The following is an 82364-nucleotide window of genomic DNA, read 5'->3' as shown; positions in this document are numbered from 1 at the left end:
ATTTTCGTTTTCATGTGTTTCACTGTTTAATTATCAAGGTTCCTGTCATTTGACAGCTCCGATATTTTATCATATCGCTTTCAGCTTGTCAAGTACTTTTTTAAAAAGTTTTTTTGCTGCCTTTCGGCATCTCTGCTCTTTTGCGACAGCCATACTAGATTATCACATCTGCATCTTTCTGTCAAGAACTTTTTTAAACTTTTTCAATGTCGCTCACAGCAACTTTTGTATATTAACACATTCGCAACTGCTTGTCAACACTTTTTTGTAACTACTTGTTACAGCGGAGAAAGAGGGATTTGAACCCTCGCACGGCGTAAACCGTCTATACCCTTAGCAGGGGCACCTCTTCAGCCACTTGAGTATTTCTCCAACGCCTGAATAAATATTTTATTCAATTATCTGCTCTGTATGAGCAAAATTGATTATATCTTATTTTACTCACATTTGTCAATGACTTTTTTAAAATTTTATTTTTTTCTGTTTTTAGGGAAATACTGCACCAGATATTTTACCTGATGCAGTTTTCTTTTTCATTATATTCCTTTAAATCCAAATGTAAATTTCATTGGTTCTTCTGTATTTAGAAGATATTCTTTATGTGTCTTTGCTCCCCAACTGTCATCTCCGCCAACACCCATCTGCTGCTTTGAAACACGTACTACTGTATAGTGTATCTGAGGAAGTTCAAAATCATGTCTGGCATTTTCCATTTCGTGTGGTGTATAAGGAAGCGCAGAAAATTCCACTTTATCACCTGTGAACAACATGCCTCTTCCCTTACAATCTGTAACGGATGCCCAGCGTACACCTGTTTTATTTCCACATTCCTGTGGATTTAAATATTTTGCCATATTGTCTTTCACTTTATTTTTATAGATACCAAGTTTTGCGCCCTTACATCTGTCTGCATAGGTTTCTTCATACCCCATTCCATACCAGGAAACATTTTCATAATCTGCATCAAATTTAAAGATTACCCCAAACTCCGGCATATCTTTCAGCTCTTTTACAGGTTCATAATACAATTCTGTCTCAATATATCCATCAGCATATACTTTATAAGAAAGATTACAATATGCCTCCGGTGTAGTAGGTAAATAGTAAGTATATGTGATTTTTGCATATTCCTCTGTAATTTCAATTTCAGGGTTCATACTATCCGGATAATTTCCATTGGATGGTTTTTTATGGGAAAGATACATACTTGCAATCTTCCACTGTGCATAACGCATAGGCATCAAGTTTCCTTCATCATTATCTGTAGGCGTTCTCCAGAAATTAGGCTTCGGAATTGCTTTTATCATCTCTGCTCCGCCATAACGATAGGATACTAATCCACCATTTAAGTAAGAGAACATCACTTCAAAGTTTTCACCTTTTACTCCAAAATTATGGTCACTGTTAACAACCTCGAATTCACCCTTATGCTCTTCTCTTTCTTTTGCAACTTCATAAACGTACTGTCCAAAAGCTACTTCATGACCTCTCTTTGCCCATAAAGTATCTTCTTTTAACAAGAAGGATACTGTGATCGTATATTCTCCCTGCGATGTCTGAACAGGAATTGGAAGTTTATATTCTTCTTTTGAAAGAGGCTCTGTATTCGTTTCAAGAGCTGCCTGTTTTATCAGCTTTCCATCTTTTTGTAAAGCTACTACACAATCAAAGGTATTGGTATTCACAAAAAGATTTTTATTGATAACTGTCACCTTATCTTTTTCTACTGCTGCTGTTATATTTTGATAATTAAATTTTACCTCCTGCATTTTAGGAGAAGGATTTCTATCCTTTCCATAAACAATTCCATTTCCACTGAAATTATAATCGCAAGGATGATCTCCAAAATCACCGCCATAAGCCTGATAAACTTTTCCATAGCGGTCTTTTTTATCAATAGACTGATCAATATAATCCCAGATAAATCCGCCTTGATATAAAGGTTCTGTATCAGTCAAATCTGTATACTTGTGCATTGCACCACAGGAGTTTCCCATAGCATGTGTATATTCACAGCAGATAAATGGCTTGCTTCTGTCCTTTTCCAAAAACTTTTTAATATTTTCTACACTTGTATACATCTGACTTTCCATATCACTGGTGTCATTATATCGTCTGTCATGGAATACACCTTCATAATGCACTAATCTGGTAGGATCTTCATTTTTATAAAATCTGGACATTTCGTAAATATCTTTACCGCCATAAGACTCATTTCCGCAGGACCAGATTAAAATCGATGGATGATTTTTATCTCTCTGATACATAGAATTCACCCTATCCAGCATCATTGCCTGCCATTTCGGATTATCCATAGGCACAATTCCTGATTTATCACCTGCATATACAGCAGGAGCATCCCAGGAACCATGAGACTCCATATTATTTTCTGCAATCATATATAATCCAAATTCATCACAAAGCTCATAAATCATGGTTTCATCCGGATAATGACTGGTACGGATTGCATTAATATTATTCTGTTTCATGGTAATAATATCTTTTATTACATCTTCTTTTTTTACATAACGCCCTGTTGTAGAACAAAATTCATGACGATTAACACCCTTAAATACAATACGCTTTCCGTTTAATGTCATGATTTTATCTTTCATCTCAAATCTGCGAAATCCTACTTTTTGCGGGACTACTTCCACTACATCCCCATTTTCATTCCTTACTTCCAGTAGTAAATCATAGAGATTTGGCACTTCTGCACTCCAGAGTTCTGGATTTTCTACTTTTATTACAAAAGTACTGTCTTTTTCCAATGAATTTTCCTGCTGGCAAACAGTTTCTCCTTTATGTAATAAAGTAATACGGACATTTCCTTTTGCAGAAGCTTTTATTTTAATTTCCAAATCTGCCTTTGTAAAAGTATCGTCCAAAAGAGTTCTGACTCTTAAATCTGTTACATGGACCTCCGGAATTGTATACAGGTATACATCTCTATAAAGCCCTGAAAACCTGAAAAAGTCCTGATCCTCGCACCAGCTGCTGCTTGTCCATTTAAACACCTGCGCTGCCAGCTTGTTCTTTCCTTCTTTGATATAAGGAGTCAATTCAAATTCAGAAGGCGTAAAACTGTCTTCACTATATCCTACAAATTCCCCATTTAACCAAACTGCCAGTCCACTTTCTGCTCCATGAAAAGATATAAAAATTCTTTTTCCTTTCATGTTCTGTGGAACTTCAAAATATTTCACATAACTTGCCACCGGATTAAACTCCTCTGGAATTTCTCCCGGTACAATGTATTCTTTTCCTTCCCATGGATACTGCACATTGGCATACTGTGGCACATCATACCCTTCCATCTGAATATGAGCAGGAACACGAATATCGTCCCATGATTTACAACAATATTCTTCTTTTTCAAATCCCTGTATGCTGCTTCTGTAATTTTTCGCATAGTGGAATTTCCAAAGTCCATTTAAACTGTATTTAAAATCTTCCTCCTCAAGCTCCATAGCTTCCAAAGATGGATAATATTTATGACTGGAATGTGCTTCTAAACGATTATCTCTGAAATATTCAGGATTTTTAACCAGATTATAATCAAATGTTTTCATTCTGTTTCTCCCTTTCTTTTACTGATATGCATTTATTTTACCATTGATATTCCCCATATTGTATGATATGTTTAGCTAAATAATATAACATTTCGAAACAGGTGATAAAAATGCCCATTTACTTCAGAGACACTCCCGTAAACGAACCATTTACCTTTAATTCCATTGGAAACCATTGGACACAGGAAGCCACCATTCGCCCAAAGGGGTATCCTCTCTATCATTATTTGCAAACAGAAAAAGGATTGGGAAATATTTCCATTCAGGGAAAACATTATACCTTAAAAGAGGGAGAAGGATTTCTCATTGCTCCATATATTAACCATTCCTACTACGGAGAAACAGATGTATGGAATACCTGCTTTTTTACCTTTGCCGGAACGCTGGAAAGCAATATCGGAAAAATTCTTGGCGGCAGACCGGTTATTTTTACCTCGAAAGAACAAGGAGCACAAATCGCACAGATTATTAAAAACACCATAAAAAAATATGAGCATCCCCCTTTAGACGCAAAAGCATTATCAATTGACTGCTATCGTCTTCTTATGTTCTTTGCCAATGGTGTTTCCACAGAAAATTTTATCCACGAACCACTCTATCAAAGATATGTTGCTCCCGTTTTAAAAGAAATTGAAAACAATTACGGCGAAGAACTGAACATTCAGGAATTGAGCAACATGGTTTATATTACTCCCCAATATCTGACTCGCCTTTTCCATCGTTTTCTCGGATGTTCTGCATACGAATATCTTACAACCTGGAGAATGAATAAAGCAAAAGAATTTCTTCTGACCTTTCCTAACATGGAGGTGCAATCTATTGCACGAAAAAGTGGTTTCACGGACTCCAGCCACTTCATTGCCATGTTTAAAAAAACTACAGGAATGACTCCCCTAGAGTTTCGGAAATTAAATTAAAAGGAACTGTCGTATTTGACAGTTCCTTTTTATTCGTTTTCCTTTATGACTTTTTCAATACGTGATTTTACTTCTGCAGCAATCTCTACTGTTTTCATATCCTTATATTCTTCATAAAGCATAGGTTTTAAAATATGGACCTGAACAGTAACTCTCTTAATCGACTTTGTATCAAAAGATTTATAAGAGTCAATCAATGCCACAGGAACAATGGGACATTTTGCCTTTGTGGCGCTTTTAAAGCTTCCGCCTTTAAAATCATGTACGTTGTTCGGGTCTTTTGTCCTTGTCCCCTCTGGAAAAATCAAGTAATTTCTGCCATCCTTAACTTCTTTTGCCACCTGAAGAATAACCTGCATTGATTGCCTTACATCTTCTCTGTCAATGGCATATGCTTTCATACATGCAAATACCTGTTTCAAAAATGGTATATTCTGCACTTCCTTTTTCATGACCACAGAAAAAGGCCTTGGACATGCATGCATAATCGCAAGGACATCAAACAATCCCTGATGATTTGGAAAAAACATAAATCCGTCTTCATTTGGTATGTTTTCCTGTCCATGTACATCAATTGTAATACGTCCGCCCTTAATTGCTCTACTGTCAATAAAACGCAGCATTTTATAACGTTCTTCTTCTGTATATTTCTCTACATGCCGTGCATAATAGCATAACTTAAACCACATAAACGGCACTAAGAGAATATTATACGCCACCATCAAAATTATTCTTTTCACTGTTCTCTCCGTTATTTTGTTATTTCCTGAAATTTATTCTGCAGGCTGTTTTCATACTTAGGATTTTTTCTGATAAAGGTCTGATATGCCTTATCATATTCCTGATAAACATCCCCCTTCATAAATTCACTATATTTCTTTCTGGAGTTTTCACTCATTTTCTCATTTACATCTTTTGCAGGTACAGCATAGTACTTCTTATCTTTCTGTTTCACATAATAGAAAGACATAGCCGGTACTTCCAAAGTTTCTTTCTGCTTTTTCACTTTGTAATCGTACCACACATATACCAGTTCCTTTTTTTCAAATTTTCCTAAAGACTTTGCTTTTTTAAACTCTACCTTTTCAGCTTCATGTGCTTTAAAATAATTCATATTATAGTCGATTTCCTTCTTAATCTCCTTTGCACATTTCTTATCCGGATCAAGACCAAAACATTTCTTTACTGCTTTCTGATCCTGATTTTGATAAGCGCTGATTAATGACTTTACTACTGCTTCCGGGCTTTTGTAGCTTACTTTTGTGCCACATCCGCCCATTAACAGTATGAACATCATAACTATTCCAATTATAATCCCTTTTTTATTCTTCATACTCCCCATTCTCCTACTCGGTGAGATTTTCCTCTTTCTCTCTTACCTTTGCAATACTTGCAACTGTAATATCGTCCTTTAAGTCCATAAGTTTTACACCGGAAGTAATTCTTCCTAAAATAGAAATATCTTCACATTCCAGACGGATAATAATTCCCTCTGTTGTTATCATCATAATTTCATTTTCGCTGTTTACTGCTTTGACACCGATTACATTACCTGTTTTTTCTGTAATCTTATAACATTTTACACCTTTTCCACCCCTATTTTGACGTGTAAATTCGCTGATAGAAGTTCTCTTTCCAAGTCCCTTCTCTGATACAATCAACAGATAATCCCCCTGACAGGTAAGCTGCATACCGATAACTTCATCTTCTTCCAGAAGATTAATGCCTCTTACTCCCATAGAAACTCTACCGGTACTTCTTACGTCAGTTTCATTAAATCGAATACACTGCCCGAATTTTGTAACCAGGATAATATCCTTCTTATTATCTGTAAATTTAACTTCAATCAGCTCATCATCTTCCCTTAAAGCAATGGCTGCAAGACCTGTCTTTCTCACATTTTCATAGTCTTCAATCGGAGTTTTCTTGACTAAACCATTCTTGGTTGCCATAAACAGATAATTACCCTTCTTAAACTCATTGATTGGAATTACGGCTGTAATCTTTTCTTCCGGCTGAAGCTGAAGCAGATTGATAATCGCCGTTCCTCTTGCTGTACGGCTTGCCTCCGGAATTTCATAAGCCTTAATTCTGTATACACGCCCTGCACTGGTAAAGAACATAAGATAATGATGCGTAGTTGTCATTAAAAGCTCCTCAATATAGTCATCATCAATGGTTGACATGCCTTTAATACCTTTTCCTCCGCGGTTCTGACTGCGGAAATTGTCTACGGTCATCCTCTTTATGTAACCCAGTTTTGTCATGGCAATGACTGTATTTTCCTTTGGAATTAAATCCTCCATGGAAATATCAAATTCATCATATCCAATGGCTGTTCTTCTGTCATCTCCATATTTATCCGCAATAACCAGAATTTCCTGTCTGATAACACGAAGCAGCAGATTTCTATCTGCAAGAATTGCTTTTAATTCTCTGATTTTAGTTTCTAACTCCTGAAATTCCTTTTCCAGACGTTCTCTTTCCATACCGGTCAGCTGATACAAACGCATATTAACAATTTCCTGAGCCTGTACATCTGAAAATCCAAAATTTTCCATCAAAGTTTCTTTTGCTTCCTGCCTTGTTTTAGAACTTCTGATAATCTGAATAACCTGATCAATAACATCTAATGCTTTTAACAGACCTGACACAATATGAGCTCTGGCTTCTGCCTTATTTAAATCATACTGAGTTCTTCTTGTAACAACTTCTTCCTGATGTGCCAGATAATACTGAAGCATTTCAAGAAGGTTCATAACCTTTGGTGTATTACCTACTAATGCCAGCATAATCACACCAAAAGTATCCTGCATCTGTGTATGTTTGTACAGGCGGTTTAAAATAACATTTGCATTTGCATCACGTCTTAAAGTAATACAGATACGCATACCTTCCCTGTTGGAATGGTCACTGATGTCTGTAATTCCATCAATTTTCTTATCTCTTACTAATTCCGCAATCTTTTCAATCAGTCTGGCTTTATTTACCATATATGGCAGCTCTGTAACAATAATCTGACTCTTTCCGTTTGGAAGTGTTTCAATATCTGTCACCGCACGCACTCTGATTTTGCCACGTCCTGTACGATATGCTTCCTCAATTCCCCTTGTACCCAAAATCGTTGCCCCGGTTGGGAAATCCGGTCCTTTTACAATTGACAGCAATTCATCAATCGTAGTTTCTCTCTGCTCCTCAATCTGATTATCAATAATTTTAACAACTGCATTTATAATTTCTCTTAAATTGTGAGGAGGTATATTCGTTGCCATACCAACGGCAATACCGGAGGTTCCGTTTACCAGAAGGTTTGGATATCTGGACGGAAGAACCGTAGGTTCTTTTTCTGTTCCATCAAAGTTCGGTGCAAAATCAATGGTATTTTTATTGATATCTGCCAGCATTTCCATGGAAATTTTACTTAAACGCGCCTCTGTATAACGCATGGCAGCAGCGCCGTCTCCATCCACAGAACCGAAGTTTCCATGACCGTCTACCAAAGGATAACGTGTAGACCAGTCCTGTGCCATATTTACTAACGCACCATAAATAGAGCTGTCACCATGAGGATGATATTTACCCATGGTATCACCTACGATACGGGCACATTTTCTATGAGGCTTATCCGGCCCATTATTCAGCTCAATCATGGAGTAAAGAATTCTTCTTTGAACAGGTTTTAACCCGTCTCTTACATCAGGAAGGGCTCGTGAAGCAATTACGCTCATGGCATACTCAATATAAGACTCCTCCATCTTCTTCTGTAAGTCCACTTCCTGAATTTTATCAAATACATTTTCTTCCATTTAGCTTCTCCTTATCATGCAGGGTTATTAAATATCCAGATTTTTTGCATACTTGGCATTTTCTTCAATAAATTCCCTTCTTGGCTCTACCTTGTCACCCATAAGCGTAGTAAATGTCAAATCCAGCTCGGATGTAGAGTCTTCATCCATTACAACACGCATAAGAATACGGCTTTCCGGATCCATGGTTGTCTCCCAAAGCTGGTCCGCATCCATCTCTCCCAGACCTTTATAACGCTGAATGTTACAGCCATCCATGCCGATTTCGGCAAGAATATCCGCCTGTTCCTGTTCCGTATACGCATAATGAATTTTTTTGTTTTTCTCAATTTTAAATAACGGTGGTTTTGCCAGATACACATAGCCCTGCTTAATCAATTCCGGCATAAAACGATAGAGGAATGTCAACAGCAGTGTTGCAATGTGAGCGCCGTCTACATCGGCATCTGTCATAATAATAATTTTGTGATAACGGAGCTTTGAAATATCAAAATCTTCGTGAATGCCAGTTCCAAATGCAGTAATCATAGCTTTAATTTCTGCATTTGCATAAATCTTATCAAGACGTGCCTTTTCTACATTCAAAATTTTACCTCTCAGAGGCAAAATTGCCTGTGTTGCTCTGCTTCTGGCAGTCTTTGCAGAACCGCCCGCAGAGTCACCCTCTACGATATAAATTTCACATTTACTTGGATCTTTGTCCACGCAGTCTGCCAGTTTGCCCGGCAGAGCTGTTCCGTCTAAAGCGGATTTTCTTCTTGTAAGCTCTCTTGCCTTTCTGGCAGCATCTCTTGCTCTTTGAGAAAGCAAAGATTTCTCAATGATAATTTTCGCCACAGCAGGATTTTGCTCCAAATAAATCTCAAGCTGATTGCTTACAATACCGTCAACAGCTCCTCTGGCCTCACTGTTACCTAATTTCTGCTTTGTCTGTCCCTCAAACTGAGGATCCTCGATTTTAACACTGATAATGGCTGTCAGGCCTTCACGAATATCCTCTCCTGTAAGATTTTGTTCATTTTCTTTCAGAAGTTTATTCTTTCTGGCATACTCATTAAAGGTCTTTGTAAGAGCATTTCGAAATCCTACAATATGTGTTCCGCCTTCCGGTGTCGTAATATTATTAACAAAGCCATAAGTATTTTCTGTATAAGCATCATTATGCTGCATGGCAACTTCTACCATAACACCGTCTTTATTGCCTTCAAAGTAAAGAATATCCTCATAAAGCGCTGTATTACTCTTATTCAGGTACTGAACAAATTCTTTAATACCACCTTCATAGTGGAAAGTTACTTCTTTTTCCTTTTCTTCACGTTTATCTCTTGCAATAATTTTCAAACCTTTTGTCAAAAAGGCAATTTCTCTGAAACGATGTTTTAATATTCCAAAATCAAAAATTGTTTCTTCAAAAATTTCCGGATCCGGTAAAAAAGTAACCATAGTTCCTGTTTTCTCCGGTTCACATTCCCCTACCACCTTCAGGCTATAGACAGTTTTTCCTCTTTCATATCTCTGTCTGTAAATTTTTCCTTCGTTAAAAATTGTTACCTCAAGCCATGTGGAAAGTGCGTTTACTACAGATGCACCTACGCCATGAAGACCGCCGGATACCTTATATCCCCCACCGCCGAATTTACCGCCTGCATGGAGAATTGTAAATACAACTTCAACAGCCGGAATACCTGCCTTCTGGTTAATTCCAACAGGAATTCCACGTCCATTATCAATAACTGTAATTGAATTGTCTTCATTGATTGCTACATCAATAGTATCACAATAGCCTGCCAAAGCTTCATCTACTGCATTATCTACGATTTCATAAACCAGATGATGAAGACCTCTTGAAGAAGTGCTGCCGATATACATACCCGGTCTTTTTCTGACTGCTTCAAGTCCCTCCAAAATTTGAATCTGGTCTGCTCCGTACTCTGTTTTAATTTCTGTACTCATGCAATTCCTCCTGTTTTCCGGTAAATCCGGTAGTTGCTCAGTTTTCTTTGTTATATGTATTATGTAAACCTTTCATTCAGGAAGGACAAAATACATTTCCATCTATTACTTTAAAAATTTTGTTGATATGAAACCTTTTATCTATAAAATCATCTAAGCCTGTACAGGTAATCATAGTCTGCACATGACTGATGCTGTTTAAAAGATAATTCTGCCGGTTCGAGTCAAGCTCTGACAAAACATCATCCAAAAGCAGAACCGGCATATCTTTTATCACTTTTTTAACCATGTGAATTTCCGAAAGCTTTAAAGACAGTGCAGCAGTCCGCTGTTGTCCCTGAGAGCCATATCTGCGAATATCAATTCCATTGACCTTTACACAAAAATCATCTCTGTGAGGTCCTACGGAGGTCTGCTTAAAGCGGCAGTCTTTTTCTCTGTTTCTGGAAAGTTCATGATAAAATTCCTCACTGGTTACACTGGGTTCATAAACCAGCTCTATTTTTTCACGGTTTCCGGTGATACTGCTATGTATCTCCTCCATAATACCATTTATCTCATCAATAAACCTGCGGCGTGTTTCAATAATTTCTTTACCGTATTGTACAAACTGCTGATCCCAGACTTCTAAAGTGTCTTTCAGGGACTCCTGAAAGGCAATATCCTTTAAAAGCTTATTTCTCTGGTTCAGAATATGATTATAACTGGATAAACCGGATAAATAAAGTTTATCCAGCTGGCATAGTTCCAAATCCATAAAACGCCTTCTCTCCCCCGGACCATTTTTAATAATATTTAAGTCCTCAGGCGAGAAAAACACAATATTTAAAATACCAAACAATTCACTGGCTTTGCGGATAGGAATTCCATCTATGGCAATTCCTTTTGGCTTGCTCTTCTTTAAGTGCATGTCAATTTTACGAGATATACCGTCTTTATTTACAAACATACGGATATGCGCCTCATCCGCATCGAACTTTATCATCTCTCTGTCCTTACTCCCCCTGTGGGATTTTGTTGTACTGCATAAATATGCAGCTTCCAGTATATTTGTTTTTCCCTGGGCATTATCCCCATAAAAAATATTGGTTCCCTTATCAAATTCTAATGCCAATGCGTCATAATTTCTGTAATTTTTAAGTTCTATTGATTCGATATACATGTATACACCTATTTTACAATTTTAATTTCTTCTCCATGGAAAGAAATCACATCACCATCATATAATTTACGGCCTCGTCTGGTATCTGTTTCCCCATTCACCATAACTTCGCCATCCTGAATGACATACTTGGCTTCAACACCGTCTTCCACCAAATTTGCGGCTTTTAAAGCCTGGCCTAACTTTATAAATTCATCTCTAAGCTTAATTACTTCCATTTTTTCTCCTTTTATCTGCTGACAGCATTAAAGTTTACAGGCAAAATCAGATAAATATACTGCTGATTATCATCACGGATAAAACATGGAGCCTTAGCATTCATAAGATAAATGCTGACTTCTTCATCATCAATTACCTTAAGGGCATCAATTAAAAACTTCGGATTAAAACCGATCATAATATCTTTACCCTCTTTTTCAATATCAATATCTTCTTTCATGGAACCGATCTGTGAGTCAATGCGAAGCTCCATCTGTCCATTCTGAATATTGATAATAATTGGCTTTTTATCACCTTCTTTTACAAGAAGTGTGGCTCTGTCAATACAATCTAAAAATTCTTTTTTATTAATTTTTACTTTTGTTTCATAATCACTGGAAAGCATCTGGTCAATCTTAAAGTATTCTCCTTCAATTAAACGAGAAACAACTTTTGTATCATCAAATTCAAATAAAATATGATTTGCAGAAAGATAAATCTCAACCATATCTTCCAGTTCACCGGATAAAATTTTACTGATTTCATTTAATGTTTTTCCCGGAACAACTACTTTGCGGTCTTCACAGTTTTCTTTTAAAGCGATTTTTCTGATAGAAATACGATGTCCGTCAAGAGAAATAACTCTTAACATATTATTTTCTATCTGAAAAAGTTCACCTGTCATCAATTTATTGTTTTCATTAACAGCAATGGAAAAAATCGTCTGACGAATTATTTCTTTTAAAGTAAACTGTGAAACCCGTATACAATCATTTTTTTCTATTAAAGGTAAATAAGAAAAATCTTCACCTGATTTACCGGGAATATTAAATTTTGCTTTTTCACAGGTAATTGTTGCATTTAATTTTTCATCAGTTTCAATAGTAACATCATTGTCCGGAAGTTTACGAACAATTTCTGAAAAGATTTTTGCATCTAAAGCAATAATGCCTTTTTCTAAAACTAATCCCTGAACGCGGGTTTCGATGCCTAATTCCATATCATTCGATGTAAATTTAATATCATTTGTTGAAGCATCAATAAGAATACATTCTAAAATAGGCATAGTTGTTTTGCCGGGAACGGCTTTCATGACAATACTGACACTTTTTTGAAGTTCAGATTTCGGACAAACTAATTTCATAGTGTGAATAACTTCCTTTCTGTGTGAAGTGGTTAAATAAAAATATAAAAGAATAAAAAATTCGTAGTAACCGCCGTAGGGGCTGTGAATATGTGAATAACTTATGAAACCTTAGAAAATACGGGCTTTAAGCGTATGGATAACTTTGTGGGTTAAGGTTGAAATTCAGGTGTAGAACCTGTTGATAAAAATGTGGGTTAAAAACCGCAAAAATTTCAAAAAAGGTTTTCCACATATAATTCACATAATATACACCATCAGGTGTGGATAAAAATTACCCTATTTTGATGGATTGATTTTCTTTCTTAAAATATCAATAATTTCCTGTGTAGGAGCTGCATTTGGACCATTTAATTCTGCTTCAATCTTATCAATTCCGTTCATAATTGTAGTATGGTCTCTGCCACCAAGAACTTTTCCGATATTTTTTAAAGTTACTTCTGTCATATTGCGGCATAAATACATAACAATTTGTCGTGGAAATACAATTTTTGCATTTCGTTTATTGCCGGTAAGGTCGGAAGGCTGCAGATCAAAGTGTTCTGCAACAACTTCTATAATAAGTTCCGGTGTAATGATGCGCTTCTGATTAGGAGAAATAATATCTTTTAATACTTTTTCGGCTAAAGCAAGGTTAATTTCGCTTTTTTCAAGATTGGCGTAAGCCATAATTTTATTTAAGGAACCTTCTAATTCACGAATATTTGATTTTACATTTTTTGCAATATATTCAATAACTTCATCATCAATTTTGTAACCATCCAGTTCTTCTTTTTTTCGAAGAATTGCCATTCTGGTTTCATAATCAGGAGAAGAAATATCGACAATTAAGCCCCATTCAAAACGAGAACGAAGGCGGTCTTCCAGAATTTCCATATCTTTTGGCGGTTTATCAGATGAAATGACAATCTGTTTTTTAGCTCCGTGAAGAGCGTTAAAAGTATGGAAAAATTCTTCCTGAGTAGATTCTTTTCCTATAATAAACTGAATATCATCAATTAATAAAACATCAATATTTCTATATTTTTCACGGAACTTTGACATAGTGGTATTATTACCATTTCGAATAGAGTCAATCAGTTCGTTTGTAAAATACTCACTTGTTACATATAAAACTTTTGCACTTGGATTTTTCTGTAATACAAAATGTGCTATGGAATGCATTAAGTGAGTTTTACCAAGACCTACACCACCATAGATAAAAAGCGGGTTGTAGGCTTCCCCCGGAGATTCGGCAACTGCCAAAGATGCGGCATGTGCCATTTTGTTGTTATTTCCCACAACAAAAGTATCAAAAGTATAGCGGGGATTTAAGTTTGCTTTTTCAATATTTTCATTTAAGCTTGCAGGGGCTGCCGCCGGAGGTTCTTTAAATTCCTCTTTAATATCTTCAGGAAGGACAAGAGAAATTTCAAAATCCTGTCCAATAGTCTCTGCAATGGAGACTTTTAAAGGGAGAAGGTACTTTTTATTAATATAATCTAATGCCATGCTCCCGTTTGTAACAATAATTGTCACAACATTTCCTTCTACTTTATAAACCTCTAAAGGTTCAAGCCATGCGTTGAAGGAAACATCAGACACATCATGTTCGATTTTAATCATATTTAGAATATCTGACCACTTTTCCTGTATTATGTGCATCTTCATTTCTCCTAATAAGTATTATATGCCGGTTTTAAAACACAAAAATATATGATTGACTGATTACCTCATTCAATCATAGGCAAAAAAAAGTATTATTATCTATATAATATAATAAAAAAGGATTTTTATCAATGAAAAATTAAAAATCCGGCGTTTAAGGAAATGTTGGTATGTGGAAAACTTTGAGAACTACATTATATATAGAAAGAATATTTTAAAAAAGGTGAAAAAAACAGAGAAAAATGGAAATGTGTGCATGTGGATAGAGGAGTGTGGAAAATGAGGACAAGATTTATGGGAAAAGATGTGGAAAAATAGAAATGTGAAAAATGTGTATAACATAAAAAACACAATCCACATGTCGAAAAACCTTGAAAAATAAGGATTTTGAAAAATATATGGGGAAACAATGTGAATATCTGGTATGAGTTATCCACATGTTATCCACATTTTGTGGATAAACTTATGTGAACTGAAAAAATGTGAATAACTCTGTGTATAGAAAAATGGATAAATTTAGTTAAAGAGAAAATGTAAAATTTTGATGTGGATATATTGTGGAAGGTGTGTGGATAGCCAAAACCGTTGAAAAAACCGCAGAAAACGTAAATAAGTGCTTGACGAAATAAGGGTTTCTGAATATAATTGAAATGATGTTTTCTATCATGCATAACTAGAAGTGACATCTAAATTAAATTGTTATCGGAAAGATGTCCATTAATATAAGGGAGGTGCCTTGAATATGAAAATGACATTTCAGCCTAAAAAAAGACAGCGTTCCAAAGTTCATGGATTTAGAGCTAGAATGAGCAGTGCTGGCGGAAGAAAAGTTTTAGCTGCTAGAAGAGCAAAAGGAAGAAAAAAATTATCAGCTTAAGACCGCAGACATGTGGTCTTTTCTTCTCTTTGCGGTAAAGGATAGAGTATGAAGTATTCAGAATCATTAAAAAAGAACAACGATTTTCAACTGGTTTACAAATCGGGAACATCATATGCAAATCGTTATCTGGTTATGTATATTAAGGAAAACCAGTTGAATCGTAACAGAATTGGTATATCCGTAAGTAAAAAAGTCGGTAATAGTGTAGTAAGGCATCATTTGACACGTTTAATAAGAGAAAGCTACCGTTTAAACGAAGAAAAGTTTTGTTGTGGATATGATATTGTAGTAGTGGTAAGAGTGAATGGAAAAAATCAGAATTACCATTCTTTAGAAAGTGCCCTTTTACATTTGGGAAGGCTGCACAAGGTTGTGAGAAGTAAAGAGAATGAAAAAAATACTAATTATATTGATTAAAGGTTATCAGAAGTATTTATCTCCTTTGAAAAGGACATGTTGTCCATATATACCTACATGTTCTCAATACGGATTAGAAGCAATTGAAAAATATGGTGCGGTAAAAGGGAGCCTTTTGGCTGCCTGGCGTATATTAAGATGCAACCCTTTTTCTAAGGGGGGCTATGATCCTGTGCCATAATTTATCAGGAGATAAAAGTTAAGAAGGAGGATTATTGTTTTGGGTGTGTTACTAACGAAGAGTACCATGCCGATTGTTAACTGGGTGGCAGAAGTGCTTGGCTGGCTGATGAACGGCATTTACAGCATTGGAGTGCATAATTTAGGTTTATGTATTATCATCTTTACACTTGTTATTTATGCATTTATGACTCCATTGCAGATTAAACAGCAGAAATTTGCAAAAATGAATGCAGTTATGGCTCCTGAATTACAGAATATTCAGAAGAAATATAGAGGGAAAAAGGATCAGAATTCTCAGTTAAAAATGCAGGAAGAAACCATGGGTGTTTATGAAAAATACGGCGTTTCTCCTACAGGAAGCTGTTTACAGATGTTAATTCAGATGCCTATTTTCTTTGCATTATATCAGGTTATTATTAAAATTCCGGGATATATCGGAGGAATTAAAGATGTATTTGCATCTGCGGTTTCTCATATTACAGAGGTAAGTGGTTATTCCGATATTATTTTTAAATTTGTTCAGGATAATGCGATTAAAAACAGCTATATTCCAATGTCAGGAAAATTAAGCAGCGACCATGTAGTTGACTTTTTATACAGCCTTTCTCCTGCACAGTGGGATAAGCTGGCTGACGTTGATAAGTTCCAGGGATTTGCAGATGTTTTAAATCAGACTGCAGATCAGTTACATCCAATGCAGAACTTCCTGGGATTGAACATTGCAGATAACCCATGGGCGTTAATTCAGTCAGGCTGGTCTACACAGCATTATCTGTTGATTATTGCAGCAATTTTAATTCCTGTACTGGCATGGGGTACACAGGTGTTGAACATGAAGCTTGTTCAGACAGCGTCTAATACAAGCAACGGTACACCGTCTCAGATGGAAACAACTATGAAGACTATGAATACATTCATGCCGCTTATGACAGCTTTTATCTGTTTCACATTCCCGGTAGGTATTGGTATTTACTGGATTATTGGTGCGGTAATCAGAAGTGTTCAGCAGGTTATTATTAACAGACATCTGAATAATATGAACATGGAAGAATTTATTCAGAAGAATAAAGCAAAAATGGATAAGAAAAAGGCAAAATTAGGTGTTACTTCCCAGAATATCAGTCAGCAGGCCAAAATGAATGTGCGTAACATTGAAGAGCCAAAGAAAAAGACTATTGCGGAAAAGAGCAATTCTGTAAAGAATACAGCAGCATATACTGTGGAAGTTCCAAAAACAAAGCCGGGCAGTCTGGCGTCAAAGGCAAATATGGTAGCACAATTTGATGCAAATAACAAAGGAAAAAAGAAATAGAAGGTAAGGGGGAAAAAAGATGGAATTCAGAGAGTTTTCTGCTAAAACAGTAGATGAAGCCATTACAAAGGCAAGTCTTGAATTTGAAGTATCCAGTGAAAACCTTGAAATTCAGATTGTTTCTGAGGGAAAAGCAGGATTTTTAGGTTTCGGTGCAAAGCCGGCAATTATTAAAGCAGCAAAAAAAGAAGTTGAAAAATCCTTACCAAAGGAACAAAAGAAAAAAACAGTTGAAAAAGTTAAGGAAGAGGTAAAGCCGGTAAAAGAAGCTGAACCTGAAATTGTAAAAGAGATTGAAAAAGAAACAGAAAAGCCACATGAAGAGAAAAAAGTAGTTGTAAGAAGCGAAGAAGAAATTGAAAATATGAAGGCAGAAGCAGAAAAATTCTTAAGCGGAGTTTTCAAAGCCATGAATATGGAAGTGGAAATCAAGATGGAATATAAAGCTTCTGAGGGAAATCTTGATATTGAATTTATTGGCAGCGATATGGGTATTCTCATCGGTAAGAGAGGACAGACTTTGGACTCCTTACAGTATCTTACAAGTCTTGTAGTAAATAAGGGAACACAGGGTTATGTTCGTGTAAAACTTGATACAGAAGATTACCGTAACAGAAGAAAAGAAACGCTGGAAAATCTGGCAAGAAGTATTGCTTACAAAGTAAGAAAAACAAGAAAAACCGTTTCTCTTGAGCCAATGAACCCTTATGAAAGAAGAATTATTCATTCTGCATTACAGGGAAATCGCTATGTAGAAACCTACAGCGAAGGAAACGAACCATATCGTCATGTGGTAGTAAAACTGAAAAACAGATAGTAAACAGATTATTCTAGGTGAAAGCGTGAATAATAGGGGAAATCCCTGCGCTTTTTCCTAGAATTTCTTTTTATACAAAATAATTATTTATATTATGTATGCTTTTAATATAAGCTATAATATTCACAGCAAATGATAGAAGTATTTTGCAATTTTTTGAGCATCTTTAAGCGGCGCAGAAAAATAAAAAAGGCGACGTGTTTGTTGTGAATATTATAGCCATATTGAAAAAGCAAAAGAAGGGAGAAAATTATGGCAGATACCATTGCAGCTGTTGCGACGGCTATGACTGCATCGGGAATTGGAATTATTCGTATCAGTGGCCCCAAGAGCAGGGAAATTGCAGGTAAAATATATCGTTCTAAAGGCGGAAAAAAGCGAATTGAGAATGTTCCCTCACACACTATTCAGTATGGTTTTATCTGTGATGAGGATGAAGTAATAGATGAAGTTCTGGTAATGATTATGGATGCACCCAGAAGTTATACAGGAGAAAATACAGTAGAAATTGACTGTCATGGCGGTGTTCTTGCCATGAAAAGAGTGCTGGAAACAGTAATAAAATATGGAGCAAGACCGGCAGAACCGGGAGAGTTTACAAAGCGGGCATTTTTAAATGGAAGGATTGATTTGTCTCAGGCAGAGGCAGTTATTGATGTAATAAATGCAAAAAATGAGTATGCGTTAAAGAGTTCCATAAGTCAGTTGAGAGGAAATATACAAAGGGTAATTAAGGAAATAAGACAGGGAATTATTTATCAGATTGCCTATATTGAGTCAGCCCTAGATGACCCTGAACATATCAGCATTGATGGATATGGAGATACTTTAAAAGGAGAAATAGTCCTTTTAAAAGAAAAATTAAATGGACTTTTAGATACTGTCAGAGAAGGAAAACTCATGAAAGAAGGTATCAAAACAGTCATTGTAGGAAAGCCAAATGCAGGAAAATCTTCTCTTTTAAATTTACTGGTGGGAGAGGAAAGAGCCATTGTAACAGACATTGCCGGAACTACCAGAGATATACTGGAAGAAACCATTGTACTTCATGGAATTTCTCTTAGAATGATTGATACAGCAGGTATTCGTGATACAGATGATGTAGTAGAAAAAATCGGTGTGAAAAAGGCTGTAGAGAATGCAAAAGATGCAGATTTAATTCTCTATGTAGTAGACTCTTCTGTACCTTTAGATGAGAATGACAGAGAAATTATTGAGCTCTTAAAAGATAAAAAAGCGATTGTTATTTTGAATAAAATGGATTTAGAGCAGCAGGTTACAGAAAGTGAGTTAAAGGAAAAAACAAGTCATCCGGTAGTCGCTGTTTCTGCAAAAGAAGAAGAAGGAATTGAGCTTTTAGAAGCACAGATTAAAGAGATGTTTTTTGAAGGAAATCTCTCTTTTAATGATGAAATTTATATTACCAATATGCGTCATAAGGCAGCATTAGAGGATGCAAAAAGAAGTCTGGAGCTGGTAGAAAACAGTATTGAAATGCAGATGCCGGAGGATTTCTTCTCCATAGATTTAATGAATGCCTATGAGGCGCTGGGAAGTATTATTGGTGAGTCTGTGGGAGAGGATTTAGTAAATGAAATTTTCTCTAAGTTTTGCACCGGAAAATAGGAAAGTAAGAAAAAAATGTGGATAACTTCTTAAAAAAGAGAAGAAAATGTAGAAAGGAAAGCCAAAATGAGTGTACTAACAGAAAATTATGATGTGGCGATTGTAGGAGCAGGACATGCAGGCTGTGAAGCTGCTCTGGCCTGTGCCAGACTTGGTTTGGAAACAATTATGTTTACTGTCAGTGTAGACAGTATTGCACTGATGCCTTGTAATCCTAATATCGGAGGTAGTTCCAAAGGTCATCTGGTAAAAGAAATTGATGCATTGGGCGGAGAAATGGGAAAAAATATTGATAAGACGTTTATTCAATCTAAAATGCTCAATGTTTCAAAAGGACCGGCTGTGCATTCTCTGCGTGCGCAGGCAGATAAACAGGAATATACAAGAGAAATGCGAAAAACACTGGAAAATACAGAGCATCTTACCATTCGTCAGGCAGAAGTTACAGAAATTATGGCAGAAGATGGGGTAGTAAAAGGCGTAAAAACTTATTCTGGAGCAGAATATTGTACCAAAGCAGTTGTTTTGTGTACGGGAACGTATTTAAAAGCCAGATGTATTTATGGTGATATCAGCAATGCAACAGGACCAAATGGACTGCAGGCAGCCAATTACCTTACAAAATCTTTGCAAAATCTTGGGATTGAGATGTACCGGTTTAAAACAGGAACGCCGGCACGTATTGATAAGAGAAGTATTGATTTTTCAAAAATGGAAGAACAGTTTGGTGATGAAAGGGTTGTGCCATTTTCTTTCTCTACAAACCCAGAAGACGTACAGATTGAACAGATATCCTGCTGGTTGACTTATACAAATGAAAAGACACACGAGATTATCAGAAATAACTTAGACCGCTCTCCTTTATATTCAGGAATGATTGAGGGAACAGGTCCTCGCTACTGTCCTTCTATTGAAGATAAGGTAGTAAAATTTGCAGATAAAAATCGTCATCAGGTATTTATTGAACCGGAAGGATTGTCTACAAATGAGATGTATGTAGGGGGAATGTCAAGCTCTCTGCCGGAGGATGTACAGTATGAGATGTACCATTCTGTACCGGGGTTAGAGAATGCGAAAATCGTGAGAAATGCTTATGCAATTGAGTATGATTGTATTGATGCAAGACAGTTATATCCTACTTTAGAATTTAAAAATATTAAGGGATTATTCTCAGGCGGTCAGTTTAACGGAAGCTCAGGATATGAGGAAGCAGCAGCACAGGGACTGGTAGCCGGTATCAATGCAGCAATGGAAGTCTTAGGTCGTGAACAGCTGATTTTAGACCGTTCAGAGTCCTATATCGGTGTGTTAATTGATGATTTAGTTACAAAAGAAAATCGTGAACCATACCGCATGATGACAAGCCGTGCAGAGTACCGTCTGTTGTTAAGACAGGATAATGCAGACCTCAGACTGAGAGAAAAAGGCTATCACGTAGGGCTTGTAACTCAGGAGCAGTACGATTATATTCAGTGGAAAAAAGAGAAAATAGAAGAAGAAACACAGCGTATGGAACATGTTCATGTGGGGGCTGTAAAAGAGGTGCAGGAGCTTTTAGAACAGTATGGAAGCACCCCTTTGAAGAATGGAATTTCTCTTGGAGATTTAATCAGAAGACCGGAATTATCTTATGATATTGTAGCTCCTTTAGATAAAAAACGTCCTGAATTACCTTATGATGTAAGAGAACAAATAAACATTAACATTAAGTATGACGGGTATATCAGACGCCAGTTAAAGCAGGTAGAAGGCTTTAAAAAGCTGGAAAATAAAAAACTTCCAAAGGACATTGATTATGATGCAATCAGCGGACTTCGCATTGAAGCAAAACAAAAATTAAACGCATATCGTCCGATTTCCATAGGTCAGGCATCCAGAATTGCAGGAGTTTCTCCGGCTGATATTTCTGTTTTACTGGTCTATATGGAGTCTTACCGCAGAGGAAAATAGAGGAGAAAAAAGGCATGAATTACGATTTAACTATTCTGGAAGAAGGCTGTAAAGAATATGGAATACAGTTAAACGAAGAACAAAAAAAGCAGTTTGTGCAGTATTATGAGCTTTTAGTTGAGTGGAATAAGGTAATGAATTTGACCGGAATTACAGATTTTGAGGAAGTACTTTTAAAGCATTTTGTAGACAGTCTTTCCATTGTAAAAGGGCTGGATATGACTAAGATTTCTACGTGTATTGATGTGGGGACAGGGGCTGGATTTCCGGGAATTCCTCTTAAAATTGCATTTCCCCATCTTCAGATTACACTGCTTGACTCTTTAAATAAGCGGCTGAATTTTTTAAATGAAGTAATAGAAAAACTGGGACTTACCGGTATTCAAACAGTTCATGGAAGGGCAGAAGATGCAGCCAGAAAACCGGATCACAGAGAGCAATATGATTTAAGTGTATCAAGAGCGGTCTCTCGTCTGGCATCTTTAAGTGAGTATTGTATGCCTTATATAAAGGAAGGCGGATACTTTGTATCTTACAAGTCAGGAAAGGCTCCAGAAGAGGTTTTAGAGGCTAAGAAAGCCATTTCTGTTTTGGGAGGAAGGCTGGAAAAGGAAGTGGATTTTAAGCTGTACCAGACAGATATGGATAGAACGTTAGTGGTAATAAAAAAAGTAAAAGGGACACCGAAGAAATATCCGAGAAAAGCAGGAACTCCAACAAAAGAACCAATTTTATAGAAGAAAAACAGAGCTGTTACGCTTAAACATAAATATTTTTGAATAATGTTTAAGGTAACAGCTCTCTTTTTGTAATTATGCATGTATTTTCACAGAAAAAACACAGTCTTACCTAATTTTTATCACATTTTTTCCATAGAATGGAAAGGACGAAGTAGTTTTATAAGAAGAATGTGTTGTCAAAATAAAGGAGGGAACATTTTGATTGAAGTAAGAAATCTAGTAAAAAAGTATGGTGACCATATAGCAGTAGACCACTTAGATTTTACAGTAGAAAAAGGAAAAATTTACGGGTTTCTGGGGCCGAATGGGGCCGGAAAGTCTACGACAATGAATATGATTACCGGTTATATTGCTTCTACAGAGGGAGAAATTCTTATTGATGGTCATAATATTTTAGATGAACCGGAAGTGGCCAAGAAAAAAATTGGATATTTACCGGAGATACCACCTTTGTATCAGGATATGACCGTAATGGAATATTTAAAATTTGCTGCAGAATTAAAATCTATTCCAAAAGAGGAAAGAGAGAAGAATATCAAAGAAGTTATGTCAACTACTAAACTGGAAGATATGAAGAAGAGATTGATTAAAAATCTTTCAAAAGGATATAAACAGCGTGTTGGTCTGGCGCAGGCTCTTTTGGGATATCCGGAGGTCATTATTTTAGATGAACCTACAGTAGGATTGGATCCAAAGCAGATTATTGAAATTCGAGATTTAATAAAAAGCCTTGGTAAGAAGCATACGGTTATTTTAAGTTCCCATATACTTTCTGAGGTTAGTGCGGTCTGTGACCATGTACTGATTATTGACAGGGGAAAATTAGTCGCCAGTGATACACCGGAAAATCTGAGTAAAGTTATGACAGGGATGAACTCTTTGGAACTTACAGTAAAGGGAGAAGAAGCTGTTATCCGGGATGCCCTTGGTATGGTAGAAAATATTGAAGATATTGCATACCATAGTTCGATGACGGAAGGGGCATGTGACTTTACTATAAAGATTTCAGGGGATATGGATATGAGAGAAAATATCTTTTTTGCACTTTCAGAAGTGAAATGTCCAATTCTTAGAATGCAGCCTACAAATATGTCTTTGGAGGAAGTATTCTTAAAACTGACAAATGATGAGGGAAGATTAGAAGATAAGGAAATGGAAGGAGAAAAATAAACATGCTGGCAGTCTATAAGAAGGAATTGAGAAGTTATTTGACTTCAATGGTGGGATATGTATTTATTGCATTTATTTTACTGATACTGGGCATTTATTTTACTGCTTATAATCTGCAGTATGCAAGTCCTGATTTTGGAGTTACATTAAGCTCTGTAACATTTTTGTTTTTAATTATTACTCCCATATTAACCATGAGAATTTTGGCAGAAGAAAAGAAGAACCGCACAGACCAGCTCTTGTTAACGGCACCTGTTCCGGTGTGGAAGGTTGTTTTAGGTAAATATCTCAGTATGGTGACAATTTATGCCATACCTGTTGTTATAAGCGCTTTTTACCCACTGATTATGGGAAAATATGGTGTTATATCATACCCTATGGCTTATGTGGCTGTAATTGGATTTTTCTTTTTGGGATGTGCGCAGATTGCTGTGGGGTTGTTCCTTTCTTCTGTTACAGAAAGTCAGGTAATTGCAGCTGTATTGACTTTTGGAATTTTATTCTGCAGTTATATGATGGATGGAATTGAGAGCTTTTTTTCCGATACCGCAGTAAGTTCTATGGTAGCATTTTTGGTAATTGCAATAGTAATAGGAATTGTGGTTTACCAGCTCACAAAAAATATTATTTTTTCTTCTTGTGTAGGCGGTGTTTTGGTGATTGGCGTAGCAGCTGTATATTTTATAAAACCTACAATATTTACAGGACTTATTCAGAAGTTTTTAAATTTATTTGCAATTGCAAACCATTTTGATAATTTTGTAGGTGGAATTTTTGATGTGACAGGAATTGTTTATATGCTTTCTGTTGTTTGCATATTTGTATTTCTGACTGTTCAGTGCATACAAAAACGCCGTTGGAGCTAGGAGGATAACATGAAAAAATTAAAGAAGATGGTGAATATTCACAGAAATAAAGGAAATAAAAAAATGTTAAAACATGGCTCTTACAGCATTGCTATGACAGCTGTGGTAATTGCCATTGTTGTAATTTTAAATTTAGTAATACAGGAACTTCCATCAAAGTACAGAGAGTTTGACTTAAGCAGTCAGAAATTATATACCATTGGAGAGCAGACGGAAAAAATCCTGAAAAATTTGAAAAAGGATGTAAATCTTTACTATATTGCTCAAGATGGTACAGAGAGCAGTGATATTGAAAAACTACTGGAAAAATATGAAGAGGGAAGTAAGCATATTAAAGTAGAACAGAAAGATCCTGCTGTATACCCGAAATTTGCTTCTCAATATACTTCTGAAAATTTGAGTAATAACAGTATTATTGTTGAGTGCGGAGAAAAAAGCAAAGTTGTAGACTATCAGGATATGTATGAAACTACTGTGAATTATCAAACTTATTCACAGGAAGTTACGGGTTTTGATGGTGAAGGACAGCTGACAAGCGCTATTAATTATGTAGTTTCTGAAGATATGCCGGTATTGTACACTTTAGAAGGACACGAAGAGCTTTCTATGAGCGAAACAATGAAAGAAAGTATTCAGAAATCAAATATTGAAATTCGTGATTTGAATTTACTTACAGAAGAAACAGTACCGGAAGATACAGCATGTTTGTTTATTTTCTCTCCACAAACTGATATTGCAGCAGAAGAAGCAGAGAAAATTATTAGTTATTTAGAAAACGGCGGAAAGGCAATTATTTTATCTGATTATACAGATGCAGAAATGCCTAACTTTAATTCTGTCCTGGAAAATTACGGTGTTCAGACACAAAAGGGGATTGTCTTAGAAGGTGATAAAGATCACTATATTGCTCAAAATCAATATTATTTATTGCCTAATATTGAGAGTCACGAAATTACTTCAAACTTATCTTCAAAGAGTAAATACGTTTTAACAGCTTTATCTCAGAGTATAAAGAGTCTGGAAGATGTAAGGGATACAATTAAAATTGACAGTATCTTAACTACATCTGACAGTGCATATCAAAAGACAGATTTGGAAGCAATGGAAACCACAGAAAAAGAAGAGGGTGATTTAGAAGGTCCGTTTTCTTTAGGTGTATCCATTACAGAGGAGTTGGATGAAAACAAAAAAACTCAGATTGTATATTTTGCATCAAGCGCTATATTCAATGATCAAATGAATGCAACTGTTTCAGGTGCAAATTACGAATTACTTTCCGCGTCTCTGTCATGGTTATGTGGAACAGAAGAAGATAATAGTATTTCTATTCCAAGTAAAGCTTATGATATGACTACTTTAATGGTACCTGCAAGTGATGTAAGCTTTTGGAGCATTTTCGTAACAGCTGTTGTACCTGTAAGTATTTTACTTATTGGTTTTGTAATTTGGCTGAGAAGGAGAAAGCAGTAGTATGAAAAATAAAAAAGGATTAATCGTAGGAGTTATCATACTTCTGATTTTACTAGGGGTGTATGTAGGTATTAGAGCAGCAGGACCTCAAGATGAGGAAGAGCAGACAGAAGAAAAAGAAATCACGGCTTTCGAGGTAAAGGCAGAGGATATTTCACAGGTTTCCATTGAAAATGACGGTGTTCAATATACTTTTGTACAGGAAGAGGAGACATGGAAATATACAGAAGATGAAAATCTTCCATTAAATCAGGCTGTTGTTTCTAATATTGTTTCCGGATTAACCTCTGTAAAAGCTCAGAGAGAATTAGAGAATGTGGAAAATGTTGCAGATTATGGATTATCAGAACCTAAATTAAAGGTCACAATTACAGATAAAGATAATGCACAAACAGTTTTGAATTTTGGTGATGATAATGAGGCGGTTTCCGGTGTTTATATGAGTATAGGAAATAACGAAAAAATATATCTGGTAAATTCTTCTTTGAAAACCGATTTACAGTTTGCTAAAAATGATTTAGCAGAAATGGAAGAATTACCGCAAATTGCTGTAGGTAATATTCAAAAGGTTGAAATTAGCAGTGAGAAAGGTTTGAAGACCTTACAAGAGGAAGAAACCGAAGGCTTATGGAATTTATATAAAGAGGATGGAAGTCAAGTATCAGTAGACACTTCTAAAGTAAATGATTACATGAGTCATTTCTCAAGTTTGAGCTGGGTGGACTTTGTCAGCTATGATACAAGTGATTTATCAGCTTATGGATTGGATAATCCTAGAAAAGTGACAGTTTTCTATGAAGAAGAACAGGAGAATGAAGAAACTTCAGAAGAAACAGAAGAAAGAGAAGAGACAGAAGAAGAGCCTGTTATGGAACAGAAAGAATTGGTTTTACTTGTAGGAAATACTGATGAAAATGGAAACTATTATGTAAAAACAGCAGATAGCAGCTATATTTATACCATGACGGCTTCTACTGTAGAGGAAATAATGAATTTGGCTGCAGAAGAGTTAGTGAGTTCTTTAGTAACGGATTATTCTTTGGCTGATATGGACAAAATAACCATAGAAAGAAATAACGAAACTTATGTTCTTACAAGAAAAGAAACAGAAGTGAAAAAAGAAGACTCAGAAGAAACTACAACAGAAACAAAGTATTATTTGAATGATGAAGAAACTGAATATGAAGATATTTCAAACTTTTATTCAAAAGTAAGTGGTTTAGAATGGCAGACAATTACAGAAGGCCAGAATGGAGAAAACGCAGAAATTGTTATTACTTTTGAAAAAGAAGGCGGAGTACAGGATACAGTTACTTACTATCCTTATGACGAAAACTTCTATTTAGTAACAAAAACAGATGGAAGTCAAATGCTTGTTAATAAAATGAAAGTAAGAGAAATGGTAGAAGCATTTGATGAAATGATTGAAAATCAGAAAAAGTAAAATGTTTCACGTGAAACATTAGAAATTTAAAAAGGGAGATTTACATTAGAGTGTTTCGTGTAAATCTCCCTTTTTAGTGCATCAATATAGCAGAAATTTATTTTTCGCTGTACTAGATACATATATTAAGTATTTCCAAAAGACTGTTTGGATTTTCCAGTTGAGGAAGATGTTTTGTTTTGGAAATATTAAAATGCTCAATAGCAGGGTTGTATTTTAAGTAGTTTTCTTTTGTTTCTTCTTTTAATGGTTCAGCTTCTCCGTTAATAATAACAATACTGTTATTGATTTCTTTCAATGCATGTGAAATATTATTGTTAGTATAATTACCTACGATGCTGGATAATAAAAATCTAGAGTTTCCGTATCCTTTGTGAGAGGACTCATAGTAAGTGTCTATAAGTTCAGCAGAAGCTAAAAACGGATTAAATAAATATTGCTCTGTAAGTAATAATTGGATATTACTTTGGCAAGTTCTCATATTATATATTAAAGTTCCAAAAACAGGAATTTCTAATACAAATTTATAGAATTTGCTTCGTTTGCTTGGTATTTTAGAAAGAATGGATAAAGTAGGCGGATTGATTAACGCTAATTTCCCAAATAATTCAGACTCGTTATGGCAAGCAAGCAGAGCAAATGAACTTGAAAAACCACTGGCAATAATATCTGTTTTTTCATGTATAACATTCTTAATAAAGTCTGATATGAGTTGCACATATAAATAATTGGTATATGTGATTTTAGGCTTTTCAGAACGTCCACATCCTAGTAAATCTAAAGCATATACAGTATGATTTTCTGCCAACTTATCTATAACTTTATTCCATTCATATGCAGAACTGTAAACAGTTAGATCATGGATTAGTAAGAGAGGAGTACCATGTCCTTTCTTCTTATAATATACTTTTCCAAATCTCCAGTCATAGTAATTACTTGCGGAAGACTTCAATAAATCTTTTAATGTAGCGGTAGCAAATATAGCATGATTAACTATATGAATAACTCCGGTAGCAGCGGTAAAGAGAATACCGGCTGTGAGAAGTTTATGTTTGTTTTTTTTCATAATTCATCAGCCTCCTGAAAGAAAAAATATATACATATATTATAAAACATTGAAAGAAATTATACAAGAAAAAGTCTTAAACTGGAAAATGTTTCACGTGAAACATTTATGTATCTAAAAAAAACATAAAATAATGTTTCACGTGAAACATTAGTATAGCATTAAAAATGGAAAGGTGTTATAATGAGTTTTGAACTATTAGATATAAGACATTTCAACACAATAAGGGGAAATTCAAGTGGGAAGAATTATTGCAATCGCAAATCAAAAGGGCGGTGTAGGGAAATCTACTACTGCTATCAATCTTTCTGCATGTCTTGCAGAATTAAATCAAAAAGTATTATTGATTGATATTGATCCACAGGGAAACACAACAAGTGGTGTGGGTGTGGATAAAGATAATGCAGAAGCTACTTTATATGAGCTTCTTGTAGGAGAGTGCGAACTAAAGGATTGTATTATTGAAAATGTGATTGAAAATTTATCTTTAATTCCATCAAACATGAATTTGGCAGGAGCCGAAATTGAGTTAGTAGGTGTAGAGGGAAGAGAATATTTATTGAAAAATCATATTGATACCGTTAAAGAAAAATATGATTTTATTATCATGGACTGTCCTCCTTCTTTAAACATACTTACAATCAATGCTATGACAACTGCAAATTCTGTATTAGTTCCAATTCAATGCGAATATTATGCGCTGGAAGGATTAACACAGTTAATTCATACAATTGAATTAGTACAGGAAAGATTAAATCCAGAATTAATTATTGAAGGCGTTGTATTTACCATGTATGATGCAAGAACAAATCTTTCTTTACAAGTGGTGGAAAACGTAAAAGAAAATTTACATCAATCAATTTACAAAACCATTATTCCTAGAAATGTACGCTTGGCAGAAGCGCCTAGTTATGGCATTCCAATCAATCTATATGATACAAAATCTGTAGGTGCAGAGAGTTATCGCCTTTTGGCGGAAGAAGTATTAGCTAGGGAGGAAGAGGAATGACGGCAAGAAAAGGCGGATTAGGTAGAGGACTTGATGCAATGATTAGTGAAACGGCATCAAAGCCAAGAACAACAACTGCAAAGAAAACGACTGCTCCTAAGGAAAAAAAAGAAAATTCAGTACTTAAAGTGAAACTTACACAAGTGGAACCAAACAGAAAACAGCCGAGAAAGCAATTTGATGAAGATGCTTTATTGGAATTGGCGGAGTCTATTAAACAGTTTGGTGTTTTGCAGCCTTTATTAGTAAAACAAAAAGGCGATTATTTTGAAATCATTGCCGGTGAAAGAAGATGGAGAGCATCGAAACTGGCTGGAATTAAAGAAGTTCCTGTGATTGTTAAGGAGCTTACAGAACAGGAAACAGTAGAAATTTCTTTAATTGAAAATATTCAAAGGGAAAATTTAAATCCCATAGAAGAGGCGGCAGCTTATAGAAGACTCATTGATGAATTTCATTTAAAACAAGACGTAATAGCGGAGAGAGTTGCTAAGAGCCGAACAGCAGTTACGAATTCTATGCGACTTTTAAAGTTAGATGAAAGAGTACAGCAAATGCTTATTGATGAAATGATTTCTACAGGTCATGCAAGGGCGCTTCTGGCAATAGAAGAAAAGGACAGCCAGTATACAGCTGCAGTAAAAGTATTTGATGAAAAGCTGAACGTAAGAGAAACAGAAAAATTAGTAAAGGAATTTTTAAATCCCACACCAAAGAAAGAACAAAAAGCAAAAGATACGGCTCAGGATTTAGTCTATGAGCAGTTAGAGGAAAAAATCAAAGGAATTATTGGCTCAAAAGTTGCAATTCGTCGTAGAAATAATGAAAAGGGTAAAATTGAGATTGAATATTATTCTCAGGATGAATTAGAGCGTATTGTGGAACTTTTAGAGAGTGTCAGATAAGGAGCTGTGCAGAACACTATGGAGAAATTTGTAAGTAGTATTCAGTCTTATTCCGGTATTTTATTACTCATGCTTTTAGTGGTTGTGGTTATACTATTAGTATGTGTATTTAATCTATCCTTAGGACTTAATCGGCTTAGTAAAAAGTATGCAATTTTCATGAAAGGTAAAGATGGACAGTCATTAGAAAAACTTTTTAAGCGAAAGTTTGATTTAATTGAAAAACTGGCTGTAGAATTAGAATTAAATGCAGAAAATGTTGCTAAACTGGAAAAAATGCAGAAGATGTCCTTGAATAAGTATGGAATTGTAAAATATGATGCTTTTGAGGATATGGGAGGCAAATTAAGTTTTGTTTTGGCAATGTTAGATACTAATAATACAGGATTTTTATTAAATGCTATTCATAGCAGAGAAAATTGTTTTCTTTATATTAAAGAAATCGTAAATGGAGAATCCTATATAAGACTTAGTGAAGAAGAAATGGAAGCTCTGAAAACCGCAATTAACTTCGGAGCGGAAGAAAATGAATTTGATATATAGTTATGTAAACTAAAAGGAGAGAAAATATGTTAGACATTAGATTTTTAAGAGAAAACCCAGAGGTAGTAAAACAGAACATTAGAAATAAATTTCAGGATAATAAACTTCCTATGGTAGATGAAGTAATTGAACTGGATAAGAGAAACCGTGAAATTAAACAGGAAGTAGAAGCACTGAGAGCGGAAAGAAATAAAATTTCCAAAATGATCGGTGGATTAATGAAAGAAGGGAAAAGAGAAGAAGCTGAAGAGGCAAAAAAACAGGTTACAGCAAACGCTGAAACTGTGGAAAGACTGTCAGCAGAAGAAAAAGAAGTAGAAGAAAAAATCAAAACAATTATGATGACAATTCCGAATATCATTGATCCGTCTGTTCCAATTGGAAAAGATGACAGCGAAAATGTAGAAGTGCAGAAATATGGTGAACCAGTGGTTCCTGATTATGAAATTCCATACCATGCAGATATTATGGAAAGTTTTAATGGTATTGATTTAGACAGTGCAAGAAAAGTAGCCGGAAACGGATTTTATTACCTTATGGGAGATATTGCGAGACTCCATTCAGCAGTTATTTCCTATGCAAGAGATTTTATGATTAATCGTGGATTTACTTATTGCATTCCACCTTTCATGATTAGAAGTGATGTTGTTACAGGTGTTATGAGTTTTGCGGAAATGGATGCTATGATGTATAAAATCGAGGGAGAGGATTTATATCTGATCGGAACAAGTGAGCATTCTATGATTGGTAAATTCATTGATACAATTATTCCGGAAGAAGAATTGCCAAAAACACTGACAAGTTATTCTCCATGTTTCCGTAAAGAAAAAGGAGCTCACGGTCTGGAAGAAAGAGGTGTTTACAGAATTCATCAGTTCGAAAAGCAGGAAATGATTGTTGTTTGTAAACCGGAAGAAAGCCCGATGTGGTTTGATAAATTATGGCAGAACACCGTAGATTTATTCCGTTCTATGGATATTCCGGTAAGAACTTTAGAATGTTGTTCCGGAGATTTGGCAGATTTGAAAGTGAAATCCGTGGACGTAGAAGCATGGTCTCCAAGACAGAAGAAGTACTTCGAAGTGGGAAGCTGCTCTAACTTAGGAGATGCACAGGCAAGAAGATTAAAAATCCGTGTAAACGGCAAGGGCGAAAAATATCTTGCTCATACATTAAATAATACAGTTGTTGCACCACCAAGAATGTTAATCGCATTTCTGGAAAATAATTTACAGGCAGATGGTTCTGTAAGAATTCCGGAAGCTTTAAGACCATACATGGGTGGTATGAGTGAAATCAAACCGAATAAATAAGAAGGAGGTACTCCTTGCACAGTTATTTAAAAGCAGTTGGTTTTTCAGGGATATCCGGTAAAAAAGATCTGGATATGATTTTGAATAATGTAATAAATGAATACGATGAAAAAATCGTAGCAGCTGATAGAGCAGGACATTTCTTTACGGAGCTGGTGAAGAAATATGGAGATGACTTTGGCATTGTTGTGTGCGGAGAATATGATGAAAATAATGAGTTCCAAATGGAATATTATTTTCCGTATTTTTTTGGCACAGGCATTACCTTACAGGAAGAGGTAATTATTGAAAAACATGCAGGTCAGGAGTCTTTTGCCGGAGCATGTGACGATATGCGTATTGGAGTGACTATTATCTTTTATCTGCAAAATGCAGGTGAATATTTAACACAGCGAAGCAGGGGAAATTATGTTACAGATGTAAGAGGTGTGATTTTATCGGGCCTGGCAAAGAGTGGAAAAATCTTATTTCCAACTTTGAAAAAAGAAGGGCAGGAGGAGAAACACCGGGATAATACCATTAACAGAGGACGTCTGATTGCAGCTGCAAAAAATGGTGATGAGGAAGCCATGGAAAGCCTGACTATAGAGGATATGGATATGTATGCAATGATTTCCAAAAGAGTGATGGAAGAAGATATTTACAGTATTGTAGATACATATTTTATGCCCTATGGAATGGAGTGTGATTTGTATAGTGTTATGGGTGAAATTCTGGAACTGGAAAAGGTATATAACACTATGACAAAGGACGCGGTCTATAAAATGCGTATTGGATGTAATGATATTGAATTTGACATATGTATTAATGAACAGGATTTAATGGGTGAACCTCAGGTGGGCAGACGCTTTAAAGGCGTTGTGTGGCTGCAGGGATATGTTGATTTTCAATATTAATGATTGGTTTTAAAGGCTTATCCGTCTTGACGGATAAGCCTTTTTATAGTATGATTAGGTACGGATTAAAAGAATATGTACTTTGATGTCACTATATGAAAAATGGCATTTTGTCTCGTTAGTTAAATGGATATAACAGGGTCCTCCTAAGGAGGAACCAAGGTTATCACTTCCTGAAAAAACTTTTGGGTTCAAATCTAGTTAAGAAGAGTAAAAATTGACATAAAGGTTTTACCCTAATAGGGGAGTGCTTTGATGTCACCAACATGAAAAATAATAGTAATTAACAGCTTGAAAAAAGCTGATAATTAAATAAAGGTTGCCATTACCAAAAAGCCGGAAAACCGCGTGTTTTCAAGGGAAAATGGCATTTTGTCTCGTTAGTTAAATGGATATAACATGGTCCTCCTAAGACTAAATTATAGGTTCGATTCCTATACGAGACGGCCAGTCAAAAGCGTTCGATTATTAGCAGAAATGCAAATAATGGGGCGCTTTTTTGATAAGAAAAATGCATGATTTTATTGCTTTGAGGATGATTTTCAGCTAATACAATGAAATAATTGTTAGCTGGTAGCTAATAAAAAATAGCGTTTTGCAAACAGACTGTATCAGAGATATTGCTAACATTTGGGGAAGTATCTGTTGTCACCAGTGATTTAGGAATGTAAAATACAGTAAATAAAAGGAAAAATCCTTTGCAGAATATAATTTGCAAACATATATTAGCTGAAACAATAGAGAATATATTAGCTGTAGCTAATAGAAAACGAGATGCTCGTTTGGAACTGATTTCAAGAATAATCGGATCCAGACGAGCATTTTTTAGTCTGACCGAAGAAGGAGGAAATGATGACGGAAGTAACGAAAGAATTTATCCAGAAGAATGAAGATGAGAAGATCATTGAAATTGAGATTGAAAGACTCCGTTCTTTTAAAAATCATCCTTTTCAAGTGAAAGATGATAATGAGATGCATTTATTAAAAGAAAGTATTGAGAAGTACGGAATTCTCACTCCATTGATTGTCAGACCTGTACCAGATGGAGTTTACGAGATTATAGCGGGACACCGGAGAAGACATGCTGCTGAGTTACTGGGGTATCGAAAAGTACCGGTAATAATTCGTGTAATGAATGAAGATGAAGCTATTTTGAATATGGTAGATTCCAATCTGCACAGAGAAAAAATCAGTTTTAGTGAAAAGGCTTTTGCTTACAAAATGAAAAATGATGTACTGAAAAGAAAATCAGGCAGGAAAAAAGGCCAAATAGACCACAAAACGAAAAAGAAGAGAACAGTGGAGATTATCAGCGAAGAATGTGGTGATAGTCCGAAACAGGTACAACGGTATATTTCATTAACGAAACTAATACCGGAGTTTTTACAGAAATTGGATGATGAATTGATATCTTTTAATCCGGCAGTTGAAATTTCAGCGTTGAAGGAAGAAGAGCAAAAACAATTGTTGGAAGCTATGGATTATGCTCAGGCTGTTCCATCTTTATCACAGGCACAACGGATTAAAAAGTTAAGTAAAGAAAAACAACTTACATTAGAGAAGATGCAGGAAATTATGAGTGAGATAAAAAAAGGTGAGATTACGAGAGTTGCTTTTACAAATGAGCAGCTTCACAAATATTTTCCAAGCAGATATACACCCGCCATGATGAAACGAGAAATTATAGCATTGTTGAAAATCTGGCAGAATGAAAATTGGGAGAAATAAATGGAGGAAAACAGTATGTGTAGAGTAATTTCAGTAGCAAACCAGAAAGGCGGAGTTGCAAAAAGTACAACGACTTTAAATCTTGGGGTAGGATTGGCAAGACAAGGAAAAAAAGTGTTATTGATCGATGCGGATCCACAGGGAAGTTTAACTGCAAGTCTTGGATATGTAGAACCGGATGATATTGGAACTACACTTGCAACTATTATGATGAATATTATCAATGACGAGGAAATTGCTGAGGAAGAAGGTATTTTACATCATGAGGAACAAGTGGATCTCCTGCCGGCCAATATTGAGTTATCTGCTTTGGAAGTAACCATGAGTAATGTAATGAGCAGAGAACTGATCATGAAGGAATATATTGATACGATGCGATCACGATACGATTATATTTTGATTGATTGTATGCCGAGTTTAGGCATGATGACCATCAATGCTTTAGTAGCTTCTGATACGGTTCTGATACCTGTACAAGCTGCATATCTGCCGGTTAAAGGACTTCAACAGTTGATCAGGACTATTTCTATGGTAAAGAAGAGATTGAACCGGAAATTGACGATACAGGGAATTCTTTTGACAATGGTGGATTTTCGTACTAATTACGCCAAAGATATTGCTTCCAGAGTGAGAGAAACTTATGGATCTAAGATTTCTATCTTTGAAAATGTCATTCCACTATCAGTTAAGGTAGCTGAAGCAAGTGCGGAAGGAAAAAGTATTTATTGTCATTGTCCAAATGGAAAAGTATCTATGGCTTATGAAAATCTGACGCAGGAGGTTTTGGAAAATGAAAAGTAGAAGTGGACAAAAAATCAAATTGACAAGCATTGATGAATTGCTGGGAGTAGTCAATGAAGAGTCTGCAATGGAAATAGAAATCAACAGAATCCACGCGTTTAAAGACCATCCTTTTAAAGTATTGGATGATGAAAAGATGGCTGATCTGGTAGAGAGTGTAAAGGTCAACGGGGTATTGACACCAGTTTTGTTGAGATCGGATGGGGAAGATGGATATGAGATGATCTCAGGTCATCGAAGAATGCACGCGACAGTTCTAGCAGGTTTGGAGACTATTCCTGCAATCGTGAGAGAGTTATCAGATGATGATGCCGTAATTGCAATGGTAGATGCCAATATCCAACGAGAAGAATTACTTCCGAGTGAAAAAGCATTTGCGTATAGGATGAAAATGGAAGCAATGAAACGGCAAGCAGGTAGACCATCAAAAAATAATCCGTGCCAAAATGGCACACATTTACGTACAGATCAAGAAATTGGAAATCAAGTAGGAGAAAGTGCTCGTAATGTTCAGCGTTACATTCGTCTTACAGAATTGATTCCAGAATTATTGGATATGGTAGATGCAAAGAAGTTGAATTTTACCATTGCCGTTGATATTTCCTACATTGATAAGGAAATGCAGAAATGGATCTACGAGTATATCCGAGATACAGGATTTATCAAACCAAAGCAGATTACAGCTTTGAGAAAACAGTTGGAAGAAGGACCTGTGAACCAGGGATTTATGATCTCGATTTTCAATAGCTGCATAGCAGTAAAAGCACCGGAACGAAAAGTAGTGTTATCAGGAAAGAAGCTCATAAAATATTTTCCGGAAGATTATTCGGAAACGGAGATGGAAAAGGTAATTGAGGCATTGCTGGAACAATGGAAAAGAGAACAGGAATAAGGGGTGTCAAAATAAGATACCCCAAAGAAAAAAGAGATACAGAAGTTTAAAAAAAGGACTTCTATGAGAGAAAGGAAGGGAGGAAGATACATGGACAAAAAAATAAATTTTAAATATTTTTATGGAACAGAAGCAGACCAGTTTAGTTTTTACAGAATACCCAAAGCTTTATTTACCAATGAGTGCTTCAAGGATCTTTCCAGTGATGCGAAAATCTTATACGGTTTGATGTTGGACAGAATGTCTTTATCCATTAAGAATCAGTGGTTTGATGAAGAAAATCGGGCATATATCTATTTTTCCATTGAAGATATCATGGAATTATTGAATTGTGGCAGAAATAAAGCAGTGAAATCTCTTCAGGAGCTGGATGATGAAAAAGGGATAGGATTAATTGAAAAGCGCAGGCAGGGCTTTGGAAAGGTTACGATCATCTATGTAAAATCATTTGTTCAGGAGGAATGTGAGGAAGAGAAAAAAGAGAAATCAAAGATGGTGAAGTTTACAAATCAAACTTCTGTAGAGAAAGAAGGGACAGAAGAAGTTTACAATTCAAACTTCAAGAAGTCCCAAAAACAAACTTCAAGAAGTCCCGAAAATAAACTTCAAGAAGTTTACAATTCAAACTCTAATAATACTAATATTAACAATACTAATCAGAATAATAATAAATCGAATCATATCGTATCTGCAGATGTGATGGGATCCGAGGATGATGAGATGGAAACGCTACGGGCGTATCAATCTTTGATCAAAGAAAATCTGGATTATGAGTCTCTGTTAGTGAGTCATCCTCATGACAAAGATCAAATTGATGAAATTGTGGATCTGATTGTAGAGACTGTTATGTGTAAGAGTGAGAAAGTGTTGATTGCAAGCAACTGGTATTCAGGAGCTTTGGTAAGGGGAAAATTCATGAAGCTGGATTATTCCCATGTGGAGTATGTGCTGCATTGTCTGGAAGGAAATACGAGTAAAATCAAGAATATCAAGAAATATTTACTTGCGGCATTGTTCAATGCTCCTTCAACGATAAGTGGATATTACCGGGCAGAAGTAAATCATGATATGCCGTGGCTGGCAAGATAGGAGGACAGATATGGGTATTTTAAAAGTGGCAGGAAAAGTGTTATTGATTCCATTGTGGTTTATCATTTCGATCATAGGTGCCGGAGTGAAGCTGCTGGTACATATGGTGGCAATCGCAAAAAAGATATTGGGATTGGGAATTATGGCGTTGTTCATTGGAACAGTAATCTGTTATCAAGACTGGCTACAGGCAGCTTTTCTGGCTTGTATGGGAGGTGTTCTGATCTTTATCTTATTTGCCGGAGAATTTATAGATACTGTAATCGACTTACTTAGTGTCTGCTGAGCAAACTGAAAACACTTGATTTTACTGACTTTTGCCACATTTTCTGGTATAATGATTGCAAGGATTTTGACAAAAACAAATCGTTTTTCTTGCAGTTTTCTTACAGATTTTAAGTATAAAGGGGCTAAAACAATGTACAAACCGATCGACAAGTTACAACATTCATTCCTCGATTTCAACCAACCTATGGGACTCCACATGAATCCGGATAACCGCTGGGTCAGACTGGCTGACCGAATCCCATGGGATGAATTCGAAGTAAAATATGCCAAGCTGTTTCCAAGTGATACGGGTAATGTTGCCAAGCCTCTTCGCATGGCATTAGGAGCCCTGATCATCCAGACCAAGTTCCAATTTTCCGACCGTGAGCTTGTGGAACAGATCGCTGAGAATCCGTATCTGCAATACTTTATCGGGCTTCCCGGTTTTCGGGAAGAAGCTCCGTTTGATGCAAGTACACTGGTTCTTTTCCGTAAACGCATTTCAGCAGATATGCTGATGGAAGTAAATGAGTATCTTCTTGCTCACAAGGAGGATGACAAAGATGACCATACTCCTCCATCCGTAGGAAAATCCGGTGATGATGGTACTGCAAAAGAAGATACAAACAAAGGGACTCTGACACTTGATGCAACCTGCGCACCTGCAAACATACGTTATCCGCAGGACATCTCGCTTTTGAACGAAGCAAGAGAAAAGCTGGAAAACATGATTTACTGTTTTTGTAAATGTTATGGTCTTAAGTTGCCAAGAAGATACCGCAAACGTGCCAGAAAAGAGTATCTTGCATTTGCCAAGAGCAGAAAGCACACGGCAAAGAAAATCCGCAGCGCACTCCGCAGACAGCTAGGCTACGTGAAAAGAGATCTTGGCTATCTGGAACAGTTCATGAGTGATGGATACGCCATGACAGGTAAGGATATCGGCCTATATCTTACCATCATCAGGCTGTATGAACAGCAACAGTATATGTATGATAACAGAATCCATTCTGTAGAGCATCGCATTGTAAGCATTTCGCAGCCATGGCTTCGGCCGATTGTCAGAGGGAAGGTCAAAGCACCTGTTGAATTTGGCGCAAAATTTGATCTCAGTCTTGACAGCGAAGGTTATGGGCGCCTCGAAAAAATATCTTTCGAGGCATACAACGAGAGCACCTGCCTGATTGAAGCAATAGAACGCTTCAAAGAGCGTACCGGTTATTATCCAGAACGTGTCCTGGCAGATCAGATATACCGGACCAGGGAAAACAGGAGTTATTGCAAAGAGCATGGGATCCGGTTATCAGGTCCAAAGCTGGGCAGACCAAGCGCCACAGCAAAAGTTGATAAAAAACAAGAGTATCAGGATAATACCGATAGAATCGAAGTGGAGCGCACCTTCAGCCTGAGCAAACGCTGTTATGGTATGAGCTGCATTACCACAAAACTGGAAGAAACGCAGTTGACATCTATCGCATTATCTGTATTCGTGACGAATCTGTTCAGGATTCAGAGGCGAATACTTTGTGCTCTTTTGCATCTGTTCCGATTCTGGCATGACCGGAACAGATGTAAGAGTTGGAAGTTACAGATAGCTGCTTAATCAGCAGACACTAATTATATCTAAGATATTAATTTGGAGGTGCGTATTTAGTGAATATAGTAGCTCAGGACATTTTTGTACCAGGATCATTACCAGATAGTACTTATATTTCAAGAAAAACAGTTTTATGTGAAAAGGTTGTGGGGATGGACCTGCTAGTCGAAATGTCAGGATCTGATTTTATTAATAAGGATATTTGGACACAAATTGGAATAAAAGCAGGAATGCCATATGAAGGAGCAACAGTAACCGGCGTTCAGTCAACAACTACTTCATCAGAATATTATAAGTTATCGAAGGAAAATGTCATTGATCATTATAAGGAAAATGGATTTGTATTATGAGCAGTTAATGGAGATTGCAAGAAGTATTGATAAAAAATGTTAAAATTGCACAATAAAATAAAATATTATTAGGTATAAGTTACATTGCAAACATATAACACGAATGATATCATACAAGCACAAAAAGATGGTTTTAATAGGGAGGAAAAATATGTTTAAACAATTAATTGCTGGAGAACTTGTAGAGGGAGATGGAAAGCCATTAGAGGTAATTAATCCTACTACCGGAAAAGTTCTTGAGGTTATTCCAACTGCAACAGAAGAACAAACACAAAAAGCTTTAGAGAGTGCTCAAAAGGCGTTTGAAAGCTGGTCTAAAAAAAGCATTGCTGAAAGAGAAGTTTATATTCAAAAGTTAGTTAATGTTTTAGATGAAGAAAAAGAAAAAATAGTATCTTGTTTAATTAGTGAAACCGGTAAAGCTGCAGATGTTGCGTCGTATGATTTTGATATGTTACCAGATTGCTTAAAGTATTATAACGAAGAGGTTAAAAGATTAAATGGTGAGATAGTACCTGATTATGATAATCAACATATAAATATGCTGATTAGAAAACCTTTGGGAGTTGTAGTATGCCATTTAGCTTGGAATTTCCCATTATTGAATGTTGGATACAAATTGGGACCAATCTTAGCAAGTGGTTGTACATGTGTGATAAAACCTTCTTCTGATACGCCGTTGGCAACAATGCTTGTCGGTGAAGCAGTTAAAAAAGCTGGAATTCCAGATGGAGTTGTGAATATTGTAGTAGGTAGCGGTGCCGTTGTCTCAAAAGTTATGAATGAGAGTACGATTCCTAGCATGGTAACAATGATAGGATCAACTGGAACTGGAAAAAAATTAGTAGAACAAAGTTCAACGTCTATTAAGAATTATTCTTTGGAATTAGGAGGTAATGCTCCTGTTATTGTAATGAAAGATGCAGATGCTTTTAATGCAGGTGTATGTACTGCAGATGGAAAGTTTGGAAATACAGGACAGGTATGTGTTGCACCAAATAGAATTTTTGTTCACGAAAGTGTTTTAGATGAGTTTATGGCTGGTGTGAACAGTTTTATGGATGAGATTAAACTTGGTTCCGGAAATGATGAAGGAAAACATCTTGTTGGTCCACTTGTAAATGAAAAAGCATTACATAATATGGAAAGCTTAGTAGAAGATGCTGTAAGTAAAGGTGCTAAAATATATAGAGGTGGCAAGAGAGCAGAAAGAGAAGGCTTCTTCTATGAGCCAACAGTTCTAGTAAATGTAGACAAAACAATGCGTGTTTATCAGGAAGAAATTTTTGGTCCAATTATGCCAATATATTCATTTAATGATGAGGCAGATATTGTGGCTATGGCAAATGATACGGAGTATGGTCTTGCTGCTTATGTATATACAAAAGATTTATCGATGGCAATGAAGTTATCGCAGGAAATTGATGCTGGTAGTGTATGCGTTAATGAACCATTTTATGCATATCAGCTTCCACATGGTGGTTGTAAACAAAGTGGAATTGGAAAAGATTGCTCTAGAATTGGCTTAGAAGAGTATTATACAGTGCAGAGAATTTCTATTAAGTTGTAAAGTAAATAAAAATGATATTTTGAAAAGGAGATTATGAATATGGTGCAATAATCTCCTTTTATAGTTTAAGTATTAATGTTTTCATGAAAAGGAATGGAAGAAATAATTACTAAAAATAGATTATAAAATATATGAATTTTAGATATTGGCACACAAATAACATGTATGATATCATATATGCAATAATATAGAAGGTTGGTGAAGGTAAAAATGCCAGAATTAATTACAATAGGTGAAACAATGGTAGCAATGGTACCAGAAGATGTGGGAATGTTACGCTATAAGCGTAATTTAAATATTCGTATTGCTGGAGCAGAAAGTAATGTTGCTATGGGAGTAAGAAAATTAGGACATACTGCGGGATGGATTAGTAGACTTGGGAAAGATGAGTTTGGAGAGTTGATTTTGCGAGAAATTCAATCAGAGGGAGTAGACTGTTCTAAGGTTATTTGGGATGAAGAACATCCTACAGGGCTTATGGTTAAACAAATGGAAACAGATGCCACGAAGGTATTTTATTATCGAAAAGGGTCTGCAGCAAGTCATATGAAGCCAAATGATATAGAAGAATCTTATTTTGAAAATTGTAAAATATTCCATATAACAGGAATTACACCAGTTCTTTCACAAAGTTGTAAAGATACCATTATTAAGTCAATAGAATTTGCTCGAAAAAAGAATGTTCTAGTTAGCTTTGATCCAAATATTCGAAAAAAACTTTGGAAGAACCAGGATTATGCGCCTTTTTTTAAACAGATATTATTTGAATCGGATATTGTTGAAATGGGGGTAGAGGAAGGACAGTGTCTTTTAGGTGTTTCTAGAAAAGAGGATATGATTTCTATATTACAACAAAATAATCCCAATGTTATTGTTGCAATAAAAGATGGTGGAAATGGTGCCTATATATATCACAAAAAAGAATATTATTTTATTCCACCATATCCTTGTAAATGCGTAGAAAGCATTGGAGCAGGTGATGCATTTAATGCGGGTTTTCTAAGTGGAATATTATCAAATTGTAATTTAGAAATCTGTGGCAAAATGGGAGGAATTGCAGGAGCAATGGTCACAGAAGTAGTAGGTGATGTTGAAAATCAACCGGATATTGAAAAGATGGAAAATTGTCTTAAGGAGAAAAAGGAAGTTTTTAGATAGAAATGATGATTAGTTGCATATATCTATTTGTCGGAAAGGAAAGAGAATATGAAAAAAAGACCTAATATTATTTTTATAATGACAGACCAGCAACGATATGACACTATGGGGTGTGTAAATCCAAAAGTAATTACACCAAATTTGGATAAATTAATAGAAAACAGTGTATTTTTTGAGAATGGAAGATGTTCAAATCCATCATGTGTACCATCTAGAGCAGGTATAATGACGGGGAAGTTTCCTAGTCAGTGTCAGGTACCTGCATATATTAGTTATTTACCTGACACAGAAAAAACATTTATGAAACGATTAAAAGAAAATGGATATTATACAGCTGTTGTAGGTAAACAACATTTTGCAGAATCAACAATAGATAAAGGCTATGACTATGAAATGATAGTGGATGGTCATTTTCCAACGGCACCTAAAGAACAGTTAGGCGTTTATCTTGATTATTTAAAAGAAAATGGAATTGAACCAGATAGTTTATATGAAAAAAATCTAATTAGCGGGGGAACTTGGAAGGGAGATATAAAATATCATATTGATAATTTTATTGGAGACAAAGGTAAGGAGTGGATGGAAAATCGCTTGTCAGATACAGAAAATAAGCAACCATGGTTTTTTACGTTATCTTTTCCGGGACCACATCATCCTTATGATTTAGAAGGTACAAAATATGCAGATATGTATGAACTAAATGATATGGAATTTTCGGAGAGTACATATGAAGATTTAGAACAAAAGGGCCCTCAATTTAGAAATATGGGAATGTATTCTCAGATTTATTTAAAAGATTATACAAAAGAACAATTTTTAAAAACAAAGCGGTCTTATTATGCCAATATTACACTCATAGATGAAAAAATTGGAGAAGTTTTAGAAGTTTTGAAAAAGTATAATGCTTATGATGATACGGTAATTATTTATACATCGGATCATGGCGATTTTATGGGAGATTATGGGCTTGTTGAAAAGCTACAATGTCTAGAAGAATCATTAATGAGGGTACCTTTATTTGTGAAACCACCTATAAAAGATTTTGAAGGAGTTCATATAAAGGATGATGTTTTAAATATCGATGTTGCTGCAACCTGTATGGAGATTTCTGAGACAAAATTAGATTCACATATGTCAAATTATTCGTATGTAGGTTATTGGGATAAAACAAAAGAAATTAAAAAGAGACCATATATTTATATGGAAGCAGGGGAAATTCGTGGAATTATTTCAGATGGTATAAAGACAATTCATTATGTGAATCGGCCATATGGTGAAATGTATGATTTGAATAAGGATCCTTTAGAACGAAATAATTTGTGGAATGATAAAGAGTATGAAAGTATTAAATTACAACATTACAGATATTTGGTAGATAGTATTTATGAAGCAACACCAGGATATGATACCCCATGGAATATTGGAACTCCAGAAATATAAAAGAGGAAGGATGGAATTATTATGCAAAAAGACAATATTTTATTTATATTTACAGATCAGTGGAGAGCTGATTGTGTTGGATTCCATGGAAATAAGATAGTGAAAACTCCTAATTTGGACAACCTTGCACAGTATAGCGTTGATTTTACAAATAGCTATACGGTTTGTCCATTATGTACACCAGCAAGAGGAAGTATTATGACGGGATTGTATCCACATCAAAGTGGTGTTATAGATAATTGTGATGTGGGAGGTTCAAGACAGGAATATCTTCCAAATTCAGCATTTACTTGGTTAGATGCAATGAAGGATACTGGGAGAAGAGTTGGATATTTTGGAAAGTGGCATCTTGGGTTAGATTGGCAGTCAACAGACAAGGGAGTTGAGTTTGATATTTGCAGGATTGAAAGTGACAGAGTAAAACATGAAACAAGAATTCCACAGCCACCAGTTACAGAGAGAGGACAATTAAAAGCAGATGAGGATTTAAGAAAATCAAAAGTTTCAGATGATGAATATTTACCATTTTATAAAAAATTAGATTCTATTGAAGAAAGATATGAATATAAAGTTATACAAAAAGCTTTAGATTATCTTGAAAAAAATAAAAATGAGCCGTGGTGTCTGACAGCCTCATTAGTAGGTCCACATTTTCCAAATTCTAATCCAGAGCCATTTTATAGTATGTATGACGATGTAGATATTCCGTTGCCAGAAAGTATAAATGATAATTTCTTAAATAAACCATGGTATCAGACGAGAAAATGGTGGCCAAGTATTGATACAGAATATTTTGATGAAAAAGAGTGGAAAAAAACAATTCGTGCATATTATGGTTCTATTACGATGATGGACTATTTTATAGGACAGATATTAGAAAAAGCAAAGGAATGTTCAGGGGGAAGACCAACAAGAGTGATTTTTACATCAGATCATGGAGAAATGTTGGGAAATCATGGAAAATTTGATAAGCATGCGTATTGCTACGAAGATGTTATTCGTACGCCTTTATTATTTTGCAAAGATTTGAATAACTGCGAGAATGGAACTAAATGTGATACTTATTGTAATACACTTGATATTGCACAGACTTTTTTTGATTTCGCAGGAACTTCCTGTGAGAATGGAACAAGCTTAGATAAAATATGTAAAAAACAAATAAGTGAATCGGAAGAACAGGAAATCTACAGCAACTATTATAAATATAATGGTCATAGTTTTGAAATTCGAATGATAAAAAAAGGACGTTATAAATATAGTTTTATTCCACAGGATATTGATGAATTATACGATTTGCAAAACGATCCATATGAAATGAAAAATCTTTCTGATGATTTTTATTATCAGGGGATTAAAGAGGAATTAAGAAAAAAAGTATTTAAACATATGGAAGAAACAGATGATTATTTACTAGAAATACTAGAAAAGCTTCCAGAAGCAGGAACGGTTGGAAAACCAGAATATCCAAAATTAAAATTAGATTATAGTAAATGAATAAAATAGCACATAAGGAATATAAGGAGAATGAAATGAGAAACTATAGAAAATTTGATTTTGCTAGCCTTCGTAATAGTAGATTGCAAAATGGTTTTTGGGGTCATCGAACAGAAAACTACATGGAAATAATAAACAGTATGTTAGAGGCTTTATTAGATGAAGAAAATTCTGCGCGACTTTTGAATTTTGAAATCGGGGCAGGCGTAAGAGAAGGACAGTGGAAGGGAGCATTTTGGTCGGATGGAGATTGCTATAAGTTCTTAGAAGGCTGTTTATATGTATATCAGAATACAAATGATCCTAAGGTACTGGAAATTGTTGAAAAATATACAAAATTAATTCCTTTAAATCAGGAGAAGGATGGATATTTAAATACACAGGTAACACTTACAGATATTGGTCGATGGACTGATATGGAGCATCATGAGTTATATAATGCGGGTCATTTCTTTACACTTGCTGCTGCTCATTATGATATTACGGGACAGGATTATTTAATAAAAACAGCGAGAAAATTTTCGGATTATCTATATGGCGTATTCCATACATATCCAAAGGAGCTTGCAAATTTTGGATTTAATCCAAGTCAGATAATGGGATTATATGATTTGTATCGTGTGACAGAAAATCCAAAGGATATTGAATTGGCTGAAATATTTGTAAATATGAGAGGCAGTAGTGGGAACGGTACAGATCAAAACCAGACAAGAACATTACTTAGAGAAGAAACAAAGGCAGTTGGTCATGCAGTTACATCTACCTATTTGTATAGCGGATCAATTGATGTTTATTCTGAAACAGGTGAAAAAGCTTTATTAGAAGCAAATAAGCGAATTTGGAATGATTTAATATCAAAACGAATTTATATTACGGGTGGGGTTTGCCCAACATTTATTGGTTTTTCTGAAAATGGAGACCGTACATATGAGGCTCATGGTACAGAATATGAACTTCCAAATAAAATTGCATATAATGAATCCTGTGCTAATATAGGTGCAGCTATGTGGGCAATGCGAATGCTTGAAACAACAGAAGATACACAGTATGGTGATTGGGCAGAACAGATTATGTATAATGCCGGAATTTCGGGATCTAACCTATCCTTAACAAGATATTTTTATTCGAATCCATTGTCATATAGAAAAGAGAAACAAATACCATTTGTAGTTAATGATGAAAAAGAATTGAATATACAATATAAGCATAAGTCTTCTAGAAGATGGCATACATTTGATTGTTGGTGTTGCCCACCACAATTATTCCGAACGATGGCGGGAATCGGAAGATGGGTATATGGACAAAATGAAGATACAATTTATGTGAATTTATTTACCAAATGTAATTATGTTACAGAAGATACTGAAATTGTAATGACAACAAAATATCCTTGGGAAGATACAATAGTTTTAGATATTTGTAAGGCACAGCAACAGAAAGTAAAGATTCGTATTCCTGCATGGTGTAAAAATCCAAGTGTAAATGGCGAAAGTGTTGAGCCGGGATATTATGAAACCATTGTTTCTACAGGTGATAGTATTATCGTAAAATTGCCAATGAAAGCTGTGTTTATGCAAGCAAATCCAAATGTCGAGCAAGATAGAGGAATGCTCGCAGTAAAAAGGGGACCTGTAATTTTTTGCGCAGAGGGAATTGACAACGAATATAAGTTGGATGAATTGTATATAAATCCATCAGGCGAAGTAAAAGAAAAATATGATGAAAAATTACTTGATGGAGTGGTATTGTTAGAAGTTCCAGGAAAATATCGTAAACAGCAAGAGCAGTTATATTACGAATATCAATTTGCAGAGAGTGATACAACAATAAAAATGATTCCATACTATGCGTGGGCTAATCGTGAAGAATCAGATATGAGTATTTGGTTTCCTATGGTTTAATGAAAATATATAATTATGAAAAGATATGTTGCAGTTTATGTAGCATATCTTTTTTATGTTATAGCATTTGTTACAAAAAAGAGTGCGTTAATATATAAAAAAAGACAATTGATAACATGTAACATGTATGATATCATATAAATAAAAAATATTCATAACATGTATCAAGAATAAATGTTATAAAGAAAAAATTAATTGAAAAGAGGTAGTGTAAATGATTATTAAAAATTTGATTACACATGTCATTAGCGCACCATTAGAACAGCCATTTTACTTTTCGCAGGGGTATGTATATCGTAGAAGCTCTGTAATTGTAGAGGTTATTGGAGAAGATGGAACAAGTGGTTTTGGTGAATGCATGTGCCATGGACAGCAAAGTCCATTTTTAGCTTCTAGCTTTGTAGAAAATTGTTATAAAGAGGAGGTAATAGGAAAAGATAGTTTAGATGTAGAGGTAATATGGGAAACACTATACAATAAAGCAAGACCTTTTGGACAACAGGGAATTGCAATGAATGCTTTAAGTGGAATAGATATTGCTCTATGGGATTTAAATGGAAAACAGCTAAAACAACCGATTAGCAGATTGATTGGTGGTCGATTCAGAGAAAAATTAGCTGCATATGCAACTGGCTTTTATCGTTTAGATGGGAAAAAATATCCAGAAACATCTGTAGAAGATGCGCTTAAATTTAAAGAAGAAGGCTTTACAGCAATGAAGCTAAAGGTTGGTTTTACACCAGAAAAGGATATTGAATATATTCGGTCTATACGTAAAGCAGTCGGACCTGATGTTCGCTTGATGGTTGATTTTAATGCATGCTATTCACAAGCAGTTGCAAGAAGAATAATTTTAGAACTTGTTCCAGAAAACATTTACTTTTATGAAGAAATATTAACTCCAGAGGATATGGAAGGATACAAGGCATTAAGAAATTTAACTGCATCCTATATGGCAGCAGGAGAAGAAATTTTCGGAAAAATAGAAATTAATAATTGGTTAAAAAATGGAGCTTTAGATATTTATCAGCCAGATGTTTCATCCGCAGGTGGTATAACGGAATGTAAAAAAATGGCTGCAATTGCACAGGCATATAATACTGCTATTATGCCACATGCATGGGGATCAGGCGTGTCACTTGCCGCTTCATTACAGTTTATATCTTCTTTACCATATACTCCAATGAGTTTTTGTCCTTCAGAATTATTCCTTGAATTTGATAGATCAAGTCATCCTTTCCGTAAGGAATTGATTAATGATGGGATTCGATATGAGAACGGATATATTTATGTTCCAGATGCCCCAGGTCTTGGAATTGAAGTAGATCGCGATATTTTAGAAAAATATAAGGTTGTCAAATAAATTCGGAAAAGATAAAGAAGGAGTGTATTGGTATGAAAAAAGAAGTAATTGAGTTAATTCAAAAAGAAAAGATTATTGCAATTGTAAGAGGGGTTGATGCAGAACATATTTTGCCAACAGCAGAAGCTCTTTATAAAGGTGGAATTCATTTAATGGAAATTGCTTTTGATCAAAGGGATCCAAAGGGTGTTACAAAGAATGCTGAATTAATTCAACTGGTTGCAGAAAACATGGAAGATAAAATATGTGCTGGAGCTGGTACTGTTATGACAATTGAGCAATGTGAAGCAGCATATAAAGCTGGAGCAAAGTATTTTATTTCACCTAATGTAAATTTTGATGTAATTAAAAAAGCTAACGAATTGGGTATTGTTTCTATCCCAGGTGCATTAACACCTTCTGAAGCTGCAGATGCGTATAATTGCGGGGCAGATTTTGTAAAGTTGTTTCCAGCAGGGGATTTGGGTATTAACTATATTAAATCTTTATCTGCACCATTAAATCATATTCCATTTCTTGCGGTTGGAGGAGTTTCTGCTTCAAATGTGGGAGATTTTATGAAGATAGGAGTTTGTGGTGTTGGAGTAGGTGGAAGTTTAGTTGATCGTAAAGCTATTTACAGTGGTGATTACGATATAATTACCAAAACAGCCAAAGAGTTTGTGAAAAATATACAAAAAGTGACTATATAACATGGTAATAATGGCAATTGATAACACGTATGATATGCGATAACATACATATAAACAAGAAAGTAAATACGGTTTAGAAAAGAGAGGGTAATGATGAAAGGAGAAAGAAGAGAACTAACGCCACAAATGAAGAAAAGAAGAAGAAAAATGATATGCCCCTTGTCAAGTAGACAGGTGAAATATCTAAAGTTAAGCGGCAAAAATACCTACATTTCACTTTGGAGTGTAGGTATTTTTTATGCACACCATTTCTTTTTATATTTTTCAATTCGTTTGTTTTCTGGAATAGGATATTCTACTGGTATGTCTGATTTCAGCGCCTCTTGACGTACTTCTAAGGGTGTTTTACAACAATACCTATCCTGTGGACGTTCTTCACTATAAAATCTTATATAATCCTTTATCGCAAATCTTAATGAGGATTCATCTGTTATTTCATACATCTGATACATTTCCGCTTTGATAATTCCCCAGAAACCTTCTGTTGGTCCATTATCAATACAATGTCCAACCCGTGACATGGATTGCCTCATTTCTTGTTTTTCAAGTTTCTTTTTAAACATTTGACTGGTATACTGGAATCCGCGATCTGAATGAAAAATCGGTTTTGCACAGGGATTCAACGCAATTGCCTTATCAAAGGTTTTAAATACTAATTTATTATCATTTCTGGCACTGACAATATATGAGACAGGAAATCTGTCATACAGATCTATAATGGCACTTAAATACAGCTTCTTTTTTTCCCCCGGCACTTTAAATTCGGTCACATCAGTAGCCCATTTTTGATTGGGGGCAGTTGCGTAAAAATCTCTTTGTAGTATATTTTCTGCTGTTTCATCTGCATTGGTATTCCTATATTTTTTCTTCTTTTTTCGTATAACGGAATGAATTTCCAGTTTTTTCATAATCCTGTGAACTCTATTTTTGCTGTACTTTGTTTGATTAAAATGATTGATCCAGGAAGTCATTCTCCGATATCCTAAGATATGGTTAAAGCGTTCATCATACTCCTTAATGAGCTCTGCAAGTTTGATATTTTCCATTTCACCTTCAGGTGTTTCACGGTGTAGCCATTTATAATAAGCAGCTCTTGCGATCTCCAAATGTTTACACATCCATTCAATACTCCAGTTTTTCTCTGTATGAAAATATTTTATCGCAAGATATTTTGATTCATGACGCACCTTGCCCAGTCTCACATCCTTTCGAATTCTTTCACTTTTTTTAACAATTCAACAACCATATCCTTTTCTTCCAACTGACGCTTTAGTCGTAAGTTTTCACGTCTTAAACGTTCTAATTCATCTACTTCATCATCTGTTTTACGTTGACCGCGTCTGTCTGTTAATCCGGTTTCTCCATCAACATCATATTTCTTTACCCAATAATAGACCTGACTGTAAGAAACATCGAATTTTGCAGCTGTATTCTTATAGTCACGATTATGGTTGATGCAATAGTCAACGATTTCTTTGCGTTCCTCAAGTGTTGTTTTTCTTCGTGCCTCTGCCATATAGACCTCCTGTTTTGGATTATAATCCTTGAATTCTCTATTGGCATTATACACCTTAATCCAACTTCTTAAAACAGAACGACTAGATATTGCATATTTAGCGATGATATCATCAACGGTTCCTTCTCCATTTAGAACTGCTTCTACGCATTGGAGTTTAAATTCCTTTGAATAAGTTCTATTTCTATTCGTTGGATGACAGAATGCAGATATCCCATGAATTCGATATTCATTAATCCATCCTTTTAGTGTTGAATACCCTATACTGTATTTATCAGCAAGGAACTGAACAGAACCCATACCATCCAGATATTCCTGCGATACTTTAGCTCTAAATTCAGGTGAATGTTTTGATTTTGGCATGAAAAATACCTCCAAAGCAACAGATTTTTATATTTAATCTGTCTACTTTAGAGGTATCATATCAAAAAGAATATTATCGGTTTTACATTTATTTTACCATCACTAATAGGATTTATTCTTTTTATGGCGTATCCATTAATATGCAAATTACGCTCAAACGGAATGCCAGTTCCGCTACTGCGGAACTGCTATTCCATTTTTTACGGTACGAAGTACCGCTAGATGATATCATTCTGTTTCACGCATATTTATACCGTTCATTTCCAGACGATATGTATGATGTTTATCTGTGATTCGTGTAAGGCACGCATCAGCGTAGGTATTATCAGCAAACATATCAAACCATGTACTGACTGGAAACTGTGAGATGACTACAGTTGATTTTCTTCCATCCCTGGTGTCAAGGACTTCAAAAAGATCCCGGCATTTATCAAGATCGAGATCCATAAGGCCAAAATCATCGATTACAAGAAGATCCAGCTTGGTCAGCTTATTCAGGTAATCCAGATTTGTGGATTTGATACGTGTCTGTTCCATTTCGCTCATAAGAGTGTTCGCTTTTATATACTTTACACTCTTAGACTGCTTCATTGCAGTTACACAAAAAGCATTGATTAGATAAGTTTTTCCACTGGCGGAAGATCCTGTTACAATGAGATTCTTTCCTTCCTCTATCCAATGGCAGGTACTCAGTCGCTCTATTGTCTGGGTATCAAGCTGACGTTCTGGACGGTAAATAGTTTCGTCAAGATCCGCCGCTGGGTATCGCAGATGCGCTTCTTTCATCAGACGATTAAAACGTTTATCTGCTCGCGCCTGCCACTCTGCATCAACCATTGCTGTCATGCGTTCCATAAAAGTGTTCAGATCTGCATTGGGATCTTTCAACTGTTCTTCCAGGATATGTGCCATTTCTGGAACACGGAAACTCTTCAGACGCATGATCAGAGCCTGCTCCTGAGGTGTTAATGTAATGTCATGGGATGAACTCATTTGTATGCCTCCTTTCCACGGATGTTTGTATGGGAAGGAAGTTTTCCGGTTCCGTTTATAGCGCTGCTGGAATGATTATTCTGAACCATGCTAAGTACTTTCTTGAAATAAGAATACTTGCAGGCATTGGCTTCTACGCATTTCTCAGCAGCCTCCTGAACCAGCCTGTGAGGAACATCTTTACAGGAATGGAGTACACCGGCACAGCTGTTGTATGCCTGTTCCTCATGCTTGGAACTGCGGAGTATCCTGTCAATAAGAGTTACCATAGATTCTCCATAAACAGATGCCCATCGTCTGTAATAAGCTCCGTCATGTGCATTCACTTCTTTGTAATATAGGTGTTCTGGAGGCATATGACTGTCATCTGTAATGTAAAGAGGAAAATCACGGTAAGATCTTGGATGGCGGCAGATCAGCCGGTTATACTCATCACAGATCCGTATCTCCGTCATTGTAGCCTTAAGAATTGCAGGCTTCCCTTTATAGGTATACAATACAGAATAGTAGTGGGCATCATACTCAAGATGGTAATTATCTGGAACTTTAAGAAAGTATTTATAATCACAAAGTGTATAACTTTCGCCTGGAAGCTGGTTCATACGCGGTTTGTCGTACTTTTCGAATCCATTCATGCGGGATTTCCGAATGTCAGATTTTTTCTGGAAAGGACGCTGGTTGATGTCTGCTACGATCTTTTTGACCGCAGCATTCAGAGCTTCCAGAGAAGTATAAGTATCTTTCTTTAATTCTTCTACCAGATGCGTCTCCAAGAAACGCACATGATTTTCAACTGTTGGTTTACCTTTCGGTTTCCTTGGTGGTGACGGCAGAATAATCGTATCATAAAAAGTTTCCAGATCTGAAAAAGCTGACTGCAGCACAAGTTCATCTTTACTATGCCTGGTAACAGCTGTTCTCAGATTGTCCGGGACAAGATATTTAGGAACTGCCCCATAATAAGACAGTGCATGTACTGTGCCGGTAATAAAATGTGGAAGTTTTTCATCCGGAAAGATCTCTGCATAAACAAGGCTGCTAAAACCAAGTGTAGTTGTAAAAATGTGAACTTTCCGAAGTTCGCCAGTTGTTGTATCCAATAGCAGTTCCGGCTGGTCACCTACCCAGTCAATATACATCTTTTCACCAGGGATCCGTTCCACAGGCATAGATGTTTTTGAAGTACCATAAGTATCTACCATAAAATCACGATACAGCTTATAAAACTGAGCAAGCTGGTAACCGTTAGGATGCTCTTTTTTATAATCAATCCATAGAAAACTCAAGTCAGCATGTTTTCCCATTTGGATCATCTGCTCATGTATTTTTTCAAAATCAGGCAGTGGAATATCCTTATGTCGAAGGTTTTCTTTTGGATAGATGAGATCAACCACCTTTGAGGCTGGCATTTGTCGAAGATCATCCAATGATAAGCCTGAATCCTTGTAGCGGTTCATGATCAATGCAATCCCGCTCCGTCCGATCCGGTAACGTTTTTGTACAGAGTCATAACTGACTTTACTGAGCCGAAGTTCTATGACTCCAAGAATAGTATTGTAGTCGTGCATAATAGTTCCTCCTTTGCACTGTGATGAATAATAGTTACATCACAATAATAAAGGAAAAACGTACCGTTTTGAGCAGAAAACGCGTACCGCTAAATCAGAATGAATGTACCGCCGATTTCAGAATAGGCGTACCGTTCGAGCAGAATTTGCACATTAATATATTCATTAGTAATTAGTATGATGGATTATAACATGTTTAAAGGCTTTTCCGGTTCGACATTTTGTGGCTTACAAAATTATATAGATGCCTTTCATAATGAATATTTTCAGGTTGGCTTGAAAAATAATATACTTCTGATGTTAGTTGCAGTTCCAATATTATTGATTTTATCAATTATAATTGCTACGTTATTAAATCAAAAAATTTTTGCAAGAGGTGCTTTGAGAGCTGCGTTTTTTATGCCATATGTAACAACGATAACTGCTGCAGCTTTAGTATTCTCCGCATTATTTCAACCAAGTTTTGGACCTATTAATGAATTGCTTAGAACACTTGGAATACAGAATGTTCCAGGTTGGACTGGAGATATAAAATGGGCACTTCCTTCAATTGGTATTTTTTGGATTTGGAAAAATATCGGATATTGTGTAGTTATTTATTTAGCTGGACTTCAAGGAATTTCTCCATCCTATTATGAAGCTGCTTCTGTAGATGGAGCTACAAAATTAAAACAGTTCTTTTATATTACTTTACCATTGGTTTCACCTACAACATTCTTCTTACTTATTACTTCAATAATTCAGTCATTCCAAATATTTGCAGAAGTTCAGGTGTTGACAGAAGGTGGACCAGGAAATGCATCAACAACAATTGTATATCATATGTATGATCAGGCATTTAAGCAGTTCCATATGGGATATGCATCAGCTGTATCTTGGATTTTCTTCTTGCTGATTCTTATTGTTACAATTATTCAGTGGGTAGTTCAGAAAAATTGGGTTGAGTATGTATAGCATGGGGGAAATGAAAAATGAAAAAAAACAAAATTAGTTACACGAAAAAAGAATTGTTCTGGAAAATTTTATTAACAGCAGCTTTACTCTTGATTGCAATTATGATGGTATTTCCGATTGCATGGATGTTGTCAGCTTCGTTTAAACATGAAAATGTTGTATTTAATATTCCAATCGAATGGATTCCAAAACAACCAACATTGAGTAATTTTATAACAGCATTTACGGATTTCCCGTATATTCATTGGTATATGAATACTATTATGGTAACTATAATGGTCGTGATATTAGTACTTACTGTTAGTTCTTTGGCTGGATATGCATTTGCAAAATTAGAGTTTTCTGGAAAAAATATAATTTTTATGTTATTTATTTCAACTATGATGATTCCTGTTCAGGTGCGTATTATACCTCAGTTTGTAATTTTTAAGCATCTTCATTTAATTAATACTTTAGCTAGTGTGTATATGCCATGGATGTTTAACGCATTTTCAATTTTTATGATGAGACAATTTTTTATGTCAATCCCAAATGAGTTAATTGAAGCCGCTCGAATTGATGGAAGTGGGGAATTTAAAACATTTTTTAAGGTTGTAATTCCACTTGCAAAATCACAGCTTTCAGCACTTTTAATCTTAGCATTTACCTGGGGATGGAATGACTATTTTGGACCATTAGTATATATCAGTGATATTAATAAACAGGTGTTATCTGTAGGTATTGCATCATTTAAAGGACAGTATTCAAGTAATTTCGCTGTGCAGATGGCAGGTGCAACATTAGCTTTAATTCCAATCGTAATAGTTTATTTATGTGCACAGAAAAACTTTATTGAAGGTATTGCACTTTCCGGAGTAAAAGGGTAACAAAGAATAGAAATATTCTAAAAAAATATAAGTAGGTAATTGATAAATGATTTTATTGGTTACTGTGGATAACTCTCCCGTATATAAGGGGAGAAAATAGGTCAGTATTCAGAATTGTTTCTGAATTGACATAGATTATCAGATTTTGTGGTGGTATGGTTTCTTGTTTTTCTTCCAGCAATGCACATGTTGATTTTGAAATGATTGATGGCACGTTCTACGATTGTTCGTATTTTATAAGTGTCATTCCATTCTTTTGTGTCACACTGAATACCTGGGAGCATACGTAAATCCATGTTTTCATAAGTGTAGGTTGTTCTGCCACGTGAAGCAGTACTGCATGGGGTGTCGCAGCCACAAATCCATCCTTTTTGATAATGCATTTTGGGACAAATCCATTTGATACGGTCTGTACGACCTTTCTCTTTGGTAACACCACAGTATTTCATTGCAAGTGATGGATCATTCGGACAGGTAGGATAGCCATATTCGTTGTAACCGACTTTCTTCAAAGAACTTTCGTTTCTTGGATTATAAGGAATCAAAGCTTTTGAAAAGTGAAAGTCATTGAACAAAGTACCATAGAGATCAGCAGAGTCAAAAGCAGAATCGCCAAGAAAGGTATCAGGGTGAAAATCTGTATGAAGTGAAAAGAAATCCTGCAAAACAGGGGCTAAAGCGGATGCATCACCAACAGACTTATCTTCGTCAGGTGAATCCGATTTCTTTTCGACAATGAGATCCGGGTGAGCAGCTTTGAATTCAGCATCATCAACGAAAGAAATGTGGCGGACAATACCTAATCCATTTGTAAGAATAGCGAATTTAACGGCATAACAGAAGTACCCATTAATGTACATCTGTTTGGCATCCGAGCAGGCGGCAGCTTGCGAAGGCATAAGTCCATAGGCCATCTTATAAGGATCAATCTCAGGCTTGTCCTTGTAGAAAACTTTCAGCTTTTTGATGAGAGCATTTAGTGTTTTCGGATTGTTTTCCTTGACATAAAGTTCAATATAAGGCTCGAAGTCATGTTTAAAACGAGACATCAAGGATGCATCAGGAACCTTTGAAAAACCACAGAAATCGCGCAATTCCTTGCAAATATTTAGTAGTAAAAGCAGTAGCGAATCTGTAGGAATAGAGAAGATTTTCTGCAAAATGAAAGCAGAAAGAAAACCATGAAGAGGGTAAATGCGATTGCGTCCTAAAGTCTGATAAAAAGCATTGGAAAATTGAATTGGAATAAATTCATTAATATCACAGTGTTCAGACAGAAGTAAAAAGAATGATGGTGCATCGTCAATAAATTGATCCTGACAGTCTGAAAAAGATTCTTTTAAAGAAATCTGGTGGTATTTAGTAGTCATAAATTTTCTCCTCCTTAAGTTGGCAAACATGTTGGTGTTGTTACCTATATTTTACCACTTTTGGAGAGAAAATTTATATAAATAAAGCAATAAAACCCAGTAAAATCAATGGGTTACGGCGTTTATCAAACGCCTAAAAATATAAGTTAAAGGAGAAAAAATATGAAGAAAAAAGTGGTAGCATTAATGACAATCGCAACCATGGCAGCATCTTTGTTTGCTGGTTGTGGAGAACAAACACAAAATGTTGGTGGGGGAACTGAAACTGGAAATCAGGCTGCATCAGGAGAGAAAGAAACAATGAATATTCATCTTAATGGAATTGATGAAGATTATAAGATGCAGAAAGCAATAGAAGAAATTCAGACAATGTCAGAGTATCAGAATGTTGAATTCAATTTTGTTGGAAGAGAAGCAGACTTTAATACAACTGTTCCAACACAGATTGCTGCTGGAAATCAGATTGATATTATTGTTGTAGCAAATCCAATGCTTCAACAGCAGTATGCTGATAATGGAACAATTATTCCACTAGATGATTTGATTGCTGAAACTGGTGTAGACTTTGAAGAAGAATTTGGAAAATACGCAGAATCTGCAAAGAATGATGGACAGACTTATATGGTTCCTCATAATATTACTTCTTGGGCATTATATTACAATAAAGATGTATTTGATGCTGCAGGAGTACCTTATCCAGATGATACAGTTCCTATGACTTGGGAAGAATATCGTGAAACTGCTAAAAAGATTACTCAGGGAGAAGGTGCAAATAAAATTTATGGTGCATTTTATCTACCTTGGTCATCATCTACTTATGGTGAAGCAATTGAAAATTTAGGAGGTGGCGAAAAGTTCTATACAGAAGATGGATTATCTAATATTGAGGATCCAGAGTTTGCTAAAAATATTGAATTGGTTCATGATATGATGTTTGAAGATGAAAGCATGAAGAAACAGGCAGATACCCTTTCAACAGTAGAAGCAACAGAATTCATGAATGGTAATTATGGTATGACATGTCAGGGAGGCTGGGTTCTTCCATGGGCTGCTGATAAAGAAGGAAATCCAAGAGATTGGAAGATTGGTATTGCACCATTGCCTTGTGATAGTAAAGAACATACAACATGGGGTATTGTTAATGGACTCGCTGTTACACCAACATCTGCAGATCCAAAACTTGCTTTTGAGATTTGTATGGATTTAACTAGATTATGTGCTAAATATGCACGTTCTTCTGAAGAAGCAAATCGTACAGTGGAACAAAACGATTTATATGTTGGATTTGGTGATTCATTAGTAGATGATGGTATTACAACAGACCAGATTAAATATGTTCTTGCTAATCCAGATGAAATTCGTGTAACAGAAAAAATCATGGGACCTGCAAACGTTGAATATGAAAAAGTTTACATGGAAGAAGTAGAAAAATATCTTGTTGAAGCTCAAGATTTAGAGACAACCATAAAGAATATTAAAGAACGTGCAGATGAAGCTATTAAAAAAGCAAGCAATTAATATGTTTATATCATTTAGAACGAAATACCGTCTAATGTGATTTAGTAACAAGAGGATCTTTATCTTACAGTTGTAAGTTAAAAATCCTCTTATTATATATATAAAATAGTTAATAATAGAGATATTGTTCTTTTGATTTGTAAGAAAATATGATATGATATAACTGTCTGATAGCAATGTGACAGAATAGAAAATAATCATTAATTATTTAATTGATATATATGGAGGATGAGTAAAAAGTGAAACGAAAAAAACTTTCAGATTCTGTAGCAGAAGAAATATTAGTAATGATTAAAAATAAAGAATATGATAGTGAGGGATTTTTACCAAGTGAACAAAAACTATTAGAAAAATTTGAGGTTTCTAGAGTAACCGTTAGAGAAGCGGTAAAAACACTTGAAGTTCGTGGACTTGTTAAAAGAATACATGGGAAAGGAATTTTGGTTGTTGATAATACAGCAAATGTACTGATAAGATCCATTAAAGATTTGATTGCAACAGAAGAAACATCATTAGATGAAATGTTGGAGGTTCGAGATATTGTAGAACCTAAGTGTGCTGAGATTGCTGCAATACGTAGAACAGAGGAAGACTTATTAGTATTAAGAGAAAAACTTGAAATAATGGAAAGTTGTCAGGCTATGGATAACAAATATTATGATGCAGATTTAGATTTTCACTTAGGAATTGCAAGAGCAACAGGAAATACGTTGTTATCTTCGCTTATTGAGGCGTATACCTCGTATATGAGAAAATTAATTGTTTCTACACCACAAAGCAAAGATCCAATCGAGCAGGAATTTCATTATCATAGAAATATTTTAAATGAAATTGAAAAGGGAGATTCTGAAAAAGCAGCAGAAAAAATGTCTATGCATCTGAGTGCTACAAGACTAAATGTTCAAACTTATAATGCAGATAAATAGAAATTTTTATTGGTAAAAAGGTACAAAAAAAAATGAAAAAATGGTGCTTGTTTCTATTGTTTTCATTTCACTTATATGATAACATACAAGTGAAATGAGGACTGAGATAAAGGTCAGTTCATAGTAAGGAAAAATGATATAAATAATCTATTATAAATGGAGGAAAAATATGTATAAGAACTTGATAAATGGACGGCTGGTAGAAGGAAAAGGAAAAGAGTTTACCGTTTATAATCCTGAAAATGGCAAAGCAATTGCTTCATTAAACGGATTAAATCAGGAACAGACAGAGGAAGTCTTAAACGCAGCGAATGATGCATTTAAGACATGGTCGCAACTTTCTTTAAACGAGAGAGAAAAATATATTTTAAAATTTGCGGATGTTATAGAGTCACACAAGGATAAGATTGTGGAACTTCTGATCGAAGAAAGCGGAAAGACTTATGGCAATGCTTGCGAAGATTATCATATGCTTCCTGACTGTCTACGTTATTACATTGCAGAAGCAAGAGCAGCAAAAGATGAGATTATTCCGGATTATGATAATAAACATATCAATATGATTATCAAAAAACCTTTGGGTGTAGTTGTTGGTTATCTGGCATGGAATTTTCCACTTCTGAATGTGGGATATAAGCTTGGACCAATTCTAGCTTCTGGTTGTACTTGTATAATAAAGCCAAGTAGTCAAACTCCTTTGTCTACATTATATATAGGCGAGCTTGCAATAGAAGCTGGCATTCCTGCTGGTGTTATTAATATCGTTACGGGAGATGACAATGTAGTTGGAACTATTTTGAATGAAAGTAAGATTCCACAGATGATTACATTGATCGGTTCTAGCTTTACCGGTAGAAAAATAATGCAGCAGGCAGCAACTTCAATTAAGCATTATTCATTGGAACTTGGTGGAAGTGCTCCGGTTATTATTGCGAAAGATGCAGATGTGGAGAAAGCCGCTACGTGTGTAGTAAATGGAAAAACAGGAAATGCCGGACAGGTATGCGTAGCGCCAAATAGAATTTTTGTACATAAAGATATAAAGGAAAGATTTCTTGAAAAAGCAACAGATATGCTTTCAGATATAGCATATGGAAGTGGAAAATATGAAGCACCAGGTATTCATATGCAGCCTATGTCTTCAATGAAGGCAGTTGAAAATATGGAATCTTTAGTAAAGGATGCAGTGGAAAAAGGAGCGGTTCTTGTTTGTGGTGGAAAGCGTCTTGACAGAGAAGGTTATTTCTTTGAACCAACAATTCTTACTGGCATTACGAAAGATATGAGAGTATATAAGGAAGAAATATTTGGACCTATCATTGCAATTTCAGATATGGATGATTCTGATGATTTAGCTGTGCTGGCAAATGATACAGAATATGGTCTTGCAGCTTATCTTTATACATCTTCCCTTGATATGGGGTTAAGCCTTTCTAGAAAAATTGATGCAGGCGATGTTTGTGTAAATGAGCCATGTTTTTGTTATAATCTTCCTCATGGTGGTTGCAAGCAGAGCGGTATAGGAAAAGATTGTTCGACATTCAGTTTGGATGAATACTATTATATTCAGAGAATTTCCATTGCACTAAAGGAAAACTAGGGAGAAGGAAAGATATGAAAAAAAGACCAAATATTATATTTATTATGACAGATCAGCAAAGATATGACACGATGGGATGCGTCAATTCTAAAATAATTACACCGAATTTAGATAAGCTTGCAGCAGACAGTGTGTTTTTTGAACATGGTTACTGTTCAAATCCATCCTGTGTGCCATCTCGTGCAGCTATCATGACTGGCAAATATCCAAGTCAGTGTGAAGTTCCAGCTTACATCAGTTGTCTTCCGGAAACAGAAAAAACATTTATGAAACGTATGAAGGAAAATGGATATTATACAGCTGTTGTTGGAAAGCAGCACTTCGCAGGGTCAAAGATTGATAAAGGTTATGATTTTGAAATGATTGTTGATGCGCATATGCCTTTTTCACCATCAGAACAGCTTGGAGTATACGAGGATTATCTTAAAGAACAGGGATTAAATCCTAAGGAAATGTATCAGAAAACTTTGATTAGTGGTGGTGTATGGAAAGCAGATATAAAACATCATGTCGATAATTTTATAGGAGAAAAAGGAAAAGAATGGTTGGAAAACCGTTTGTCGGTTGAAGAGAATCAAGATAAGCCATTTTTCTTTACTTTATCATTTCCAGGACCGCACCATCCATATGATTTGGAAGGAACTAAGTATGCTGATATGTATAATCTGGAAGATATGGAAGAATCTGAAAGCACATATGAAGATCTTGAACAGAAGGGGCCTCAGTTCAAAAACATGGGCATGTATTCTGATATTTATTTAAAAGATTATACAAAAGAACAGTTTCTCCGCACAAAACGTTCCTATTATGCCAATATTACATTGATTGATGAAAAAGTTGGAGAAGTAATTGATATTTTGAAAAAGCACAATGCTTATGACGATACGGTTATTATTTACAGCTCTGATCATGGTGATTTCATGGGTGATTATGGATTAGTTGAAAAACTACAATGTTTAGAAGATAGTTTGATGCGAGTTCCATTATTTGTAAAGCCTCCGATTGCTGGATTTTCTGGTATTCGCGTGAAAGAGCCGGTTGTAAATATTGATATTGCTTCTACATGTATGGAACTTTCTGAAACACCTCTTGAGGCTCCAATGTCTGATTATTCTTTTGTGCCTTATTGGGATAAGTCAAAAGAACTTCGTATCCGTCCATATATCTATATGGAAGCAGGTGCTATAAGAGGGGTTCTCTGTAATGGTATAAAGACGATACATTATGTGAATCGGGACTATGGTGAATTATATGATTTGAATAAAGATCCACTTGAAAGAAAGAATCTTTGGAATGATAAAGATTATGAGGATGCAAAACTTCATGGATATCGTTGTATGTTTGACAGCATGTATAAGGCCACACCGGGATTTGATACACCATGGAATATAGGTACACCAGAAATATAATGGCAGAGAAGGACAGAGATATGGATAATATTATATAAATAGTTATTCCGTATGTCCGCTTTGTACGCCTGCTCGAGGAAGTATTATGACAGGACTATATCCTCATCAAAGCGGTATAATTGATAATTGTGATGTGGGTGCCAGCACACAGGAATATTTGCCAAAATCATCAATTACATGGCTTGATCGAAGGCAGGAAAGTGGAAGAAAAACTGGGTATTTTGGAAAATGGCATCTAGGTCTTGATTGGCAGTCGAAAGAGACGGGCGTAGAGTTTGATATCTGCAGAATAGAAAGTGATCGCCTCAAGCATGAAACGAGAATTCCAGAAGCAACTGTTACAGAACGAGGTCAGCTGAAGAATATGCAAGATCCAAGAAGTGCAAAAAAGTCAGATGATGATTATGTTCCGTTTTATAAGAAACTGGATTCGATCGAAAAACGTTTTGAATATAAGGTTACAAAAAAAACAATGGAATTTCTGGAAAAAAATAGAGACAAGCCTTGGTGCGTTACAGCATCGCTTGTTGGACCCCATTTTCCAAATTCAAACCCTGAGCCATTTTATATCATGTATGATCAGGTGGATATACCCATGCCAAAGAGTATGTATGATACTTTTCAGAATAAACCATGGTATCAGAGCAGAAAATGGTGGCCAAGCATTGATACAGAATATTTTGATGAGCATGAATGGGAAAAAACTATTCGCGCTTATTATGGCTCAATCAGTTTAATGGACTATTTCATAGGACAGATTCTTGAGAAAGCAAAGGAATGTTCTGGCGGAAGAAAAACAATTGTTATTTTTACATCTGATCATGGGGAAATGCTTGGAAATCATGGAAAATTTGATAAGCATGCATACTGTTATGAGGATGTAATCCGCACACCTCTTTTAGTATGTCCGGACTTAAAGGGTGAGCAGGAAAAAAATGTATGTGCAAATAATTGTAATACATTAGATATTGCGCAGACATTTTTTGAGTTAGCTGGATGTAAATGTAAAAATGGAAGAAGTCTTTTTAAAATATCAGAGGATAAAAAAGAAAAAAAAGAAGATATTTATTGTAACTACTATAAATATAATGGTCACAGCTTTGAGATTCGTGCAATCAAGGAAGGAAACATAAAATATAGTTTTATTCCACAGGATATTGATGAGCTATATGATCTTTCGACGGATCCTAATGAAATGATCAATCTGTCAGATGATTATCTATGTGATATTTTAGATTTTCTTCCAGAAGCAGGTACGATTGGAAAACCGGAGTATCCATCACTCAAGAAAAACTATGACAATAATTAGAAGAATACTTGATGAAAAGCAGTAAATAGTGATAATGCATAAAATAGATAATAAAAAAATAGAAATATTGCTGATTGCTAACATATAACATATGTGATAAGATAAGAGTGTTAAAAGGTATAAGACAAGGAGAACCGAAGTTATGATAATAAAAGATATACAAATACATGTAATTAGTGCTCCGTTGGATAAACCTTTCCGCTTTTCACAAGGATGGGTTGAACGAAGAAGTTCTGTTATTGTAGAGGTCATTGGTGAAGATGGAACAAGTGGATTTGGTGAATGTATGTGCCATGGACAATAGTCACCTTTTCTTGCAGCAAGTTTTATTGAACATTGTTATAAGCAGGAAGTGATTGGAAAAGAAAGCTTGGATGTAGAAGTAATATGGGAAAAACTGTATAACAAAAGTCGTCCATTTGGTCAACAGGGAATTGCACTGAATTCGTTATGAAGAAGGATACATTTATGTTCCTGATAAACCTGGTATTGGAGTAGAGATTAATAGAGATATATTAGAAAAATATAAGGTGGAATAAAGGTGATTGCAGATGAAACAGAAAATAATTGAACTGATTAAGAAGGAAAAAATAATTGCAATTGTAAGAGGTGTGGATGAAGAACATATTATCCCTACTGCTCAGGCACTGTATGAGGGGGGGGATTCATATGATGGAGATTACTTTTGATCAAAGTAATCCAAATCATCTTGTTGAGACCTCTAAATTGATTAAAGTGGTTTCAGAACAGATGCAGGGAAAGATTTGTGTAGGAGCAGGAACTGTTATGAATATTGCTCAGTGCGATGCGGCTTTTCAAGCTGGAGCAAAATATTTTATTACACCAAATGTGAATGTAGACGTAATTAGAAAGGCAAATGAATTAGAGGTAGTATTTATTCCTGGCGCATTATCTCCAACGGAAGCTGCATATGCATATGAGGAGGGAGCTGATTTTGTAAAACTCTTTCCAGCAGGTGACTTAGGAAGTAATTATATTAAATCATTATGTGCTCCATTAAATCATATTCCATTTCTTGCAGTAGGGGGTGTGAGCCCGGATAATATCAAAGAATTTGCAAATGCCGGTGTTTGTGGATTTGGAGTTGGTGGTAAGTTGATTGATAAGAAAGCTATTTATAATGGTGAGTATGAGAAAATCACAAAGATTGCACAGGAATACACAAATAGAAAATAGGAGATGCAAGCAAAAATGGATAAATATAGAAAGTTTGAATTTGCAAGTCTGAGAAATAGTAAACTGACAGACGGATTTTGGGGCAAACGAACAGATAATTATATGGAAATTATTCAGTGTATGTTAGAAGCACTTTTGTGCCCTACTAATTCAGCAAGATTAATTAATTTTGAAATTGCAGCAGGAGAAAGAAAAGAATCCTTTTATGGAGCAAATTGGTCAGATGGTGATTGTTATAAGTTCTTAGAAGGCTGTCTTTATGTTTATCAGAGAACGAAAGATGAAAAGGTAAAAGAAATCGTAGATAAATATATTCCATTAATTATTAATTCAGCAGAACCAGATGGTTATATCAATACACAGATTACTTTAACCTCAAAGAAAAGATGGGGAAATTATAATTTTCATGAATTGTATAATATTGGGCATTTTTATACATTTGCAGCAGCACATATTGATATTACTGGAGAACAAACTTTAGTTCCGCTTGCAAAAAAATTGACAGATTATCTATACGTGGTTTTTAAAGATTATCCACCAGAACTTGGACATTTTGGATTCAATCCGAGTCAGATTATGGGACTTTGCGAATTTTATAGTGTAACTGGGTATGAAAAAGCATTCCAATTAGCAGAAATTTTTGTGAATATGCGTGGAAGTCAGCCAAACGGAACGGATCAGAATCAAACAAGAACTCCACTTCGAAAAGAGACACAGGCGGTTGGACATGCAGTTACATCCAATTATTTATATGCAGGAGCAGCAGATGTTTATTCTATAACAGGCGAAAAGGAATTGTTCGATGCTATATCCAGAATATGGGAAGATCTTACTTCAAAGAAAATGTATATTACTGGAGGGGTATGTCCAGAGTTTTATGGCTATTCAGTCAATGGAGATCCAATATCAGAAGCACATGGTGCAGCATATGAACTTCCAAATAAAATTGCATACAATGAATCATGTGCTAATATCGCAGCAGCGATGTTCTGTATGCGAATGTTGACTTTGACAGGAGATGCAAAGTATGGAGATGTGGCAGAGCAGATTATGTATAATGCTGGGATTTCAGGAACGAATCTAGAATTGACAAGATATTTTTATTCAAATCCTCTTACCTATAGAGTTAATAGTCAGATTCCATTCGTTTCAGAAGGAGATATGCACTTCAATTCTGCGTATGCACATAAGGCAACTAGAAGATGGAAAACATTTGACTGTTGGTGCTGTCCTCCTCAGTTATTCCGTACAATAGCAGGTATGGGAAGATGGGTATATGGAAAGAATGCAGATACACTTTATGTGAATTTGTTTACAAGTTGTGATTATAAGGATGATGAGATTGAGATTTGTATGAGAACAGAATATCCTTGGGATGCTTCTGTACAAATTAATGTCGTACATGCAGAAAATAAGAAACTGAAAATTAGAATTCCGTCATGGTGTGAAAATCCAAAAGTTAATGGGGAAAAGGTTGAACATGGGTATTATGAAATCAATGTGAAAAGCGGCGATGAGATACAGGTTGAATTTCCTATGAAGGCCGTTTTCATGCAGGCAAATCCAAATGTTGAAGCGGATCGTGGAATGATTTGTGTCAAGAGAGGTCCTGTGGTGTATTGTGCGGAAGGGATTGACTGCGATACCGAGTTAGATAATATCTGTCTTGAGGTTAGAGGCACTATTCAGGAACATTATGAAAAGGATTTCTTAAATGGAGTTGTTGTTTTGGATGTTCCAGCTAAGAAAGTTGTTCAGAAAAATGATTTGTATTACAAGGTTGCATTAGATGGTGAGGATACAATCTTGAAAATGATACCATATTATGCGTGGGCAAATAGAGATGAGGCGGATATGAGCGTTTGGTTTCCAAAAGCTTGAGAAAGGTTAGGAGGTTATTATTATGGCAAATGTAAAAACAAAAGAAACAAAAATGAATGTAATGAGAAAAAAAAGTTTGTGGAGTGAACTAAAAAGGGATAAAATGCTGTATCTTATGCTATTGCCAGGTGTATTGTTCTTTGTTTTCTTTAAGTTTAGACCATTTGAATGGTTTGGAATTGCATTTTTTGAATATAATCCATTTATTAAAAATCCTTTTGCAGGAGAATTTGTTGGAATGAAATATTTCAGCATGCTATTTAAAAGTAGCAATTTCTGGATGTTGTTTAAAAACACATTGCTTTTATCTGTTTACAGCATAGTGTTTTTCTTCCCACTTCCAATTGTATTTGCTCTTTTATTAAATGAAGTAGACAACATGATTTACAAAAAAGCAGTTCAAACGATTACATATATTCCACATTTCTTCTCATGGGTTGTAATTGCTGGTATTTCCTTTACATTACTAGCAAAAGACGGCGGAAGTGTTAACAATTTGCTTGAGTTTTTAGGAGGAACAAGAGTGGCTTTTTTAACTAGTGCATCTTGGTTTCGGCCTATCGTTATCATTCAGCAGGTTTGGAAGGATGTTGGATGGGGAACAATCGTTTATCTTGCAGCGATGACATCAATTGATCCGTCTTTATATGAGGCAGCATCGATGGATGGTGCTGGAAGATTTTCGAAAATCTTTTATATTACACTTCCATCAATTGCACCAACGATTGCTACACTTTTAATTCTTCGTATGGGAAGCTTTATGGATACAAGCTTTGACCAATTATTCCTGATGGTAAATGACGTAAACCGTTCCGTTGGTGAGGTTTTTGATACTTTTATTTATACTCAGGGTATTTCAAATGGAAAGTTTTCTTATACAACAGCGGTTGGTATATTTAAGTCACTTGTTTCTATGATCATGGTTGTTTCTTGTAACTGGGTAGCAAAGAAACTTGGTAATGAAGGAATTATGTAAGGAGGATGCTATGACTAAAAATAAAAATATTAAAACAGTAAAGAATGAAAATAATAGTGGCCATGGTGTTAAGAAGAAAACCATTGGAGATATAGTTATTTATATAATTTTGGGATTAATTACACTTATATCGTTTCTTCCATTTTGGCATATTTTAGCATGTACATTTGCTTCAGCAAGCGATGTGCGTGAGAGTGCATTTCTTCTTTTTCCAAAACATTTTACATTAAGCACGATTAAATATGTATTTGCATCTAAAAGTATAACACAGGCTCTTTTGAATTCTGTTTTTATTACCGTAGTTGGTACGCTTTCTTCATTAATCATGACAGCATTAATGGCATATCCTTTGTCTAAGCCACATTTGAGATTTCGTAATCAGATTATGTTTCTTATCGTTTTAACGATGGTTTTCCATCCTGGAATGATTCCAAATTTCTTAAATGTTAAGGATATGGGACTTTATAATAGCATCTGGTCTTTGATTATACCAGGTCTGATTGGTCCGTATAATCTGATATTGATAAAAAATTATTATCAGTCACTTCCAGAATCGCTTCTTGAATCTGCGAGGATTGATGGAGCAGATGATTGGAGAATTCTTATAAAAATGATTGTTCCGCTTTCTAAACCGATTTATGCAACGGTAGGCCTGTTCTATGCAGTTGGTTACTGGAATAGCTATTTAAATGCCATTTTGTTTATCGATGACAGCAACAAGTGGCCAATCCAGGTACTTCTTAGAAATATCGTATTAATGGCTCAGACGGATTTAGGCTCAGAAGCTGGTTCTGTATTTGAAATGGCGATTGACCTTCAGTCTCTTCGTTCTGCAACAATTTTTATTTCTATTTTACCGATTCTCTGTGTATATCCATTTGTTCAGAAGCATTTTGTAAAAGGTATTATGCTAGGTTCTGTAAAAGGATAGTTATTATTTCATAAACTCCCTAAAAAGTAGCTATGACAAGTATCATGGCTGCTTTTTTTTGTGACAGAAATTACAAGAACAGTTATTCGGCGACAATATGCACAAAAACATGTTAAAAAATATATAAAAAAATAACAATTGCTAACATATAACATATATGATAACATAACAGTACAAAGTGAATGTATGGAGTAAGGAACATACAAATAGGTGCATAGCACGAGGTGAAAAGGAGAACAGAGTATGAAAAAAAGACTAAGCAAAGTGGTTTCATTATGTTTGGCAGCAGCACTTACAGCAGGTTTGGCTGGCTGCTCAAGCAGTTTCTCTTCTGGAACAGGCAATCAGACGGTAACTAACGGGACTGAGACTGGGGCAACAGCAGTAGAAGGTGATTCAAATGCTGCACCACAGGATATTAGCATGCAGCTTGTTTTCTGGGGGGCTGAAGCTCCAACGGAAAAGGCAGAACTCATAAAGGAACTTGAGAGTAAGCTGAATGTAAATCTTACATTTAATTATGTACTAGCAGCTAATGCAGCAGAGAAGACAACAACAACTATTTCTGGTGGAGATAATATGCCTGATGTTTTATGCATCATTAATGATATCATGAGAAGCCAGATTGTACAGGATGCTGGAGAAGCTGGTATGTTTTGGGATTTGACCGATTATTTAGATGATTATCCAAATCTGAAAGAAAACATCGAGCCTTTAAAAAATTCCATGACATATGGTGGACAAATAATTGGAATTCCGCGTAGAACTTTGGCTCGTGCAGGTGGGATGCTTTTAAGAGAAGACTGGCTTGAAAATCTTAATTTGGAAGAACCAAAAACATTAGATGATTTTTACAATGTTTTTCATGCATTTACATATGATGATCCAGATGGAAACGGTGTAGATGACACAACTGGACTGGCATTATTTGGTGGAGCTTATGTGAGACCACTTATGATTGCAGCAGGTATTCACTATGATTGGTATGTTGACGAGGAGACCGGAGAGGTACGTAATTTTTGCACAGATGAGAACTTCCAGACATACTTAGATTTCATGAAGAAACTTTATGATGAAGGACTTGTATCACAGGATTTCGCAGCAATGAACGCTGTACAGGGTCGTGAAGTGTTTAATACACAGAAGGCTGGGGCTTACACCGCAAATTATGGTAATATTTCCGGTGGTGATGCTTATCAAGCTTTATATGATACTAATCCAGATGCAAAAATTACATGTATAACAGACGTGATTCAGCCAGATGGTACACACGCATGTGAAACAAGTGTTGGTTTCTACGGTATGTATGTAATTCCAAAGAGTTCTGTTGAGACAGAAGAAGAATTGAGAGGTATCTTATCATTCTTTGATGGTTTATGCAGTGATGAGTGTGTAGATATTGAAATGAAGGGTGTTGAGGGTGTTCATTATAAATATAATGACAAGAATGAGTTTGAGTGGATTGATAAGTCAAAATTTGATGCAGAGTCAAAGGGAATCTCTAGCTTTAATGTGGCACCTTTAATTGAATTAACAATGAGTCTTAACGGATTCTATAATGCAAGTACCTATTATGATTTCCAAACAAAGGAAGGTGTAGTAGATTATATGCCAGTTAATTCTTGGTTTGCAGCAAATAGCGATGATGCTGCAGTTGATACAGTAGTAAAGCAAGCTGCTACGAATTATGTGATGGGTGAAGCAAGTGCAGAGGATGTTTCGGCAGCAGTAAAAGAATGGTTAAACGGCGGTGGACAGTCTCATGCAGATGATTGGACAGAACAGTATTCAAAGCTTGCAAAATAAATGAATGAGCGGTTAGAAAAAGCATTCATAAATTAAATGAAATAAAAAATTAGAAAAGGATGTCTAGTATATTGGCATCCTTTTTTTAAATAAAGAAGGAGAATCATATGAATAAAAAAATGAATTTTCTTTTTATCCTTTCAGATGACCAAGGCGCTTGGGCTCTGCATTCGGCAGGAAATGCAGATGTAATAACACCAAATCTAGACGAATTGGCAAGAGAAGGTAATCGCTTTGAAAACTTTTTCTGTGTATCTCCAGTATGTTCTCCGGCACGAGCATCGATTCTGACTGGGAAAATTCCTTCTTGTCATGGTGTACATGATTGGCTTCGTTCTGGAAGTTTGAATAAAGAGGACTTGGGTGAAATAAAGGATAGTCCTTGTTTTCATGATGAGAAAAAGGCAATTCCTTATTTGGAAGGACAAATAACATATACGGATATTTTAGCACAGAATGGGTATCAGTGTGCTCTTGCAGGAAAATGGCATTTAGGAGACAGTGTTCATCCACAGCATGGATTTTCAAAGTGGTTTACAATCGGACGAGGCGGTTGTCCTTATTATCATCCAGATATTGTTGATGAAGGACATGTTTATTTTGATGATCGATATATTACCGATATTATTACAGATAAGGCAATGAATTATCTGGATGAACTTTCAAGTGAAAAAAAACCATTTTATCTTGCTGTAAACTTTACAGCACCTCATTCTCCTTGGGAAGAAAGTGATCATCCAAAGGAATATCTAGATATGTATCGAAATTGCGAGTTCAATGCAACTCCAAATCTTCCAATCAATCCGAATCAGATTCCATCTGCACCTTATGGTACGGGAGAAAGAAGAAAGGAATTATTGAGAGGATATTATGCGGCAATTACAGCAATGGATGCTCAAATCGGAAGGTTGATAGCACATTTAAAAGAAATAGATGAATGGGATAATACAGTGGTAATATTCAGCGGTGATAATGGAATGAATATGGGACATCATGGTATCTGGGGCAAGGGAAATGGAACATTTCCGCTGAATCTTTATGATACTGCAGTGAAAGTTCCGATGATTATTCGTATACCAGCTAAGGAAGATCATGGAAGAATAATTCATACCATGCATAGTCATTATGATCTGTTCCAGACAATTCTTGAAATAGCTGGTATTAATTATGAGAAGGACGAGAAGTTGCCTGGAAACAGTCTAATTCCAGCACTTTTTGAAAAGGATGAAGAAGATGGGGATCTCGTCATTTGTGATGAATATGGTGCAAACCGAATGATTCGTACAAAAGAGTGGAAATATATTCACAGATATCCATATGGTCCTCATGAATTGTATTATTTGATAGAAGATCCAGATGAAAATAATAACTTGATTGATGATCCCTCCTGCTTGGCTATATTGAAGTCACTAAGAAAACGCTTGAATCTTTGGTTTTTCAAATATGCGGATGATAAAATGGATGCAAGTCGAGAAGCTGTAACAGGATATGGACAGATGCAGAAATCTGGAATTTATTCTGATGGAGGGGATGTGTATTTTAGACAAAGCGCATACATGAAAAAGGAGCAGAAATGAAAATAGAAAAATATTATGAAAATCCGAGTGCACTACATATCAATACAGAAGATGACAGAGCATATTTTATTCCATATGCTAAAGAAAAAAATGACAGAATGATACTTTTAAGTGGAAACGATTGGAAATTTCAATGGTATTCTGATTATCTGAAAATTCCAGAATCTGCAAAAGATGGAATCCTTGATCAATATGATGTGATAGATGTACCTAGTTGTGTAAATATGTTGGGGTATGAAAATCATCAATATGCAAATGTTCGAATGCCAATTCCATTCGATCCCCCTTTCGTTCCAAGAGAAAATCCATGCGGAATTTATGTAAAAGAATTTAAAATTGATACGCTTTCAGAAAAAATATACTTGGATTTTGAGGGAGTTGATTCTTGCTATTATGTATGGGTAAATGGAAAATTCTGTGGATACAGCCAGGTATCGCATTGTACAAGTGAATTTGATGTAACAGACTTAATAAAAACAGGAACGAATGTATTATCTGTTTTAGTAATGAAATGGTGTGATGGTACATATTTTGAGGATCAGGATAAACTACGAATGAGTGGGATATTTAGAGATGTTTATCTTTTAATGCGCCCAGCAAGTCATGTGAAAGATTTTACGGTAAAACAGAATACAGAACCAGGTAAAATTTCTCAAATCAATTTATCTGTAACTCTATCCGAAATGAATAGCAATGAAAATGGTAAAGTTTACTGCACTTTTTATTGTCCGGATGGAAGATTTTTGAAAAAGATTGAAATGAATGCTGAAAGTTCTATTTTGACTAGTGAAATTGATGTAAGTAATCCTATTTTGTGGAATGCGGAAGCTCCATATCTGTATACAATGAAACTGGAATACAATGGAGAAGTAATAGAACAGAAAATTGGTTTAAAGAAGGAAGAAATACGAAATGGTGTTTTTTACTTAAATGGACAGAATGTGAAATTTAAAGGAGTGAATCGTCATGACAGTAATGCCTATACGGGGTATACGATTAGTAAAGAACAGCTGATTGCAGATTTGAAACTGATGAAAGAACACAATATAAATGCGATTCGCACTAGTCATTATCCGAATTCGCCTTGGGCATATGAGTTATATTCAGAATATGGCTTTTATGTAATTGGAGAAGCTGATATAGAAACACATAATACAGAACTTCTTTATGCGGGGGGAAGATCAAATTACAATTATTCGGATGAAAAAATAGAAAGTAGTTCGTTTGGTCTTCTGTGCAGTAATCCAAAATATGAAGATGAGATTATGGATCGTATCAAGAAGTGCGTGATACGTGAAAAAAATCAAGCTTGTATTGTTATGTGGTCTCTAGGAAACGAATCAGGATATGGAATCAATATGGAAAAGGCAGCATCATGGATTAAGTCGCAGAATCCAGATTATCTGATTCATTACGAAAGTAGTATCTATGAAATGCCTGGGCATGTTAATGACTTGAGTAATATTGATTTTTACAGCAGAATGTATATGCCGGTAAAGGAATCAGAAGAATATTGTCAGAAAAAAGTAAATCGTCCGTTGGTTCTTTGCGAATTTTCTCATGCAATGGGAAACAGCAATGGCGATTTGGAAGATTATTTCAAATTGATTTATCAGTATGATAATTTTTCGGGGGCATTTGTTTGGGAATGGTGTGACCATGCCGTTTATGCAGGAAAAGATGAATCTGGAAAAGAAAAATTTTTATATGGCGGTGATTTTGGAGAGTTTCCGAATGAGAGAAATTTCTGCCTTGATGGAATGATTTATCCTGATCGTCGTCCTCATACAGGCTTATTGGAATTTAAAAGTGTAGCGAGACCAGTTCGAGCAAGTTTTGAAGATGGAAAAATCAATTTTTATAATACATTAGATTTTATAAATGCTGATGAAAAGTATAGAATTATCTGGTCATATCTAGAAGATGGTAAAGTAAAAGAACAGGGAGAATTTGAAAATATTGTTCTTCCACCTCATAAAAAAGTTTCTGTTGATTTTTGTAGGAAAGTATCTGCAGGCTGCAGCCTAGCTGAGGTTCGAATTTCCTATAAGCAGAAAGAAAAAACACAATTGATAGAAGCTGATTATGAAGTTGGCTTTGAACAGATGATTATTAAGGACAGAGACGAGTTGTATGAAAAAAATGAGCTGTCTATGATAAAACTTCCAAAAGACCAAAATGCTGTGATTAAGGAAACTGATGAAAAAATCTATGTAGAATCTTCTGCTTATCAGTATGTTTTTAATAAATGGAAGGGAGTGCTGGAGAAAATATCGGTTCATGGAAATGAGTATTTGGTTCATCCTATGACGTATAATATTTGGAGAGCTCCTACAGACAACGACCGAAAGATACTTGGTGAATGGAGAAAGGCTGGATATGATAGAAGTATAATCCGTGTTTATGATTGTAGTATAGTACAGGACGAGAATGCAATATGTGTGAAGTTTTCTCTTGGTGTGGGGGCATTATTCCTGCAGAATAGTATGAGAATAAAGACAGAATATAAGATTTATGCGGATGGAAGTTTGAAAATACATTTGGATGCCGATAAAGATCCGGTATTTCCATATCTACCACGTTTTGGAATTCGTTTTTATCTGCCTTATTCCATGGAACAAGTTCAGTATATGGCTTATGGACCTTATGAAAGCTATCAAGATAAGCGTCATTTGTCTTATTTTGGAACATTTAAGGATACAGTCAGAAATATGCATGAAGATTATTTAAAACCTCAGGAAAATGGAAGTCATTATAAATGCAGAGAACTGATTGTAGGGGATGAAAATCAAAACAAAATTTTTGTTTATGCTAAAGATTTTTCATTTAATGTATCACATTATACGGAAGAAATGCTAGAAAAGGCGGAACACAATTTTGAATTAAAAGAGAGTGATTCTGTAGTTCTTTGCATTGATACTAAAATGTCGGGAATTGGTTCAGGAAGCTGTGGTCCGCATCTGATTTCAGATTATCAGCTTAGGGAAAATAAAATTATCGGGGACTTTATTATAAAGTTTAAACTTTAGGAATTTACAATCTATAGGAGGGGAACATGAAAAAAATATTTAGTTTTGTTATTGCTGCATTCTTATTGTTTACATCAATATTTGCCAATGCTGTTTCAGTAAATGCAGAAGTAGATACTAGTGCTGCAGCTGCAGCAGAGTTAGTTGAAATTCTTCACTCACAAGGTATTGAAAGTAGTGCTTCGGCACAATCTTCCCAACAATTCAAACAGCTAGTTTTTATTAATAATACGCAGGAAACTATTATTTTTTCACAGGATTTTACTGTACCCCAAGGGGTTAAATTACAAATTCCGGCAACAGTAACCTCTGTAACCGTTAACAGTACAATTACAGTTAATGGCGTTATGCAAGACGGAAAAACGATCACTGATCGAAATGCACTTGGCGGAACAGTCGGATCTGAGGGGACAGGTAAAATACTAATCAATAAAGGTGGTATATTTTTCTATAATGGAGCACCAATTATAAGTGGTCGTGTACAATTAACCAGCGATGATGCATCAATTTCCATTAGCGCTGATTCAACACTTAATATTGAAACTGGTACAGTTACACTTGGAGGTAATATTGCTGCTAACGAATTTAAAAATGTTGTTGTAAAAAATGATGCAATACTTAATAAAGGTAGTTACACAATCCCAAATAAGGATGATTCATCTGATGTAACACCACCTGTTGATGATACACCAACAGCTGCTGAAAATGCAGATGCTGTTGTTGCTTTCTTAAGAGATAGTACAAACTGTGATATAGGAACAGATGATTCGACTGATAACATTAAAAGAAGTGGCACTCAGGGTGCTTATGAAGTTGTATTTATTGGTACAAAGAAATTCGAATTAAAAAAGGATTTAGTTATTCCTTCAAATGTAAAAATACAAATAGGTGCTCAATGTACGGATTATGCTATCAATGGAAAATTTACTATCAATGGTAACATTCAGGACAGTCGTCCTGCTGCGAACAGAACGGAAGGTATTGTTGGAAAAGGATCTGGTTCAGTAATATTTACTGATTCTGCCAAATATTATCAGCAGGGTATTGCTTTTATTGATACTACAACGGGTATTATGAAACTTAATTCTGATTCATCCGTTACGTTTAAGCCATCAAATGTTCTTGAAATTACATCAGGAACAGTTTCACTGATAAAATCACTTAAAAAGGATACACATACAGTTTCTACTGTAAATGTTCTTGATGGTGCGACGTTTATTGATGGCGGTTTACTTGAAAACTCAATAATACTAGAAAAACCAAATACATCAAAACAGGATTTGAAAAATGAAATCATGTTTGCTGAAAAAAATATTAACTCTGCTCTTGAAAGCATAGACGGAACAGAAATAGATAGTAATAAATTTTGGTCAACATCTGTTGCTAAAGACACATATAATAAAGCAATAGATGTTGCAAAAGCAGTTTTAAACAACGAAAGTTCATCTACTCAGCAATCTCTTGATGCAATTTCAGAATTAAAAATTGCTTCACTTAGATTCAATTCTTCGAAACAGACAGGGAAAAATTATGTTGCTGAAATTTCTACATACGAAGAATTGGTTAATGCTTTAAATGCACTCGAAGCAGGTTGTGCAAAATATAATGGAGCTGAAGATTATAATCAATTTCATTATGAAGTTGTAGAAATCACAAAACCTGTTACAATTGACACTGTTATTACGGTTCCATCAATGGTAAAACTTCAACTTAGCGCTGATGTTACCATTAATGGAAGACTCAATATTAAAGGAACTTTACAGGATAAATATAAAAATATATATGGTCTTACAGGTAAAGATGGTGTCGGAGATGTTGCATTTACACCTGGCTCATATATGTATATTGCAGGTTTGGGTGAGGTTATTGGCGATACTGGAGGTGTCAAAATTGATGAGAGCTCAATGATGACTATTAGTATACAAAACAAACTTTCTGTCATAAATGGAACGGTTGAAATTCCTGAATCTGTAAACACGGCTCTTACAAATGGAATTTATGGATTTAACAGTTCAAAACTTTTAGTTACTGGTTCTATTCCAACAACAATTACAGTTAATATGTTTGATGATTCTCAATATATTGATAACAGTATTCAGAATTCAGAAATTAAATTAGGACTTGTAGGAAGCTCTGTAAATACGAATGACAATGCTTCTCTTAATGCTGAAATTAGGGATGATTTAATCTATCTTACAGTTCTTTCGAAAGAAAAAAAAGAAGTAGAAGTTCAGATTTCGGATGCTACGGATGTTGCTAAAATTATTGTAAACATTGAGCATGGTGCAATCGTAAGTAAAGAAATTTATAAGGTGGGTGGAAAAACCCAAGCTGAGCTTTCTGACGAAATAGAAAAGAAAATAAATACACTTAATGAGCTTATTACTAAAGCAAAAGATAAAAATCTTGATGCAAAAAGAGAAGAAGGCGTTATCTGGTTTGCTAATGAATTTGTTAAATATGCAAATTGGGATGAAAATAACGTTACAATAAATAGTAATCTATTTGCAACAATCCCGGATTATGCTCCTTATGGAAAAAGTTCAGAAGAATTAGCTAAAGAATTAGCGGGATTTGAAAGAACGGAAATTATAAAAATGCTTGAAGATTCAATTGAAGAAATCACAAATGTTATTTCGGGTGAAATAGTAAGAAGACCTGTTGTTGATATTGACTGGGAAAATGCTACGGTTAAAGATGGTAACATTTATTCTAACGGACATCCAGTTTTTCTTTATGATTACTTCTCAAAGCCACAGGATCAAGATGCAGGCAATGAAACTCTTTATAATGATTATTTAGGTAATATGAATAACCCTAAGAGTCTTAGTATTAAATCCTCGGTTACATCTGATGGTTTACCTGAAAGCTCAACTGTAAATAAACCATATATATTTAATCGGAATGTAGGTTATCAGATGTTGTGGCATAACAACCTTGGCACATTACCAACGAATATTGATGGCAATGGTATTACAACATTTACGCAGTATGATATAACAGACCCTGATGTAAGAGAGTCGTGGGAAAAAGTTTTATCAGCATATGTTCCGGCACAGGCTGATAAAAATTACACAAATCTTGGCTACTGTCTGGCAAATGAACCTCATTGGTTCTTACAGCAAGGTCATTGGGCTACAGCTAAAAAGTTTGATGGTTCACAAGGGCTGGGAACAGATTCATTAGCACTTTTTACAGAGTATGCTGAGAATAAGTATTCAACAATAGATGCTGCAAACGAAGCCTGGGGTACATCGTTTACTTCATTTGAAGATGCAACTTCTAAGGTTATTCCGATTTCAACATCATATAGAAACTCTGTTCTTTGGTATGACGTATGTAACTGGAACATGCAAAGAGCTTCGAATTGGCTTACATTCCTTAATGACCAAGTTATAAGCAATGACGCATCTGCGCTTACCCACCTTAAAGTTATGCCTGATCTTTGGGTTGAATCAAATAGAACGCATGGCATTGATCTTGAAGCTATGACTGATATGACAGGTATGATTGGTAATGATGCCAAAATTAGAGGAAAAAATTTTAAAGCAGGATCTGATGAAAGCTGGAGTGATAGCTATGCTTATTATTGGAAGGAAATGATGTCATATGACTTTATGTCATCTGTTTCTCCAAATAAGTCAAATATAAACACAGAATCACATTTCCTTTCAACAACGCAGTTTAGAGATCTTTATATGACACCTGAATATGTGAATTCAACATATTGGTTAGCTACACTTCTTGGTATGGATGCTAACCTTACATGGTTCTGGGGAAGAGAACCTGATGGTTCAGTGGAATCACGTTTAATTGGTGATAGTGGAATGAATGCCCTTGGAGAGGCATATGCAGCCTCAGTTGCTCAACAGCCAAGAGTTGCAAATCAAGTTTATCAAACAATGACAGATATTAACACATTTGCTTCTGAAGTTACAGAAATTCAGGAACAGAAAAAACCAATCAGAATTTTCTATTCAGAAACTTCAGCAATAATCAATGAAGATTATATGGAAAATCAATACGATATGTATCAGAATTTGTTCTTCAATGGTTTTCCAATTGGGTTTGCTACACAAAACATTATTGATAAACAAGATAACAAACTATGGGATGTAATTGTCGTTTACAATACGCCTAACGTAACGGATACTGAATTCAATGCTCTTCAGACATACTTGAATAAAGGTGGTACGGTTATTCTTGACAGCATAAGCCTTAAATATGATGAAAATCATAAAAATCGATCAGCTGTATTGAAAGAAGGAAAAGGTAAACTTATTTCTGTTGATAAGACAGTTGATGAAATTGCTTCTCAGGCAATTGGGTGTGTAGATATGAGTAATTTCTCTCCTATCAAACTTTCTGAAAGCAATGGTCTTGAACAGAAAGGATGTATGTGGAGAGTTATACCAAGTGATAATGGAAAATACACAATGTCTATTTTGAATATTGGAAAAAATACTGCGACAATAAATATTTCGGCTTACGATAAGAATATTTCTTCAGTAACGGATATGTTTACTCAGCAGGCAAGAACAACTAATTTCACAATAGAATCTGAAGGTGTTATGATGCTTGAAATTACATTAACCGATAAACCAACGGATTCAGTAAAACCAACTGATTCAGTAAAACCAACGGATTTAGTAAAACCAACAGAATCAACAAAACCAACAAACCCAGTAGAACTAACAAATCAAATAACAAGCAAAAATGTTACCGCAACAATTGAAAATACTGCTTCAGTTTCTAGCAAAGAATCAAATGATATTTCTAGTCCTTCAACTGGAGACAATTATTTAGATAATAAGATGATTTTTATTTTTGCATTATCTATTGTAGGGGGAGCATTAATAATTACGAAAAGAAAGAAGCAAGGAATCCAATAGTGAAGTTTTTAACTTAATATGAGAAATAGGTATAAGCCGTTCGTTTTCAAGAAATTGAGAGGGGACGGCTTTTTACTTTTAGAAAGAATTTGAAGGAGATAATATATATATCAATAGTTACAAAAAAGTAATAAAGAAAATGGTGAATATTTACAAATAAAATTCTCCTATTGTAAGTGCAAAATAATTCGACGGATTGTGTTACCCTAAAAATGAATCCATAATAATCATTAGAAAATGCAAGCATTTCACTTCATCTTCTCTTGCTAGAAATGATAGATGCGAGCATTTTACTCTATCCGATTTATGGAGGTGTGCTCATGAGAAGCAAAAGAATACCTGCCGAAAAACAATACCGTCTCATCATGGAATGCCGTCAAAGTGGATTGACAGATCATCAATGGTGTGTGGAACACGACATCAAACCGGGGACTTTTTACAACTGGGTAAAAAGGCTGCGTCAGAAAGGTTGTGTGGATTTGCCAGCGTCAACCGGACGCAGCTATCGTGCACCGGAAAGCCAGGAAGTTGTCAGAGTGGATTTTCATGATACTGACCCGCCCCCATATGAACAGCCATTCAATGTGATTCCGGTAGCTACGGAAAGAAATAACCTTTCCGTAGCAGGGCCAATGAAGCTGTCTGTAGGAAGTTTCCATCTAACAATACCAAATGGAACAGATCCTCAGCTTCTGGCTCAAATGCTCCGCATTGTGAAGGAGTTGGAATGTTAGGGGATATCACAGCCGCCGATGAAATCTATATCGTAACAGGCAGAACGGATATGCGGAAATCCATTGACGGGCTGTGTGCTATTGTAGAGGATCAACTCCATATGGATCCAAGGCGAAGCGCCCTGTATCTTTTCTGTGGAAAACGTTGTGACAGGATCAAAGCTTTGCTCTGGGAATCTGACGGATTTGTGCTGCTGTATAAACGCATGGAAGTCCAGGGCAGGTTCCGCTGGCCCAGAAATCAGCTGGAAGTAAAGCAACTGACCTGGCAGCAATTCGACTGGCTCATGTCCGGTCTTGAAATCGAACAACCAAAAGCATTCAAACCTACGGAATGATCGTGTAAAACCCCTATGCCAGCCAACAAAAATGGAGAGCTTTCCACACCCTGTATCATGTCTGCAATCCCTTGTAAATACTGGGTTTTCTGCTTCTTTTTCATTGCTTTTTATGGTATAATAAGAGCAGTAAAAAAGGAGCAGAAAACATATGGCTGGTAATTCAAAAGATTCAAAAATCCTTGCGTACAAGGACATGATCAACCAACTGAATAAAACGATTTCCGCACAGACAGAACTGATCCAGTCTTTACAAAAAACATTGGAAGCAGACCGTCTGGAAAAAGAAAATCTTCGTCAGCAGATTGAATATCTCACGAAGAAGCTCTTTGGTACTTCCAGTGAAAAACGGAAAGATATCGATGGCCAGCTGAATCTTTTTGATGAAGCCGAGCAGGAAGCAGATCCGACATGGAAACAGGAACTTCCTGATGACATCACTGTTCCGGAACATAAGAGAAAAGCAAGACGGACACATGTAGATCTCTTTAAAAACGTTCCTTCCTGCGACGAGATCATTTCTCTTCCGGAGGAGGAGCGAAACTGTCCAACCTGCGGAACGCAGATGGAATGTATTGGGAAAGAATTCGTCCGCCATGAATTCCGGTTTACCCCTGCCAAAGGAAAAGTAGTAAATATCTATCGTGAAACCTATAAATGCCCGGAGTGTGCCATATCAGAGGAACATCCGGATGATCAGACATTTGTCAAAGCCCCTGTCCAGGAACCATTGATCCCGGAAAGTTATGCATCGGAATCCGTTGTCGGATGGGCAATGCACCAGAAGTACCAGAATGGTCTGCCATTAAACCGGCAGGAATCGGAATGGACGCAGCTGGGTGTCCCATTAAGCCGGGCTACGCTTGCTAACTGGATCATTTACTGTGCCGAGAATTACCTCTGTCATGTTTATGATTATTTTCACCGTCAGTTACGGATGCGTAAATATCTGATGGCAGATGAAACCCGGGTTCAGGTACTGAATGAGCCGGAGCGCAATCCTGAAACAGATTCCTGGATGTGGCTCTTCCGCAGTGGAGAAGATGGACTTCCGCCGATCCTGCTCTATCATTACACAGAGACAAGGGCAAAGTTCCATGCAGCATCTTTCCTGCAGGGGTTCCGTGGATATCTGGAGACCGATGGATACCAGGGTTATAACGATCTGCCGGATATCAAACGCTGCTCTTGCTGGGCACATGTGAGACGTTATTTCACAGATGCCATACCGAAAGGGAAAGAGTATGATTACAGCCTTCCGGC

At 35.6% G+C, this 82364-nt stretch carries 66 protein-coding genes, 2 tRNA genes and 1 pseudogene; 53 read left to right on the top strand and 16 right to left on the bottom strand.

Annotation, left to right across the window (positions count from 1 at the left end; translation table 11 throughout):
* Positions 1-284 precede the first annotated feature (284 nt).
* Together BQ7352_RS04995 and BQ7352_RS04990 are read right to left on the bottom strand one after the other, a co-directional pair.
* Positions 285-372, bottom strand: a tRNA-Ser gene (locus tag BQ7352_RS04995).
* A 164-nt stretch (positions 373-536) separates the two neighbouring features.
* Positions 537-3572, bottom strand: coding sequence for a beta-galactosidase, LacZ type (locus tag BQ7352_RS04990; protein WP_072447468.1), 3036 nt, complete (start codon positions 3570-3572; stop codon positions 537-539).
* Positions 3573-3682: 110 nt separating this feature from the next.
* On the opposite strand from BQ7352_RS04990, the gene BQ7352_RS04985 reads away from it, so the two are divergent.
* Positions 3683-4489 carry an AraC family transcriptional regulator gene (locus tag BQ7352_RS04985; RefSeq protein WP_072447466.1) on the top strand — a complete coding sequence of 269 codons (807 nt, stop codon included), beginning with the start codon at positions 3683-3685 and terminating at the stop codon, positions 4487-4489.
* Between the two features lie 29 nt (positions 4490-4518).
* Here BQ7352_RS04985 and BQ7352_RS04980 read toward each other — a convergent pair whose 3' ends face one another.
* The 8 genes from BQ7352_RS04980 to dnaA all read right to left on the bottom strand — a co-directional run bounded on the left by BQ7352_RS04980 (position 4519) and on the right by dnaA (position 14396).
* Complete coding sequence (locus BQ7352_RS04980; RefSeq protein ID WP_072447463.1) at positions 4519-5229, bottom strand: lysophospholipid acyltransferase family protein; 711 nt, start codon at positions 5227-5229, stop codon at positions 4519-4521.
* A gap of 11 nt (positions 5230-5240) precedes the next feature.
* Complete coding sequence (locus BQ7352_RS04975; protein ID WP_072447461.1) at positions 5241-5822, bottom strand: hypothetical protein; 582 nt, start codon at positions 5820-5822, stop codon at positions 5241-5243.
* A 13-nt stretch (positions 5823-5835) separates the two neighbouring features.
* The gene (gyrA, locus tag BQ7352_RS04970) at positions 5836-8295 is read right to left on the bottom strand and encodes a DNA gyrase subunit A (RefSeq protein ID WP_072447457.1); all 2460 of its coding nucleotides are present in this window, start codon (positions 8293-8295) and stop codon (positions 5836-5838) included.
* Positions 8296-8322: 27 nt separating this feature from the next.
* Positions 8323-10248, bottom strand: a complete 1926-nt coding sequence (gene gyrB / locus BQ7352_RS04965; protein WP_072447455.1) for a DNA topoisomerase (ATP-hydrolyzing) subunit B — start codon at positions 10246-10248, stop codon at positions 8323-8325.
* 76 nt (positions 10249-10324) lie between these two features.
* Complete coding sequence (recF, locus tag BQ7352_RS04960; RefSeq protein ID WP_072447453.1) at positions 10325-11410, bottom strand: DNA replication/repair protein RecF; 1086 nt, start codon at positions 11408-11410, stop codon at positions 10325-10327.
* Between the two features lie 8 nt (positions 11411-11418).
* The gene (locus BQ7352_RS04955) at positions 11419-11628 is read right to left on the bottom strand and encodes an RNA-binding S4 domain-containing protein (protein WP_072447451.1); all 210 of its coding nucleotides are present in this window, start codon (positions 11626-11628) and stop codon (positions 11419-11421) included.
* A gap of 11 nt (positions 11629-11639) precedes the next feature.
* A complete protein-coding gene (dnaN, locus tag BQ7352_RS04950; RefSeq protein ID WP_072447449.1) occupies positions 11640-12752 on the bottom strand; it encodes a DNA polymerase III subunit beta in 1113 nt (370 codons plus the stop codon).
* A 279-nt stretch (positions 12753-13031) separates the two neighbouring features.
* Positions 13032-14396, bottom strand: a complete 1365-nt coding sequence (gene dnaA, locus BQ7352_RS04945; RefSeq protein ID WP_072447447.1) for a chromosomal replication initiator protein DnaA — start codon at positions 14394-14396, stop codon at positions 13032-13034.
* A 745-nt stretch (positions 14397-15141) separates the two neighbouring features.
* Here dnaA and rpmH point away from each other — a divergent pair.
* From rpmH to BQ7352_RS04885, 12 genes are all read left to right on the top strand, one after another.
* Positions 15142-15276, top strand: coding sequence for a 50S ribosomal protein L34 (rpmH, locus tag BQ7352_RS04940; protein WP_003021823.1), 135 nt, complete (start codon positions 15142-15144; stop codon positions 15274-15276).
* 48 nt (positions 15277-15324) lie between these two features.
* Positions 15325-15696 (top strand): ribonuclease P protein component, encoded by a 372-nt coding sequence (rnpA, locus tag BQ7352_RS04935; protein WP_072447445.1) that lies wholly within the window; start codon positions 15325-15327, stop codon positions 15694-15696.
* Positions 15668-15877 carry a membrane protein insertion efficiency factor YidD gene (yidD, locus tag BQ7352_RS04930; RefSeq protein ID WP_039925190.1) on the top strand — a complete coding sequence of 70 codons (210 nt, stop codon included), beginning with the start codon at positions 15668-15670 and terminating at the stop codon, positions 15875-15877. The genes rnpA and yidD overlap by 29 nt, the downstream gene beginning before the upstream one ends.
* Positions 15878-15922: 45 nt before the next feature.
* Positions 15923-17191: a YidC/Oxa1 family membrane protein insertase gene (locus BQ7352_RS04925; RefSeq protein WP_072447514.1), complete on the top strand. Its 1269-nt coding sequence runs from the start codon at positions 15923-15925 to the stop codon at positions 17189-17191.
* Positions 17192-17210: 19 nt separating this feature from the next.
* Entirely contained in the window at positions 17211-18008 is a 798-nt protein-coding gene (gene jag / locus BQ7352_RS04920) for an RNA-binding cell elongation regulator Jag/EloR (protein ID WP_072447443.1), read from the top strand.
* A 252-nt stretch (positions 18009-18260) separates the two neighbouring features.
* Positions 18261-19634 (top strand): tRNA uridine-5-carboxymethylaminomethyl(34) synthesis GTPase MnmE, encoded by a 1374-nt coding sequence (gene mnmE, locus BQ7352_RS04915; RefSeq protein WP_072447441.1) that lies wholly within the window; start codon positions 18261-18263, stop codon positions 19632-19634.
* 66 nt (positions 19635-19700) lie between these two features.
* Complete coding sequence (gene mnmG / locus BQ7352_RS04910) at positions 19701-21584, top strand: tRNA uridine-5-carboxymethylaminomethyl(34) synthesis enzyme MnmG (protein WP_072447438.1); 1884 nt, start codon at positions 19701-19703, stop codon at positions 21582-21584.
* Positions 21585-21598: 14 nt separating this feature from the next.
* Positions 21599-22321 (top strand): 16S rRNA (guanine(527)-N(7))-methyltransferase RsmG, encoded by a 723-nt coding sequence (rsmG, locus tag BQ7352_RS04905; protein ID WP_072447436.1) that lies wholly within the window; start codon positions 21599-21601, stop codon positions 22319-22321.
* Between the two features lie 201 nt (positions 22322-22522).
* Entirely contained in the window at positions 22523-23494 is a 972-nt protein-coding gene (locus BQ7352_RS04900) for an ABC transporter ATP-binding protein (protein ID WP_072447434.1), read from the top strand.
* A 2-nt stretch (positions 23495-23496) separates the two neighbouring features.
* Positions 23497-24360, top strand: coding sequence for an ABC transporter permease (locus BQ7352_RS04895; protein WP_072447432.1), 864 nt, complete (start codon positions 23497-23499; stop codon positions 24358-24360).
* A 9-nt stretch (positions 24361-24369) separates the two neighbouring features.
* Positions 24370-25830, top strand: a complete 1461-nt coding sequence (locus BQ7352_RS04890) for a GldG family protein (RefSeq protein ID WP_072447430.1) — start codon at positions 24370-24372, stop codon at positions 25828-25830.
* Between the two features lies 1 nt (position 25831).
* Complete coding sequence (locus BQ7352_RS04885; RefSeq protein ID WP_072447428.1) at positions 25832-27274, top strand: DUF4340 domain-containing protein; 1443 nt, start codon at positions 25832-25834, stop codon at positions 27272-27274.
* A gap of 112 nt (positions 27275-27386) precedes the next feature.
* Here BQ7352_RS04885 and BQ7352_RS04880 read toward each other — a convergent pair whose 3' ends face one another.
* Entirely contained in the window at positions 27387-28340 is a 954-nt protein-coding gene (locus tag BQ7352_RS04880; RefSeq protein ID WP_072447426.1) for an alpha/beta fold hydrolase, read from the bottom strand.
* Between the two features lie 238 nt (positions 28341-28578).
* Between BQ7352_RS04880 and BQ7352_RS04875 the strand changes: the two genes are divergently transcribed.
* From BQ7352_RS04875 to BQ7352_RS04775, 20 genes are all read left to right on the top strand, one after another.
* Positions 28579-29349, top strand: a complete 771-nt coding sequence (locus BQ7352_RS04875) for a ParA family protein (protein ID WP_072447424.1) — start codon at positions 28579-28581, stop codon at positions 29347-29349.
* Positions 29346-30254 carry a ParB/RepB/Spo0J family partition protein gene (locus tag BQ7352_RS04870; protein ID WP_072447423.1) on the top strand — a complete coding sequence of 303 codons (909 nt, stop codon included), beginning with the start codon at positions 29346-29348 and terminating at the stop codon, positions 30252-30254. The genes BQ7352_RS04875 and BQ7352_RS04870 overlap by 4 nt, the downstream gene beginning before the upstream one ends.
* 18 nt (positions 30255-30272) lie before the next feature.
* Complete coding sequence (locus BQ7352_RS04865; protein WP_072447421.1) at positions 30273-30797, top strand: DUF4446 family protein; 525 nt, start codon at positions 30273-30275, stop codon at positions 30795-30797.
* Positions 30798-30823: 26 nt separating this feature from the next.
* Entirely contained in the window at positions 30824-32110 is a 1287-nt protein-coding gene (serS, locus tag BQ7352_RS04860) for a serine--tRNA ligase (RefSeq protein WP_072447420.1), read from the top strand.
* Positions 32111-32124: 14 nt separating this feature from the next.
* Positions 32125-33006 carry a DUF3881 family protein gene (locus tag BQ7352_RS04855; RefSeq protein WP_072447418.1) on the top strand — a complete coding sequence of 294 codons (882 nt, stop codon included), beginning with the start codon at positions 32125-32127 and terminating at the stop codon, positions 33004-33006.
* 374 nt (positions 33007-33380) lie between these two features.
* A tRNA-Arg gene (locus tag BQ7352_RS04850) sits at positions 33381-33452 on the top strand.
* A 406-nt stretch (positions 33453-33858) separates the two neighbouring features.
* Positions 33859-34734 carry a ParB/RepB/Spo0J family partition protein gene (locus tag BQ7352_RS04840; protein WP_072447414.1) on the top strand — a complete coding sequence of 292 codons (876 nt, stop codon included), beginning with the start codon at positions 33859-33861 and terminating at the stop codon, positions 34732-34734.
* A 15-nt stretch (positions 34735-34749) separates the two neighbouring features.
* Entirely contained in the window at positions 34750-35535 is a 786-nt protein-coding gene (locus tag BQ7352_RS04835) for a ParA family protein (RefSeq protein WP_009263538.1), read from the top strand.
* Positions 35525-36427, top strand: a complete 903-nt coding sequence (locus BQ7352_RS04830) for a ParB/RepB/Spo0J family partition protein (RefSeq protein WP_072447412.1) — start codon at positions 35525-35527, stop codon at positions 36425-36427. Before BQ7352_RS04835 ends, BQ7352_RS04830 begins: the two co-directional genes overlap by 11 nt.
* Before the next feature lie 90 nt (positions 36428-36517).
* Positions 36518-37516, top strand: coding sequence for a DUF6017 domain-containing protein (locus tag BQ7352_RS04825; protein WP_072447410.1), 999 nt, complete (start codon positions 36518-36520; stop codon positions 37514-37516).
* 10 nt (positions 37517-37526) lie between these two features.
* Positions 37527-37802: a hypothetical protein gene (locus BQ7352_RS14505; RefSeq protein ID WP_072447407.1), complete on the top strand. Its 276-nt coding sequence runs from the start codon at positions 37527-37529 to the stop codon at positions 37800-37802.
* 132 nt (positions 37803-37934) lie between these two features.
* Positions 37935-39386, top strand: coding sequence for an IS5 family transposase (locus BQ7352_RS04815; protein ID WP_024853381.1), 1452 nt, complete (start codon positions 37935-37937; stop codon positions 39384-39386).
* Between the two features lie 50 nt (positions 39387-39436).
* A complete protein-coding gene (locus BQ7352_RS04810; protein WP_072447405.1) occupies positions 39437-39730 on the top strand; it encodes a hypothetical protein in 294 nt (97 codons plus the stop codon).
* 151 nt (positions 39731-39881) lie between these two features.
* The gene (locus BQ7352_RS04805) at positions 39882-41300 is read left to right on the top strand and encodes an NAD-dependent succinate-semialdehyde dehydrogenase (protein ID WP_072447403.1); all 1419 of its coding nucleotides are present in this window, start codon (positions 39882-39884) and stop codon (positions 41298-41300) included.
* Between the two features lie 210 nt (positions 41301-41510).
* Positions 41511-42458, top strand: a complete 948-nt coding sequence (locus BQ7352_RS04800) for a sugar kinase (protein WP_072447401.1) — start codon at positions 41511-41513, stop codon at positions 42456-42458.
* A 48-nt stretch (positions 42459-42506) separates the two neighbouring features.
* Complete coding sequence (locus tag BQ7352_RS04795; protein WP_072447399.1) at positions 42507-43898, top strand: sulfatase family protein; 1392 nt, start codon at positions 42507-42509, stop codon at positions 43896-43898.
* Between the two features lie 21 nt (positions 43899-43919).
* Entirely contained in the window at positions 43920-45392 is a 1473-nt protein-coding gene (locus BQ7352_RS04790; protein WP_072447397.1) for a sulfatase-like hydrolase/transferase, read from the top strand.
* Between the two features lie 35 nt (positions 45393-45427).
* The gene (locus tag BQ7352_RS04785) at positions 45428-47293 is read left to right on the top strand and encodes a glycoside hydrolase family 127 protein (RefSeq protein WP_072447395.1); all 1866 of its coding nucleotides are present in this window, start codon (positions 45428-45430) and stop codon (positions 47291-47293) included.
* A gap of 214 nt (positions 47294-47507) precedes the next feature.
* Entirely contained in the window at positions 47508-48656 is a 1149-nt protein-coding gene (locus BQ7352_RS04780) for a mandelate racemase/muconate lactonizing enzyme family protein (RefSeq protein WP_072447393.1), read from the top strand.
* A gap of 32 nt (positions 48657-48688) precedes the next feature.
* The gene (locus BQ7352_RS04775) at positions 48689-49348 is read left to right on the top strand and encodes a bifunctional 4-hydroxy-2-oxoglutarate aldolase/2-dehydro-3-deoxy-phosphogluconate aldolase (RefSeq protein WP_072447391.1); all 660 of its coding nucleotides are present in this window, start codon (positions 48689-48691) and stop codon (positions 49346-49348) included.
* A gap of 236 nt (positions 49349-49584) precedes the next feature.
* Here the strand turns inward: BQ7352_RS04775 and BQ7352_RS04770 are convergent, their stop codons facing one another.
* From BQ7352_RS04770 to BQ7352_RS04755, 4 genes are all read right to left on the bottom strand, one after another.
* Positions 49585-50535 (bottom strand): IS3 family transposase, encoded by a 951-nt coding sequence (locus BQ7352_RS04770; RefSeq protein ID WP_159430630.1) that lies wholly within the window; start codon positions 50533-50535, stop codon positions 49585-49587.
* A gap of 11 nt (positions 50536-50546) precedes the next feature.
* The gene (locus tag BQ7352_RS04765; RefSeq protein WP_072447387.1) at positions 50547-51227 is read right to left on the bottom strand and encodes a helix-turn-helix domain-containing protein; all 681 of its coding nucleotides are present in this window, start codon (positions 51225-51227) and stop codon (positions 50547-50549) included.
* A gap of 228 nt (positions 51228-51455) precedes the next feature.
* Positions 51456-52220, bottom strand: a complete 765-nt coding sequence (locus BQ7352_RS04760; RefSeq protein WP_072447385.1) for an ATP-binding protein — start codon at positions 52218-52220, stop codon at positions 51456-51458.
* A complete protein-coding gene (locus tag BQ7352_RS04755; RefSeq protein WP_072447383.1) occupies positions 52217-53788 on the bottom strand; it encodes a Mu transposase domain-containing protein in 1572 nt (523 codons plus the stop codon). Before BQ7352_RS04755 ends, BQ7352_RS04760 begins: the two co-directional genes overlap by 4 nt.
* A gap of 192 nt (positions 53789-53980) precedes the next feature.
* On the opposite strand from BQ7352_RS04755, the gene BQ7352_RS04750 reads away from it, so the two are divergent.
* Both BQ7352_RS04750 and BQ7352_RS04745 read left to right on the top strand, forming a co-directional pair.
* Positions 53981-54742, top strand: coding sequence for a carbohydrate ABC transporter permease (locus BQ7352_RS04750; protein WP_200791367.1), 762 nt, complete (start codon positions 53981-53983; stop codon positions 54740-54742).
* A gap of 17 nt (positions 54743-54759) precedes the next feature.
* Positions 54760-55608: a carbohydrate ABC transporter permease gene (locus tag BQ7352_RS04745; RefSeq protein WP_072447379.1), complete on the top strand. Its 849-nt coding sequence runs from the start codon at positions 54760-54762 to the stop codon at positions 55606-55608.
* Between the two features lie 101 nt (positions 55609-55709).
* Here BQ7352_RS04745 and BQ7352_RS04740 read toward each other — a convergent pair whose 3' ends face one another.
* Entirely contained in the window at positions 55710-56978 is a 1269-nt protein-coding gene (locus BQ7352_RS04740; RefSeq protein ID WP_072447377.1) for a transposase, read from the bottom strand.
* A gap of 162 nt (positions 56979-57140) precedes the next feature.
* Between BQ7352_RS04740 and BQ7352_RS04735 the strand changes: the two genes are divergently transcribed.
* The 18 genes and pseudogenes from BQ7352_RS04735 to BQ7352_RS04655 all read left to right on the top strand — a co-directional run.
* Positions 57141-58496, top strand: coding sequence for an ABC transporter substrate-binding protein (locus tag BQ7352_RS04735; protein ID WP_072447375.1), 1356 nt, complete (start codon positions 57141-57143; stop codon positions 58494-58496).
* 239 nt (positions 58497-58735) lie between these two features.
* Positions 58736-59422: a FadR/GntR family transcriptional regulator gene (locus tag BQ7352_RS04730; protein WP_072447373.1), complete on the top strand. Its 687-nt coding sequence runs from the start codon at positions 58736-58738 to the stop codon at positions 59420-59422.
* Positions 59423-59591: 169 nt separating this feature from the next.
* A complete protein-coding gene (locus tag BQ7352_RS04725) occupies positions 59592-61022 on the top strand; it encodes an aldehyde dehydrogenase family protein (protein WP_072447372.1) in 1431 nt (476 codons plus the stop codon).
* A 14-nt stretch (positions 61023-61036) separates the two neighbouring features.
* Complete coding sequence (locus tag BQ7352_RS04720) at positions 61037-62431, top strand: sulfatase-like hydrolase/transferase (RefSeq protein WP_072447370.1); 1395 nt, start codon at positions 61037-61039, stop codon at positions 62429-62431.
* Between the two features lie 34 nt (positions 62432-62465).
* The gene (locus tag BQ7352_RS04715; protein WP_083429851.1) at positions 62466-63740 is read left to right on the top strand and encodes a sulfatase-like hydrolase/transferase; all 1275 of its coding nucleotides are present in this window, start codon (positions 62466-62468) and stop codon (positions 63738-63740) included.
* 142 nt (positions 63741-63882) lie between these two features.
* A complete protein-coding gene (locus BQ7352_RS14610) occupies positions 63883-64044 on the top strand; it encodes a hypothetical protein (RefSeq protein ID WP_200791366.1) in 162 nt (53 codons plus the stop codon).
* A gap of 247 nt (positions 64045-64291) precedes the next feature.
* Positions 64292-64429 carry a hypothetical protein gene (locus tag BQ7352_RS14500; RefSeq protein ID WP_159430629.1) on the top strand — a complete coding sequence of 46 codons (138 nt, stop codon included), beginning with the start codon at positions 64292-64294 and terminating at the stop codon, positions 64427-64429.
* On the top strand, positions 64410-64937 hold the full coding sequence (locus BQ7352_RS04710) for a bifunctional 4-hydroxy-2-oxoglutarate aldolase/2-dehydro-3-deoxy-phosphogluconate aldolase (protein WP_159430628.1): 528 nt from the start codon (positions 64410-64412) through the stop codon (positions 64935-64937). The genes BQ7352_RS14500 and BQ7352_RS04710 overlap by 20 nt, the downstream gene beginning before the upstream one ends.
* Before the next feature lie 15 nt (positions 64938-64952).
* Positions 64953-66818: a glycoside hydrolase family 127 protein gene (locus BQ7352_RS04705; protein ID WP_072447367.1), complete on the top strand. Its 1866-nt coding sequence runs from the start codon at positions 64953-64955 to the stop codon at positions 66816-66818.
* A gap of 22 nt (positions 66819-66840) precedes the next feature.
* A complete protein-coding gene (locus BQ7352_RS04700) occupies positions 66841-67794 on the top strand; it encodes an ABC transporter permease (protein ID WP_072447366.1) in 954 nt (317 codons plus the stop codon).
* 10 nt (positions 67795-67804) lie between these two features.
* Positions 67805-68725, top strand: coding sequence for a carbohydrate ABC transporter permease (locus BQ7352_RS04695; RefSeq protein ID WP_072447365.1), 921 nt, complete (start codon positions 67805-67807; stop codon positions 68723-68725).
* 243 nt (positions 68726-68968) lie between these two features.
* A complete protein-coding gene (locus BQ7352_RS04690; RefSeq protein ID WP_072447364.1) occupies positions 68969-70531 on the top strand; it encodes a type 2 periplasmic-binding domain-containing protein in 1563 nt (520 codons plus the stop codon).
* 107 nt (positions 70532-70638) lie between these two features.
* On the top strand, positions 70639-72108 hold the full coding sequence (locus tag BQ7352_RS04685) for a sulfatase-like hydrolase/transferase (protein ID WP_072447363.1): 1470 nt from the start codon (positions 70639-70641) through the stop codon (positions 72106-72108).
* On the top strand, positions 72105-75137 hold the full coding sequence (locus tag BQ7352_RS04680; protein ID WP_072447362.1) for a glycoside hydrolase family 2 TIM barrel-domain containing protein: 3033 nt from the start codon (positions 72105-72107) through the stop codon (positions 75135-75137). Before BQ7352_RS04685 ends, BQ7352_RS04680 begins: the two co-directional genes overlap by 4 nt.
* A 26-nt stretch (positions 75138-75163) precedes the next feature.
* Complete coding sequence (locus BQ7352_RS04675; protein WP_072447361.1) at positions 75164-80029, top strand: type 1 glutamine amidotransferase family protein; 4866 nt, start codon at positions 75164-75166, stop codon at positions 80027-80029.
* Between the two features lie 320 nt (positions 80030-80349).
* Complete coding sequence (gene tnpA, locus BQ7352_RS04665; protein WP_200791365.1) at positions 80350-80763, top strand: IS66 family insertion sequence element accessory protein TnpA; 414 nt, start codon at positions 80350-80352, stop codon at positions 80761-80763.
* The gene (tnpB, locus tag BQ7352_RS04660) at positions 80757-81101 is read left to right on the top strand and encodes an IS66 family insertion sequence element accessory protein TnpB (RefSeq protein WP_009246070.1); all 345 of its coding nucleotides are present in this window, start codon (positions 80757-80759) and stop codon (positions 81099-81101) included. The genes tnpA and tnpB overlap by 7 nt, the downstream gene beginning before the upstream one ends.
* A 151-nt stretch (positions 81102-81252) precedes the next feature.
* Positions 81253-82364 (top strand): annotated as a pseudogene (locus tag BQ7352_RS04655) (IS66-like element ISRgn2 family transposase); the annotation flags it as partial.

Source organism: Blautia sp. Marseille-P3201T (assembly GCF_900120295.1).
GTDB lineage: Bacteria > Bacillota > Clostridia > Lachnospirales > Lachnospiraceae > Blautia.
The sequence above is the reverse complement of the archived record's forward strand: the minus strand, read 5'-3'. Positions and strand labels throughout refer to the sequence as shown.

What these genes read in the sequence shown, in the direction of transcription:
- BQ7352_RS04990 (WP_072447468.1), bottom strand. Translation starts at nt 3,572, where the DNA reads ATGAAAACATTTGATTATAATCTGGTTAAAAATCCTGAATATTTCAGA.
- BQ7352_RS04985 (WP_072447466.1), top strand. Translation starts at nt 3,683, where the DNA reads ATGCCCATTTACTTCAGAGACACTCCCGTAAACGAACCATTTACCTTT.
- BQ7352_RS04975 (WP_072447461.1), bottom strand. Translation starts at nt 5,822, where the DNA reads ATGAAGAATAAAAAAGGGATTATAATTGGAATAGTTATGATGTTCATA.
- gyrA (WP_072447457.1), bottom strand. Translation starts at nt 8,295, where the DNA reads ATGGAAGAAAATGTATTTGATAAAATTCAGGAAGTGGACTTACAGAAG.
- gyrB (WP_072447455.1), bottom strand. Translation starts at nt 10,248, where the DNA reads ATGAGTACAGAAATTAAAACAGAGTACGGAGCAGACCAGATTCAAATT.
- recF (WP_072447453.1), bottom strand. Translation starts at nt 11,410, where the DNA reads ATGTATATCGAATCAATAGAACTTAAAAATTACAGAAATTATGACGCA.
- BQ7352_RS04955 (WP_072447451.1), bottom strand. Translation starts at nt 11,628, where the DNA reads ATGGAAGTAATTAAGCTTAGAGATGAATTTATAAAGTTAGGCCAGGCT.
- dnaN (WP_072447449.1), bottom strand. Translation starts at nt 12,752, where the DNA reads ATGAAATTAGTTTGTCCGAAATCTGAACTTCAAAAAAGTGTCAGTATT.
- dnaA (WP_072447447.1), bottom strand. Translation starts at nt 14,396, where the DNA reads ATGCACATAATACAGGAAAAGTGGTCAGATATTCTAAATATGATTAAA.
- rpmH (WP_003021823.1), top strand. Translation starts at nt 15,142, where the DNA reads ATGAAAATGACATTTCAGCCTAAAAAAAGACAGCGTTCCAAAGTTCAT.
- rnpA (WP_072447445.1), top strand. Translation starts at nt 15,325, where the DNA reads ATGAAGTATTCAGAATCATTAAAAAAGAACAACGATTTTCAACTGGTT.
- yidD (WP_039925190.1), top strand. Translation starts at nt 15,668, where the DNA reads ATGAAAAAAATACTAATTATATTGATTAAAGGTTATCAGAAGTATTTA.
- jag (WP_072447443.1), top strand. Translation starts at nt 17,211, where the DNA reads ATGGAATTCAGAGAGTTTTCTGCTAAAACAGTAGATGAAGCCATTACA.
- mnmE (WP_072447441.1), top strand. Translation starts at nt 18,261, where the DNA reads ATGGCAGATACCATTGCAGCTGTTGCGACGGCTATGACTGCATCGGGA.
- mnmG (WP_072447438.1), top strand. Translation starts at nt 19,701, where the DNA reads ATGAGTGTACTAACAGAAAATTATGATGTGGCGATTGTAGGAGCAGGA.
- rsmG (WP_072447436.1), top strand. Translation starts at nt 21,599, where the DNA reads ATGAATTACGATTTAACTATTCTGGAAGAAGGCTGTAAAGAATATGGA.
- BQ7352_RS04895 (WP_072447432.1), top strand. Translation starts at nt 23,497, where the DNA reads ATGCTGGCAGTCTATAAGAAGGAATTGAGAAGTTATTTGACTTCAATG.
- BQ7352_RS04890 (WP_072447430.1), top strand. Translation starts at nt 24,370, where the DNA reads ATGAAAAAATTAAAGAAGATGGTGAATATTCACAGAAATAAAGGAAAT.
- BQ7352_RS04885 (WP_072447428.1), top strand. Translation starts at nt 25,832, where the DNA reads ATGAAAAATAAAAAAGGATTAATCGTAGGAGTTATCATACTTCTGATT.
- BQ7352_RS04880 (WP_072447426.1), bottom strand. Translation starts at nt 28,340, where the DNA reads ATGAAAAAAAACAAACATAAACTTCTCACAGCCGGTATTCTCTTTACC.
- BQ7352_RS04870 (WP_072447423.1), top strand. Translation starts at nt 29,346, where the DNA reads ATGACGGCAAGAAAAGGCGGATTAGGTAGAGGACTTGATGCAATGATT.
- BQ7352_RS04865 (WP_072447421.1), top strand. Translation starts at nt 30,273, where the DNA reads ATGGAGAAATTTGTAAGTAGTATTCAGTCTTATTCCGGTATTTTATTA.
- serS (WP_072447420.1), top strand. Translation starts at nt 30,824, where the DNA reads ATGTTAGACATTAGATTTTTAAGAGAAAACCCAGAGGTAGTAAAACAG.
- BQ7352_RS04840 (WP_072447414.1), top strand. Translation starts at nt 33,859, where the DNA reads ATGACGGAAGTAACGAAAGAATTTATCCAGAAGAATGAAGATGAGAAG.
- BQ7352_RS04835 (WP_009263538.1), top strand. Translation starts at nt 34,750, where the DNA reads ATGTGTAGAGTAATTTCAGTAGCAAACCAGAAAGGCGGAGTTGCAAAA.
- BQ7352_RS04830 (WP_072447412.1), top strand. Translation starts at nt 35,525, where the DNA reads ATGAAAAGTAGAAGTGGACAAAAAATCAAATTGACAAGCATTGATGAA.
- BQ7352_RS04825 (WP_072447410.1), top strand. Translation starts at nt 36,518, where the DNA reads ATGGACAAAAAAATAAATTTTAAATATTTTTATGGAACAGAAGCAGAC.
- BQ7352_RS14505 (WP_072447407.1), top strand. Translation starts at nt 37,527, where the DNA reads ATGGGTATTTTAAAAGTGGCAGGAAAAGTGTTATTGATTCCATTGTGG.
- BQ7352_RS04815 (WP_024853381.1), top strand. Translation starts at nt 37,935, where the DNA reads ATGTACAAACCGATCGACAAGTTACAACATTCATTCCTCGATTTCAAC.
- BQ7352_RS04805 (WP_072447403.1), top strand. Translation starts at nt 39,882, where the DNA reads ATGTTTAAACAATTAATTGCTGGAGAACTTGTAGAGGGAGATGGAAAG.
- BQ7352_RS04800 (WP_072447401.1), top strand. Translation starts at nt 41,511, where the DNA reads ATGCCAGAATTAATTACAATAGGTGAAACAATGGTAGCAATGGTACCA.
- BQ7352_RS04795 (WP_072447399.1), top strand. Translation starts at nt 42,507, where the DNA reads ATGAAAAAAAGACCTAATATTATTTTTATAATGACAGACCAGCAACGA.
- BQ7352_RS04790 (WP_072447397.1), top strand. Translation starts at nt 43,920, where the DNA reads ATGCAAAAAGACAATATTTTATTTATATTTACAGATCAGTGGAGAGCT.
- BQ7352_RS04785 (WP_072447395.1), top strand. Translation starts at nt 45,428, where the DNA reads ATGAGAAACTATAGAAAATTTGATTTTGCTAGCCTTCGTAATAGTAGA.
- BQ7352_RS04780 (WP_072447393.1), top strand. Translation starts at nt 47,508, where the DNA reads ATGATTATTAAAAATTTGATTACACATGTCATTAGCGCACCATTAGAA.
- BQ7352_RS04775 (WP_072447391.1), top strand. Translation starts at nt 48,689, where the DNA reads ATGAAAAAAGAAGTAATTGAGTTAATTCAAAAAGAAAAGATTATTGCA.
- BQ7352_RS04765 (WP_072447387.1), bottom strand. Translation starts at nt 51,227, where the DNA reads ATGCCAAAATCAAAACATTCACCTGAATTTAGAGCTAAAGTATCGCAG.
- BQ7352_RS04760 (WP_072447385.1), bottom strand. Translation starts at nt 52,220, where the DNA reads ATGAGTTCATCCCATGACATTACATTAACACCTCAGGAGCAGGCTCTG.
- BQ7352_RS04755 (WP_072447383.1), bottom strand. Translation starts at nt 53,788, where the DNA reads ATGCACGACTACAATACTATTCTTGGAGTCATAGAACTTCGGCTCAGT.
- BQ7352_RS04750 (WP_200791367.1), top strand. Translation starts at nt 53,981, where the DNA reads ATGTTTAAAGGCTTTTCCGGTTCGACATTTTGTGGCTTACAAAATTAT.
- BQ7352_RS04745 (WP_072447379.1), top strand. Translation starts at nt 54,760, where the DNA reads ATGAAAAAAAACAAAATTAGTTACACGAAAAAAGAATTGTTCTGGAAA.
- BQ7352_RS04740 (WP_072447377.1), bottom strand. Translation starts at nt 56,978, where the DNA reads ATGACTACTAAATACCACCAGATTTCTTTAAAAGAATCTTTTTCAGAC.
- BQ7352_RS04735 (WP_072447375.1), top strand. Translation starts at nt 57,141, where the DNA reads ATGAAGAAAAAAGTGGTAGCATTAATGACAATCGCAACCATGGCAGCA.
- BQ7352_RS04725 (WP_072447372.1), top strand. Translation starts at nt 59,592, where the DNA reads ATGTATAAGAACTTGATAAATGGACGGCTGGTAGAAGGAAAAGGAAAA.
- BQ7352_RS04720 (WP_072447370.1), top strand. Translation starts at nt 61,037, where the DNA reads ATGAAAAAAAGACCAAATATTATATTTATTATGACAGATCAGCAAAGA.
- BQ7352_RS14610 (WP_200791366.1), top strand. Translation starts at nt 63,883, where the DNA reads ATGATAATAAAAGATATACAAATACATGTAATTAGTGCTCCGTTGGAT.
- BQ7352_RS14500 (WP_159430629.1), top strand. Translation starts at nt 64,292, where the DNA reads ATGAAACAGAAAATAATTGAACTGATTAAGAAGGAAAAAATAATTGCA.
- BQ7352_RS04710 (WP_159430628.1), top strand. Translation starts at nt 64,410, where the DNA reads ATGATGGAGATTACTTTTGATCAAAGTAATCCAAATCATCTTGTTGAG.
- BQ7352_RS04705 (WP_072447367.1), top strand. Translation starts at nt 64,953, where the DNA reads ATGGATAAATATAGAAAGTTTGAATTTGCAAGTCTGAGAAATAGTAAA.
- BQ7352_RS04700 (WP_072447366.1), top strand. Translation starts at nt 66,841, where the DNA reads ATGGCAAATGTAAAAACAAAAGAAACAAAAATGAATGTAATGAGAAAA.
- BQ7352_RS04695 (WP_072447365.1), top strand. Translation starts at nt 67,805, where the DNA reads ATGACTAAAAATAAAAATATTAAAACAGTAAAGAATGAAAATAATAGT.
- BQ7352_RS04690 (WP_072447364.1), top strand. Translation starts at nt 68,969, where the DNA reads ATGAAAAAAAGACTAAGCAAAGTGGTTTCATTATGTTTGGCAGCAGCA.
- BQ7352_RS04685 (WP_072447363.1), top strand. Translation starts at nt 70,639, where the DNA reads ATGAATAAAAAAATGAATTTTCTTTTTATCCTTTCAGATGACCAAGGC.
- BQ7352_RS04680 (WP_072447362.1), top strand. Translation starts at nt 72,105, where the DNA reads ATGAAAATAGAAAAATATTATGAAAATCCGAGTGCACTACATATCAAT.
- BQ7352_RS04675 (WP_072447361.1), top strand. Translation starts at nt 75,164, where the DNA reads ATGAAAAAAATATTTAGTTTTGTTATTGCTGCATTCTTATTGTTTACA.
- tnpA (WP_200791365.1), top strand. Translation starts at nt 80,350, where the DNA reads ATGAGAAGCAAAAGAATACCTGCCGAAAAACAATACCGTCTCATCATG.
- tnpB (WP_009246070.1), top strand. Translation starts at nt 80,757, where the DNA reads ATGTTAGGGGATATCACAGCCGCCGATGAAATCTATATCGTAACAGGC.